Consider the following 115343-nt stretch of genomic DNA (forward strand, 5'->3'; position numbering starts at 1 on the left):
GTACAACATAATTCATTGTATTGGTTTTTAGAGAGAAAATCAATGGGATTTTACGAAAAAAAACAATAACTTTTCTCAGTTTTTTTCGAAATAATATAAAAATTTGAGAATTATTCAATGGTTATTTTTTCTTTATATAAATATAAGCGAAATGGTGAGCTGGATGAACGGTTGTTTTTTACCGCCGTCAATTCCGCCGTCAGAAAGAAAGGGTTTGATTTTTTGAGTAAAGGCGAAAATATATACAAACGAAAAGATGGACGTTGGGAAGGTCGGTATCCGAAAGGTAGAAAAGCGGACGGCTCTATTTATTACGGCTATATTTATGCGCGTTCATACCGAGCAGTAAAAGATCAGATGTTAGATAAAAAAGTTCAGTTAACGCTGTTTTACACAACGAATACCAAAGAATTTCAAGGAACGTTTGGAGAGTGGACTCAATTTTGGCTAACGGATATCATGGCTCCAAAAATCAAAGAAAGTACTTATGCGAGCTATAGCAATAAGCTGCAATTACATATTTTACCATTTCTAGCAAAACGCCCATTAAAAAAAATAACAGCAACAGACATCGATCGTTTAGTAAAAAGCTTGTCTGAAAATTTGGCGGCAAGTTCTGTGCACATTGTTTTTCGTATTGTAAAAAGCTGCTTTGAGGCCGCAAAGGAACGAGGCTACCTTATTTTGAATCCTTGCGAGCGGACAGTATTGCCTAAAATAGGGAAACAAAAAGTGCAAGCTTTAACACGACAACAGCAAAAAGAAGTAGAGACCGAGAGTATGAAATCAACAAAAGGACTGCCTATTTTGCTTGCATTAGAAACAGGGATGCGAATTGGGGAAATCTGTGCGCTGAAATGGGAAGATATCAATTTTGAAGCATCTATTCTAAGAGTTCATCGAACCAAACAACGGATTGCGTTGCCTAATAACTCAGGACATCTGACAAAAATCGTAGAAACAGCGCCAAAAACAATCAATGCGGATCGAATAATCCCGCTTTCTAAAAAAATCAAAAAGGTTTTATTAAAATGGAAGAACCAGTCATCTTCTACTTATGTTGTAGCCAACGGCTCAGATTCTATCGAGCCTAGAACTGTTAGTTATCGCTTTGAGCGAATAAAACAGAAGCTAGGTTTATTAAATGTCCCTTTTCATGCGCTTCGACATACCTTTGCGACTCGGTGTGTAGAAATGGGAGCGAATATCGCAGCAATTAGTTCCTTACTGGGGCATTCGTCCATAAAACTAACACTAGATACTTATACAAGTTCTTTTCTTGAAGAACAACGTACGACAATCGATAGATTAGCGTTTATATAATAGACAGGTCGTTTTCGTCTATCCAAAGAAATTAATACTCTTGCTATTATTTATTTTGTTAAAAGTTAGCCCTATTTCTATAGGCTAGCTTTTTTTGTTTTTTCGCGCCGTCATTTCTACCGTCATAAAGTACGATGAGTCCCATAAATAAAGGATAAATCAGCTTATTTCTTGTTTTAGCGTAAAACAAGAATCTTTTCTTCAGCATTTAATATCTAGATAAACAGTATAAAAACTATTCTAGATTACTGCAAACATAATGACCAATTTTTGAAGGAATGGCAAAAAAATACATAGAATCAATGAGGGGCGACGGTAAATGTATAATGTAGGAATTATTTCGACAAATAATGAAGTGGAAAACAGTACCTATGTAGACGCATTGGAAGAATCAGAATGTATGGTTCATTATCTACAGGATAAACAAAAATGGCAAGTCAGCGTAGAAAAGTTAGATGCTCTCATAATTGAAGAAACTGAAACAGACAATCAAATAGGAATGATTTGCGAGTCTATTATAGCGATACGGGAACAAAGTTCTGCTTTGATTTGGGTGATGTCAAAAAATGCAGATAAATCTACTAGGATCGTCTATATGAAGTTAGGTGCGGACGGTATTATCAATAAGACGATCGATTCAGATGAACTTTCCTTATTTGTCCAAAAAAACTTAAATAGATATGTTAAAAGCGCAGAGGAAAACGATTTTTCTTTTGGTAGCTCACTTGTGGGGGAAAAGAAAAAAATTGAATTGATTCCATCTAATTTTAGTGTTCTATTATCTGGAAAAACCGAAGTGAATTTAACAAAGTTAGAATTTCGAACGATTGAATTGTTGAGCAAGCATCCAAATAAGGCATTGACTTATGAAGAAATTTATCAGTATGTCTGGAATGGATCGGCGAAAGATAAGAGATACCGAGTTGCTAATATTATGTACCATTTAAGACAAAAAATCGCAAATGGGGATTCTTCTACTCAATATATCAAAACAATTCGGTCAAAAGGATATATGCTTCTAGCATAATTACTCTAGGTTTCAATTTTCAATTATTGAAGAGGTTCATATTCGATAATTGAAAGATTTGAAATAAATTGTTTTAAATTTACCAGGGAAGGAGGAAAAAAATGAAAAGAAAATGGATCATAACGACTGCTTGTGTGGTCAGTATTTTAGCTGGGTATCTTTACTTTGAGAATGCTGTCATAAAAGCGGAAGAAGGAATTTCTCCTTACGCAGATGGACCAACTGCTCGTGCTAGTGGCTCATTGATCACGTATCCTAACGTCAATTTAGTGAACAGTGCCAATCCAGGAGCTGCTACGCCGATCCCGGGAGAATATGCAACAATGTTTCGTATTACCCCTAGATTGACCTATACAGTTTCAGGAGCAACGAGCGAAGGAGCAAACTACGCGCGCTTTGATAAACGGGATATTACAGGAAACAACTTTGTACAATTGAATAAAGTTGCAATCTATAAAGGTGGATTTGTAGATCTGCGCGCGACGATCGAATCGTATACTTCGTCGACAACAAATCCAACAGCTTATATCTACTACCCAACTTCCACAAGTAGTAATGCGCAAAAAGATAACTTTCTAAGAATCGATACTCGTGGTACCAACGCACAAATGAAAATCAGATATGATTTCTTCAAAAGTGGTACCACCACAAAAATTCCAATGAAAGCAATGTGGAATGTGAAACGATTGAATAATCTAAAGGGACTAACGATTGATTCAGGGAGTGACTTTTTACAAGGAGTATACACGTATTCAAATAGTGAGATTATTTACAGTGATGTGGGTATTGGAACGACGAGATTTGTTGGAACCTCTGGTGGAGAAAAAGCAACACAGGAATTTACTTATCTGTTTAATTCAGATGGTTCTATGCAACAAACAATTGATTTACCATCAGGGGCAGTAGGGTATTTGAAATATGAAACGTCCGCTATGACGAGAATTATTCTCCCGCCACCTCAAATTTTAGGAGAAACCAACGAAGATCAAAATAAAATTGATTACACTGTTGTTCAAGATATGCCAGAACAATCAGATGCTTCTTTTTATCCTAAGCAATATACGATGTATATGAATGCAGATGCCATTTTTGATTTGTCACAGGCAACCGTAAAAGTTACAGATATGAACGGAGCGAATACTACTTCAAAATTTACGATTACAAAAGATATTCCTAATAATCGCTTTGTAGTAACTGTTCCAGCGAGTACGCTAAGTAGCGCGTCATTTGTTAATAATTCGTATGAATTTCAGATTACTTCTAAACTCACTGCAGGTGTTGATAAGGAAAAATATTATCAAAGTGATGGGTACTTACACATTCCGATGACTGTCTACAATGTTACTGGAGATGGCCAAAGTGAGGTCAACGAAGGAATTGCTAAGACAAAATTAGGTGGTTCTCCGACAGCTGATCCAATCCCACAAGAAGTAATGGTTGGATCAAGTACTCAAGATTTAGAGCCAGCAGATTTAGTAACGAATCTAAAAGGTGTTTTTGCTTCAGAAACGGTCAGTGTAATTGGCTTTGATTCCGAAAAGACATTTTCAACAGTGGGAAATGAGACAGTCACTATCGTCATTAAAGGAGATAAAACTGGTTTGACTGGGAAGATTAGTGTACCAATCACAGTAAAACAATTTAGTAATCCTGAATTTATGACGAAGGTTGTTTCAGAGGTAAAACAGACAGATGGCTCATGGAAAAAAAGTGATCAAGCAAAACCGTTGGATGAAGTTCGCTTTACGATAACATCAGAATTGACAAATGTTTCAAGTCGTTGGCAGCAAGCAAAACTCTATGCAGAATTAGATGCGTTATATAAAAATGTAACGCCCATTTCAGCGGAGCTGGTTGATTCGACAGGTACTTCTAAGAATTTAGGGTTACCCATAGTATCACAAAAAACACCATTTGCTGTTGTTCAAACGGCAGAGGATGATTTAGTGATAGGAAGTAAAGGCAGTATCTTAAAGCTAGTCTATACCGCACAAGTTGATGCCACTGCTAGTTCTAAACTATTAAAAACAAAGGCTACTCCCAAAGGACTAAATCCTGATAATTCAGTAATTTCTGTGCCAAATACGGAACATTTACTAAATGTTTTGGATGTTGAGCCACCAATTGCTACAGCCAAGTTGACGAAGGTCGCGTTAAATGATGCGGAGGCAATCATTGGCTCAAATGTTGATTTGAAAAGCTTTTTTACAACCGTATCCGATAATGTTTCATCAAAAGAAAAAATTACGGCAAAACTTTTAACAACGGATATTCCATCATTAGTTTCAACTGTGGGCAAAAAAACAATCAAGATTCGTTTAACGGATGAAGCTGGAAATTCAGCTGATTACGATACATTTATTTATGTAGTTGATGATTCTTACCATTGGGGAGAAGACGGTATTATCAAGGGAACTGACTTTAGAATGGATTACAGTGATTGGCCTAGCGAAGAGCAACGACCTCTAGTTATCACTAACGGAAAGGTTGAAGCATGGCAGTTTGTTAAAGACGAAACAGGAAATATCATTGATGTGACGGATGTAACGGCAGATGAAACATTATTTGGCATCGATATATCTAAAGTAACAAACGCTGAAGAAGTTGCCCATGTTATAACATTAAAGTTGAAAGACACAACAAAGATGATCTCAGTCACGTTCAATGATCGGACCAAACCAACTGGGACAGGTAAGCTAACATTTGTTGATTTAGGGGACAATGCGTCTATCGAAAATGCAACCGACTATACCGCTTATCTAACAGACTGGTCAGACAATGTTTCGGCTAAAGATAAAATTGCTGTAACGCTAAAACCAGGTCAAAACCTAGTGAATACAGTTTCAAAAGTAGGACCAGCTAGTTTTGTAGTGATCTTAACGGATGAGGCTGGAAATGCAGAAGAAGTGACTGTTCCGATTTTTGTCAAAAATGATGAGATGATAACGAGCAATAAATATGTATTAGATGGACGGGATTTCAGTATCGCTGCGAAAGATTATCCGACTACAGAAGAAGCTATTTTAACTATGATACGTGAAAAAGGGAAACTAGCACTTTGGGAAATCGATGATGTCACGGTTACTGCACTTGATGCGTCCAAAATTTCTATTGATAAAGGGACTTTACCGGGACCCGCAACACCTGGAACGCCAGTTGCCAGTGGTGATTATCAAGTAACGCTAAGTTATGGTGAAGGGCCTGCTAAAGTTGAGAAGAACATCAAAGTAACAATCATTAAAAGCGTTTCGACAGTCAATGTAGAATTTGTCGATGATACAGGTAAAAAAATTCATGACACCGTTCCTGTCAGTGGAAATATTGGTGGAACAGTTGATTTATCAAAGAACTTAGATGTCAAAGAGGTATTGAATACGTTAAGCGGCCAAAATTATCAAATTCAAAAAACGCCAGTACCAGAAAATGCTATCCCTGTGAATGAAACAGAATATGCAGTTCAGTACGTTTTTTCTGGGACCTTGTTTATCTATTCTGCCCCTCAATCTATTGATTTTGGTTTACGGGATGCCGGTATTTTTGGTGTTCGTGTAGAGAAACCTGCGTACGATAAAGAGTTGATTATCTGGGATAATCGAACAAAGTTAACGAATTGGACGCTAGATGCGAAATTAGAGTCTTACTTAACAAGTAATGATGGTGAGGGAGCAAAAATCTTACCTGAAGCTATTCGCTATCGAACAGGTGAGGGAAAAGAAAGCGAGATTATTTTGAATAATGAGAATCAGCCGATTGTTGAAGATTCGCATACGACAACAGGTCAATACGATGTCAGTGACAAATGGAAGACCGGTGAGCGAGGATTCAAACTAGATGTTCCAGCTGGTGCGGTTCGTGAATTAGGGAAATATAAAGCGACGATTGTTTGGACTGTTGGAGCAACACCATAACAAATGGAGGAAAGAATAATGAATCAAAAACATTTAGTTTCAGCCTTCTTTGTCTCTGTAGTTGCGGTTGCCCTATTTTTCAGCTATCCATTGTTTGGAATGGCTGAAGAAAATGGTGGAGCGGTTCAGACAAATGGCGGAATTACCTTTTACGAAGAAACTACATCTAGTAGCTCGACCGAACAAAGTACGACACCCCCAACCCCATCAAAGCCGACGAGTCCAAAACCTGTTGGGAGATATCCATCAACAGGAGAATTGGTGAAAGCCAGTCTTGGAGTCAGCGGGGCTGTGTTGGTTGCAATTGTTTTGATCCTGTTCTATTTGAAACGTAAAAAAGAGCGCGAAAACACTGAGGAAAAGGGGGCTTAACAGAATGAAAAGAATAAAAATGAGTCCTCTATTGCTGTTGCCGCTTTTCTTAGTGATGCTCTTGAAAGGTTCAGTACCTGTATACGCAGAAACAACTGGACAAGGAACAGGAAAAATTCAGTTTGAAGGAGAATATAATCAAATAATCAAAGATCCAGAACACCCAGAAAATGAAGCAGATCCAGGAGATAGCCCGTCTACAAAGGGGGATTTGAGAATTGATTTTGTTCCTCAGTTTGAATTTTGGCAAAACGAGAAAACCACAACGGATGCTGTGTATTTAGGAAATGCTCAACTGTTCCATGGACAACTTGGAGCTAGAGGTAATTTTGTCCAAGTGTCTGATTATCGTGGGACTGGTAAAGGGTGGAATTTACAAGTTCGTCAAGAAACACAGTTCAAAAATGATAATACTAAAAACAAAGAATTAAACGGTGCCGTGATTTCCTTAGATCAATCGTGGGCAAATTCAACTAGAAGTAAAGAAGAAGCACCACTTGTACAAAAAGATGTGATTCGTATTGACAATATTGGGCAAACTTATAATTTAGCTGAAGCTAAGCCTGGTACTGGAGAAGGTACTTGGTCCATTATATTTGGTGCTTCTGCCGAAAATGCTCAGGGAAAAAAGGAGTCATTAACACCGCGTTTAGACAAAGAAGGCAATCCAATCATGGACCCGAACTTTGATAACAAACCAATGTATAAAAATGAAGCATTGAAGTTGTCCATACCGGGGGCAACGAAAAAAGATCCGGTAACTTATCAAACGGTGATAACTTGGATTTTATCCGAGCTACCATAAATAGTCCAAAATATTAGGAGGAAATACAAATGAAAACTACACACAAATTAGCAAGTGCTGCATTATTAGCAGCAGTCGGCGTAGGTCTTGCAATGCCATCAGCAACAAAAGCAGCACCTGAACAAAAAGGAAAAGGAAATATTGAATTCCAAACAGATTTAACAACAAATCCAACGAATCTACCACCCGGTGAATCATCAGGTGATGAATTAACAGAACCAACTCAAAATCCTGATCCATCTGCATTGAAAATCGTGTCAGTAACAGATATGGATTTTGATAAGCACGATATTATTGCAAATGATTCTGAAAAAACATACAAAGCATTACCATTTACAGATGGTACTCAAACAACTGCTCACTTTGTACGTTTCAGAGATGTTCGTGCCAACGTTGCTGAAAACTTCTACAGTATTTCCGTTGCACTGACAAAACAATTTACAAGTACAGGAGCAGTTGCTTCTGAATTAACTGGTTCAAAATTAACATACAACAATGTTTCTTTAGTAACAGGTACAAATAGCGCTACTTTGCCAACTTCAGCAGCTGTAAAAGCAGTTTCTGATTTAGAATTTGCTGAAGATGGTTCAAAAGCACAAACAATGTTGACAAATGATCAAAAAGGTAAAGGGTTTGGTGTGTTTGAATTAATGTTTGATACAAACGAAAATGCCAAAGCTGGTAAAGATACTTATGATGGTGTGACATTGAAAGTTCCTGGGGACAATGTTTTGAAAGAAGCTAAATACGAAGCTGAAATCACTTGGGCAATCACTGCTGCGCCATAGAGAACTGTTTTAAAGAATAGGCTAGAGAGGATAATGTGAAAGAGGAGACTGAGGTATAACGCAATCTCAAGGTTAAACACTTTTATCTCATTCTCTTTTCACTAGTCTTTTATCAATAGTTAGAGGGTGAAACAAAACGAATTGATCGTTTTGTCCCACCCTCTTATTTTCAAGAATAGAAAGAGGGATTTTTAATGCTAAAAAAAGTAGCAATCAAACTACTGGGTTTACTATACATAGCTGCAATTATCGTTGTTTCTGCAGAATCAGTTCAGGCAGAAGCGTCGAAAGGAAGTCAAAATTCTGGTGGTTTCTCTTATGAAGTCATACTTCCGGAAAACCAACATAATCCCGAAGCGGGATACTTTGATTTGAAAGTAACACCAGGACAAAAACAAAAACTTCAAATCAAAATGAGAAATACTGCGGAAAAGGAGACAACTGTTTTAGTCAGCTTAAATGGCGCCAAAACCAATAGTAATGGCGTTATTGAGTATGGGGAAAATAAAATGAAAAACGATGCCTCTTTAAAATATGATTTTAAAGATATCGTAACAGGACCAAAAGAAGTGGTTTTAGCGCCAAAAAGTGAAAAGATGTTGGATTTAGAAGTGACAGTACCTGACGCTTCTTTTGAAGGGTATATTACAGGCGCGGTCAGTTTGTCAGAAAAAGATCAAGAGGGACTGGACTCTAAATCGGATGAAGGGATGATCAAAAATAAATTCGTTTATCAAACCGGTATTCAATTAAGTGAAGGGGATACAGATCAAATAAAACCAGATTTAAAACTGAATAAAGTTTACCCTGAGTTAAATAATTATCGTAATTCAATATTCATTAATTTTTCAAACATTCAGCCAATTTATGTGAATGATATGACCGTAGAGGTTCAAATCATGGGGAAGGGCTCAGATGAAGTTTTATACGATACTAAAAAAGCCAAAATGCGGATGGCCCCCAATACATTGATCGATTTCCCAGTATCAATGAACGGTGAAAAAATGGTGCCAGGAGATTATCGGGCAAAAATTTTAGTAACGACAAAAGCTGGTGATCGTTGGCAGTGGGAACAAGGATTTAAAATTACAGATGAAGATGCGGATAAATTTAATGAACAAGATTTGACTCTAGTTCAAGAATCAGGCATCGATTGGGTACTGATCGCAAGCGTTGTGGGTGGTATTTTAGCTTTAGTGTTCATTATTTTCATTTTGATTCGTCTGATGAAAAAAAATACTAAGAAGAAAAAAAGCAAAAGAAAAACTTCATCACCAAAGAAGAAAAAGTGATGAGTACTAGAGGAGGCATAGAAAAATGGAAATATTAGATTGGTTATTTATTGGGTTACTTTCCTTAGCTATCCTCTGTTTTGTATTTATGCTGATCTTTTTGGTCGTGACAATACTAACTGGTAAAAAAATTCGTCGACTGAAAGTCAAGAAACCAAAACGTAAGCCTAAACTAAAAAAATGGAAAAGAGCTTTCCGTACGTTGATGAAAAAACGCAAACAACAAATTCGTTGGGTGCTTATCTTTTTAGTGATAGGAATCATCGGAATGAGTGGGGCGTTTTACAGTCGCTATTATCAAGCAACTAATCTAGGGAAAAAAGATTCGGATGCGTTGGTTCAAGGCTACTTTTTAATTTCAAGTATCGAGGAGCAACTAAACCAAGTGCAGGGGACAGATAACCCTAAAAAAGTTCAAGGAACGTTATATGACTTGTCGGCGCGGCTTGCCAGTTACGGGGCACATTCTGCAAATGGGCGTTTATCTGAAGAAGGGCAAAAACAATTGAATCGCTTATATTCAAACATGAAAGAATTAGGAGTGAATATGGGAAGTCAAACGGTAGAGTCATTAAATGACCAAGAAACATTAGACGGGTACAAAGCAGACTTGAAGAAAACCCAAGACAACCAGAAAAAAGTATTAAAGTATTTCCGAATCAACGAAGCGTCTTTAAAAGGAAAGAAATAGTCATTTTCTTGCACGTTAAGGAGGGCTCTTTGATGAGTAGACATAAGCCAAACGCTCTTCAACATAAAAAAGGTAGAAATAGGAAAAGAAGCCATCCAACTCATCCTACTTCTAAAAAATCTGTGAAACAACAACATTTTAGGAAACAATCATTGAAACAAAGAAAAAAAAGGCAGCGAAAAAGAGCTAAGAAAATACTTTTAGAGTTGATTTCTAGTCTTACAATAGCTGTGTTGGTCATTTATCTAGTTTCTTTGTTTACCTTTGTGATTCCGCAAATAGAAGGTTTTGGAATGGCCCCGAATTTGAAAGAACCGAATCGTATTTTCGTTAACCGCTTAGGAGAAGTCAAACGATTTTCCCTCGTTTATTTTCATGTGCCAAAACGTTCCAAAGAAGTTTCTACGCGTAGGATCATTGGTCTACCAGGAGAAAAGATAGCATACAAAGAGGATACGCTGTTGATTAATGGACAAGAACAAGTGGAACGTTTTTTAGCTGAAGAGTTGCAAAAAGCTAAAAAAGAAGGGTATCAATTAACCGAAGATTTTAGTACAGAAGAGATAGCAGGAACAGAATTAGGCAGGATACCCCAAGGGAAATATTTAGTTTTAGGAGATAATCGTTCTTTCGCAACCGATAGTCGATATTATGGGCTAGTTGATGAGAAGGAAATCATAGGTGTTGCCACAATGAAACTACTCCCACTTCATGAAATGATGAAATTGTAGAAAAGATAGGTAGATGATATGGGTTCTAAAAGAATAAATAAAGAACAGCAAAAAGAAGTATATAAGGGAAATCGAAAAAGTCCATATCCTCCGAAAAAAAGAAAAAGACGATCATCTGTGAAGAAAAAGCAACTTCAGCGTTCCAAAAAGAATAAAAGAATGGAGAAAAATAAACGAGCGAAACGGGCCAATTATTTAGAAACGATCGCATTTCTAATTTTCGCTATTCTATGTATCAATTTTATTCTGAACTATCGTGCTCATTTTGTGGATGGTCATTCAATGAATCCAACTTTTCAAAATGGAGACCGTTTGCTTATTCATAAAAGTAAAAAAGTTGAACGCTATGACATTGTGACTTTTGAGCCTAAAGATGAGCCGGGTGAATCGTATGTCAAACGTGTGATTGGACTACCTGGAGATCGTATCGTTGTGAAGAATGATCGATTGTATCTAGTTGAGCATCTAGATAAAAATGTAGATCTTTCCCGATGGATCGATGCTGGCGTTTTACCAGATAGCACTGTAGTGGTGAGAATTGCACAGGAATCTATTTTGCACTTATTAAGTAATGTAGAAGAAATTCCGAAGGATCATTATTTTGTTTTGGGAGATAACCGTTCCAATTCTAAAGATAGTCGTTCGATTGGATTTGTGAGCAATGATCAGATTGAAGGAGTGGTTACCTTTAGATTTTACCCATTCAATCGATTTGGATTTGTTCATTAAACTGTAAAGTGAGGTTCGTATGAGAAAGAAAATTCATTTATTTATTAAAGACAACGGACTTTATATGTTATTAAGTCTAGCGTTGCCTGTGCTGATCATGATTATTGTATATGCAAAAATCGGTATTTATCCAGGAAGTGAGCATCGAACTATTTTAGCAAGTGATGCTTTTTCTCAATATGTTAATTTTTATGCTAGTTTAAACAACGTATTTAAAGGCGATCAGAGTATTTTTTATACATGGAATAGTTCGATGGGGTTGAATTATTGGGCCTTTATTGCGTATTATTTAGGCGGAATATTTAGTCCGCTGGTTCTCTTCTTTTCAAGTCTTCAGCTTCCAGATTTTCTTTATTATCTGACTTTGCTGAAAATCGGTAGTTTGGGCGGAGCATTTTGGATTTTTTCTTATCAAACGTTCCGTTTACCTAAGTGGAACCATGTTGTATTGAGTGTTTCATATGCATTGATGTCGTTTGTTATTGCATACTCTGAAATTCTTATGTGGTTAGATGCTATGGTTTACCTGCCTTTGATTGTTTTGGGAATCCATCGTTTAATGGATAAGAAAAAGCCAGTACTTTTGTTTATTAGCTATTTTCTGTTATTTGTGTCGAACTTTTATATGGCATTTATGGTTGGCTTGTTTACGTTTGGCTATTTTATCGCACGTTTGTTGACGGATCGTTCAACGTATTTGCAACGTTTTCCTATGTATTTGATCACGTCATTCTTGGCAGGTGGGGCATCGATGGTGATGGTTTTGCCGACTTTACTGGATTTGAGAAACAATGGTGAAGCGCTTAGTAAAATCGTTCGATTAAAAACAAAAAACACTGGACCTTGGGATTTAGTGATCAAAAATATGGTAGGAATCTATGATAGTACGAAGGTTAAGTCCACTCCTTTTATTTATATCGGGTTGTTGGCTGTTGTTTTTTGTTTGTTCTTCTTTGTGACGAAGAAAGTAACATTACGCCAAAAGATTTGCTATGGCAGTCTACTGCTGGTCTTAGTGGCGAGTTTCTATTTAGAACCGTTAAATCTCTTTTGGCAAGGGATGCATACGCCAAACATGTTTAATTTTCGATTTAGCTTTTTGTTTTCTTTCTTGGTATTAGTGCTAGCGGGTTATGGTTTTGAAAAATTTAAGCCTGATGATTTTGATCAGTTGGTAACCATTGTTTTGGGTGTGATAGGTACGTATATGGCTGTAAAATTTATTACGGGTCAAGGTGGTTATAACTATATTAAATCAATCAATTTTATTTGGACACTCGTTTTTTTAATCAGCTACTTGTTCCTTTTTGCTTTAGTAAAAAGAAAGAACGGTTTTAGAAGAGGGATTGGGGTCTTTTTTATTCTATTGGTTTGTGTAGAGGCAGGACTTAATAGTTATGGTATCGTTGAGGGAATTCAAACGGAGTGGCATTATCCGGCTCGAAAATACTATGCAGATCCCTATCAACCAATCAAAGAACTAGTGGATCAAACGAAAGATGATAATGACACGTTCTATCGTTTAGAGAATTTGAATCCTGTGTCACCCAATGATGCGTTTAATTATGGTTATAGCGGCGTCAGTATGTTCTCTTCTATTCGAAATCGTCATTCGTCTTACTATTTGAATGCATTAGGGTATCGGTCGTTGGGAACGAACTTGAATATTCGTTATGCCAATAATACTCTTTTGATGGATTCATTAGTAGGCATAAAATACAATCTAGCGAAAGAGGATGTTCTGAAATTTGGCTATAGTAAAATCTCTGAAAAAGGAGAGTATGCACTTTATGAAAACAAGTATGCATTGCCTTTAGGGATGTGGACAGATGATGCAATCTATGAACCTGGTGCAGTCGAATCTCAAGCAACACTCTTGAATCATTTAGCGAAAACAAACGAAAATTTCTTCACGTTTAGTGACTTGGAACAAGTGAATACGGTGAACACGCATGAAGAAAAGGGACGAATCAATCAAACGGATATTGTGACCTACAGTCCTCAAAAGCAAAATGAGCCGATGGTGTTGGAATGGACAGTAGACGTGCCAGCTAATAAACAAGCATATGTCAGTATTTTTCCAGTAGAGTATAGAACCTTTGGGAGCCCCGCGTTGACGTTAGAAGTAGATGGTGTGGTGTATGACAGTTCCGTTAGTGAGACTGGGCAGTATTACTCGTTAGGTTACCATAAAGAAGCCAAAAAAGTCTCATTTAAAATAACTATTTCTAATGTTAAAAAGAAAGATGTTTTTCAAATCGTTCAACCCGATGTTGCTTTGTTAGATGCTGATAAATTCAGTCGATCTATTGAAGCAATCAAGGCCAACGGGGTAGAATTTAAAGTAAAAGGGCGTAGAGCCAAAGCGAAAGTGTCACTGGATCAAGATCAAGTCCTCTTCACTAGTATCCCGTATGATAAAGGTTGGAAAGCCTATATTGATGGGAAGAAAGTGGCTATTCCTACTTTTAAACAGGCCCTTTTGACGTTACCAGTAAGTGCTGGCGAACATGAAATTGAATTTGTTTTTTTACCGCAAGGATTTTTGACAGGCGTTGCGTTACTGATTATATGTATGGGTAGTTTTATTGGCTATGTTTGGATAGTGCGTAAGAAAGAGACAGATCCTTTTTATATGGAGTAGCGCACTGATTGAAACGATTTTCAACTTAGTATCTTCTGGAATTGAGGAGTGAGGAAGTTGAAAGTCGTTTTTTGGGATCATCCACTAAGAAAGAGCGTTTAGTTGCTAATTACATGAATAATTTAAAATAATTGAATACTATTCATTGACATTTACAAGAAAACGCAGTAAGATTTAAATGTAACTTATATTGTTACTAAGAGTTGGAGTGATAGACATGGCCATGTCGACAAAATTAAGTGTGGCGATCCATATCCTCAGTTTGATCGAAATCGGACCACCGGATCGTGTCAATTCTGAATTGATCGCTGCCAGTGTCAATACAAATCCAGTCGTTGTTAGAAGACTGATGAGTAAGCTAAAAAAAGCTGGACTCATTCATACAAGCAGAGGTGCCACACAAACGTATCTTTTGAAAGAACCGGAAGATATTTCTCTCTATGATATTTATGAAGCAGTTGAATTAGAACATGAAGTATTCAATATTCACCAAAATCCTAATCCAAACTGTCTAGTCGGAGCAACGATCCAAACAGCTTTGGAAGTGCAATATGCAAAGGTTCAGCAAAGCATGGAAGCAGAACTAAAAGAGATTGTTTTGTCGGATGTGATCCATCAAATCAAGCAACAAGAGACGTAAACAGTCTCTTCTCTTTTTAAAATAAAATGTAACAAAATTAGTTTCATTAGGAGAAAGAAAGGAAGATCATCATGAAAGTAGCAATTTTAGGAGCAAATGGAAAAGCAGGTTCAGAAATTTTGAAAGTAGCAAAAAAACGAGGACTAGATGTGACCGCTATTGTTCGTGATGCAGCTAAAATCACAGATGGCACGCCTGTAATCGAAAGAGATGTGTATGCCTTAACGACAGAGGATGTTAAAGACTTTGACGTCTTAGTCAGTGCCTTAGGTTTCTGGGGTGATGTGAGTGAATTTACAGGGTCAACACAACACTTGATCGATATTTTAACAAATCAAAAAACGCGTTTATTCGTTGTTGGTGGAGCTGGAAGCTTATTTGTAAATCCAGAACACACGGTTCGTTTAAGCGAAACACCCGATTTTCCTGAAGCCTTTAAACCATTAGCGACTGCAATGGGCAAAGGATTAGATTTATTGGAAGCATCTAAAGGATTGAATTGGACCTATATTAGTCCAGCAGCAGAATTTGATGCAGAAGGTCCAGCTACAGGTAAATATGTGATAGCTGGCGAAGAATTAGAGGTAGATAAAGACGGTAAGAGCTATATTTCATACGCTGATTATGCGAGTGCAATGGTGGATGAAATCGAGAAGAATACACATCCGAACCAACGTTTTAGTGTTCATCAATAGAAAAGAACGTTCATTAGAAGTGTTCAAACAAAGTTGTGAAAGATTTTGTTTGAATGCTTTTTTTTGAGCGATCGTTTTTGAATGACAAAATTGAAAGGTTCTTGAAAGGTGATTCTAAGGCGGAAATGAACTGTTTATTTTATAATATGTTAGGTTAATAAGTAAGGAGCGTATCAAAATGAACAGTTTAAGAATTGGTAAGTTTAAGGGTTTCACGACATTTGATTTGAAAATAATAGGAATTATTTTAATGTTTATTGATCATATTCATCAAATGTTTGTTCCGATGGGTGCACCAAATTGGTTAGACTGGTTTGGAAGACCTGTTGCAACGTTGTTCTTTTTTGTTAGTGTGGTTGGTTTTAGCCATACAAGAAGCAAAGAGAAGTATATGTTGCGTTTATATATTGGGATGGTGCTCATGGCATTAGGAAGTTTCTTCATACAAATGATCGTTGGATATGAAGAAGTTCAGCTGATGAACAATATTTTTAGAGATCTTACAGTAGGAACCCTAATGATGTATGGAATTGATAAAATTTCTGAAGGACGGTTGAATAAAAACGTTGGTAAAATAGTAGCTGGTATCGCCATGATACTATTTCCGATTCTTTCTTCGGTGATTTTACTTTCGTTTATGTCCAATCCAGATACGGTTATGGCAGCAGTATGGGGTGCAAATTTCATTCCATCATTAGTATTTACTGAAAATAATTTCATGGTACTATTGATTCCCTTGATGTACTTAGCTAGAAATAGTCGTTGGTTGCAATGTGCATTGATTGCTTTAGTGGCAGCATTTTTCTTTACGCAAGGGTCTACACAATGGATGATGCTATTTGCTGTGATTCCTATTTTATTATTTAATGGAGAAAAAGGAAGAGGTATGAAAAACTTTTTCTATTACTTCTATCCACTTCATATTTGGCTACTGTATCTAGTCTCTGCATATATAGCGATGCATTGAGCTCCCAAACGAAAAAGGACACTTCCAGTTTTAGGAAGTGTCTTTTTTTTGTTAGAGAAAATGTCGTGAAGCTTAAAAACATTTAGAACAAGGTGTTAGGCCTCTCGCTTGTGCTTCTTCTAATGTGGCTGGAGTATAGGTTCCGTTTCCGCATTTTCGATTATGATATTTTTGTCCTGTTGGGGTAACTAAGACAGATGTACTGACAGCTTGTGTATCAGGTGCCGGAGTTTCAGGTGTTTGGGCAGCAACGGCGGCTTGTGCTTGCTGTTGTTCAGCCGCTTGAGCTTCTTGTTCTGCTTTTTTTTGTGCTTCGGCAACTTTTTTCGCTTCTTCTTTTTGCGCTGTTAATGTTTGTTTGACATTATTTGCTCTATTGCTTAAATCTGGATGGCCATTAGGTAGTTCTTTGATGCGAGCGATTGCTTGATTGTAATGGTCATCTGTGGGTTCTTGTTCGGCTTTTTCAACCGCTTCGCGTGCTGAAGCGAGTTGTTTTTCAGCGGTTTCTTTTGCAGTAACTTTTTGTTGAACCGTTGTCAAACGTTGTAATAATGAATCTTTGTTTAAGGTTGCTTTGGCCACTAAGGCAGTTGCTGAGTCGATATGTTCCTTTGTTTGTTTCGTTTCGGCTAGCTCAACTGCTTCATAAATAGGAATATTGTCTTTTATGATGGCTAAGCGTTTCATAAACTCCTTTTGTTCTTGTGTAAGTGACGTCACGCGTGTTGAGGCTTCATCATAATTTTTTTGTGTAGGTTGATTCTCTGCTAAAGCTAACGCTGTCTCAGCATTTTTTAGTGCTTCTTGATCTTGTTCTTCTTCATTTAAGAAAGCGACAAAGGCTTTTGATGGTTTGACTTCGATTGTTTCGGCTTTGTCTTTATCCCCAATGGAAGCAACGAAGGTCAATTTTTGTGGTTGATCGTCTTTTAAAGTTACTTTGTATGAAAAAGTGCCCTCTTTTGTTTTGACTTTTTCACCAGCAACGGTGATTGTGCTTTGTTCATTTGTTTTTCCTTCAATTACGGCGATTCCATGGTCGTTTGTTTCAATGGATTTTTCAGCCAGTTTGATGTGTGGTGTTGTAGGCGTTAAGGTAAGAGCTGCAAGCATTACAATAAAGCTACCAGCAGTTATAAGCAAAGCGTTCCTTTTGGGCTGCTTTTTTAAAACGGCTTTTAATGAAAAAATTCCTCCAATTATGATTCCTACAAAACTTAGTAGTCCAATAAATGCTACCATATCGATTTTTTTCCTCCTTTTAACTCAATAGACAAATTGTATCATATTATTATTCAAATGATAAATTTTTCACTTTTTCAAAAAATAAAAACGTTCATTAGCGATAAAAAAATTTCCTGTGATAAAATGAAATAAGAATCATTTACGTATCTTATTAGAGAAGAGGAGAAAAATGAAAGCAGAGATCATAGCAGTTGGTACAGAGTTGTTATTAGGACAAGTTGTCAATACAAACGCGACATTTTTATCAGAAGAACTAGCAGATTTAGGAATTGAGGTGTATTATCATACAGTTGTAGGGGATAACCCTAAACGTTTGGAAAACTTGTTAGGCGAAGCGGATCATCGGAGTGACCTGATTGTATTATGTGGAGGCTTAGGACCAACAGATGATGATTTAACAAAAGATACTGTTGCGGCACACATTCACCATACACTCGTCCAAGATGAGCAGGCGTTGGCTCGGCTCCATGAATTTTTTACTTTCTCAAACAATGCAATGACAGAGAATAATTTGCGGCAAACATTAATGATCGACGGAGGAATTGCGATTCAAAATCCTACTGGACTAGCCGTGGGGACGTTGATCACGAAAAATGAAACAACCTATCTGTTGCTACCAGGCCCTCCTAACGAATTAAAGCCTATGTTTCATCACAATGTACGCCCATTGTTAGAGGAACGTTTTCCGCAAGCAGAGCAGTTGATATCAAGAGTGTTGAGATTTTATGGTATTGGAGAATCGCAGTTAGTGACAGAACTTAAAGACTTGATCGATAACCAAACAAATCCAACGATTGCGCCTTATGCCAAACCGAATGAAGTAACCTTACGTTTAACTGCTAAAATTGCGGACGAAATGGCTGGACAACAGTTGTTAGATGATTTAGAAGCGAAAGTCATGGACACAGTAGGGGACTATTTCTATGGATATGGCGATGACAACAGTTTAGTAAACGTTACAGTGGAAGCGTTGAAAGAACATGGGAAAACTGTAACGGCAGCCGAGAGCCTGACAGCAGGTCTTTTCCAGAGTACTTTAGGGGACATTTCAGGTGTCTCAAAAGTTTTTAAGGGCGGTTTTGTCACTTATTCAGTTGAGACAAAAGAACAGTTTTTAGGGATAGATCCTCTATTGCTTAAAAAAGAGGGGACTGTTAGCGAGGCCTGTGCAATCGCGATGGCAGAGCAAGCAAGAAAATTAGCTGATGCGGATATTGCTGTATCGTTCACAGGCGTTGCAGGCCCGAATGAATTAGAAGGACAACCAGTTGGAACAGTTTGGATAGGGCTAGCAGAAAAAGGGCAGCCGACTGTCGCTGTGTGCCAACAGTTTAATCGTGATCGACGTTACATTCGTCAAAGTGCTGTAATGAAAGGCTTAGACCTGATTCGAAGAGCGGTCGTTAAGAAAAAATAAAAAGGCGAATGTTTGTTCGTTTTTCTCTTGCTTTTTTTAAATAAACCAGTTATGATGTATTTATTGAAAAGGAATTTAAATCGTTTATATATAAGGAGGATTATCGATTGGCAGATGATCGTAAAGTGGCCTTAGATGCCGCACTAAAAAAAATCGAAAAGAACTTTGGTAAAGGTTCAGTAATGAAATTAGGGGAAAAGATCGATCAACAGATTTCGACTATTCCTAGTGGTTCTTTAGCACTGGATGTTGCATTAGGCGTAGGTGGATATCCTCGTGGAAGAATCGTAGAAGTGTATGGACCAGAGAGTTCAGGTAAGACAACCGTTGCATTGCACGCTATTGCTTCTGTACAACAACAAGGTGGAACAGCTGCATTTATCGATGCAGAGCACGCTTTAGATCCTCAATACGCGCAAGCATTAGGCGTGAATATCGATGAATTGTTGCTTTCACAACCGGATACAGGTGAACAAGGATTAGAAATCGCTGATGCATTAGTTTCCAGTGGTGCAATCGATATCGTTGTTATTGACTCTGTCGCAGCCTTAGTACCTCGTGCAGAGATCGATGGTGAAATGGGTGCTAGTCACGTCGGACTACAAGCTCGTTTGATGTCACAAGCTTTACGTAAGCTTTCAGGCTCAATCAACAAGACGAAGACAATTGCGATTTTCATTAACCAAATTCGTGAAAAAGTCGGAGTTATGTTCGGGAATCCTGAAACAACACCTGGTGGACGTGCTTTGAAATTCTATGCGACTGTTCGTTTAGAAGTAAGACGTGCAGAACAATTGAAGCAGGGAACAGATATTATTGGTAACCGCACAAAAATTAAAGTTGTTAAAAATAAAGTAGCACCTCCATTTAAAGTAGCCGAAGTGGATATCATGTACGGTCAAGGGATTTCTCAAGAAGGAGAATTACTGGATATGGCCGTTGAAAAAGACATCGTCGATAAGAGCGGTGCATGGTATAGCTATAAAGAAGAACGAATTGGCCAAGGCCGTGAAAATGTTAAAGTTTACATGACGGAACATCCAGAAATGGTAGAAGAAGTTTCTAAACGTGTTCGTGATGCATTTGGAATCGGCGATGGAACAGCTGTCGTTGAAGAAGAACAAGCGCAAGAAGAACTTCTTCTTGATGATGAGGAATAAATAGAAGAAAACACAAACCAATGAGTGCTGTAAAAAAGCATTTTATTGGTTTGTTTTTTTGTACAATGATAATTCTTTCTGATGTATGAGCTGTTTCAGTCAGAAAGGGCTTTTTTAAGTTGACACACTGGTGCACAAACATTAGAATAAAGTTGTGTGCAAAACACGTATGCAAGTAGGCATATTGATAATTGATTATAGTTTATCAGAAAACTACATGAATATTGAAAATTTGAAGATAGTACGGAGGTGGAAACAATGGTTTTAGGAATTCTCCTCGCTATCATCGGTTTAGTTGTCGGTCTTGGTTTAGGGTTAGTCGTTGCAAAATCACGTCATGAAAAGGCTATAGATGGTGCAAAGTCCTCTGCAGAAGGCATAATTGAAAGTGCGAATAAAGAAGCAGAGACTCTGAAAAAAGAAGCTTTATTAAAAGCTATGGAAGAAAACCAGAAGTATCGGTCAGAAATTGAAAGTGAGTTGAAAGAAAGCAAAGTAGAACTTAAATCTCAAGAAAATCGTTTATTACAAAGAGAACAAACATTAGATCGCAAAGATGACTCTCTTGAAAAACGTGAAAACTCACTGGAAGAAAAAGAAGAGAAACTTGGTGCTAGACAGCAATTAATTGATGAGCGAGAAAAAGATGTAGAAGAACTAGTTGAAAAGCAACATCAAGAAATAGAACGTATTGCTTCACTATCTAAAGATGAAGCAAAAGATCTCATCATGAAATCTACAGAAGAAGAACTAAGTCATGAATTAACAGTAATGGTTAAAGAATCTGAACAACGCGCTAAAGAAGAATCAGATCGTAAAGCTAAAAATTTACTTTCTCTTGCAATTCAACGTTGTGCAGCGGATTCAGTTTCTGAAACAACTGTTTCTGTTGTGAGTTTACCAAACGATGAAATGAAAGGAAGAATTATCGGCCGTGAAGGACGTAACATTCGTACATTAGAGACCTTGACAGGAATCGACTTGATTATTGATGATACGCCGGAAGCAGTAGTCCTTTCTGGATTTGATCCGATTCGTAGAGAAATTGCTCGTATGACGCTTGAGAAATTGATTCAAGATGGCCGGATTCATCCAGCCCGTATTGAAGAAATGGTTGAAAAATCTCGTAAAGAAATGGATGAACGTATTCGTGAATACGGTGAACAAGCAGCCTTTGAAGTTGGTGCTCACACATTACATCCAGATTTAATCAAGATTTTAGGTCGTTTACGTTTCCGTACAAGTTATGGCCAAAACGTATTGAACCACTCGATCGAAGTAGCAAAATTAACAGGTGTCTTGGCAGCAGAAATAGGCGAAGATATTCAATTAGCCAAACGTGCTGGTTTACTGCATGATATTGGGAAAGCACTGGATCATGAGATAGAAGGTTCACACGTTGAGATTGGTGCAGAATTAGCTGCTAAATACAAAGAAAATTCAACAGTTATCAATGCAATTGCATCACATCATGGCGATGTAGAAGCAACTTCTGTTATTTCAGTATTAGTTGCAGCAGCAGATGCGCTATCAGCGGCTAGACCAGGTGCTCGTAGCGAATCGATGGAAAATTACATTCGCCGTTTAGAAAACTTAGAAAATATTTCTAATGGATTCGAAGGCGTTGAATCTAGTTTTGCCGTTCAAGCTGGTCGTGAAGTACGTGTCATGGTTAAACCAGATGAAATCACAGATTTAGAAGCTGTTCGTTTAGTTCGAGATATTCGTAAGAAAATTGAAGATGACCTTGATTACCCAGGTCACATCAAAGTAACGGTTATTCGAGAAACACGTGCAGTTGATTATGCAAAATAGTAAAAAAGCAATACGCTGAAGCGTATTGCTTTTTTTGTTTATATTAGAAAAAGTTCAGAATATTCTTAATAAAGCTGTCGCATGGTTTTAATAGAGATGAAAGGAGAAGTTTGCTATATTCTTTATAGCTTTTATTAAAATTGGGGGTTTTTTATATGAAATTAAAGAAAAGTGCCTTACTAGGTTTGGTCGCAGTATCAAGCATTGCTCTAGTAGCATGTGGTGGAAACTCTAAAGATGCCAGTGGCGGATCCGATAGTGGTGAAAAAGTATTTAGATTTATTGAAAGACAAGAAATGCCTAGTGCAGATCCTTCACTAGCAACAGACGAAGTGAGTTTTGTAGCATTGAATAATGTCTATGAAGGAATTTATCGTTTAGATAAAGATAGTAAACCTCAACCAGCTGGAGCTGCTGAAAAAGCAGAAGTTAGCGAAGATGGCCTAACATATAAAATTAAATTAAGAGAAGATGCAAAATGGACAGATGACGAACCTGTAACAGCTGCAGACTATGTTTATGGTTGGCAAAGAACGGTTGACCCAGCGACTGGTTCAGAATATGCATACATGTTTAACTCTGTAAAAAATGCTGAAAAGATTTCTAAAGGCGAAATGAAAAAAGAAGAGCTTGGAATAAAAGCGGTTGGTGACTATGAATTAGAAATCACCTTAGAAAAAGCAACACCTTATTTTGATTATTTATTAGCATTCCCTTCATTTTTACCACAAAGACAAGATATTGCTGAGAAATATGGAAAAGACTACACAACTGCAAGCGATAAATCGGTCTACAATGGTCCATTTACCTTAACGGATTTCGACGGACCAGGAACAGACACAAGTTGGTCTTATACTAAAAATGATAAATATTGGGACAAAGATACAGTTAAATTGGATAAAGTAGCAATCGATGTTGTGAAAGAAGCACCAACATCATTAAACTTATTCCAAGATGGACAAGCAGACGAAGTACCTTTATCAGGTGAATTAGCGCAACAAATGAAAAATGAACCGAATTACATCATTTTAAAAGGTGCCTCAACGTTCTACCTTGAACCAAACCAAATAGAAGACAACTCACCCTATCGTAATGTGAATTTACGTAAAGCATTATCATATGCAATTGATCGTAAAGCGTTGGTTGAACAAATCTTAGCAAATGGTTCAGCTGTTCCAACTGGGTTAGTACCAGAAGGACTAGCAGCAGATCCTAAAACAGATGAAGATTTCGCTAAAGAATCAGGAAACGAGATCGTTTATGACGTTGCAAAAGCAAAAGAATCATGGAAAAAAGCAAAAGATGAATTAGGGGTCTCTACTTTATCTGTAGATTTATTGATTGATGATACTGATAATGCGAAAAAAATGGCGGAGTATTTACAAGGGTCATTATCTGACACGTTAGATGGCTTGAAAGTATCTGTTAGCCCAGTTCCGTTTTCTGTTCGTTTAGATCGTTCAAACAAAGGGGACTTCCAAATCGCTGTTAGCGCTTGGGGTGCCGATTATGCAGATCCAAGCAGTTTCTTAGATTTGTTTACGACGGGTAATTCTTATAACCGAGGACACTATTCAAATCCTGAATATGATAAATTGGTAGAAAGTGCTGCAACAACTAATGCTAACAACCCAGAAGCACGTTGGAAAGATATGCTAGATGCAGAAAAAGTAATAATGGATGACATGGGTGTTATTCCTTTGTATCAAAAAGCTGAAGCGCACCTTCGTTCTGAGAAAGTCAAAGACGTTGTGTACCATTCAACTGGTGCAAAATATGACTTCAAATGGACATATATCGAAGATTAATAAGAAGAGAATGAAAGAACCTGAAACGTAACTTTTTTAGTTATGTTTCAGGTTCTTTTTTCTCTATATGACATTTGTCATATAGAACCATGACAAGATCATCTAACCATGCCCTCTGTATTCAGATAAAATAGGTACATAAGCAAAGGGGAGAAAGAAATGATTGCAATAACTAAACTTACCAAAATAATTAATAAAAAAACAATTTTAAACAATATTTCACTCGACGTGAATAAAGGGGAAATCATCGCCTTAGTTGGGCCAAATGGTGCGGGGAAAACCACACTAATCAATTGTTTAACGGGGTTGATCCACCCAACAACTGGTGAGATAAGTTTATTTGGAACGAACCCAAAACAGAAAAAAATCAAAAGTAAAATAGGTGTGATGCAACAAGAAAGCACGACATTAGAAAATGTTAAAGTCAAAGAGCTATTGACCCTTTTTCAAAGCTTTTATCCTAATCCGCTTACGTTAGAAGAGTTGTTGGCAATTACAGGCTTACAAAAGCATCAAGATACGTATACAACTAAATTATCTGGAGGTCAAAAACGTCGCTTAACTTTTGGTCTATCGATTATTGGTGACCCAGAGTTACTTATTTTAGATGAGCCTACAACAGGGATGGATGTAACGAGCCGTAAGCTCTTTTGGGAAAAGGTGACTGAGCTGAAAGAACAAGGAAAAACAATTATTTTAACAACGCATTACCTAGAAGAGATTGAACAGGTTGCGACTAGAATTTTATTAATGAAACAAGGCGCAATCGTTCATGATGGTACATTAGAAAGTATTCAGTCTGAAATGCTGCAAAATAAACTAAGCTTTCAATTACTAACGGATCATGATGAAGCAAAACTTGGTAATTTACCTTATATCTCATCTATCGAAAAAGAGGGAACAAAAGTAATTCTTTATACGTCAAATAGCGATGAAACACTCATAGAATTATTCGCAGCAGAAATCAAATTTAAGGATTTATTGATTATTCCAGGTAACTTAGAAACAGTTTTTAATACCTTAGTCGAGGAGGAGAGCAAATGAACGCATTAGTCGTACAAACGAAAACAGATTTAAATCGCTCTTTATTTAGAAGTAAACCTTTTATCTTTTTTTCATTAGGAATGCCAGTGGGCTTTTATCTGTTGTTTACCAAAGTATTCAATATGGGCGTGCCAGCAGAATATATGGCTGTTTTTTATAAAGACAGTATGATTCAAATGGCAACCTATAGTGTAATGATCAGTTCATTATTTTCCTTTTCAATGACCTTGATCGAGGACCGTAAGCAAGGGGTGAAGCAATTTTTACGATTGTCACCAATGCCAGAAAGTATTTATTATGCCAGTAAAATTTTGACTCAGTTTTTGATCAATAGTTTATTGTTAGTTGTCATTTTTTTTGTGGGGCATTTTGTGAATGGGGTTCAGATGGATTTTAGTGCGTGGCTAACTAGTGCTTTGTGGATTTTGTATGGTTGTTTACCAATTGTCGCATTAGCTACGATCGTAAGTCTTGTGAAAGATCCAAATACGGCTAGTGTACTGAACAATATGATCTTGATGCCGCTTGCGATCGTAAGTGGGTTGTGGTGGCCGATTGATATGTTTCCTGAAGTGATTCAAAAAATAGCGGCAGGTTTACCGACCTTTTATGCAGCACAAGGAGCAAAGCAGTTAACCGCAGGACAATTACCAGATGGTAAAGGAATATTTGTCATCTTCATTTATTTTGTAGGATTTATGGTATTATCAATATATCTGAATGGTCGTAAAGAAGAAGTAAAACGTTAGGAGTAAGTTATGATTGGCAAGTTTAGGTTGTATCCAAAAGAAGATGGGTTTGTTTCATTTATATGGTTGATTTTTATTTTGATCCCGATCATTGCAATGTATCCATATGATAATTTTGATAAGCAGTTAGCACTTTTTACACTAGGAATTTTCGTAGTGACCTATCGAAATTGTTTATTTAATGGGAAATGGTTTCCGTTTTGGATGGCGTTGATGTACGGAATATCATTGTTTTACACACTGTACTTTGGTTATATTTACTTGTTTATTTATCCAGCATGGATGATTGGTTTTATTCCGATGAAGAAACAAGCGTTTAAGTATTATTATATTGCGCTATTATGCACACTGACACCTGTGCCATTTAGTTTAAGTCGTTTGCCAGAATATGTGACACAAGATTTAAAAATCACGATTTTTGTCTATGGTTTCTTTATCTGCGCAGCACCTTTTGCAGGTCGTTCAATTCGTAAACAAGCAGAGTTGCGTAAACAAATGTATCAGTCTACCCAACGAATGGAATATGTGATTAAACAAGAAGAACGTTATCGAATCGCTAGAGATCTACATGATACGCTAGGTCAATCGTTATCGATCATGACAATCAAAACGGAATTAGCTGGGAAGTTGTTAGACAAGGATCGTGAGCTAGCAAAAAAAGAAATTGCAGAAGTCGCAGAAACCTCGAGAGATACTTTGCAAACAGTTCGGGAAATCGTTTCAAGTATGCGTCATGTATTGATTGCGGAAGAAATGATCACAATCGAAAAAAGTTTACGTGCTGCAAAAATCATCTTATCTACAGAGGGTGAAGCGTTAGCGAGAGAACTAGCTACAGATATTCAAAATACTGTGAGTTATTGTTTACGTGAAAGTGTGACGAATGTCATTCGACATAGCAAAGCGAGTCACTGCAAGATTACGATTGTAAAAGATGCTGATTCTTACTGTTTTATAGTGGAAGATGATGGCAAAGGAATGAACGGTTCTGTATGTGGTAATGGACTGACAGGATTACAAGAACGGATCGAAAGTGTTCGTGGGAAACTTGAATTTACTCAAAAAAATGGCACGAAGGTTCTCTTTACTGTACCTGTGGATATAAAAGAAGGAGACGTTCAATGATTAAATTAATTATTGCAGAAGACCAAGGGCTGTTATCCTCAGCTTTGGCAATGATTTTAGGATTAGAAGAGGATCTTGAAGTGGTGGGGATTGCTAAAAACGGTGTGGAAGCATTGGAACTTATTGAAAAACATAAACCAGATATTTGTTTAACAGACATTGAAATGCCTTTAAAAACAGGATTAGATTTAGCCGAAGAATTAAAAAATCAGAAACCAAACGTCATCATTTTGACGACATTTGCAAGAGAAGGCTATTTTGAACGTGCGGTCAAAGCGAACGTCTCAGGGTATCTTTTAAAAGATACCCCAACAGATGAGCTGATTGAAAATATTCGTGCTGTGATGAAAGGGAAAAAATTCTATTCACCTGAACTGGTAACAGGACTGATTTCACAACAAGATAATCCTTTGACTGAACGAGAGCAAGAGGTCTTGATCGCAGTCGGTGAAGGATTGTCTTCTAAAGAAATTGCAGAGAAATTATTTTTGACTGCCGGAACGGTAAGGAATTATATGTCTGAGATTTTGAGTAAATTAGATGCAAAAAATCGAATCGAAGCGGTAAGTATTGCAAAGGAAAAAGGCTGGATTTAATAAGTGAAACAATAATAATATTAAAAAACACTTTTTATTGATTAATTTTTTAATAAATATAGTTATACCAATTTTTTTTATGTATATATTCTTTTATTATATGAAAGTACCTACATAAAAAGGAGCTTATTCATGAAAAAGACAATCATTAGCTTATTTATTTTAGCTATGGCTATATTCTTATTGCCATTATCAAGCGACGCAGCCCAACTTAATTTTTACGATATTGATACGCTCAGTCCACAGGAACATGCAGCTATTATCAAAGACAGACCATCCATAAGTTTAGAACATGAGCAATATAATCTCATCTACCAAAAAGTTACTGATGTTTCTGAAATTGGTAAATCTTCAGAATCAGGAGATCAGATTGAGCAGAAAATTCTAAATTCAAAACCGAAGAATCAGACTAAATTGCCAAAAGCGGGGGAGCTTGACCAAACTAGGTTGTTATTATATGGGAGTGCTTTTATTACCATTAGTGTATTTGTTTTATACAAACGGAAAAAGTACAGTAAATTATTGCTTCTCATTATTATTCCGACAGCGATAGGCACGGCTTCAATAACGGCACTAGCAAAAGAAGAATCATTGATTCCAACACAGAATGTCTCGGTTTCTAAGGACGAGATAAAAGCAATTGATCCGGTTGTAATAGAAGGATACCAGTACGTCGGGTACTACCCGAACTTTGAGATGATCCCTCCGTCAGTCGAATCTACGGTCACAATTCTTTATCTAGATGAAAATAGCAATGCGCTTCACGAAGCAAAAACAATCAGTGGAACGGTCGGGGAAGCATATGATGTATCTACTGAACAATTTAGATTACCGATAGCCGACTATACCTTGAATGAGGACAAACTACCAAATAATTCAGTTGGTACCTTTAAAAAAGAGCCGCAAACGGTCATTTATGAATATAAAAAAGAACCTGCTGTAGAAAATGGAAAGGTAACGATTCAATACTTAGATCTGAATGGGACAGAGATTCAAACGCCTGACATCTTAAGTGGTGAGCTAGGGCAAGCATTTCACATTGAGCAAAAAGAAATTGCCAACTACCTTTTCGACCATAAATCGGGCGAATTAGAGGGCATATTTTTAAAGCAAGAACAAGTGGTTCAGTTCTATTATACGGATGAAGTAAAACTCACCATTCATTATCTAGATAAAACAAGCAAACAGCCGCTTTCTTTAAACTCACTGCCATTTTACGCGCCTTATTTAAAACCTGACGTGAGTGATATAGATGAGTACTATTATACAAATTCATACAATGGGAAAACATATGAACAAGGTGCTGTTGTGCCAACAGATCAACTCACTGTGAAAGTAGGGACGACTTATACACTTCCCAAAGAAATCAGATTTTTAATAACAAAACCGACTGGTGAGACAATGAATTCTTTTCAATTTCCAAAACCAGTTTCACCAGTGGGAGGTGGTCTGATCATGGCTATTGATAGCTATTCAAATTTCCTATACTTTCATGAAAAACCTGAATACATTCCTGTAAACTATACAGGAACTGCAGATCAGCTGGAAATAGATGTTACGTACGAATTAGCGTATATCCCTACTGCTATTCCCGAGCCATAAAGATAAAGTTTAGCCATGACAATTCGTCGTCTGTTCATACAAGAAATAAATCAAAGAGAAAGAAGCTTCTTCAAGGTATTTTGAAAAAGCTTCTTTCTCTTTGATTGAGATCATTCAAGGGCGTGGAGAACCAAATAAAAATAGCCCAGATACAATAAGTAATAGTTTTCCATATTGAGTGGCATGATTTCTACTTTTTGAACGAACTGTTGTTTTGCTGTTAAGTGTTACAAATTGAATAGGTGCGAGCAAGGTTTTTTTTCGATAAACAAAGATAATTTCTTGTGGCTCGTCAGTGAATTTTCCCTCCTGACTCGATGTGTTATTAAGTAACTCCCAAGGATGAGCAGTATCATTTTTTATGTAATAAATAATGGATGCAGGTTGAAAGATCAATAATACAATCGAAAATAAGATCATCATATATAAACTAAAAAATTTCATTTTTTTCATTTTCAAACTCCCTTAGTTCGATGACAATATCAGCAAATCTCGCCCAATCTGAAGGAGTAGGTGGCTGTTTCCAGATGATTTGTCGGCATGTGAGTTCTGTTATTTTATAATCTGAGATGGAGAGCTGAGTATCATTATTAAATCTAGTTTGAATAACGATATTCAAGTCACGAAAACGGTGTAAACTTTGGCTGATATATTCTGTGTAAGCATTCCCATGAGAAAAATCAATATAAATCGTGATCGGCTTACCTAATTGAGAAGACTCTAAGCACGATAAAATAGAAAACATAAAATCATAATAAAGTTTCGCTTGTTCATTTTTCGAAAGGTCTAAAGCTAAACAAAACTGATTTTTCCGAATAAACCTTAAAATCAGTTTATGTAATGGATTGTAAACTTCTGAAAAGTAGCTATATGCTGAGACATCTACAAAGGTTGTATAATTTTGCCTGAAAATAGATAAACCTAAGACTTTTTTTAAAAATAAGTGGTATAAATGTTTTCCCTGCTGTTTAGTTAATTGGAAAGAATTCGATAAGTGAGCGACTAATGCTTTAGCAGTTTCTTTTGTTTCTAATAATAAGTCATCATTGAATAGTAAGTCACAATCAAACATATCAGATACGAATAAGAATAGTAAAATATAATTGCTTTCTCCTTCTCCCTCTGAAGATTGCATCAGAACTTTTTTAAGCATTGCTATCTGAGAACCGAATTGTCGTTGTGTTTTTTCTCCTACTGTACAAAAATTCTCTTGTAAATGATGGTGATTTAATCTTCGATTTTGCATGATCTGAAGAAATAAAGCAAGTTTTCTTTTTTGAAGAAAACTTAAATCTAAATTGAAATAAGTGATCAACTGCTGTAATAATTGTTGTATTTTTTGTTCAGAATTGGTAAAAGGATAACGCTCCCCAAAGTAAAAATAGGAGATAATATCAAAAATGACCGAACGTACGCGTGTTTCAGGTCCCATTAATTTATTTTTCCGGATAGATAAACCTGCTTCTTTTAAATTAGCTAACACCTTATTTCGAATTTGATAAAAAGTCGTTTTAGCAATATGCTGTTCTGTTTGGAATTTTTTAATTGATTTTTCTTCTACCAATACTTCAATAAAAAAGCGGAATTTAGAAGATCTTTCGGCATAGCGATATTGCAATTCTTGAATCATATCATTTGATATTGGTTGAAAAACGATTTCATCGTAATATTCTTCAGAAATTCGAAGTTGAGGAAATTCGTTGTTTAACTCAACTAAATATCGTTCTAACAAAAATCTAGATAGGCTGGTTAATTCAAGCAATTTTTTCTTACTTAAAAATTGTTCGTTATACAGCTGTAGTATTTTTAACAATTGGGCTTTTTCTTTATCATCATCTTCTAAAAAATCTAAGTATTTCATTATTTCACCTCAAAATCTACTATTAAAATGTTAGTACCATTAATGTGCTATTTTTGCCGTAACTGAGAAAGAATCTCCAATCTTGCCATGTAGTGTCGTTGATGAAGCTATTTCGCATCCGTTCTCGTCTACATATTTTACTGTCACAGTTCCAGCTTTTTTTTTGCTTTTCTGTTTTTTCAATGAACTTGGTTCAATGACAACTGCCCCTTGATTTTCTCTAAACGTATCTGGGAGTTCAAGAGTAGTGAACAATGGATTATTAGAGGTGGTCGCTTCCAATGATGACATGAACTCACTAGTGAAAAGAGTTAAATAGGGGCTAGGCGCAGGAGTATGTATCGATTCGCCAGATAAGGTATCGGAATTGAGTAAATTCTTTGTTCTTTCTTCTTCGTAGCAATAGGTTACTGTTTGCTGTTGCTCCCTAAAAGTCCCTTTACTATTTGTTGGTATCTCTTTTAGCAACCAATTGTCAATGGATTTAGCACTTGTTTCATAAGTCTCATTTAGGTTTCCTTCTAATATTTCTGACGCGAGTAATTTTTGCCCATGAGTATCAAGATACTCAATAACAACAGGCGCACCAGCTTTTTTAGTATAGGTGAAAATGATTTGATCGGTTTGATCAGTAAAAGTTCCACTCTGATTGTTAGGAGCATGTAGCAAGCGCCAACCTGAAATCTTCTTTTCCGTTGCTAAGTAGTGTTCACCGATAGTTCCTGTCAATACTTCTTGCGGTGCGATCTCGCTGCCATTCTCATCTAGATAATATACGCTGACAGGTGCTCCAGGTTTTGGTGCATCGATAATACTAAATGTATGGCTGTAAATGCCATTAGAAATAGAATAAAACGAATACCCGGCAGGTTGTATATAAGAGCCAGCTGGATTATTCATACGTGCATTGAAAGTCAGGTTAGATAATTGCTCAAACGCTTCTTGAGACACATTTGAAATGAAAAGACCATCCTCTGTGACTTGTATGCGATCAGGGGTTATTTGGACATTATTTAATGTGAGTATCATATTATTTGTAGCAGTAGACGTTGTGAACGACGGTAGATAGCCATCAAAATTCGTTAGTCTGTTTGGCATAATGGTAAAAGGGATAAAGAGTGTTTGCACATTAGGACGATAGCTTAATTCTGTTCGATCGATCGTACTGGGACTGAGCTTTCCTCCAATATTTTGTCCGTGAGCTCCTAAAATAGTTAAGGATGGAAAGTCATTAAGCACTGTAAAATCAGCAACCCCATCAAATTGAATATACAGTGTTTTTAAGTTGGTTAAGACATTCAACGGAGTGATCGTTGTAATATTTTCGTTGTATTCAATAAAAAGTTTTTCCAAAGACTTTAGAGGAGTCAGCTTATCAAAAATCTGGTCATCAACACCCGCTCCAGTTAAGGAAATTAAGTTTATAGACAAGTTATTTCTCAGGTCAGGAAAATTTTCATTAGTAACATTATCACCTTGAAGTCGAACATAACTTAACTTTGTAAGTTTTTCCAAAGGACTAAAATCGGTTACGCGAGTTGTAGTCATCATATTCAGATTCTCTAAATTAACAGCGTATTCTAATCCAGAAAAGCTAGTGATTTGCTCCGCAGGTTCTCCAGCTAAATATAGAGAAGTCAACTGTTCTAGATCAGTTTTCGTTAGCTGTTCATTTGCAGTTTTTCCTATGCTAGATAAAATGAATGTTTTTAACGATGAATCCATCTGATCGATTGTTTCAAGAGCAGTTCTTTGTATATTACCATCTGAATGTAGACTAGAGGTAAGGTCATCTTCTTTAACTGCAAGAGTTTGGGATGTAGCGAATAAAGTTGTATAGGTTAAAGCACTTAGACATAGTAATAAAGTACCCATTCCTTTTTTTAAAGTCTTCATTTTTTTCACCTCATAACATTTATAAGAAACCTTTTATCTTAAACCTTTAAAATTATAACTTAATTTTTCGAAAAAAACTCTTATTTTTCAAAAAATATATATTATTTATTTGTTTTTGAGAGGGTTAAAAAAGTCTGAAAATAAAATAGTCGTTACTAAAGATACTACTATTTAAACTAAAGTGAATCCATAGTGATTAAACTTGTTTTTCCGTTTTTTTTTCTTTTTTTCGTAAATATTCCGAACTTTTGCAATAAATAAGTATTTTTTTTACTTGTACTTGGTTGTTTAGAATCCCGAATTGCTTGAATATATAGAAGTACCAATAAGAGATAAAAAAGATCTAATTGAGTTTTGAGAAAGGAGCTGTTTTGATGAGCTCTAAATTAGTTGTTGAAATCATTAATCTTCCAAAAAACTTCGATAATGAGCGATTAAGCGAGCTGGATAATACGGAAATCTCTATAAGTTACACTCAAACTTATTTGAAACCTACCAATAACGTAATAAAAAAGCATGTCGATTTTTTTCTTATCATAGAAGATCAGTTGAGCTTTATGGAAGTATTTGAAATCACCACAGCCATAAGAAAATCAGAACAAGCAGTGATTTTCTTATTAATTGAGCCAGAACATGAAGTAAACAAACTATTCTATTTAAAAATAGGAGCAGATATAGTAGTGAAAATTGATGAGTCTTTCGATGTTTTGAAATGTATGATGTTAAATTTGGGACGGTTAAAAGTACAGGGAAAACCTAGCCTGCTTAAAAATAAACAATTCACTTTAAATGAGTCCAACCTAAGCACCACTATTGCTGATAAGGAAATTTTCTTAACGAAAAATGAGTTTCGTTTACTAAGTCTGTTAAACAAAACACCCAATGTCACAATAAGCTATCGCCAAATCAATGAGTATCTTTGGGGTAAAAAGGAGAATACTCAAGCTGTCAATATTGCAAATATTGTTTTTAAGTTGCGGGAGAAATTGAAGCAAATTGAGGGTGTTGATAAATGTTTAATAACTGTTCGTTCTAAGGGGTATATGTTGGATATCACAAAAGACCCTACTAAGATACTGTGAAAGGAGGTGACAATGAAAAAATGAGAAAGAAAAGGCAACTGTTATTAGTGCTTGGTACGCTCGTTTTGTTTCTAGTACTGATGTTAAATTTCTTTCATTCAACTGATAAAAAGATATTAGCCGAGGATCAAACAAAAGAAACCACAACAAATCCCATTAATTCTTATTTCACGTGGAAAAATGACTGGCAAAAAAATAATGCGGTTAAAGTGACTTCCATCAGAAATGAAAATAAAACGATCAATCCTCCTACACTTTATAATCGAGCAATTGCGAACGCTTTTAGTTTTGATCTTTTAGAAGGAGATACGAAACCTGTATTAAACTCTTCTGCCTATACGTTTGGGCTGGTTACACCAATTGAAGCTATAGAATGGCCTGTATTTCAATCAGTTGATCCGACCGTCTACTATGAATACAGTAACCCCAGCTATTGGAAAGGACTGCCAGAAAATGTGGATGGAAAATTTACATCCAGCAAGAGTAATTGGCCAAATGTGGCTCATTGGAGCGGATGGCCAAATGGACAGGTGAAAACAACCGCTTATGTTGTTTACCCTAAAGGTCCAACCACAAATGATTGGCTCTCCTATACATTCTCAGATGAGGTACCAAATAATGTTACGATGGAGATTTCTACACAAGTAAAGGTGGACGATTCCTATGAAAAACCAGTAGCGCCTCAAGTGTCATGGCTGTGGGGCTTAGGTTGGAATATTGAAATCCCCCAAGTCGTAAAAGCTGTGTTTAAGGATGTCGACGATCCAAATGGGGCATCGATTTCGGCAGATGAAGTTTTAGGTTATGGTGGTGAAATGGCAGATTCGGTTGTTTTAAAAAACAAAGAACTAGTTGGTTATCATTTTGTATCATCACAAGTAGTTTTGGGCCCAACAATTAATTCAAGTAGTTTTGGTACAGGAATTAGAGAACCAAGCTCTTTTTACTACGATGAGAAAACGAGCTCGATCAAAGAGCCAACAGCAGATACGAGCTGGACAACAACGATAGATAAGCAGCAAAAAGGTATCGTATTCTGGTATAAAAAGAAAGCACCTGCTATTACATTGGATAAAAAAGTGAATCAGTCGTCCGCAATGCTCGGAGACGAATTAACGTATACATTGACAATGGAAAATAAAGGTGATGAGGCATTATTGAAGGGAACCATAAAAGATAGCTTACCAGCTGGGTTAGCTAAGCCAAATAGGCTCCTATTGGGTGATAAATCATTACCAGAAGGAACGGCTAATAGTGAAGGACACTATTTCACCTGGAATAGCGCTACACGTGAGTTAACTGTTCATGTAGGAACTATTTTAGAAAATGAAAAGAAACAACTGACCTATGAAACAAGCATTACTACAGGAGTATCTGGAGAGGAAATGGTGAATACGGCCATTTTGACGGGGGAAAACACCACTCAAAAGCCACAAGGACAAGCGACAGTAACGATCGTTGATCCGTGGAAAGTGACGTTTGAATCAAATGGTGGAAGTAGTATTCCAGAACAACGTGTGAAAGACGGTGAATTGGCCCAACAGCCAAATGATCCAAGTTATCCTAATAAAGTGTTTGTAGGCTGGTTTGAAGACAGTCCCCTAACCACACAATGGAATTTCACAACGCCTGTGACACGAGATATCACGCTTTATGCAAAATGGCGCAGTAAGATAGTGGACCCAAATAATGGGGTTGATCCATTAACACCGATTGACCCTAAAGATGAATCAGACAAGCCAACGAATCCAACGAGAGAAGATTTGCGAATTGAATATGTATCCGATTTTGATTTTGGTACTCACAAAAATACTGCAAGTAAATTGGCATTAAAATCAGCGGGAGATCATGGCAAAGCAGCAAACGATACAACTAAGACCGTGCCGTCATTTGTCTCCATTATTGATGACCGACCAAATAATAATACAACTAGTTGGTCGTTACAGGCGAAAGCTTCTACTTTTAAAGATGAGAAGGGTGAACCCTTGAAAGGGGCAAGACTTCTTCTTTCAGACTTGAATTATGCAGACAATGGAAAAGAGAGACCGTGGGTAACAAAGGATGTTGTTGATTTATCGGGAGACTATGTTCCGATAACGGATACTTTAGGTAAAAAAATAGGTAATGGGACTTGGTCTTTAGCCTTTGGCAAGTTAGATTCTAATCAGCGCTCAACAGGGGTAACGCTTGATATCGCACAAGGATACGGCAAGAAACAGGCAGAATACTCAACAACTATTGATTGGGAGTTAGTAGTCGAGCCATAAGGGAGAGGAGAAGCATGAAAAAATTGTTTTACAGTATTTGCTTTGGCTTGTTCTGTTTCTTGTTCGTCAGTGGACCGGTTGTTAGTCAAGCTAACGGCATTACCTCAAATGGAGGGATTAGCTTTACACCTGCTCCAAAAGAGCAGACACAAAGCAGTCAAAGTGAACCACAAAAGTTAGATCCCACAATGGAAACAAAAGTAGAAACAGGAGCTAAGGATTCTAACACGAGTAAAGGAATCTTTCCTAAAACTAACACAGAGAATAGCCACTTGAAGATTTATTTGGGAATAGGACTATTAGCTCTGTACCTAGTAATAAGTGTTATAAGGAAGAAGCGATTAAAAAATTAGATATATTGTAATCCATTTACTTTATATAAATCGAAAAACGAGAGAGGAAGACAAAAATGAAATTAAAAAAAGTGATTATTGGCAGTACTTTAGCAGCAACTATCTTAGGAGGACTAGGTGCTCAAACCGTACAAGCGGCTGAATATCCGTCTGCAACAGAAGCTAAAAGTGAAGGGAAAGTAACGTTTACAGAAGGTGGTCCTGAAATCGTTGACCCAACTGATCCAGATATCCCTATCGCACCAGTTGATCCAACGGACCCAACAAATCCAACAAAACCTATAAATCCAGGGAAAGCGGATTTAATGATTCAATATGTATCGGATTTTGATTTTGGTACACATTCAAATAGTCTAAAAGCATTGAAAGCAAATGCAAAACCAGATTATGCGTTTGCGCTAGATGCACAAGGCAATCGAACAGGTGATTTATATGCGGTGCCATCGTTTGTTTCAACGAAAGATGTTCGTGCCGAAAGAACAGGATGGGAGTTAACAGTAACTGCTTCTAAATTCACCTCTTCAAAAGGAACAGAATTAAAAGGAGCCGAGGTTACACTTAAAGACCTAACATATAATACACCAACAAATCCTATTGGGACTGCACCAACAGCAGCAACTGGTAATAAAATCCTAACACCTGCAACTGAAACAACTGTTGCAACGGCAGGTGATAATAGTGGGATTGGTTCATGGTCACTAGGTATGGGTGCATTATCAACAGATGAAAAGGCAGTTCAAGGGGTTGAGTTGAATATCCCTCAAAACTCTTTAAAAGAGAATGACACGTATAAAGCAACCTTTGACTGGGAATTAAAAGCTGATCCAACTGTGGCGCCGTAATTGATGTAAACTAATTCAACAAATAAGAGATCGTTAAGATTCAGATAGTCATACGAATCTTAACGGTTCTTCTTTTAGAAAGGTGACAATAAATGAAAAGAAAATGGTTTCTCTACTTATTCGGCCTTTTCTTTCTTTCAAGCCTATTTTTCATAACAGCTGTTGCTGATGAACCAAAAGAAGAGGCGAATAAAGGAACAGGTGCCGCATTTAGTGTATCCCCGATATATCCAGAAAATCAAAAAAATGGGAAAAATGGGTATTTTGAACTGAATGTCTTGCCAAAACAAAAACAAGTTTTACAGATCGAACTACAAAACTACTCGGAAAAAACGATCACCGTGGATGTCGAGGCAAATCGTGCTACAACAAGTGACGCAGGAATAACTAGCTATAAAAAAAGTACGCGAGAAAAGGAGGAGAGTCTAAAAGTAGATTTTGAGTCTTTGGTGCAGATAGAAGAACAAGCAATCACCTTACATGCGAAAGAAATAAAAAAAATCAATATTACGCTGCAAATGCCAGAAGAATCTTTTAATGGTCAAGTATTAGGTGGGATTCATTTTTCTCAAAAGCCTGACGAAAAAGAGAAAAATGAAAAGAAAAATGCTGTATATAATACATTTTCCTATAGTATTGCTGTACTTTTAACAGAGAATAAGCAACAAGTGGAAAACGAATTAAAATTGGTTGATGTATTTGCAGATCAAAGAAATTATCGTAACTTTATTGAAGCAAGCATCAAAAATACTGCACCAATAATGATCAAAAACTTAGCAATCAAAGCAGAAATATACAAGAAAAATTCTACAAAGATTGCTTATCAAGCAAATAAAAGTGCACTCAGAATGGCTCCTAATTCAATGTTTAATTTTGGGCTGGATTTACAAAATACAGAATTGATTTCAGGGGATTATACGTTAAAAATGACCGCGAATGCAGACGGAAAGGAATATAATTTTTCAAAAGACTTTAAAATCAGTCGAAAACAAGCAAATGAACTCAATGATCAAGCTGTTTATATAGAAAAAAAGGATAATAAACAATTATATCTGCTTATTGCCGGTATTATTATTGTATTGGTCGTAATACTTATTTTAATAAAACGAAACAGAACCAAAAAGGCGGAACTACAAAGAAAAAAAAGTAAAAACAAGAAAAGAAAAAAGAAGAGAAAGTAAAGACTCACTTTTTGTATCAAAAAATACATAGCCTGTTAAAGGTAGAGTGAATATCAAATGATGTAAGTAGCGTGAATCATAGCGGGCACTTGCATCATTTATTTTACATTCTTATTGCCAGTTGTCAAAAATGAAATGAATCTACCAAACAACTCCCAAATTCCTCTCAAAAAAAATTTTATGAGGAGCATTCTCTTAGTAATTGTTCAAGATGGGATAGAGATTTTTTGTTTCTGTCCGTGGTCATTTATTGACTTGGTTAGTACCACGAGTGGTTTTAGAAAACGGTATGGATTTGTTTATGTGGATCGGACGGATACTGTGTGCTTAGAGAATAGACATCGAAAAGACAGTTTTTATTGGTCTCAAGGAGTTATTAGGAGTAATGGAAAAGTGTTGTAACTATAAATAAAAAAAGATCAGATTCTATTTGTGGGAGAATCTGATTGGTTTTTTGAGTTAGCGGGCATTCTTTAATAGACAAGGTCACTCTATAGCTGAGAATCTCCCGGTTAATTCTCATTAAAAATATCTGTCACTTTCTTCCCCAATGAAGTAGCAATATTAAGTGCTAGAGAATCAGAAGGTTTGTATTTTCCCTTTTCTATACTTTAAATCGTTTGGATCGAAACATTTACTTTATTCGCAAGCTCCTCTTGAGTCAGCTCTTGACTAGTTCTAGTTTCTTGTAAATTATTTTTGTTTTCGATATTTTTTTCATAGCATGATACTCTCTTTTTTATCGTTATTTTTCGTAATAAATAGTGATCGTAAAATAAAAAAAGTAAAATCTAATTATAAAATATATACTAAAAATCTCTTTTTTTTATATTTAGTGCTTAACATTAAGCTGCGCCTAAAGAAATTGCATTCTTTCCTAAACGACTTCTAGCATGAATAACTTCCCCAAATTTCATGATTGCTAGGAGTTGTTTCATTTAAGTCTCATATGCTCATACTAAGGTTGCAAAAACTGTTTTCTTCTAACAGATTGTCTAATAACAAGATTTGTTGGGGATAATAAATGCTTCTTAATATATAATATAAGATATTCCAATTTTAAAGAACATATTATTCGACTATTTGTAAATAATGAATGATATTTCTTGTGCTATTTTAGTAAAAAAATGAAATGAAGTGTAAAGCTAGCGCCGGAGCTGTTAAAATCGGCTGAATAAAAATACTGTTTTATTTATATTTGCAAAAAATATTAGTACTTGCTCTTACTGTTTTTAACTTTTCCACGTTAGGATCAATGCCCGCCTCTTCCTTTCCTTGCTAAAAACCTCTATAATAAAAATAGAAATCAAAAGAGAAGAGGAAGATTTTTTGCGTATATTATTTATAGGCGATGTAGTAGGTTCATTAGGCCGAGAGACGATAACGACTTATTTGCCAAAGTTAAAGAAAAAGTATCGCCCACAGGTAACGATTGTTAATGGAGAAAATGCTGCTTCAGGCAGAGGCATCACTGGAAAAATCTACAAAAAGTTTTTACAAGATGGTGCAGATGTGGTTACTTTAGGGAATCATACTTGGGATAACAAAGAAATTTTTGAATTTATCGATGATGCAAAAAAAATGATCAGACCTGCTAATTTTCCTGAAGGCACACCTGGACAAGGAATGGTATTTGTCAAAGTGAACCAGTTAGAGTTGGCTGTGATCAACATGCAGGCCCGTGTTTTTATGGCTGATATCGATGATCCATTCCGTAAGGCAGAAGAATTGATTGTAGAGGCACGTAAGCGAACACCGTTGATTTTTGTTGATTTCCATGGAGAAACGACAAGTGAGAAACAAGCAATGAGTTGGTTCTTAGATGGAAAAGTCAGTGCAGTAGTAGGGACTCATACCCATGTGCAAACCAATGATGCTCGAATTCTACCCGAAGGAACAGCCTTTTTAAGTGATGTTGGTATGACAGGACCTTATGATGGTATCTTAGGGATGAAGCGTGGTCCTGTAATTGAGAAATTTAGAACAGCTTTACCAAAACGTTTTGAGGTTGTCGAAGAAGGACGAAGTTTATTATCTGCTTGTATCATTGATATCGATGATCAAACAGGACAAGCGAAAAAAATCGAAGCGATCCAAATCAGTGAAGATCGCCCTTTTGAAGAATAAATAGTTTTTTATTCTACTAAAAATAAGAAGAGACAGTAGCTTCAAGCTCCAAGCAATCAGTGGAGAAGCTATCTGCCTCTTTTTTGTGCGAACCTTTGAGCTTTTATGAACAGAAGGATAGCATTTTGCATTATAATGGATGCAAGAATCAGAGTGAAAAAGCGGATGTCAGTTTTGGATACACCTGTTTATTTTTCTAGAAGAAACGATCTACGCTAAACTCAGACTACAAGGAGGCGCATATGCGGAATTCTTTTATGGGAAAAAAAGAACGACTGAAATTTGAATTATTCAAGTCAATCATTTTCTCAAGAAATGGGCTAAGTTTTAATGAATTGATGCAAAAGCATAATCTTACGAAAAGCACGCTAAGTCGGTATATCCATGAGTTGGGACAAGAAGTTGAACTGGCATTTTCAGGTGAAACAAATTTGATCCAAAATCCTAAAACAGGTACGTATCAGCTTCAAACAAAAGCGCCTTACAGCTTAGGTTATTTGATTGATTATATTCATTTGTTTTATGTAAACAAAAGCGGCACTTTTTTTATATTAGATGCACTGTTGAAAAATCATTATAGTACGATCGAGGCGATGGCGTTAGATTTACACATGAGTAGCTCGTCTGTTTATAAACAACTAAGAGCGCTGAAAGAGATGTTGATTCCTTTTGGTGGCAAGATTTCATTTGAACAAGGGGCCAGTCCACTAAGAGGAGATGAATTAGGCGTTCGTCTTTTTTCATTTTATTCTTACTGGTCTGTCTTTAAATCAACAGAATTCACTAGCAATGGTTATCCCGAATCATGGTTGAACATAGAAAGCATTGAGGCTTATTTCGACCATACGCGTTCCTTGTCAGAATCACAACAAGCAAAATTGCGTTTTATTCAGTTGATTACATTGAAAAGAGTTCTCCGACAGAAAAAAAATATCGAGCTTTCTGATAGTTTCATAGAGGATACTGCTTTTTTTGATACCAAAGACACAGAAGTGTTACCGCTATTAAAACAACGATTGCCAGATAAGCTTTATCAAGCGGAACGTGCGCTATTACTTTATGCCACTAGAGGGTTAGTTTACAATTTAGATTCTTTAGAGACAAAAAAGAAGATCGTTCAAAATTATGAAAAGTCTTCCCTAACAATTGCAATATATACAACGAGGTTGATGCGACAAGTACAGGAGGAATTTAAGCTAGCCTATACTGAAGAAGGGTATATCAATTTTTATTTCTACCTGATCATTTTGTTGATTTATATTAAACACATCAATATCGATATTTTAGGGTATTATAAAAATGAGCTTTCATTCCATTCAATGATCGACTACGATGAAACAAATTTAGACATTTTTCAAAAAATCACAACAATTATCGAACAGCAGGAATTTTATTCTAAAATAAACAAGGAATCGCTAAAAGGGGTCATGTCAATTCTTTCTTTGACGATCTATTCAGGTATTTATTTAAATAAAAAATCTGGAAACATATCGATTTGTGTTATTTTCAATAATAATTTGATTTTGGCAGATGGCATTAAAAAGGTTATTCTAGATATTTATAATCCAGATCGAATTATTTTTACGAATGATGTCACAATGGCAGATTTTGTTATTTCAGATTCTTATGAGATGGTAAATCCAGAAACAGACTATTTTTATTTTGATGATCAACTAAATCCAAAACAATGGGAACTTATGATTGATGCAATCAATCAGATGTTTTATAAGACAATTTTTCTAAGGCTCTAGGCAAAACGTATGTATCAATTTATAACGAAAAAATATCGAAAATATCTCTGTTTAGAGGTAGGAACAAAAAAACTGGTTTTTTTTGTTCCTACCTCTTTTTTTTGAAAAAATGCTGAATTGACGGAATCAGAAAGTGTTGTTTTTAAAATGTGAAACGAATTGTTTCATAATTATGTAAATATTTTCTGAAAAAGATTGTATTATTTCATAGAAGAAGAAAGTTCTTTACGCAAACGTCGCTAAATGAAATAAGTAAATAGGAGAAATCGATGAAAAAGTATGTTTTGAGTCTATTCGCTTTATTTTTTTGCCTATTAAATACAGTCGTTTTAACGGATAAAGCATTTGCTGACGCAACGTTTCCACCTGTAAACTCCCCACTTGGAGTATCGACTAAAACAAATTTGACTGCTGGTGGGACTCTTTATTTTGACACCAATCAATTGCAATCAAAACAGCTTGTTGGTCAATTTTTAGCAAGAAATATAACTTCTAACGGTTCTTCTGGACTATCAAAAGGTAGCTTTCAAAATTATCAAAATTCACAACCACTATTGGATTTTGAGCAAATTGACCCAGCAGTAGTTTCGGAAACCATTACGGGTAAAGATACTATTCAGTGGTTTGCCAATGATACAAGTTTTCACTATGTCAATAACGAAGACCTCCATTTCTATATAGAAAATCAGCCAACGGAACAAGAAATAAATGATGCGTTACAATACTATCCTGGGTTAAGTGATAACTTTTCGAAACGATTGTATCCAGGATCATTAGAATCATTTCCAGCATTTGTTGATAACGGTATTTCTACTTTTTCTCAAGTGACGGAAAATATTCAGAACGTGAGTGATTATTATGCCTCTTTAACCCATTCAAATCAAACCACCCTTTATAATTCAGCGGTTCAAGCTGCTGAGGTGAATACAGAGAAAAAAGTAGTCAACCCAAATGATTGGGGCGGACAATCAACGATTCAAATCAATATTGCATTAAAAAAAGGGACAACAGAACAAGCGGTTGTAATTGTGGATGTAGATGGGCGAATCGATCATTTTAAAAATGCTCAAGATATTTCGATCAATTATACCAATTATGATCCGGATACTATGTTACCGCCGTATCTTTTTATCAATTATAAACATTTCTCATCATTTAACTTCACTGGTAGTACATTCTTTCATGCAGCAGCATACCCAAGTTTACCTAATGATGAAGAATATGACTTTGAAGGAAATAGTGGAGTGTTTTTTGAAGGAAAGTATGCAGATAGAGAAATTCCTTTGGTGAAATCCGATAGTCATACAGTATCAGATGAGTTGAAAGATAAAACATACAAGGTAGCTACGCATCTTGTTCATAATTTTAATGATGAAAAAAACGAGATTCAATTTGAAAGTAATGCTTCTTTATTTATAGGGACAGTTTTAGCGCCACGGACCTCTGTTAATATTGACGACACACAAGGACGCGTATTGGGAAGTGTGATTTCTGGTTATGATATCCATACCAATATGTCGATCAATGCTGAAGAAAGTAATGCTAGATTTGATTACGAAGACTTTCCAGGGCTGGGAGATACGACTGGCGAGGAAGAAATTGAGGCACCAGTTAAAGTTGGGGAACAGTTTAATTACACTGGAAAAGAGAAACGACGACTTTATACGATTACGCAAAAAATACCAGCCTACTCTTCTGAATTTCCGATTCAATCGATAACAATCAACGATCCTATGTCTGATTCATTAGCGATTGTAAAGGAAGACGTTTTGATCACAGATGAAGCAGGAACCAATGCAACTGATTATTTTACGATTCGTAATGAAGAAGGGAATACACTGACGATTGAGGCAACTCCAGATAGTTTGCTGGATGAATCCTTTTATGGAAAAACATACACGATTGAATTAAATGGAACACTAAATGTAACGCCAGAAGAAGTAGCAGATCCAAACATTCGTCAGATTACAATACCAAACACCGTAACGACAAAGATCAATGACAAAATAAAAACGAGCAACGAAGCTTTACTTGAAGCAACTCTTATTCAAGGAGAAGCGGTCACTGTCCGTTATCTAAACGAAGATGAACAAGAAATAGCACCAGCTGAAATTTTGGTTGGAAAAATCGGTCAGCCGTATCAATCCAAAGCAAAAGACATTTTAGATTATATCTTAGTAGGTACTCCAGAAAATCAGACAGGCACTTTTTCGGACAAAGAACAAACAGTGATCTATCGGTATCAAGGACACTTAACATTTTCATCTATACCAACGCAACTGTCTTTTGGAACGCACACCTTATCGAATAAGGACGAACATTACAAAGTTGAATCTAAAGACAAAGACATCGTTGTAAAAGATACTCGAAAACGTGGTTCAAACTGGCAATTAAGAGCAACTTTGGACAAAGAATTGATTGGAAGCAAAACACAGCATGTGTTGACAGACACTTTATTTTATGTGAAAGAGGGTCAGACATTTCCAATCACTACCAAGGGATCGACTATCATTGAATCAGGGGTCACGACGACACATAATGAATGGAACATAACAGAAGATTGGACAACATCAGACGATGGATTGAAACTATCAGTGAAGCCAGGAGATGCGTTGGCTGATCAATACTCAGGCGAAATCAGCTGGGAATTATATGATGTTGTCGAGAATGAATAATCGCCGTAAGAACGGTTGGTTTGAAAGAGAGAGTCAGTACTAACTAGAGTATCCATTCAGTTATTTAAACTGGGATGATATCATACAGAATTTTAACAACAAGGAGAGAATTTAGATGAAAACAAACAAAATTTTAGCAGGATTGGCAACAATTGCCATCGTTTTTAGTTCAAGTACACTTGCAAATGCAGAAGAAGTTGCAAGTCAAGGGTCAAAAAGCAATGTCGGATTTACATCACCGACTGAGGGGGCACTAACATTAGTGAATGTCGCTGATTTTGATTTCGGTTCTCATCCGATCTCAGCTCAAAATGAAGTATATAAAAGCCAAACAGATACTGTGACAACGATTCAAGACATCCGTGGTACAGAATCTGGCTGGACTGTACAAGTTGCTCAAAACGGACAATTTAAAGTAGATACAGATGAATTAACAAATGCGCAAATCACATTGAAAACACCAACGATTTCGAGCGATTCAACAGGATCAGCTACCGTTAAAACAGATGTCGTTTTAAATACAGATGGGTCAAGCGCAACGATTTTGGATGCAGCAAATGGATTAGGTAACGGGGTAACGATCGAACGCTTTGCAAAAGATGCCGCTACTTTAGATGTACCGGGAAAAACAGTTAAAGTCGCAAAACAATATGAAACAACATTGACATGGACATTGTTGGATCAACCAGGAAATAATTAATACAAATATAGAAATGGAGCGGGACGACAATGTATGTTAGACCGCTCCATAACGTGTACATAGCGATAAAAAATGGAGGGATTTATATGTTGAAATATCCACATAAAGTTCTAGTAGCGTTGCTCTTTTTGCTGTTCGGGTGTTTGGTAGTACCTGTTAGTGTTCAAGCTCAAGATGCAGAGTATGAAGTAAAAGCAATTCCTTCAACCAAACAAGTAGATCAAACGAAGACCTATTTTGATTTACGCCTTGATCCTGAAGAAAAACAAACCATCACAGTGAGAGTAACAAACAAAGTAGATCATGAAATAACCATCAATACCGATGTGAAAACGGCCACAACCAATACGAACGGTATAGTCGAGTATAGCAACAGTGACCAAAACCAATCGATCGGGTTGCCCGCTGATATAAGTAAACTCGTCAAAGCGAATGCCTCTAAACTTACATTAGCACCACATGAGTCAAAAAATGTTGATTATACTATTTCAATGCCTAAAGAAGAGTTCTCGGGAGTCTTATCTGGTGGTATTATTTTTACAAGTGACGTCTCAAAAACGAAATCTACGGATTCAACAGCAGATGTTGCAATCAATAATCAATTTGGCTATGTAATCGCGCTTATTTTACGTGGAGACAAGGACGTTTCGCCCGATTTGCAATTCCCAGAAGTTAGTTTAGGACAAATCAATAACAGAAATACAGTCTTTGCCCATTTAGCTAATCCTAATGCGGCATACTTAAACAAGCTAAATGTGGATGTTAAAATCAAAAAGAAAAATTCAGATAAAATTCTTTATGAAGAAAAGAAAAAAGACATGCAAATGGCACCAAATTCAATCTTTAACTATCCCATCAGTTTACAGGAAACGGAATTTAAACCAGGCAAATATACACTGAGTGTTCATGCAGAATCAAAAGGCAAAACATGGGATTTTGACAAAGAATTTGAAATCAAAGCAAAAGAAGCAAAGAACTTAAATAAACAGGCATTTATCCATCAAAACAAAACAAACTATCTCCTTTATTTAATCCTATTTTTAGTGTTCTTATTAGGGATTCTCTTGTTTATTATCTATAGAAAAAGACAACAAAAAATTAAAGCACTAGAAGACCAACTAGCAGAATTAAAGAAAAAAGAGTGACAAACAACTAGCTCTTGCAAAAAAAAATTACTGCCTAAAAGAACAGAGCAACCAAGATGAACGGTTGCTCTGTTTTTTTTAGTTATATAAGGCATTAAAAAAGGCAAACTGTTGATTCTGTTGGAATTATGTTAAAATAAATAGACCTGTTTTACAACAAAATCTTACCGAGAATAAAGGTGTGAAATCATGGAGCCATCCATTACAGATAAAAAAATAAATGAAGAATTAACAAAATTATTATCTTTATTAGGCGAAGACGAATTGATCAAGCGTTATAAAGAATTAGAAGAAAAAGTTGAACATAATGAAAAGCTTACGGATTTGGTAGAGCAGATAAAAGCAGCGCAAAAAGATGCGGTCCAATTTGCACACTACGATAAGCCAGAAGCAGAAAAAGCAGCAATCAAGCGAGCGGATGACCTAACAAAAGAATTTGATGAACATCCTTTAGTTGTGGCCTATAGAGAACAATTAATAGAAGCAAATGACCTCTTACAACACGTCACAGACATGATCCAATATAGAATCAATGAAGAACTAGAGAAGGAAGGGTAACAATGCCTCAAAAAACGAAAAACACACCAATGATGGAACAATACTTAGCAATCAAAGAACAATATAAAGATGCGTTTCTCTTTTATCGATTGGGCGACTTTTACGAAATGTTTTACGAAGATGCAGTTAACGCATCGCAATTATTAGAATTGACATTAACTAGTCGTAATCGGAACGCGGATGATCCAATTCCAATGTGTGGAATACCTCATCATGCAGCGCAAGGCTATATTGATACATTGATCGAAAAAGGCTATAAAGTAGCAATTTGTGAACAAGTAGAAGACCCTAAGACGACAAAAGGCATGGTCAAACGTGAAGTCGTTCAACTGATCACACCAGGAACGGTGATGACTAGTAAAGGCTTGGACGCCAAAGACAATAACTATTTGACTGCTATCGTTGAAGAGGATGGCAGCTTCGGTTTAGCTTATGTCGATTTAAGTACAGGGGAACTGAAGACAGCTGTATTAGGCGATGAAGACGGTGTGATCAACGAAGCATCGGCATTGCAAACCAAAGAAATCGTATTAGGGAGTGCAATATCTGAAACATTACAGCAAACGCTAAAAGATCGGTTGAACATTATCTTTTCTGAACAACAACAAGCAGAAGAAAATGCAGAATTTAGCTTTTTAACAAGTGAATTGACGCATCCGTTAGAAGTTGAAGTGACTGGGAAATTACTCACTTATTTAACTGTGACTCAAAAACGTGGATTGTCACATATTCAAAAAGCCCTAGAATATCAACCAGATCATTTTTTAAAAATGGATCACTATTCTAAATTTAATTTGGAATTAACACAATCGATTCGTACAGGCTTAAAAAAAGGTACATTACTATGGCTATTAGATGAAACCAAAACGGCAATGGGCGGCCGTTTGTTAAAACAATGGCTCGATCGTCCATTGATCCAGGAAAAACAAATTCAAACAAGACAAGAAATGGTTCAATCGTTATTGAATGCCTATTTTGAACGAGTTGATTTACAATCAACACTAACGAAAGTGTATGATTTGGAGCGTTTAGCTGGTCGTGTTGCTTTTGGGAATGTAAACGGACGTGATTTGATCCAACTGAAAACGTCCTTAGAACAAGTACCACTGGTTCGTGAGCTAATTGTCGGAATCAACCAAGGTGAATGGAATGATTTATTATTAGATTTAAATCCAGCCGAAGATATTGTCGAACTAATCAATAATGCAATCAATGAAGAAGCACCACTTGCAATCACAGAAGGTAATATCATCAAAGATCAGTACAATGAAAAATTAGATGAATACCGCAACGCGATGCGTAATGGGAAAAAATGGTTAGCAGAATTAGAAGCAAAAGAACGTCAAGAAACGGGAATCAAAACGCTGAAAGTTGGGTTTAACCGAGTATTTGGGTATTACATCGAGGTGACTAAATCTAATTTAGCTAACCTAGAAGAAGGCAAATACGAGCGTAAACAAACCTTAGCAAACGCAGAACGTTTTATTACTCCAGAGCTAAAAGAGATGGAAACCTTGATTCTTGAAGCGGAAGAGAAATCTGTCGATTTAGAATATCAATTATTCCTAGAAGTCCGTGAGCAAGTCAAAGCCAATATTGAGCGATTACAAAAATTAGCGAAAACAATCAGTGCGGTCGACGTCTTACAAGCATTTGCAACAGTGAGTGAAAGATATCAATACGTGCGCCCAACACTAAAGAGCAATAGCAAAGAACTGCATATTGTGGAAGGACGCCATCCTGTTGTAGAAAAGGTTTTAGGACATCAAGAATATATCCCAAATAGTGTGCATATGAGTAAAGAAGACATTATTCTATTGATCACAGGGCCAAATATGTCTGGTAAAAGTACGTACATGCGTCAATTAGCATTAACGGTCGTAATGGCTCAAATTGGCTGTTTTGTACCAGCTGAATCGGCTGAACTTCCTATTTTTGACCAAATATTTACACGAATCGGTGCGTCAGATGATTTGATTGCAGGTCAAAGTACGTTTATGGTGGAAATGATGGAAGCCAATCAAGCGTTGCGTCATGCGACACCGAACAGTTTGATATTATTCGATGAATTAGGTCGAGGAACTGCGACTTATGATGGAATGGCATTGGCACAAGCGATCATCGAATACATTCATAGAGAAGTTAAAGCAAAAACACTATTTTCAACACACTATCATGAACTAACGGTGCTAGATGAAAACTTAACTGGTTTGAAAAATATTCATGTTGGAGCAGTTGAAAAAAATGGTGAAGTTGTTTTCTTGCATAAAATGATGGATGGTCCAGCAGATAAAAGTTACGGTATTCATGTTGCCAAAATTGCAGGCTTACCAAGTGATTTATTAGAACGGGCAGCAACGATTTTATCTGCTTTAGAAGCAGATGAACAACCGCTAAAACAAGTAGAATACAAAGATGAAATCAAAGAAGATACAGAACAATTATCTTTATTTAAAGAAGTGTCCACCGACGAATTAGGTGTGATCGATACATTGAAGAAAATTAATTTATTAGAAATGACACCAATGGATGCCTTAAATAAACTACACGAACTACAAAAAAGAATTTAACTTTCAGAAATAAAAAAGAAGACTGAGCAAGGAAAGGATCGTACCGATGGGAAAAATTCAAGAACTATCAGAACAGCTAGCCAATCAGATCGCTGCTGGTGAAGTAGTAGAACGTCCTGCTTCAGTTGTAAAAGAGCTTGTGGAAAATGCGATTGATGCTGGAAGTACACAAATCGATATTTTTATTGAAGAAGCAGGACTCAAAACGATTCAAGTCATTGATAATGGTGAAGGAATCGCAAAAGAAGACATATTAAATGCATTTAAACGTCATGCAACTAGTAAAATTCATACACGTGACGATTTATTCCGAATTCGAAGTCTGGGTTTTCGTGGAGAAGCCTTACCCAGTATTGCATCTGTGTCTGAGATTACAGTTGAAACTGCGGTTTCAGACGAAGGAGAAGGCAGCTTTATTCAAATGAAAGGCGGAGTGATCGAAGAACACCGCCCAGCAGCTCTAAGAAAAGGAACAAAGCTTACTGTCTCTAACCTATTTTATAATACACCTGCTCGTTTAAAATATGTTAAAACGATTCAAACTGAGTTAGCGAATGTTGGCGATATCGTCAATCGTTTAGCCCTAAGCCACCCCAAAATTGCATTTCGTTTGGTTCATGACGGCAATAAGATGATGAATACTGCTGGGAATGGTGATCTGAAGCAAACCATTGCCGGGATTTACGGGATCGGTACAGCGAAAAAAATGTTGAAAATCGAAGCGGAAGATTTAGACTTTAAATTGACTGGTTATGTTTCGTTACCAGAAGTTACTAGAGCAAGTCGGAATTATTTATCTACCATCATCAACGGACGATACATCAAAAACTTTGCGTTGAATAAAGCGGTTGTTGAGGGATATGGTTCTAAGTTAATGGTGGGACGTTTTCCTCTGGCTGTATTGGAAATTGACATGGACCCGTTACTCGTAGATGTCAATGTGCATCCTACAAAACAAGAAGTCCGTTTAAGTAAAGAAAAAGAATTGATGACGTTGATCAGCGAAGCGATTCGAGACGTATTGAGTCAAGAACAATTGATTCCAAATGCTGCAGATAATCTTCGTTTTAAAAAGAAAGTAGAACAACAGCCTAAGGTAGAGCAAATGGAAATCCCGTTGAGTGAACCGGAAGAAGCAACACGTCCTACTAGAAAACCGAGTAGTCTGGGGTATGATGCAGCGAGTGGTAATTTCTTTGTCAAAGAATCCTCGCCAGAATTTACAGCGACAACGCCGCCCAACAACTGGACAAAAGAAGAGAAACCGCAAACGAAAGAGGAACTCGAAAAAGAGGCCTTGATGGCTTATGCATTTAGTTCGCCAGAAAATGTGGAAGAAGAAGTATCTTCTGATAACCAGCAACCGACTGAACAAACAGAATCAGCAGTACTTACTGAAAATGATCACCCTGTAGAGCATAAAACGGTGGAGGAGCAAGTATACGAAGAAGAATTGAGCCATCATCCTGAGTTTGATTTTTCAGCAACGGGTGCTCAAAATGATTTAAATAAAGCGCTGAACAAGCTATCAGATGAACGTCCTAAAGAACGGTTTCCTGAACTAGAATATTTCGGTCAAATGCATGGAACGTACTTGTTTGCACAAAGTAAAGATGGGCTGTATATCATCGACCAACATGCAGCGCAAGAACGAATTAAATACGAGTATTTTAGAGAAAAAATTGGTGAAGTGACGAATGACCTACAAGAATTGCTAGTTCCAATTGTGATCGATTATCCGAATAGTGATGCTTTAAAAATCAAAGAACAAAAAGAAACACTTGAAGAAGTGGGCATTCATTTAGAAGATTTCGGGCAAAATAGTTTTATTGTTCGTGCGCACCCAACTTGGTATCCAGCGGGAGAAGAAGAAACGATCATACGTGAAATGATCGATATGTTCTTGACTACAGGTTCAGTCAGTGTGAAAAAATTCCGCGAAGCTACAGCAATCATGATGAGTTGTAAACGGTCGATCAAAGCCAATCATTATTTGAATGAACAACAAGCCCGTGTTCTATTAAAAGACCTCGAAACATGTGAGAATCCTTTTAATTGTCCGCACGGCCGACCTGTTTTGATCCATTTTACAAACTCAGATATGGAAAAAATGTTTAAACGAATTCAAGATCCGCATTAAAAACGACGGAAGAAGGTTTTTATTCTAATGAAAGTTATTTTAGCATCTCAATCTCCACGCAGACGTGAATTATTGAGTCGAATTATAGCGGATTTTGATGTCGTACCCGCTGATATCAATGAAGAAGTCAAAAGTTATTTTACCCCGATGGATTATGTTTTAACGATGGCTGCACAAAAAGCGGCGTATATCGCAAAACAATATCCGGACGATTTAGTGATCGGTTCGGATACTATTGTAACGATCGATAATGAAATACTAGGAAAGCCAACTTCTAGAGAACGAGCTTTTCAGATGTTACGACAATTAAGTGGTAGAACGCATAAAGTCTATACGAGCGTTGTCTTGATGAAGGACGATCAAGAATCTTCTGCAACGGTTCCAGCGTCTGTCGAATTTTATGATTTGACCGATGAAGAAATCAATCGCTATCTAGATACAAATGAATATGTAGACAAAGCTGGTGCTTATGGTATTCAAGAACAAGGCGCTCTGCTGGTGAAAAGTATTCAAGGTGATTACTACGCAATCATGGGGCTGCCGATAGCCACACTTTATCGAATGCTACCTGATTTTGATTAGTCACTGAACATAGAAAGAAGGAAATAAAATAATGAAATGTTCTGAAACAAGAGCAATCCAAACACATATGATTACTTATCCACACTTAAATCTTCATAAAACATTATTTGGCGGTCAATTAATGGCGTGGTTAGATGAAACCGCTGGACTTTCCGCTGTCAGAGTATCCAGAGCCGCAATCGTAACAGCATCAGTCGATCATTTAGATTTTCTAGCGCCATTAAAAGTTGATCATGCTGTCTGTATTGATGCATTTGTCTCTGGTGTGGGCACACGCTCAATGGAGATATTTGCTAAGGTGATCGGTGAAGATTTATTTACAGGAGAACGCTATTTAGCGGGAACATGTTTTATGACCTTTGTGGTACCTAAAGGAGCTTGCTTGCCAGAACTAATTGAGCCTGAGACAAAAGAAGAGCAATTTATTTGCCAAGGCTACGAAAAGAGAAAACAAATTAGATTAGCTAAACGTCAAGAAAGTATTGATCTTGCCAATAATATTGATTTAGCTATTCCTTGGAACTGATTTAAATGCTAAAACACTGATTTTCTAAACAGAAAATGAGTGTTTTTTTCTTAATGATGCTATGATAAGACTAACAAAAAAGCGAAGGTGTGATTTGTTATGGAAAAACCATCAAAAGAAGAGTTGAAAGAAACACTATCTGATATTGAATATGCTGTAACCCAAGAAAATGCTACAGAACGCCCCTTTACTGGCAAATATGACGATTTTTACCAAGAAGGAATTTATGTAGATATTGTCAGTGGTGAACCGCTCTTTAGTTCAACAGATAAATATGATGCAGGCTGCGGCTGGCCAGCGTTTACTAAACCAATTGAAAAACAGGGAATCAAAGAAAATTCGGATTTTTCATTAGGAATGCGTCGGGTCGAAGTGCGCAGCAAAGAAGGGGATTCTCATTTAGGGCATGTTTTTACGGATGGACCAAAAGATCAAGGCGGCTTACGTTATTGTATCAATGCCGCAGCCTTACGATTTATTCCAGTTGGAGAACTTGAGAAAGAAGGATATGGGGAATACAAATCCCTGTTCGAATAGGAAAAAAGCCTATCTAAACAGATTATTTTTGTTTAGATAGGCTTTTTTTGTTTAAAAGAATAAACGTTATTTTATTTGGCTATAAAATTGATTGCTATTTAGGAGAATTTCTAGTATTATAAAAACATTCATAAAATTAGAATTTAGAAAGAAAATAATTATTTATTAAGGAGAAATAGATGAAAAAGACGAATATGAAGAAATTAATCAGTGTGATGATGTTATCTACTTTGGTATTGGCAGCTTGTGGTGGTGGCAGTGGTAAAACTGATGCTACCGATAGCGGCAAAGACGATAAAAAAGCTAGTGGGGAACAGCTTTTTAAACTAGTCGTTCAACAAGAAATGCCAAGTGCAGATTTATCAGTAGCGACAAATACAATCAGTTTTTCGGCATTGAACAATGTCTATGAAGGACTCTATCGCTTAGACGATAAAAGTAAACCACAACCAGCTGGAGCAGTTGAATTGGCGAAGAAAAGTGACGATGGCTTAACGTATACATTTAAGCTTAGAGAAGATGCCAAGTGGTCAAATGGCGATCCTGTGGTAGCAGAAGACTATGTTTATGGATGGCAACGTACAGCGGATCCAAAAACTGCTGCGGAATACGCCTATATGTTTGAATTAGTTAAAAATGGTGCAGATGTTTCTGCTGGAAAAAAAGGACTAGAGGAGTTAGGGATCAAAGCAACAGGCGATCATGAACTAGAAGTAACCTTAGAACAAGAAACACCGTACTTTGATTACTTGCTAGCATTCCCATCGTTTTTCCCGCAAAATAAAAAAATAGTTGAAGAAAAAGGCAAAGATTATGCAACAACTAGTGATGCATCTGTTTATAATGGACCATTTACATTAACTGATTTTGATGGACCTGGTACAGATACAGAATGGTCTTACACAAAAAATGAGCAATATTGGGACAAAGATGCTGTTCAATTAGATAAAATCGAAGTAACAGTTGTGAAAGAAGCGCCGACATCATTGAATCTATTCCAAGATGGACAAGCCGATGATGTGATCTTGAGTGGGGAATTAGCAAAACAAATGGCGGATGACCCAGAACTTGTCATTGAAAAAGATGCGCGTACATCATATCTTGAATTTAACCAAAGAGATGAAAAGTCACCTTATCGTAATGCGAACCTAAGAAAAGCGATCTCATATTCAATTGATCGTGACGCATTAGTGGAACGGATTTTAGGAGATGGTTCGATTGCTTCAACTGGACTTGTTCCAGCAGGGATGTCATTTTCACCAGAAGGCAATAAAGACTTTGCTGACGAAAATAAAAATGTATTGACTCATAACACAGAGAAAGCAAAAGAATATTGGGAAAAAGCCAAAAAAGAACTAGGAATCGATTCATTTAAATTTGACATTGTCGGTGATGATACAGATTCCACTAAAAAAATCTTGGAATATATTCAAGGTGCTGTCAAAGAAACATTAGACGGCGTGGACGTAACGGTTACCAATGTACCGTTTACAGTTCGTTTAGACCGCGGTAAAAATGGTGACTTTGAAGTAATCATGGGCGGTTGGGGAGCGGATTATGCAGACCCAAGTAGCTTTACTGATTTGTTCCTAACTGGTGGTTCTTATAACAGAGGTCGTTACTCAAATGAAAAATACGATCAATTAGTAAATGATTCTGGCAGTAAAAATGCTGCAGATCCAGAAAAACGTTGGACAGATATGGTAGATGCTGAAAAATTATTGATGGACGATATGGGTGTTGCACCTGTTTATCAAAAAGCAGAAGCTCATATGCGTAGTAAAAAAGTCCAAGGCGTTGTCGCTCACGGAGCTGGTGCACGATATGATTATAAATGGACTTACATTTCTGAATAAAAATAAGATGAGCTATAGATAAAAGTGATCGTTTATTCGGATACTAAGAGCCTGAAACATAACTTTTTTAGTTATGTTTCAGGCTCGTTTTTTTATTTAATAAGATACGCTTTTTCAAGCTACTGATTTTCTTGAATTTGTGCTAAAATAGAAACATATGTGCGTGTAAAGCATAAGCAAGGTTTATGAGAAAGGTGAATGTATGTACGAGTATATCATTGGTAAAGTGACATTTATCAGTCCCTATTATATTGTAGTAGAAACAAATGGTATTGGTTATCAGATTTCTGTAGGAAATCCGTATCGTTATTCTGGTAAGACGGATCAACAAGTCAAAATCTATCTACATCAAGTTGTTCGCGAAGATGCTCATTTGTTGTATGGATTTGGCGATTTAGATGAAAAGCAACTCTTTTTAAAACTAATCAGTGTTTCTGGAATCGGTCCTAAAAGCGGGCTAGCGATCATGGCGTCAGAAGATCACGGAGGATTGATCAATGCTATCGAAAGTGAAGATGCTGCTTATTTAACCAAATTTCCAGGTGTAGGCAAAAAAACAGCGCAGCAAATGGTTCTTGATTTAAAAGGAAAACTAGGAGAGTTGGAAGCATCAGAAGCAGCGGTCGAAGCAATGGCGAAAACACCATCAAACCAATCGGCGAATCAGTCATTAACAGAAGCCTTAGAAGCATTAAGTGCGTTAGGCTATAGTGATAAAGAAATCAAGCGAATCACACCGAAATTAGAAGAATTAGGCGAACAAAAAACCGACGAATACTTACGCAATGCACTGAAATTTATGATGAAACGTTAAGGAGGAATAGCAATGACAGAAGATGAACGACTACTTTCCGCTCAAACAAGCGAAGGGGAAGAGTCCTTAGAAAAATCTCTGCGTCCTCAATTTCTCGAACAATATATTGGTCAAGATAAAGTCAAACAAGAGCTTACGATCTATATCGAAGCTGCGCGTAATCGGGAAGAAGCTTTAGACCACACTCTTTTATATGGTCCTCCAGGACTTGGTAAGACAACTATGGCAATGGTGATTGCCAATGAAATGCATGTCAATATCCGTACGACTAGTGGACCTGCGATCGAACGAGCTGGTGATTTAGTGGCCATTTTAAATGAACTAGAGCCAGGCGATGTTTTATTTATCGATGAAATCCATCGTTTACCTCGTGTAGTAGAAGAAATGCTCTATTCTGCAATGGAAGATTTCTACGTAGATATTATGGTAGGCCAAGGAACGACAGCACACCCAGTTCATTTTCCTCTACCACCATTCACATTGATCGGTGCAACGACTCGAGCTGGAATGTTATCTGCTCCATTGCGGGACCGATTTGGGATTATTTCTCATATGGAGTATTACGAAACAAAAGATTTGAAGGAAATCGTATTACGTTCAGCAGATATTTTCCAAACAGAAATCGTAGAAGAAGGTGCCTTTGAGATTGCGCGGCGTTCCCGTGGTACACCGCGTATAGCGAACCGCTTATTAAAACGTGTTCGTGATTTTGCCCAAGTACAATCAAACGGTACGATTGATCGAGGGATTGCAGATCAGGCATTGACCTTATTGCAAGTTGATCATCAAGGTTTAGATTACGTGGACCAAAAATTATTAAAAACAATGATTGAACTATACGGCGGTGGGCCTGTTGGGTTAAGTACGTTAGCTGTTAATATCAGTGAAGAGACAGAAACGGTCGAAGATATGTACGAACCGTATTTGATTCAAAAAGGTTTTATCAAGCGAACGCCAAGAGGGCGGATCGCAACGGCTTTAGCTTATGAACATTTTGGCTATGAATCGTATTATCAAGAATAATGGAACGAAAATAAGGATGGAACAAAAGTGCGGGTTACTTTTGTTCCATCCTTATTTCTTTGTTTTTATTATGAGATCAATCAAACTGTGAGTGTAAATCTGCGTTCACTAAATTTAACCGTTTTCCTGTCCTTTAAAGGTAGTAAAGAAAGCGTCTAGCTCAACGGCAATATCCGCTTGGTCTAGTATTTTCAGTGTATTCAATGCCCAATGAACTTTTTTTTCTCCAGCGATAGCGTCTCCCTGACAAATAGCAAACAATCCACTGTAATAGATAAACATGATCCGAAAAAAGCTGTTGATAAATTCTTTACTAAGTTCTTCCAACCAATCTAGCGCCTGTGAAATGTCAGCCCACTCTTGCTTGCGAAACAATGTCGGCAATATGTTAGCGAGTAGAGCACCATAGATTGGCACTGCTCGATCATATGAACGGTAGTGAGGAAGGGATTTTAGTAGTAGCTTAAAAAAGAAAATTTGTTGTTCTTGATTAAACATATCAGCATTGTTACTAAATAAGAGAATCTCCTGCAATGTCCAACTTTGTACATCCATCAAATAGCTACTAAGGATTTGGATATCCTTTGGATTACTTTGCCAATTTTCAAACGTTTTATGGTGCTCAAAATAGGTGAGAGACTGAATTCTTAAACGTAGTTCAGCCTGACGTACAAGGGTCAAAGCAGTAGGTTTAGTATGGTGTAATTGAGTTTGGTACATTTTTTCTAATGCTTGAATATCATGGCGATTGGCTGCGTGAGAAAAATTGTTGATATAATCGTTTTCTTCCTGTAGGTGGTACTCATTGTGAATATAAAAAAATTCATCAATATCTACCCTTAATCGGTCTAAAATCTGCCTAAATAAAAAAAGTGAGATATCATGCTTTCCTTGTTCAAATTCAATGGCATAGGATTTTGTGATGATCTCGTTGTACACTTCTTTTTGACGATAGCCTTTATTTAAACGAATTTGTCTAATTGTCAGTCCATAATTTTTCAATTCGTCAGCACCTCCTAGCGTTAGTTTAACTTGTTTTTTTACAGGTATCAAAAGGTTGGACTCAGTCAGGTCTTATATATCAGACCAAATCAATGAAACGCTTAAAAAGTGGTTATTATCTAAACAGCAGAAGTGTTGTGCTTGTATACTAGGCGAATCACTTGTTTACTACAAAGATAGAAATTATACTAAAGAAAATAAACTTGAGGGTGTGGAGAAGATGCAAGAATTATTTGATCGAAAAGTAAAATTAGTCCCAGCGATTGTCTCATTAGTGTTATTGGGTGGTGCATTTTACTCATTATTGAATACGGCATTTATATTGAATTTTTGTATTATTCTTGTTGCAGGATTAATAGGTATGTACTTGATGTATGGGGTGGAAGGAATTAAAAAGCTGTATTCTCCGCTGAAAAAAGGCTCAGTTAAAATCATATTGATTGCCTATGTTTTAAGTTGGGTAACGGCTCTTTTAGCAAAATTTTTAGCTGAGGTCATTGGTCAACCTACTGCTGATAATCCAATCGTAAATCAATTCGGACAAGGATTACTACCAGCACTTACCTTACTAGTAAAAACACTATTTATGCTTGCTGGAGAAGAAATCATTACGACGATTCCGTTGATCTTGCTGGTTCATGTAGCGTTACGCTATAAAGTTGAACGAAAAACAGCGATTATTGGTTCTGTTATATTGACTAGTCTGATGTTTGGCTCGTTACATTTAACGACGTATGATTGGAATTGGTTTCAGTGCTTAGTGGTGATCGGTTTGACTCGGATTCCATTTACATGGGCGACGTTAAAAACAAATTCAATCTGGGCGGGTACGATCATTCATATCGCATTTGATTGGTTGATTTTTATTGGTGTGATGCTTTCTACATTAGCTCATTAACAATAGGAATCAGTAAAAATTTTCTGCTATTAAAAATACAATGTTAGAGCTATACCATTTCGAGGTATGGCTCTAACATTTTTTTGTTTTATATGCAAATCATAGCCCCTTTTAAAAAAAAAGTGAGTATTTGATTAGAAAAAAAATCGTATCATTTGCACTAAATTTTTTATGCTCTTATAGTTGATAGTATACCAATTAGTAAAAATAATAAACGAAAGGATGGAAATTATGGAAAAGAATACGAGAAAAAAAGGTTTTGTATCATACTTAACAACGCAAGATGAAGCAGGGGCAAATATCTCTTGGGGGGCAATTATAGCAGGATTAGTTTCCTTCTTTGCAATTTTCTTTACTTTAAGTTTGATCGGTTCAGCCATTGGTTTTGGGATCGTTAAACCAACATCGGATAATCCGTTGGACGGTGTGGGAATGGGACTTATTATTTGGACAGTGGTGACATTTGTTCTTTCATTATTTTGTAGTGGATTTATTGCAGGAGTAGCAGCGCGCAGAGTGGGCTTAGTTCATGGTTTTCTAACGTGGGCAACAAGTGTCTTGGTGCTATTAGCTGTACTTTCATATACAGCAATCGGTGCATTTTCAGCGATCGGTTCGTTATTTGGGAATATTGCTTCAGCGACTGGCAACACTGTGGAAACTGTAGCTTCAGGCACATCTGATGTGATCAGTAAAGGATTTGATAAAGTTACAGATGGAGTTCAATCAGTAGATACAACAGAGCTTCAAGGACAAGTAAAAAAAGTATTATCGGATACTGATGTGAAAGAATTACAACCAGACTATCTAACAGATCAAATGAAAGAAGCCACAGATGAAATCACGAATGCTGGAAAAGAAATCGTCAAAAATCCTGATAACTCGGATAAAATCTTCAAAGATACTGCAGATTCATTAGAAGCAAAAGCAAAAAAAATCGGTGATTCAATCGATCGCCCAGCAATCGCGAATGCAGTAGCAAAAAATACAGATTTATCGCAAGAAGAAGCAGAACAAGCAACCAATAATATCTACAATGAATTACAAAAGGCATCTAAAGAAACACAAACACAAATCGAAAATGCAAAAACAAGTTTGGAAGATGCCAAAGAAGACTTAGATAAAAATATCAAAGAAGCGAGACAAACAGCAGAAGATACGTCAAACACAGTAGCTAAAGCGTCTATTTGGGGCTTTGTTGCAATGGTTTTAGGTATGGTCATCACTTCTCTGGCTGGTTTGTGGGGCTCTAATTTAGTGAAAGATCCTGTGACTGAAAGTAAATTGTAAAATCATATAGCAATGAATCAGTTTTAAAGAGGTATAGCGAGGCTATGCCTTTTTTTACTTTCCGTTAAAATTCCCTCAAAACCTTATATTTTCCACTCATTTTTTGGTATGATGAACCTATCTAGAAAAAGCGAGGAAAATAACATGAGCGAATCACAAATTACGAAAAAAGCTATTTCGGCTGCGTTGATCGAATTATGCGATCGAAAATTATTCAGTAAAATTAGCGTCCAAGATATCACGAAAGAAGTTGGGCTAAATCGTCAAACGTTCTATTATCATTTTACGGACAAACAAGATTTATTACGTTGGATTTACACTCATGATGCATTGATTTATTTAGATTCACCAGATGTTTCAATCGACAACTGGGAAGAACAGGCGTTAAAAATGCTAAAAGCGATTCAATCTAAAAATGATTTCTATTATAATACCGTTAGTTCTGATTCCGATATTTTAAGAACGTGTTTTTCAACGATCACTAATAAATTGTTTATCAATCTATTTGACCAAATGGACAAAGAAAACCAATTGCTTCCAGAAGATAAAGTCTTCTATGCACGCTTCTTTTCATATGGCTGTAGCGGTGTCTTGATTGACTGGATTCTGGGTGGTTACAAAGAATCACCGCTTGAAATTGCAACACAGCTATTCCGATTAGCGAAAGATACTGAGTTTTTCTCTTATCGTCTCTACGCGCAAGAAAATGAACTATTGTGACAAATTGTCCATTGTGTCTAAAAAGAAGACGGAATGGAAAGGCTATCACAAGACATTTATAAGAAATCATTGTACGCTTGGTTCATAAATTGAATCGGGGGGATTCTCATGAAAAAAAGACATATTGGATTAGCAGCAGCAGGTGCCTTAGGTGCGGCCTTTCTAGCGAAAAAAGTATCCAGCGAAAAGAAAGTAGAAAAAGTTGCTGAAATCGAAGAAGAAATCAATAGTCGTTATTATGGAGATAAACAGGTCTACTTAATCGGTGGGGGAATTGCCACAATGGCTGCAGCAGCCTACTTGATTCGCGATGCGAACTTCAGTGGAAAGAATATCCATGTGATCGAAGGCATGAAAATTCTCGGCGGAAGCAATGATGGGATCGGGACCAATGAAAAAGGCTTTGTCGCTCGTGGTGGGCGGATGTTAAATGAAGAAACGTACGAAAACTTCTGGGAATTATTTAGCAGCATTCCATCATTAGAATGGCCTGATCACAGTGTGACGGATGAAATTTTAAATTTTGACCATTTACATCCAACACATGCGCAAGCACGTTTAGTGACAAAAGATCAAGAAATCCTTGATGCTCATACAATGGGCTTTGATAATGAAGACCGCTTAGCGATGACAAAATTATTAGCTGCTTCAGAAGAAAGTTTAGATGGTGTAACAATTGAAGAATGGTTTGGACCACATTTCTTTGAAACAAATTTCTGGTATATGTGGCAAACAACATTCGCTTTCCAAAAATGGAGCAGTGCTTTTGAATTACGTCGTTATATGAATCGAATGATTTTAGAATTTTCTCGAATCGACACATTAGAAGGCGTTACTCGTACACCGCTAAATCAATACGATAGTGTGATTTTACCTTTGAAATCATTTTTAGAAAAACATGGGGTCGATTTTACCTTGAATGAAGATGTAGTCGATTTAGAATTCAAACCAGGTTCTGAAATCACGGTTACTGCGTTGAAACTTGGTAATGGCGAAACAATCGAGCTGAATGAAGAAGACGTTGTGATCATGACTAACGGAACGATGACAGATAGTTCTACAGAAGGTGATTGGAGCACTCCAGCACCGGTAGTTACCGAAGAATCTCGCTCTGCCCGCCTGTGGCGTAATATTGCGAAGAAAAAAGTAGGATTAGGAAATCCAGAACCATTCTTTGGCAATGAAGCTGAGACCAATTGGGAAAGCTTTACTGTAACATGTCGTGGTGACAAACTATTAAAACGAATCGAAGAATTTTCCGGCAACATTCCTGGATCAGGTGCTTTGATGACGTTGAAAGATTCAAGTTGGTTAATGAGTACCGTTGTGGCGGCGCAACCTCATTTTAAAAACCAAGATCCTGATACGACAATTTTCTGGGGATACGGCATTTACACAGATAAAGTCGGCGATTATGTGAAAAAACCAATGCGTGATTGTACTGGGGAAGAAATTTTGTACGAATGGATTTGCCAAATGGGGTGGCAAGCAGATTGGGATGAAATCGTTAAAGATGTGGTGAATGTGATTCCTGCCTACATGCCATACATTGATGCACAATTCCAACCACGTAAAATGACGGATCGTCCCCAAGTGGTTCCAGAGGGCAGCACGAACTTTGCAATGGTCAGTCAATTTGTGGAAATTCCGAAAGATATGGTCTTCACGGAAGAATATTCAGTACGTGCGGCGAGAATTGCTGTTTATACGTTATTTGATATTGATAAGGAGATTATTCCGGTTACGCCATATAATCGTGATCCGAAAGTGTTAGCTAAAGCTGCACAAACGATGTTTAGATAAGAATATATAGATTGTTTATCCTTAAAAAGTTTAGAATTAATAAATCTAAACTTTGTATTGAAAAATATGTATCGTGTTATATGAAATAGTCAAAGAGTAAAAGATAAATCAAGGAGTGATTTATCTTTTACTCTTTTTTGATATTCTATTTTCCAGAAAAAAATCTAAAATAGATTTTTGGATTTTAATATCTTTTTTTGGGACGAAAATTTCTAAAAAAAAATAATAAAAAATATGTGAATTACTGCATAATAGTTTTAATCTAATCGAATTATTTCTTTTTTTGCTGAAAAAAGAGTAAAAAAAGAAATGAAAAACGAGGAATAAAGGATATATTTATTGAAATAGAGTACTTTTTTTATTTTTAGGAGGGAATAATGAGAGCTTTTTTGGATGAAACATATGATAGGCAATTAAAAATTTTAAGTTATATAGATAATAAAAAAAAGGTAGTCACGATAAAACAAATTTCTGATGATACTAATCTTTCAGAGAAAACAGTATTACAAATAATCAGAAGGTTCGAACAAGATCGTGATTTCCAAGAACCTCAGTTTCAGATTATTCATTCCAATAAATCAATTAGAGGAATTTATGCAGAAAACCTAGACTTGATGAGAATCTCATCAGGGTATGTAAAAAAATCTGTCCTTTATAAAATGATCCGTAATATTTTTTTATATGAAAAAGTAGATGTTAAAAAATTTTGTGAGTTAGAATATATAAGTCCTCCAACATTTTCTCGCTATCGGCAACGGCTAGTTACTATCTTAAAACAGTTTGGTTTAAGGTTATCCCGTGAAAACCAAATTCATGGAGATGAAATGAAGATCAGAAACTTCTTTTACCAGTTTTTCTCTCAATCATCAAGTGAATGGGAATTTAGCTTACAAGAATATCGTGAAATTGAAACGTATATTTATAAGCAAATCAACACTTGGCAAGCTAACAACAAAATCAAACAACGAAAAATTTGCCTGCTTGTTTATATCAGTAACGTTCGTTCTTCGCAAAGACACTATTGTGAAAATAATATAATGACTCAACTAACAAAACAGCTTAATATGGATTATCATTCAGACTACAAATATTTAAGTGGATTATTTGGTTATTTTTTATCAAAGAAAAATAGAACATTGGAGCAAGTTTGGAGTGAGTTAGCTTTCATACAATTGTTTTTATACATAGAAGATTTAAGTGATGAAACAATCGACTACGACAATTATGAAGCATATTTTAGTGAACAGAACTTTTCTTTTATTAAACAAAGTAATTTATTAACAGAAACAATCATTACGACTTTTTTTTCAGAAATTGATACGACCGATAAAAAACTATTTTTACAAATCAGGCAAGAAATAGATAAAATGCATCTAGTATTATCTGAATTTTATATCGATTCGCGCATATTTTATTATGTTTATGATCCAGTCAATTTTTATTACCGTGATTCATTTGAAGGTAAAATTTTTGAGCAGGTAAAGCAAATCGTGGCTGAACTGATTGAAGAACCTAAATATCAATATTTATGGAGTCAATTAAAAAGAAATACGAATGAAGAAGCCTTTGTAAATTACCTGTATTTAATCGTTTATGCTCTTTTGAGCAAGCTTCAACAGTATACATATAAAACAGTCAAAGTGATGATCCAAAATTCAAAATTATTTATAGAAGGTATTATTTCCAATAAATTGAGGTTGATTTTTGGAGATAGAATTCAATTAGTAGATGGGTTTCGAAATAATCCTGATATTTTGATTACAGATGTATATTTACCTGACACACCAAAGCAAACCAAAGAACTATTCGTCAGTTCCTTCTCCGACCTCGTGGATTTTAATAGCGCTGTTGATGGAATAAAAAAGGAAATCATCAATCAATATGACCAACGAGTAGTTAAAAAAAATTCAATCAATGTTCATTTAGAAGTAGCCAGTCTGAATTCTTGTGCTTACGAATAGAGATAGAGCTTCCCAAGTAGCCGAATTGAAAGGATCATCAAAGAAGAAAAAGTCTTGATTACTAATATCCCCTTCATAACTGTCAGAAATGACTAAGTTTGCTTGCTGAATATCTGAAGTAAAATGAATGACTCGCGTTCCCAAGGTAGTTAATAAGTATTTTTTGATCTTATCTCCAATATAAAAATTTTTTGAGTATTGGCAAAAAATATACAACGGTTCTATATTTCGAGCACTATCTATTATGCAATAAAGCAAATTGGTCATATAAGTAACTAATCCTTTATTAGTTATTTTTTTTAAGAATGAATCGGTTATAGAAAATTGTACTATTAGATTATCAATTTCTTTTTCAATTTTTGAAAAATTCTGCCCATCATTATCTAGGAAAGTAAGTCGATCCTCATTCTCTAAAGTAGAATGATAATCAACGTTGATGTAGTGCACATAAAGTAAAGCAATCATTAAATTGTAGTAATAGAGAAGATATTCTTCTGAATTCATGACTAAATCATATTTTACTTGTATTAACTCTAGTAAATCAGTACAGCTTTTAGTTAAAGCTAGTTGTGAATTGATCAATCGTTGAGCTGTTTTTTGTTTGGTCTTTTTTGTATCAATATCAGAAATAAAAAAACGGCTTAAAAAACCAAAATAAACTTGTTCATTTTTTAGTTCTTCCAAGGTCAGTGTATTGTTGAAGTCAATAGTAAATGTTGTCGGATTTTCTGTTTCTAAAATAATTAAGTAAGACAAAAATTCCTCTGTAATCGAGATTTTTTCTTGTAAATATAAGCTTCTCCAGTAAGTAATATTTTGATGGTAACGTAGTCGTGTATGTTGAGATGGGGCTAATATCGTGTTGATTGGCAAAGGCAACTGCTTGAAATAATCTGGGGATTTGTTGAATGGCCAGACGATCCCTTTATTTGTATTCCAATACATGTAAAAAAGAAAAAAGCGAATATCAGCCTCAGCCCCATAAACATTAGATTTGCGAGAAAAATCGCCAAAAGCAATTTTTACTCTGAAGTAACTAAGTTGCTGATTGATTGTATTCAAACTTTTGTATGTATATGAGGGGCTCAAGTTAATGCTTTGAGCAAGTGACTCTAAAGAAGCATGATTTTTGTTAGCCGCCGCCGCAAAAATCAAAATTTCGGACGAAATATAGATATAGCTAAGTCTCACTTTATCAAGCACAAAAGCAATGTTTAACAAATCAGGTAGCACAACATAAAATGTTGTGTTTTTTTGCTGTATCTGGATGGGTGTTTTAGTGAATAGAAGGCTTAGATCTTCATTTAACTGTTTAATATAGCGATAGATAGTACTTTTAGATTCTTGACTATCGGTGATGATTTCTTGAATGCCAAGACCTTGTTTACTATATAGAAGTTTTTTTAGAAGCTCAAATTTATTGGCTTCATTTTTTTTCATAAATTTTTTATTCATACTATCATACATTCCTTTTGTATTAAAAAAACGATTTTTTTATTTTTATTATTATGGAAATATAACATAAAAAACTGAATTAGTTAAAAGGTAAACACTGTAATTCAAGTATATTTCAACTATTTTTCAAAAAAAACGGGAAAAATAGTAATTTTTGTAATTTTTATTAAAAATCAAAAGATATAATTTAGGAGAAATGAATATCTGTTTTGAAACAAAAAACATTTTTTTATTTTATTTTTGAAATTATTTGACAGAGTCATTTTATTATTTCTTAAAAAGAAAGGAAAATAATATGTACAACATAGGGATTATACCAGTAGAAGAATTAAAGAACAGTACATATACTGAGCAGTTTAGCAAAACAAGGTATCGATTATATTCTTTAACAAAGGCTGAAATATGCACCAAAGCTTCACAAATGGATGCCTTAATAATAGAAGAGTCTCCATTAGTTGGGCTAAAAAATACCTGTGAGTTAATTTTAGAACTTAGACGTAATGCTAAATCCTTGATTTGGGTGGTATCCAAAGCAGTGACTAAAACAAGTAAAATTGTTTATCTTCAGTTAGGTGCAGATGGTGTAGTAGATACAGAAACAGAGAAAGAAGAATTTTTATTACAATTTTCCAATATATTAAGCAGATTTACGAATGAACAAAAAACGGAAAATAAAACATTTTCATATGCTGGACAAGAGTCATTCCAAAGGCAGCTAAAACTCATCCCGAGTAACCTAAGTATTGTTGTGGAAGGAAAAGAAATTAGTTTAACCCAACTTGAATTTCAAACAATCGCGCTTTTACTAGAAAACAGAGGGAAAGCCGTGACCTATGAAGAAATCTTTACAACTGTTTGGCAAGATAAATATGCCGATACACAATTAGAGAATAAGCAATATCGAATCAGCAACCTAATCTTTCATTTACGGAAGAAGATGGAAATAGACACTGGACATCCTAACTATATCAAAACGGTCCGCTCAAAAGGATATATGTTAGTAAATACAAAAAATGCATAAAATTCTAATTAATATGTTGGCATACCAGAAACAAGCTGACCGTTAGTATATAAATCTATTAAATATAAAGCTAGTAAAAAAACGATAGAGGATGAAATGATGAGTAAAGAAAAAGTAAAAGGTTCTGCAAAAAAAAAGAAAGCGGGAAAGACTAACTCTGATCATACTCGTAAAGCTAAAAGTAAAGTAAGAAGGTCTGGATCACCCACTAAAAATGGTGTGGTAAATCGAAAAAAGAAAAAAAAATCTCCAATTTCAACTTCAAAAGGACACAGAGTATTTCTCTTTATTTGGAATTTTATTTTCTATGTTTTAATGCTGAGTCTATTGGTAGGTTCCAGCTTAATGGCGATGATGCAGCAACAAGATAAAGCATTAAACGGTTATCGAATGTTTGGCGTTTTAACGAACTCAATGGTCTCGCCAGACAATACATTAAAAAATGGTGGATTTCGAGCGGGCGACATGTTGATCATCAAAGAAGTTCCAGATAATCAAGTAAAAGTTGGGGACGTAATCACTTATCGTCCATCAACGAATCCAACGAATAAAAGTACTAATTTTCTAACACATAGAGTGGCGAAAATAGAAGATCACTTAGGTGAAGAAAAAGGCATCTTTTTCACTACTCGGGGAGATGCGAATAAATCAGATGATATGCCCATCAGTGCTAAAGCACTAGTTGGCAAAGTAACAATTCGTGTACCGAAAATCGGCGGCATTTTAGCTTTTGTAAAAGAAAATTGGTTCATTTCATTAATTTTTATGATTAGCATTATTGGTTTTATATGGGTCACTCGAATTTATATTCTAAACGGATCTGGAAAAACTCATAATCAGAAAAAACGAAAAGCAAAACCTAAAACGGATATTACCTTATCTAAGGTTAATATAAATAAAACACACACTAGGAGGAAACACCAATGAAACAAAATAAGAATAAGAAAAAATGGGTTGTAGCTGCTACAACACTAGCAGCGATGGCTGCTTTAGCAGGAACTTTTGCTTGGTTTACCAGCCAAGATAGCGCAAAAAACCATTTTGAAGGAAGTATTGCTGGTAGTGACGTAGAAGTAGTCGAAACATTTACACCACCAACTGATTGGAAACCTGGACAAAAAGTGAATAAGGACGTAGCCATTTTAAACTCAGGTGATTATGATTCAATGATTCGTGTATCTTTTAATGAAGTTTTAACAAAACTAACAGATGCTTCTTCAAAAACAAGTAATGATGTAACAAATTTAGATGGAAAAACAAAAGATCAAGTTTATCTATTTCCTTTGAGTAAAACAGAAGGAACGTGGCAAGATGCTAAAGTAGTAGATACTAAAATGACTGTTGCTACCGGTGATTATGCTGGAACGTATACATTGAAAGCAAAAGAACAAGTAGTGACAACAAATACAGGATCAACATACCGTTATGTCTCTTATTGGGATAATGGGACAGAACAATACTACGCAAAAGCAGGTTCATATAGCCGTGCAGAAGATGGAAGCATTACTCCTTCAACACCAGAATTTAAATATGTTGATCTAGCAGCAACACCAGTGAATATGGACTGGACAAAACCCATGTACAACCCAACTTTAACAATTGATGCCGATGGTAATGCTACAGTTTTGGCTGGTTCAGATACAGGGAAACAGATTACATTAGATTTTGTTAATTTATCAGCAACTCCAACAGCGGGTAAATGGTACTATAATGAGAATGATGGCTATTTTTATTATGTAGGAATTGTAGCATCGCAAACGCAAACACCACAATTATTAGACTCAGTTACTTTAGGAAATGGTGCAGATAATAGCTATAGTAAAGTACAATTTGACTTAGTTGTTAATTCTACATCTATTCAAGCAGCAAAAGAAGCCGTGAATAGTGATCAATGGGTAAAAGATACAAATGCTGATTTAAAAACTGCTTTAGAAGGTTTATACAAATAAAAGGTGAAATGAAAAATAAAATTTTAAAATAGAAGTAATTCAATAAGTACATTAATACTAGCTGGTTAGTGAGTGATGCATCCAATCATCAACCACTAACCTGCTTTTGTTTTGAAAAATGAAAAGTGAAAAGTGAAGTAAATTGATTACTGACTATTTTCTCTAGCTCTATGGGCTAGTTTCACGGGAAAAGAGAAAACGTGATTAGGATAAAAAGCACCGCACTTAATGTTCCTATTTTTTCAGATGAGACTAAATGAGCTCATTCCGCTTTTAAATTAGAAAGGAGGCAAAGAATGACTCATAAAAAATGGATACAAATTTTTTCTCTCTTGTTTTTTGGATTGATAGTCGTAGGATATCCACCCAATCAGGCTTTGGCACAGGAACTTCCAAAAGGAATGGTTGTTGGCGATGATCAAGGAATCGTTGCTAAGAAAAATGGCGAATACTTAATGGAAGTCAAAGCGGTCATGCCTGGTAAAAAATGGCATACGACCATTTCGATGGTCAATATGGAAAAAGGAATTCCGTATAGACTTACAATGCTTATTTCACCTCCTGAAGTGTCAGGAAATCTTGATTTATCAAAATCAATCCAAATGACATTAACCTACCAAAATAAGCAGGTGTATCATGGACCGATTTCAGGAGTGAGTAGCAAGCTAGATTTACAACGTACACCACTAGACCTAGGCGTCTTCCAAGCAGGAGATAGCCGAGCTTTGGAAGTGGACTTTTCTTTATCAGGAGAATATACAAATCAAGATTTTGCTGTTAAAAATGTAATGGATAATATTTGGACTTTTTATGCTGTGACAACGGCAGAACCACCCTCCGATTCGACAACAGATTCACTAACTCCAAAACGACACGGATTATTTCCTTCAACAGGGGAGGCCATGAAGCAAGGGATGATTTTTCTTTGTTTAGGGTTGTTTATTATTCTACTCGTTTTGCTGATTGGAAAAGCAAAACGAAAAGGAAATGAATAAAAAGTGGCGGATGCTTAGAAAGAAGATGATGGAGACGAAAAAAAAGTTAAGATATAAAAAAATAAACTATTTATTAAAAAACAAATGGTTCGTTACGCTATTTACACTTGGATTTATTGTGAGTGTAACTGCCTTGAGTGAAACATATGCTTGGTTTGAATCATCGGACAATCGCAAAAACTCTTTTGAAGGAACTAAGCTTGTAGCAGAAATCGATGAGATATTTACTCCAAATAAAGAATGGCAACCAGGCAGTACAACAACAAAAGAAGTACGTATCAAAAATGTCGGACCTGCTACTGCGTTTGTTCGTGTCTCTCTTTACGAATTTTTAGCAAGTTTCCAAATAGACGTGACCGACCAAACTGGAAATGGCAATTTAAAAACAGTTGCTACAGCAATTCAGCCGAGTCTAGATGAAGCAAATACGGATACTTGGGAAATAGCAGCTAAAAATCATGGCACGTATACAAGTATCGGGGAAAATTATGTTACAGATTCAGCGCTAATTTCAGATCCATTAAACAAAACGGGCATGTATGAATATAATAGTTCTGAAAGAGAAAAATCAGCTTTAAAATACTTGGATCTAAATTTTTCCAAAACATTTGAAGCAACAATACCAAATGAAACAGGAAAAAAGTGGGTCTATGAGAATGGCTACTTTTATTATTTGAGTCCATTAAAATCTGGAGAATTAAGCGAACCATTGCTGGATAGTGTAACTTTATCTGATACACTATCTAATCAATACAAAGGAGCACTTTATAAACTAAAAGTTTATATGGACGCACATGATTTAACACAACCGCTGATAAATGAATGGCAATTAGACCAGAAAGGTAAGGTTTACCCATTATTAGTTGACCAACTAAAATGAGGAGGACGAAAAAATGGAAAATAAACAGCAGAAAAAATCATTGAAAGTGACATGTCTTTTTTACTCATTCTTCGTTTCTATACTCATACTTGGAATATGGGGAGCCAAAGTGGTATATGCCTCACTAATTTCAGCCGATCATGTTGTAAACGACTTTCAAGTAAGTGACTTGAAAGGAACGATTAAAGAAGACTTTGTGCCGCCAACCAATGATAATCCAATGAAGCCGGGAATGAGCTATCCTAAAAAAGTAGCGATAAACAATACAAGTACAACACCATTTTATGTAAGAGTTTTGGTGACTCCAGAAATTCAATCAGCAGATGGAACGTTGTTAACTGGTAATATTGGAAAAGAAGTGAGCATTGATTTGGGAGAAGACTGGTTATTAGGTGAAGATGGATATTATTACTATCTAGGAAAAGTTGGGAAAGACCAAACCACGTCTCCTTTATTTACCCAAGTAACTTTAGCAGATAATGTAGATGAAGCTTATACTGGTGCGGTTATGCAGATTCATGTTAAAAGCGAAACGATTATTGCGGGGAAGAAGCAATATAGAGAAGCTTGGTGGGATGGAAGTATCCCGAACACAGGTGTATTGCAGAAGATAGATACTAAATTACAAAATTTATAGGAAAGGAGGACAATCATTTTGGGAAAAAATATATTTTTGACAATCGCCAAGGCATTTGTATTCTTCAGTGCTTTGTTTCTAGTCAGTTTTTTTACATCTACAAAGGTATATGGATCGGAAGAGGTTGCAACGATTCCTAAGAGTACAAATTATGTGTACGGATTAACATCTCCCGATGAACAGGACTTCACCGCTATTTATGCTTATGACATAAATGGATACGACCAAATAGCAAAATATTTCAAAAAAATAACTACGAAGGCTGGTAAAATAGCTGTTATAAAAAATGCTAATAATCTAGGTGTTAGAGAAGATGGATTCTATTTTAAAGAAAATACAGGGATTAAAATGTATCATGTGGATTGGGACGGGATTATTCAAGAAACTTGGGATGATCCTAGTTTGACTGGAAGTGCTCGGTCAGGTACTTTTCTTACAACTGGAAAATATGTTACTACATCAGATCAGTTAAGTAACAAAAAAAATGAACTCTATATTTATGATATAAATTATCATATGCTGGAAAAAAAGGTTCCATTGACCAATAAAACAGATACACCTTTACCTGTCAGTAAGTTGAATAGTATGGGAGATATCGTAGGTGATGCAGATGATTATTTATATGCCACTATTTCTGAGGCAAAATTATCTTCTACAACAGTGTTAAAAATAGATAGCAATAATGGGGATATAGTAGATATCTTACCTGTACCTGGATTACAGCATAGTCCAGCTATTGCTTTTATGGAAGATGGCCGATTATTACTTGCAGACAAGAATGATACAGGTGCTATAGTCGATTTTTCAACTGGCCTTGTAACTTATACTGACAAGATAGGTGATAAATTACCTGCGATGGGCGGAACTCAATCACATGTTAGGGACTTTGCATCACTGAATTTCCCTTCATTTAATGTTGAGTTATTTGCAATTAAGCAAGGTCCAGAGACAGCGGTCTATGGAGAAGAATATGAATATACAATTAAAGTTTCCAATACAGGGAATATTATGTCTTTACACAATACCTTGATAGATTCTCTATCTAATTACTTAGAGTATGTACCTAATTCAACTTTATTAAATGGGAATAAAGTTGCTGACGTAAATGGCACTAGTCAGATGTTTTTAGGCGGAATGAAAATTGAATCTCCCGGTGGTGTTGATGGAGCAATTACCAAAGATAAGCCAGCGGTCATAACCTTTAAAGTAAAAGTGAAAGACACTGGTGATACAACAGTTGGGATTGATATTCCAAATATTGCTTACGTTGCTAATACTAGTACTAATTTAGTGAGTACAAATAAGGTTATGACTAAAGTGCCTGGCATTCCTATATCAGAATATATATTAAATCTGTATATCAAACAGGAAGTGCTCAATAGTCGTTTAGATTTAGTTTCACCGTCAATTGGGTTTGCAGATGTCAAAAATAATCTCGATCAATATCAGGTGACGATTCCTTCGTATCTGAGCAATACGAATCAGACGTTCAAGCTTGTTAAAATCAAAGCAGCTGATATGAATGATCCTTACAACGTTAGTATCAAGATACCTGAGTTCTATTCCTATGCAGGTTATCAACTAACAGCAACAAAATCGAATCATCTTGCTTCTGATAGAATGAAGACTCCAATTGAATCAATCAATCTTTCTAAAGGATTAGATCGTTGGTTAACAGTGTATATTGAACCTAAACTATTTGACGATGCACCCCCATTTTATAGTTGGGACTATAAAAACAATGATTTTGGTAAGATAGGTATCGAGTAGTTCGTTGTAAAAAACAGTGGGTCTAAATATATCTAAAAAAATTTAGACATGATTAGTATTGAAGGTCTAAAATGCTAATAGGCGAATGTGATTGAAGTTAGATTGATTCTAATTAATTTTTTTATCGTGTATTCGAATTTTATGTGACTGTGATAATGCTCTTAGCGTTATCACAGTCACTTTTTTTGTAAGTGATATAACTAGAATAGGATACAGAATGAATAATAGCTTATCTAATTATCGTGATGTTAAATTTCAAAAAAAACGGAAAAATAAGTATTTTTTGTAATTATTATTTAAATTAAAAAGATATAATTATGTAATGAAAACAAAGGAGTTTGGGTAAGGGAAACTAAAAATAGAAAGGAAAATGATATGTACAACATAGGAATCATACAAGAAAAAGAACAAAAAGCTAATACATATTCTGGAAACTTAAATACGAAGACGTATCGCTTATATTCGTTAAAAATGGAAGATATTTTTAAGGAAGCTTTAAAAATGGATGCGCTGATAATTGAAGAGTCGACAGCTGTAGATTTAAAAGAGACTTGTGAATTAATTCTAGAACTTAGACGTAATTTTAAATCATTGATTTGGATCATGTGTAAAAGAATATCTCAAACCAATAAGATTGTATATCTTCAATTAGGGGCTGATGGAGTATCTGGTGAAGAAGAACAAGAAGAAGCGATTCTTCAATTTTCAAATATATTAAATAGAATAAAAGATGAACGTGAAAATTTAGACGAAACAGTGACTAACGGACAAGAGAATGCAAATAATAGGCATCTGGAGTTGGTTCAAAATAATTTAAGTATTATTTTGGCAGGAAAAGAGATTAGTCTTACTAGATTGGAATTTCAAACGATCAGATTCTTATTAGAACACATTGGAAAAGCAGTCACGTATGAAGAACTTTATAAGAATGTTTGGCAAAATGATTTTAGTAACGAGAAAAAAGGGACGAAACAATATCGAATTAGTAATTTGATTTTCCTTTTGCGCAAGAAATTAGAAATAGATCCAGCTCAACCAAGTTATATTAAAACAATTCGTTCGAAAGGGTATATGTTTGTTGATGGTAACAAAGTTTAGGCAAAATATGTTCTAGCAGTTGATTTATGAAATACATAAGTGCGAGTTTTGAAAATAAAATTGATTTCCTTTTTTCATTGATATAGCCCAACAATTATCTAGTTTTATTGAGACTATACAAGAAAAAATCGAAATAAATGTGTTTTACTTTGAAATACAAAAGACTAGCAAGAAAGGAGGAAAAAGATGAAAAATAAAAAGATATGTTTTTTAAGTAGCTTAATCGTCCTTTCAGGGATGATACTAGGTTCGCATACTGCTAAAGCTGAAGTTCCAACATGGCCAGATTGGGACGGTAATCCGAAAACAGGATGGCAAAAAGTCGCAGATCCTGTTAGAACAGATATCACTTCGTGGCTCAATAATCCAGATAAAAATATCATAGTTGGTGACAAGAACAAGGCGCTAGCAACGGTTGCTACAGGTTTTTCTCCTGGTGGAGTTAAAAGAGCTACTGCTTATCCCTCGGAAGATACCTATTTTCTTAGAAGGAGAGTGGATATACCATTCATAGAGTTTTTGCCTAAAAGTGTTGGATTAAATTTAGGAATACCATACAAACGAGCATCTTTAGGAAGAAACGTTGACTTAGGGCAAAGTGGGGCTGTAAGACCTGCTTGGAATCTTAATTTAAAATCTTTAGGATTAGTTTTTGCTGTAGAGGACGATGTTAGTACAATTCAAGAAGCTTCGATGGGAAAAATTACGAAGTACGACCTATCACCAGAGGAGCCGACAATAGATCGTACAACATTTAAGGTCTATACAAAGGAGGTATCCAGAGTTAATTTAGTCAATGGTTTTACGATGACTGCATTAAAATATGTATATGAAGTGACTATTAAAGATAGACAAGGTGATTCTTATCGTGTTCAAGTTGACCAATCTTATTTTCCTTCAAAAGATGGACGAGTAAGAGTAAGCTTTGATATTAAAAATATCGGTGATAAGGTGATTCCTAAATTGATGGTTGGGTATAATTATACACCAGAAGTGAAATTTACTAACTATAATATCAATAATACTCCGAATGGTTCTGGTATCCCTGGTACAGTCAAATATTTAGGGAAAAATTTGGGTGTTTACGCTGTTGATGGCGAAGGAATCTATCGAGCAGAAATTTATCCAACCTTTGATAGATATGGAGCGGATAGTTGGGCAGTTTGGGCAGAACCATTTATTGGTACGTATGGAATGGGCAGCCGAGACAGTTCTGTTTTTATGAAAGGATTTGATGATCCAAGCGATTTGTTTTCTAAAGGACAAGAAGATAAGGGAATAGTCAAAGATACGCCTATTAATGATGAGCCCAAAACGAATGTTGAAGGTGGTTCCGATACAACCATAAGTATGAAGTGGAATCCTCAAGATCTAGCAGTTGGAGACACAAGAAATACGGCATGGATATATGGTTCAGAGATCAAGGATATTTATCCGCTTTTGAACCTAATTGATGAGGATCGAAAATATGCTGTAGCAAAAGATGGGGAAGCTAATGCAATCCTTAGAGGAACTTGGAGAACTTATGAAACCATTACTGGAGCGATCAAATATACAATCGATGATGGAGAAGAACATTCACTTCATGTTCATTACGATTCAGAAAATGATATGGGAAGCATAGAACTTTTTGAGATTCCTTTAACGTTTAAACCGACAGCTGATCATACAGTGAAGATATACATGGAAGATGCTGAGAAACGTAAGACTGATATTAAAACAATCGTCTACTCGTTTGACTATCCTGAACCAAAGCTTAATGGGACATCGTCAATCAAGGTCAATAATAAAGTTAGCAATAAGATAGCAATTGGCGGAGAATTTACCTACAACATGAATTTAGCAATGCAGACGCCGTATTCGAAACTATTTGGCAACAAAGCTTCAATCCCAATTGATACCACAATCATTGATCCTACATCACTGAAGGATATTTCAATTACTGATGGGAATAAAGTAGTTAAAGGAATGTTCAATTCTATTGGAAAGACGTTAGATTTTACTTTTGACGATGACATTCTTGCAGATGGTTCATTACAAGCTCAATTTACTGGAAAAATTATTGATTCTGACTCTTTAATTGGAGAGAGCTTGGTTATAACTCCGAGTGAAGTAATAGGCAAATCAGGTGTTGAAACTGATTTTAAAGATTATTCGATGCCGATAGCTGATCTACCACAAGCGACAGCAACGATCGTCTCTAAAGTATCAGCAATCAATATACGTTATTTAATAGAAGGAACAACTACACCGCTAGGAGATGAACTGTCAAAGGAAGGCTTGATTGGTAGCTCAGACAGTATTCCATCCAAAGTTTTTACAGGCTATCTATTAAGTAAAATCATGATTGATGGTGTTGAACAAAAACCACTGACTGATCCAGTTTCAATCGAATACGGTGAGACCTCAGAAGTGATTTTTTATTATCAAGTAAAGCCAATTTTGGAAACAAGTTTAGCTATTTCTTTACCAGAAATTTCAGAAGGTGGAAAGGTAACATTTACATCAACCTTTAAAAATACTGCGACAGCACCATCAGATTTAACGGATGTACTGTATGAAACGACAGAAGTATTCCCTAAAAATGTCACTGTTGATTTAGACAGCGTAAAACTGAATGGGCAGCATTTGGAAGCTAAGGCAGCTATTGTTGATAATAGTGGTAAATTAAAGGTCAATTTAGGGGATTTAAAATCAGGTGTTGACTACACACTAACGTATGATGTTGTTTCTACAATTACTACACCACCATTAGCAAACGTTTTAGAAGTCAAGCAAGCCTATACACTTAGCGGGAAATCGGCAGATAAAACCACTGTTAGAGCTAGCTCTGGAGAAGTGAAAATATTCACAATAAAACCAAGAGTTGCAGATATCGCTGTGCAGTATTTAGAAGAGGAAACAGAAACTGAACTTGCGCAAGAACAACTAAAACAGGGCGTTATTGGTGAAGAAACTACGTTTATTGCAAAGACAATTAAAGGATATGTACTAAGTAAAGTCATTATTGATAGTGATGAACAACCACTTTCAAGCGTTGTTAAAGTGAAGTATGGTGAACATTCTACTGTCCGATTTTACTACAAAGGAGTTCTAGAGTTTTCTTCCGTTCCAAGTACAATGAACTTCGGAACGAAAGCATTGGATGGTAATGAAATTAGAGTGAACCAACCAAGCTATGATGCTCCTTTAGTCGTTAGCGACAGCCGTTCTGATAAAAAATCATGGACGTTAAAAGCGAAAATAACAACACCTTTAACCAATGAAAATGGCAAGATTATTGTAGGAGCGATCCGCTATAAGAGCCCTGAAAGTGATGAGTTCCCATTAAATGAGGGAACACAAACGTTATTGACGGCTTCAAACACTGAAACTTATGATGTTAGTGCAACTTGGGGTGCTTTAAAAGACAGCCCTGGTTTCAAATTTGAATTACCAGCAGTCAAAGTAAAAGAGTTAGGTAAGTACAAAGGAATGATCGAATATTCCTTAGAAGATACCTACAAGCCATAACGGAGGGGAAAATGAAAAATAAATCATTTTATATACGAGTAGTAACCTCTGTATTTTTCTTAGGAATGTTAAGTATGATGGGTATTCAAGCAGTGGCACAAGAAAATGGTGGTGCTATCGGAACTAAAGGAGAAATTATTCTTCAAGAAGAAACCGCCCCATCATCAGAAACGTCAGCAAGTACAACGGATACGGCAAGTGTTACTACAAAATCAGGTCCTTCAGGAATAGCATCAAGCAAATCTAAACCCAAAGGTAGGTATCCATCTACCGGTGAATTAGCAAAAACAAGTTTATCTATTGCTGGCCTAATCTCACTGATTGCAGCTTTACTTCTATTTATTTGGAAGCGAAAAAGCAAAAGGAAAGGGGTTAAGGAGGATGAAGTATAAGCTAATTAATACAGCGCTAGTACTTTTATTGGGAAGTTGTAATTTTTCACAAGTATACTGGGCACAAGAGTCAAAGTTAGGGACCGGTGATATTGAGTTCTCAGGAAAAGAAGACCCCAATCTGAAAATTAGACATCCAGAAACATTAGAAGATGCTGATCCAGGTGTTATTGCTAGCACTACAGGTGCTTTGAGAATTGATTTTGCTCCACAGTTGTCTTTCGATATAGGCGGTATTTCTAAAAAAGATGCTAAGTATTTAGTAAATGCCCAGCTATATAAAGGTGAGATGGAACCAAGTGGGAATTTTGTTCAGGTGTCAGATTATCGTGGGAGTACAACTGGTTGGAAATTACAAGTACGTCAAGAAAGTCAATTTCAGCAAAGTGATCGGCCGGAAAATCAATTAAATGGTGCAGTACTTTCCTTTGATAAAGCGTGGACGAATACTTCGGCAGAAAATCCAAGTGATGCACCTTTGGTTTCTAAAGAGGTTGTTCAAATGAACAATATTGGTGATACATACACCCTTGCCGATGCTACGGTTAAACATAGTGTTGGAGCTGGCACTTGGAACATTGTATTTGGTGCATCAAAAGATAATATCAACGACCAGGATGCAACATTAAGTCCGCGTTTAAATAAAAATGGGAAAGTAATGACTGACCCGGACTTCAATAATCAAGAAGTCTACATGAATAGTGCCATCAATTTATCCATCCCCGGAGAAACTAAAAAGGTACCGGGAGCTTATTCAACGGTGTTAACTTGGATTATAGCCGAGTTGCCATAGATCAAACACACATAAAATAGGAGGAAACACAAATGAAATTAACACACAAATTATGCGGCGCTGCATTATTAGCAGTAGCTGGGGTAGCAGTAGCTCTACCGAACAACACGAAAGCAACAGATGGTGACCCTCGTTCTGCAGGAGCGGATATCGAATTTACTTCAACTGAGATCACTGCAGAAAAACCTGATCCAAACCACAGTGGTTCTGGTGATGGCGTTCCTGGAAATAGCTCAGATCTTCCTTGGACAGATGCTAAAGGATTCGGGGTTTCTGCTGTAACACGTTTAGAATTCAGTAAACACGCAATTGTACAAGATGGTAAAGATCAACCTTATCAAGCTAAAAAATGGGTATCAACTGACGAAGCTGGTGAAGCGATTGAAAATGCTAACTTTGTTTCATTTGAAGATCTACGTGTCATTGATGATCACAGCTACAAAATTACTGCAAAAATTGCAAAACCATTTACAAACTCAAGAAAAGCTGCTAATGGCAAAGACGTATCCTACACATTAGATGGGACAACCTTGGCATATAGTAATATGACTTTGAGCTCAACAAATGGTGCTCCAGCTGAGGCATATCCAACAACTGGGTTACAAGAAGGCGCTACTTTATCATATGATAAGACAACTGGAGGAGCTCCAGTGGTAATGTTAGATAACACCAACACAGCAAGCTTAGACCAATATGAAAAAGGTGCTGGTAAATATAACCTGTACTTTGGTCAATATGGTTCCACAGAAAAAGACCCAGAAAAATCAGTTTTATTAACAATTCCAACAAGCAAAAATATTATGCAAGAAGGTAAATATAGCGGAGTTGTTGAATGGACAATGGCATCAATTCCAACGACTCCTAAAGGGTAATTACTCCACGATATCGATTTTATTGAGAAAAAGGAACAAAAAGCAAGGTGAGTCAAGGGGAAACTAACTAGTTTTACCCTTGACTATAAATCAAACATTGACAGGAAAAGTATAGTTGACCCGAAGTTCTGTCGCCTTGTTTTATCGCAAGTAAGAAAGGCTAGAATAAAAATGAAAACAACAACAAAGATTTATCTATTTTTATTATACATAGTTTGTTTAGGGACTTTTTCACAACATGTGTTTGCAGAAGAACAAGTACAAAATCCTGGAGCCTTTACATATAAGGTGATCCATCCAGAAAATCAACGTTCTAACGCTGGTTATTTTGATTTACGAATGACTCCAGCTAAAAAACAGACTGTTCAAATCGAAATAAACAATCCTTCAGACAAAGAAGAGGTGACAGTCAGCGTTTCTCTAAATAGTACAAAAACAAATGCTAATGGAGTTTTAGAATATGGACCATCACTGTTGCAAAAAGATCCGTCTATGAAAAAAGATTTATCCGATATTGCCAAAGCACCTGAGTCAATTACACTTAAACCAGGGGAAAAGAAAAATTTGGACATTGATATTACAATGCCAAAAGATTCTTATGATGGATTTATATCTGGTGGTATCCAACTGAAAAGGCAATTGACTGAAGCTGAAAAAAAAGAACGTGAAAAAAAATCAGGGATTCAAAATGAATATGCGTTTATTATTGGGGTGTTATTAACTGAAACTGATACAAAAGTTGAACCCAATTTAGAGTTCAATAAGTTCTATGCAGAGTTATCTAATTACCGTAATGCTGTTTTTGCAAGCATCTCTAATATTAATTCAGCTTATGTAGATGATATGACGATTGATATGCAAGTCATGAAAAAAGGGTCAACTGAGGTTTTATATGATACGAAAAAAACAACGATGCAAATGGCGCCTAATTCAGTAATAAACTTTCCTTTAATTATGAATGGGGATGAAATGGTACCCGGAGAATATACAGGGCATGTACTAGTGACTAGCAATGAAAAAAAATGGGAATGGACAGAAGGGTTTACAATCAGCAAAGAAGAAGCTGATAAATACAATAAGCAGGATGTTTCAATTACGCAAGAACGCGGCATTGACTGGAAGCTAATCGTGATGATCGTTTGCGGTATCTTGATTGTTCTATTGGGTATTTTCTTATTTGTTCGCACATTAAATAATAAAAAAACAGAGAAAAAGAGAAAACAATCTAAGAAAAAGAAATAATCTAATGGAGGATCGATGAAGTGGGGATATTATATTGGTTATTCATTGGTCTGTTAGTTAGTAGTATTCTCCTTATACTTGTGAGTATTTGGTATATCTATTTAGGGATCCAAAGCTCTAGAAAAAGACAGATGTTGAAAATGCGACGTCCTAAAAATAAACAAAAACGTCGGAAGTTAAAAAAAGAAATATTGCGATTACAAAAACAAAAACAACGTTATATGCGCAGTAGTTTTCTCCTTCTGCTTGTGAGTATTCTGCTAACCATGGGAGCATTCTATACAAGGTTCTATCAACAGACATCGTTAAGTGCCAACGATGGTGAAATTATTGTTCAAAGCTATTTTTTAGTAGATTCTATTGAAAAAGATATCCAAGGTATCCAAAATGGAGCAGACCCAGAAAAATCACAGGAAAAAATCAGAACAATGACGGCATTAATGGTCACTTATGGAAACCTGCCGCCATCTGGTAGTTTAACAAAAGAGCGACAACAAATGTTGAAAAAATACTATCAAGGAATCCGTGAATTAGGGATGAATTTGAATAGTCAAGCAGCTAGAAGATTGGGAGATCCTAAAATAGTAGAAGATTATCTATCTGACATCAAACAATTAAAACAAAGCCAACAAAAAATTTTTCAAACATTTAAAGTAAACGAATCCGCTTTAAAGCAAAAGAAATAGCTTGGGAATAGGAGAAAGATGATGAGTGCAACCAAGTCAAAATCGAACCCTTCATCTCAAGCTTTTCCTGTGAAAAAGATTAGTTCAAAAAAAATAAAACAACGATCTAAATATCCAAGTAAAACGTTCAAAAGGAAAAAAAAGCGACATTCAAGAAGAAAAATAGTGAAAGAGCTGTATCAAACTTTTAGTATATTCTTTGCTCTTTTGCTACTAATACAAAAAATGACAATTGCTTTACCAAAAGTTGAGGGATATTCTATGATTCCAACATTAGTGGATGGAAATCGTGTGGTTGTTAATAAGTTTGGTCAGGTGAAAAGATTCAAACTCATTTATTTTAAAGATACAACAGGAAAAATAGGCGCGGTTCGTAGAATAATCGGAATACCAGGTGATCGAATCAAGTATAAGAATGATCAATTGTGGATTAACGAACAAGAAGTAGTTGAACGGTTCTTGGAAAACTCAGTACATAAAGTTCAAGAGTCTACAATGAAATTTACAGACGACTTTACATTGATCCAAGCAATTGGAGTAGAAGCTGTTCCGATGGGGAAATATTTTGTCATGGGAGATAATCGACCTTTTTCAACAGATAGCCGAGTCTATGGTCTAATCGATGAAAGTCAGGTCGTTGGAACGGCAGAATGGTTGCTGTTTCCGCTGTGTAAATTAGACTATTTTTAACAGTATTTTATTTTTATAGAAAAGAAGGAGCGCTATGGCTGAGACAAAAAGGAAACCGTCGAGAAAGCTTATTTCAGTTTCCAAACGTAGAAAAGTTAAACTTAAAAAGAAACTATTTGTAAAAAAGCAGTCACAAGAAATACAACCCAAACGAATAGTAAAGAGATCACGATTGTTCTTCGTTGGGGGAATATGTGTAGTTGTTCTTTTTGTGTTAATTCGAATGACTGTGCGCAGAGTAGATGGACAATCAATGGATCCAAATTTAGCAAATAGCGATCGAGTTTTGGTTTTCAAAGATAGCCAACCAAAGCGCTATAATATCATAACATTTCGTCCGAAAGGAAAGCCAAATGAATCGTATGTTAAAAGAGTAATCGGCATTCCAGGGGATGCGATTTGGATGGACAATAATACGTTGTATATCAACCATCAATTGGTCAGTGAAACAGAGCGGCCATTAACGAATAGTAATCTTTTAGGTAGAAAATTACCTGACGGCACCATCAAAGTTTGGCTGAATCAAAAATTGATCAAAGAGTTTGCTGGTAAACAGATGATTCCGGAGAATAAGTATTTTGTTTTAGGGGATAATCGTAATCATTCATCTGATAGCCGAGTCTTTGGCTTGGTGGATACTTCTCAAATAGAAGGTGTTGTTAAGTGGCGTTACTATCCATTTAATAAGATTGGAACAATAGATTAAGTAAATCAAGTGGGACAATATGAAACGAGGCTATTATGAATAAAGCAATAAAACAATTTGTTAAAGATGAGGCATGGAGTCTGTTTATGAGTATCATGATTCCAATCATTATTTTAGGTGTTATTTATTATCAAAATGGAATCTATCTAGGTAGTGAAAAGACAGTTTTAGCTAGTGATGCCTACCCACAACTTTCTAATTTTTTAGCGAGTTTTCACAACGTTATGCATGGTAAGCAAAGCATTTTCTATACATGGTATGGTTCATTGGGACTTAATTATTGGTCACTAGCTGCTTACTACTTGAATGGGATCTTTACACCGCTAGTTTATTTTTTTAAGAATGAAGCCATCGCGGATACATTTTACTTACTGACATTACTCAAATTTGGTGCGATTGGCGGTAGCTTTTGGCTCTTTGCTAGGCAAACCTTTGATCTTTCTAAATGGTTATTAGCAGGTTTGAGTATTAGTTATGCTTTAATGGGTTTTTCTGTAGCATACTCTCCAATGTTGATGTGGTTGGATGCAATAATGTATCTGCCATTAGTGATTCTGGGAATTCATCGCTTGATGGATAAACGTAAATCGGGTGTATTATTTGTTAGCTACCTTTTATTGTTTTTATCTAATTTTTATTTAGCTTTTATGATCGGTGTTTTTTCTTTTCTCTATTACTGGGTAAGATATGGTACTGATCCAACTAGGTATAAAGCAAGTATTTTGTTATATTTAGTCACTGCTATTCTTGCGGGAACAGCTTCAATGATTACAGTTATCCCAACGGTCATTGATTTAAGTAGTAATGGCGAAACACTAAGCGAAATCAGTCAATTTTTAACGCCTGATACGGGTCCGTGGGATTTGGTCGTAAAAAGTATGACTGGCAAATATGATACAGCTAAATATAATGGTGCTCCGTTTATATACATAAGTTTGCTTTTTCTTTTGTTTGCCGGTGTTTATTTTTTCAGTAAAAGAATTAATTTACGAAACAAACTACTGTACGGTACGTTATGTTTATTTTTAGTATTGAGCATCTATATTCAGCCACTGAATTTATTTTGGCATGGTCTACATGCACCGAATATGTTGCTGTTCCGCTTTAGCTTTTTGCTTTCGTTTCTATTATTGACTCTTTCTGCGTATGGGTTGGAAGTACTTGAACAAGAGGCGGTTGATTCCTTGTTAAATAGCGCTATTTTGTTATTAGGCTTATTTTTAGCAGCGTTTTTACTGGCCAATAGAAAACGATATGATTATTTTTCAGGAAGAAATGTACTGATTACGTTAGGTTTTATTAGTGCGTATTTTATATTATCCTACTTATTAGTCAAAAAAAACGGCTGGAAACAGTTTATTTTTATTGCGATGTTGCTACTCGTTATTTGTGAAATGGCTTTTAATAGTCACGCAATGATTCAGGGAATAGCGAAAGACTGGGTTTATCCAGAACGAAGAGGATACACGCAAAAATATCATGAGATTCAAACGCTAGTTGATCAAACGAAAAAAGAACAGTCTGCGAGTTATCGAATGACTAATTTAGACCCCATTAGTGTGAACGAAAGTTTTAATTTTGGCTATAGTGGTGTTTCTATGTTTTCTTCTATTCGAAATCGTCATTCGTCAATGTATTTAAATGAGCTAGGTTTTCGTTCAGAAGGGACAAATTTAAATATCAATTATTCCAATAATACACTGATTATGGACTCTGTATTAGGGATTCAGTATAATCTGGCAAAAAACAATCCTAATAAATTTGGTTTTACAAAAGAAGCACAAAGTGGAGAGTACGGGTTATATAAAAATAAGTATGCATTACCACTAGGAATAGTGACAGATAAAGGAATTTATGCCGATGGAGCGGTACATAATCAGACAACTTTACTTGATTATCTAGCCGAAAGTCAGACGACATTTGTATCTTTTACTGAACCCAAAGAAATCAGTCATGAAAATGTCTTGATTCAAGAAGAAGGACCTGTAGTCTATTATTCAGAAGAAACACCGCAGGCCAAGAAAATTATGAGTTGGTCAATTTCAATCCCAGCACATACTCAGGCCTATTTAAGTTTGTATGACGTAAATGATTACTCTGTTGCATTCAAAACAAAAGTGGAAATAACAGTTGAAAATGAAGCTGCACGAGTGTATCAAATGAAGGATGTCGGACAATATTATGATCTGGGGAATTATGAAAAAGCAAAGATGATCCAGGTTAAAGTAGTTTTTTCTGGTTCACCGTTAGTCACTATTTTACGACCGGATGTTTTATTACTTGATACGGAGGCTTTTAAAACAACCATTGAAAAGATCAAAAAAAAGGGTGTTGCATTTGAGACGAGTGGACGAAAAGCCAAGGCTGAAGTTACGCTGGATAAAGAACAAGTGATAGTAACTACGATTCCTTATGATCAAGGGTGGTCGGTCAAAATTGATGGAAAAAAAACAGAAATCATCCAGTTTAAAGAGGCATTCTTAAGCGTTACTGTACCGCAAGGCAAACACACGATTGAATTTGTTTTTCTGCCTAAAGGCTTTAAAGCTGGTAGCATTTTGTTTGGTGGAAGTCTAACAATTTATGCCTGTTTTTATTGGTATAAAAGAAGGGATAGGATTAATTAATGAAAAAGAAGCATCGTTTTATTCTTTTGATGATTCCGTTGAGTATCTTCTTTTTATTTGGGTGTTCAAAAGAAGTAATTGAAACAAACAAACAAACAATTGAAGGTGAAGGCTTGACTTATGATTTACAACTTCCTAGAGGATGGAAAAAACAAGCAAATTATCAAACAATATATGGCCGTCAATCCGCTTTTGGAGCAGAAGATACTAAGAGTAAATCAGGGATGTCGGTTTTACTTTTTCCTAAAGAAGGGGTAGACCAAAAGGGGTTTGGCGAACGGACTAGAAAAGAATTGGCAGAGAAAAATAACTATAAAAAAGTTGATGGAGTGTATCTAAAAGAGTATACGATCAATGAAGCACCAGCTTATAAATTTACATTTGAAACAAGATTTGGAGACCAGAAGGTTTGGTCGCATTTCTATGCTATTTTTACAAAAAATGGTGTGATCGAAGTGATGTTTTATTCCGCACAAGATACAGCGTATAAAGAACGGGCTAAATTAATCGATGCTTCGATGGATACAGTGAAGGAAATCGCCTATGATGAAGTAGCGAATTCAGCTAAAGATGAAGAGAACTCAGACAAAATAGAAGTTGAAAATAACGAACTTTCTGCTGTGATCACAGGGATTCGAACGATTTCAGGAAAACATGAAGAGAAAATTTTTGTACTGCGCTATCAATTAACAAATCTAAGTGATCAAGTAATCAAACCTGTTGAGTGGCAAACGTTTATCGAGCTGAAGCAACAAGGAGTTCTTTTAGAAAAAGCAACCTTGCCAGAAAGTACGACTTCTTTTGATACTAAAGAATTAGTAGACGCTGGTGAAAAAGAGCTGAACAAAGGAGAATCAGTTGAGTCAGTCCTACTCTACAGGTTACCTGAGATAGTTAATATCCAACTTACATTTGATTCAACGCATTTTCCTAGACAAAAAACGTATACCTTACTTTTATCAAATAAAGAGGAGAAAAATAACGAATGAAAAGAGTAGCCATTGTTTTAGCAGTCTCATTACTTGCCATCATCGGTTGTACAGTCAAAGAAGATGGGACTAGTTCGTTGCGTAAAACCGATAGGCAGTATGTTTTGTATAAAGAACGAACGAAAGGATTTGGTAACTATGATTATCCAAACTTAAAAGAAACCGAAGCCGAAAAGCTGTTGACTGAAAAGTTCCAATTAGAACTGCCAACTCTGTACAACGAGATTCAACAGATTATAGAAAAAGAGTTGGAAGGAAATGATATTAAAGCTGCCAAACCAGTTTTTCAATTATTTGTCCAACCAACACAAGTGGTATTTACAAGAATGACTTCGTACGAGAAAAATAATCGACCTTATATTCATACAAAAATAGAGCTAAAATATTTTTTTGATGATGGAAAGAAAGTAGCGAAATTAAACAATCAGACTGTCATGCTGATCAATCAAACTACAGAATCAAAGGCTCTCTCTGAGAAGCTTCCGTTATTTACAAAGGAAGTCGGTAAAATGATTAATCTGAATGGACTAGAACAAGGATTGAGTAATTATGAAAAAAAAGTTCAAGCGTCAAAAGGTTTAATAGTTCAACAAGCAATATCTATCGCTGATAATAATAAAGAAGCGAAGAAAGAGAAAGGATTGTTGAAATCTATACAAGTTTCGTATGATGAACACGGCATTTTACGAGAATTGTATGGGAACATAGCTGATATAACAGAATAGGTAGTGACTGAAAGCAAGATAAACATATCTAGTGTTGAAAGCTAATTAGTGCTTTCAAAGTACCCGTAAGAGGTATGTTTTTCTCGCATATATTCTAGTTTAAGAATGAAGTAAGCTTGTTTCGTTTTACTTGTTTACATGGAGGAAATAATGGGGAAATTGAAAAAAAATAGTAGAATACGTATGCTTAGTAAACGACCATTGTTACTATATTATAGTGTATTTCTATTATTGAGCTTTTTTAGTATCTATTTTGTAATGATTCAAAACCGGCAATTATTTTATGGCGATGATCTTGGGTTTCATTTAGGCAGAATCGAAGGTGTGGCAATAGCATTTATAAAAGGGGACTATTTTCCTAGAATCAATTATTTTCTTACAGGAGGAATGGGCTACGCTACGGGGATTTTTTATCCGGAAATATTTTTATATCCAGCAGCATTATTACGAATCTCTGGCGTATCGTTAATACATAGTTATGTTATTTACGTATTTCTAATTAATTTTTTGACTTTTGTAATTGCCTACCATTCCTTTGATTATTTGAAACAAGCGCCCAGAAAAAGTCTACTTTTTGCAGTGTTGTATGGTTTATCAGCTTATCGTTTATCTGATGTATTGTATCGTGCTGCGGTAGGTGAGTATTTAGCCTTAATGGTGCTACCTTTTGTTTTTGTAGGAATTCACTTGATTATATTTGATTCATATAAAAAATGGTATGTACTATCAATTGGTATGGCTACTTTATTTATGGCTCATTTGTTAAGTAGTGGGATTATGATACTATTTATTTTTTGTTTGCTTATTTGTAACTGTGTCCGTTTGTGGCATGAAAAAATCCGGTTTATTGCGTTATTCAAAGCTGCGGGAGTAACGATTCTATTAGTCGCAGTTTTTCTTTGTCCAATGATTGAACAACTGAGCTTTCAGCATTTACGTGTTCAAGATACGCCCATGTTCTATTTACAAAAAATGGCTGAAACGCCACTGAACTATTTAGAGACGGCAGTTAAAAATATTCGGTTTAATAATATTGGTTTACTTGTTTTGTTTTTTTTGATTTTATTAGCAATTTGCATGATAAAACTTTCAAGTGAAAATAAACAATTAATAGGAATCAGTCTGCTATTTTTTTATGCTTCAACAAGTTTTTTTCCACATTGGCTTTTTCACGAAACGTTATTCAATTCGATTCAATTTCCATGGCGCTACTTCATGATTGTCACGTTTGGTGTACTGTGGGTATTGGCTGACAGTTTAGATCGGTTAGTTGCCAAACGACAGGGAGCAAAAGCGGTTCTTTATATTTTATTGTTTGTAGTTACGCTTTTTAGTACATTTGATATGGAACAAAAACTTAAACGTAGTACAAGGGCGACTGTTGACTATAGTTATTTTGAGCAAGTGGACGGCAGTAAAGAACTTGGATTTGGTGAAGAATTTTTACCTAGTGGTATGGAAAATTGGATGGCACCCACAGGTCTCTTATCCGAACCTACTACTATTAAAATAAGGAATATGTCTCGCTCCTATAGCACATTTTTTTTAGATTATGAAGCACCAGAAATGACCAATTTAATTTTTCCACTTATCTACTATAAAGGGTATGAAGTAAAAGTAGAAGGAGGAGGAACGGTTAGTAAAGTACATGATGCTGGACGTTTTAAAGACGGAAATATGCATGGCTTTGTGGAAGTTACAGTGGTAGGCAATGGGAAATTAACGCTTTGGTATGCAGGAACTTTCGTTCAAAAAATGTCTTTTTTGGTAACTTCAATCGCTTGGGTGGGGATGATAGGTGTTCTTTTATGGAGTAAAAAAATAGAAATTAAATCTTAGCATATAATCAGCACTATTTACCTAGGAAAATCTCGGACTTTAGATGGATGTATCTCTCAAGAAAAAACTTTACAATAAAGAAGTAGAGAAATGACAAAGAAAAAAAACACTAGATAAAGTTAAAAGAGATTGGGGAAATGGATCATGAAGCGTTTATTTAAATCAGTTGTGTTTGAGATGAGTCTGTATTATGGAGTGCTAGCAGTTGTGTTGCCGTTGATTTATGCAGTGACGTATCACGTCTCTTATCTATCTGTTTTTAGCGCTGAATGGTTTGCTGTGACAGTGTTCATGTATCCAGTTGTACTTGTCTTGTCAGCAATTCGTTATGGTTATGGACGTATGAGAAAGACTAGTCACTTCTAAATGAAATTGAAATAGGCTAGGACAGAAGTGCTCACTTCCATCCTAGCTTATTTTGAAATTCTATAAGGTTAATTGTTCCATATTAAACGCATCGGTCATAGCTGGTGTTGCTTCTTTCATTGGTGTAACAGATTCTAATTCACCTTGAACGGCGATTCGTGTTGTAGCGTACATGTCACCACATGTGATCAACGTGATCATTTTCTTGCCTGGAACGTCATCAATCAGTTCTACTCTGGAAGGATCGATTTTTTCAACATAAGTGATTTTATATGTATAAACATTATTTAAATCAGTCGTATAAATCAATTCTCCTGGTTTTGAATATTCCAATGGTGAAAATAAAGAAATCATGTCTTGTACACGATGACTAGCAAGGGCATAATTGCCTTTACCCATTTCTTGATCAGGCTTCATCGTTCCAGCACCAGTTAGTAACACAACATTGTCTAATCCTCTGAAAATCGGTAAGTTGATTTTGACATCAGGAAGAGCTACTGCACCAACAACAGGCAGGTTTTTATTTGATAACTGGGCTTTTAGAACAGCTTCTGTACTAAGCGATTCAACTGCAGCAAAGTCGAACGAAGTGTCCGTCTGATTGTTTTTTTCAACAATTTCAGGAGTTAATTTCTCTACTGCATATTCTTTTCCGTTTTGTTGGATCAACCAATTTCTGATTTGTGTATTAAAAACCAGAGCTAAACCAACGACCAATAATAAAAATAAAAATATATTGATCAGCCAATTTCTCTTTTTAGATTTTTTCTTTTTAGGGCGTTTATCTCTTGAGGCCATAAACTTCCTCCTTTTTTTATATAAGTGTATCATAAATCAATTTGAAACCCTAGTTTAAAATCTTTATTTTTTTATAAATATGCTTATTTAAAAGGATCCTTAAAAAAAGAGATAGATCGTGTTATTTTTTATTATATATCTGATACAAGAGAGAGATACAATTTAACTCTTTGTAACTGAATCTTAAAATAAAAGACACAAGCTTTTCTTCTCAAACTATTGTAAAATGTAAGAGAAGACAATTTGATGGGGGTGATGGAACAAATGTTGGACTTGATTTATGTACATATTGATATGACAAGTAATGCGGTATTGTCAAAAGGGATCACGCACGCAGATTTTACGCGGTCCATTGTTCATCACCCTAAGAACTTGCTTTTATTGAACCCTTCTGCAGAGGAAGGCGAATATGATATGCATAGTGGATTGAAGATTATCCGTGGGCAAGAGAATGTGGAACAATATTTTTCTACTGCTCACCGTCGGAAAATGAACGAAGAAATCAAGTGGATCGATTTTTCAGATGTTACAATGCTTAAAGAATTAACACCAATGGAAATTTCAGAACTGCTTTATTTTGGACATATGAAAACGAGTTTACATTCACCTTTCTTTTACAAATTACAAAATGATTTTGTCTTTTTTGAGTTTGTTGATCATATGACAAGGGTTTATTATCGTTATATTGACGAATTTTATCGAATTTTGGCGGACAAAATCACGCGAGTTATTTTAGAAAAAGTCAATGATCGTAAAACATTTTTTAAAAGAGGCATTCCAGTTGAGAAGTTAGATGCAGAATTATTGAAAGAAATGAAGCCAATCTTGCAAGAAGGGGTTGTTTTTTGTTTCGATCAAATGGATATCAAAGGAAAAGAATACCATATCCCGATTCATGTAGTGGAAGATTCTTTATGGAAAACGAAAAACTTTGCTTATCGTAATGAACCAGTGATTGCGATATTGATTTACCATACAGCCAAACGAACATGGCGTTTAATGCAAGAAGATGAATTTGGCTTTGTCGAATTACCAAGGCGAGCGTAAATATAGAAGAAAAAAAGAGTGGGACAGAGGTGTTAAACAGCAATAAGAAGCGTTTGCTCCTTATTGCTTGTTTATTCAGATTCCTTGAGGCGAAGATATGACTCGTAGAGTTATGTCTCCGCCTCTTTTTTGTGGATTCTATTAGATATTTTTTTGCAAACGTAAGCGTTTGGCAATCTTTTCGATAAGAAATAATGCAGGTAATTGTGAGGTTAGTTCAATTGTTTTGTCATGGTTATCACTCGTTTTATAGATAGTTTCTCTATTGATAGTATAGGGAATATTTAAGTCAGACATTCTACTGATAGTAGAGCTATCACTGTTTGTGATTGAAATGATCGTGCATTTTTTTGTGTTCAAGCGTTTGATATAATGAATGATTTCTTTGGTTTCACCAGTGACAGATAAGGCGATGACACAAGTTCTTTCTAATATGTCATCAGGAAACCATTCAATTGGATAGTTAGAAGGATCTTCAATTCGGAGTGCAGTTTGCGATAAATTTGTGAAATAAAGGGACCCGTAAGCAGCAATAGGCTCAGAAGAACCAGATCCAAGAAAAAGGACGAGGCCTTTGTCAGCAAGAAGTGCAACAGCTTGTTCGATTTTATCGTCGAGAAAGGGTTCGTTAACACGTTCTAAAAAATGAATATGCTGTGTTTCATCTACGTCAGCTATTTGGGCTTGGTTGATAGAGTCATAATATAATTGCAATTTTACTTTAAATTCGGAGAAACCATTGCATTCAAATTTGTGACAAAAGCGTAAAATACTGGCTGTGCTTGTGTGTGTTTCCTCTGCTAAATCTCTGATCCGCATGTACGTGACGATTTTTAAATGATTGGCAATATAATGATAAATCTCATATTCCAAAGGGTTTAAATCAGGAACATAATCTAAAAAAAGCATAGCGTCCTCCTTGTGGTTACAAACTGTGTCAAAATTGTGAGAAATAACAAAAAGTGTCACTTATCACAAAGGAATGAAAGCGCATAACAAACATTATAATCAATGCTATACTCCAATTATAGATTGTGAAAGCGCAATCTGCAAGTGGGGTAGATAGGAGAACTTGTTTCCGTGCCCAAGGGTTTTGCGAATTTAGTCTAATAATTGGAGGAATAAGGAATGAAAGTAGAATTTCCTAAGACGTTTTTTTGGGGTGCTGCTTCAAGTGCAACGCAATCAGAAGGGCGTATGGAACGCGATGGAAAAGGAGAAAATATTTGGGATTATTCATCAAAAGAGTACAATCATCGTTTTTATGACGGTGTCACAACAGAAAATACTTCTTTATTTTATCGTGACTATCAAAAGGATATCCAAAAAATGCACGATATTTCATTTAATTCGTTTCGAACATCTATTTCATGGTCTCGTTTGATACCGATGGGGACAGGAGAAGTCAATCCGGAAGCAGTAATTTTTTATAATAATGTGATTGATGAATTAATTGCAAAAGGAGTAGAACCGTTTATCAATCTGTATCATTTCGATATGCCAATGGTACTTCAAGAGAAAGGGGGATTTGAAAATGAAGAAGTAGTTGAAGCCTATAAGCAATATGCTAAAACATGTTTTGAGTTGTTTGGTGATCGGGTGAAGTATTGGTTTACGTTCAATGAACCGATGATTCCAGCAGAAGCAGGTTATCTGCATGACCGTCATTATCCGTATGTTGTAGACTTTAAACGAGCTGCAGCTGTTTTGCACAATATTATTTTAGCGCATTGTGAAGCAATCCAGGTATATCGAGAAATGAAATTAGAGGGAAAAATCGGGATCATTATGGATGTCATTCCAGTTTACCCACGTAGTCAAAATCCAGCTGATTTGTACGCTGCTGAAATGGCAGATCTGTTTTATACAAAGAGTTTGAATGATGCGATTCTAAAGGGCAAGTACCCAACGCGCTTGAAAGAGGTTTTAGAAGAATACGACCAATTGCCAAAAGTAACTAAGACACAGCTTCAATTGATTTCAGAAACTAAAATTGATTTATTAGGAATCAATTATTATCGTCCAAGAAGAGTGAAAGCGAAAGAATGTATACCCAATCCTCAAGGCGTTTTCTCACCAGAATGGTTTTTTGATGAATACGTTATGCCGGGCAGACGGATGAACACATCACGTGGCATTGAAATCTATCCTAAAGGAATTTACGATATTGCGAAAAAAATTCAAAATGAGTACGGTAATATTGATTGGTTTGTTTCTGAAAATGGTATCGGAATCGAAGGCGAAGAAGCATTTATTGACGCAGGAATTGTTCAAGATGATTATCGTATTGATTTTTTGAAGGAACATTTGAGTTATTTGAACCAAGCGATGGCAGAAGGAAGCAATTGTTTAGGGTACCATATGTGGACTTTTGTAGACTGTTGGTCGTGGGGAAATGCGTATAAAAACCGTTATGGTTTTTATCGTTTAGACTTAGAAACAGGAGAAAAGACAGTGAAAAAATCTGGCTTATGGTTTAAAGAAATGGTTGAAAATCACGGTTTCGATTAAAGAAAGGAAGAGTGATTCTTATGATGAAAACTCTTGATAATTTAGCGATGAAATTATTACCGATTGCAAATGCAATCGGTAATCAGCGACACTTACAGGCAATTAGAAATGGCTTGATTTCGATTTTACCACTCACTATTGTGGGGTCCTTTTTTACAATCCTACTGAACTTACCAATCCCTGGATACTCTGACATGATTGCGCCTTATTTAGCCGCGTTAGATGTTCCTTTTCGCTTCACTGTAGGGTTGATGTCTTTGTATGCAGCTTTTACAATAGGATCGTTTCTTGGAAACACGTATAAGCTAGATAAGATCACCAGTGGCTTTCTTTCCATGCTAGCGACGCTTTTGATGGTTATGCCAGTTAATCTTCAAGAAGGTGTAGATGTTGCCGGAAACGTTGTGGCAGGCGGTCGTTATATCCCAATCACACCGTTAGGCTCACAAGGATTGTTCGGAGCGATTGTTGCCGCGTTGATTTCTGTGGAGATTTACCGTTTCACAAAAGAGAAAAAATTAGAAATCAAAATGCCAGAAGGCGTGCCACCAGTTGTAGGAGAATCTTTTGCGGCGCTTTTGCCTACATTATTAGTAATCTTAATTTTTTGGATTCCGCGTCACTTTTTTAATTTTAATTTAAACGACTTGCTAAGTGTGGCTATTTCACCTTTGAAGGTCTTTTTAACAGGAAATAATATTTTTGGCGGTATTATTACACAATTTATGATTTGTTTATTTTGGGCTTTAGGAATTCATGGACATGCAGTTCTTGGGCCAATCATCCGTCCATTTTGGGATCAGGCGATTATAGAGAATGCAGAGTTGTTCCAAAATGGGACGAGTGCATTTCAACTACCCAATATTTTTACAGAACAATTTTACCAATGGTATGCACAAATGGGTGGGACAGGCGCAACGTTAGCACTTGTTTTCTTATTTTTGTTCTCCAAATCAAAATACCTGAAGCAATTAGGAAAATTATCGATTTTACCAGGTATCTTCAATATCAATGAACCCGTTATCTTCGGAACACCGATCGTGATGAATCCGTTACTTGCCATTCCGTTTATTTTAGTTCCGATTGTGAATACGATTTTGGTGTATATTGTGACAGCATTGGGTTGGATGCCAAAAATGATGGTCAAGCCACCTTTTTCAATTCCAGCACCTTTAGGAGCATTGATTACGTCTAATTGGAATTGGGTAGCGTGCGTAATGGTATTTGTTTGCTTTGCTGTCTCGTTAGCTATTTATTATCCATTCTTTAAAATGTTCGAAAAAATCCAAGTAGAGCAAGAGCAACAAGCCGAAGCAGATTCTGTTGTATCAACTGAGGAAATTTAAAAAAGTATCGGGGGCGAAGAGATGATATACGCTATTAGTGGCTGTATTATTTTTGCTACACATTATTTATTGAGGGAAAATCAGTGGTTACTTCAAAAGAAACTATGGCAATTGATCATAAGTGCCATTTTGATTGTAGGCGTTACGATTTTATTGAGTACGTGGATTGGTTCGTTATTTCCAGTGATTGGGTCAACGTTAGTCTGTGCAACGATTTTGCAAATCAAGTATACCCATCAATTGGCTATTCAACGATTAGGGTAGAAAAATAGGAAACCGCTTATTTTGGTGCTAAGTGACTGGGGTGTAACTTGTAAAGTTATGTCCCAGCCACTTTCTGTTTCCAATTGTTTGTTTAGCCATTTTCGCATTTCCACAGTTCATAGAAAGTTGCTAAACGCTTGATATGGAGAGGAATACGCTCTGGCGAGGCTTCTAAAAAGGTCAACGCATTATTTTCTGCAGCAATCATTCGTTGATCAACAGAAGCCTTGATTTTTTCCATTTCTTGTTCTAGCATGTGGAGATTATCTGCTAAACGTAACTGTTCAGTAACCGTTTCTGGTTCATTAGGAAACTGTCTTTCTAGCTCTTTTTTTAATTCTTCACGAACATGAGGATAATACTGTGCGGGATTCATTTCTACATTTATTTTAGGGCGTTTTTCACTCATCGGGTCTCTCCTTCGATGTTTTTGAAGCAAGAGGAGGGACTAAGTGAAGGTCAGGTTTCTTTGGCGGTTGTTCAATATTGGACAACTTTTCCACTAATTTTTGTGTATCTTGAATGGTTTCAAGCATACGTGCCATTATTTCACTCGCATTTTTTTCAACAGTCGCATGCATTTGTTGTTGTTTAGTGACGGCTTCCTCGCCTAGTTTTCGAATAAGCTCTTTTTGTCGTTCTTTTTCACGCTCAAGCTCTTTTTCATCCATAAAGCCACCTCATTTTTCTTTAGTTTAGTATAATCAGCTATTATATCAAGTATCAACAATATTACCGATTTCAGCAAGCATAAACACTGCAATCGATTGATTTAGCTTGAAATGTAAGCGAAAGCCATAATTAATCAATGTTTCTGTCTTTTTTAGTTAGTGGCTCTCTTTTTCTGTGAGCGGTATAGCTCACAGAGAAGCACTCGTTTTCTATAGCGATTGAATTTTTGTGGTCTGTTGTTTTATGGCCTCTTTTACTTTTTTTCCTGCTTGTCCTTTTAGAGAATTGCCTAAATTACTGGATAAACTTTCTAACGAACATTTCAATTCATTTATGTACGTATCCGTTATTGATTTTATTTCTTGTTCTCTTGATGCGTGGTCCATGAGTGCGGCAGTTCCTACGAAAGAACGAATATTATTTTTTTGTCTCGCTTTTCTAAGTTCCTTTAATCCAGCTTCATCAAGAATTTCATCTGTGAATATTTCTGCCATGCTTTCTAAAATCCCCCTTTCAATTTTCTAGATTACGTAGTTCTTTTTTATAGTTTTGTTCTAACTCTTCCAGTTCGTTTAAGATCTTTTTTCTTTCCCGATGAAATAAATCTTCCAATGCCATTGATTCGTTTTGGAAGTGATGGTACGCTTCAGATATGGCTTCGCGACCAAAAGGGAGCTGGCCTGCCCAATACTCTGTTTCGTTGATATAATCATCTATTTCTTGAAATACTTTTGTTTTGTGCCAGGCCAATTGATCTTCTTTTTCCTCACACATACGCACTTCTTTCATATAATCTAGTTTTAGTTCTTCTTCTTTATCCATTCTTAACGCATTCCTTTATGGTTATTCTGGTTGAAATTGTTTCGCTAATTGCTGATCAACAGATAACAGTTTTTCAATACTTCCATGAATTTCCGTTTTGAGCGTATCACAACTACTCGCGATTTCTCTGTATTCAGCAATTTTGGCTTCATTTCTCTCTCTTGGTTGATTGGAAATGATTGATTCACTGACGCCTATAGATTCAAGTGCATCTAATACTTCCGAATCGCTTAGATCATGCCCTAATACCGTTCCTGCTCTTAATGATTTTTGCCAAGATTGTTCTGCTTTTTCTGTTTGCCGACGGAGGAAACTTTCAGCTTCCAAAAACGTCGCGTTGACCGTGCTCATTTGCGCATTTAACACAAGAAGTGCCTCAACGCTGTCTAAGAAAATCGCTTCATTAGCTGATAAACCACCACCACTTTTCTTTAACTTGTTCCGCAAGAACTTCATCCAATTTTTTGTGCTGCTAAGAACACCTAATAACTGTTGTTTATCATTCTCAGCTCTTTTTTTAATCGCGTTTACATTGAACGCATTGTCAGGAATCAACAGTCGACCTGTCTTCTTATCAAATTTCCACATAGCAAGACTATGATATGCTCCACCCAATCGATCAGACACCTTGCCATCTTTTTCCATATCAATAATAAGTGCAAACTCTCGACCGGTAACTCGAATACCTCCGACAGCATCGTTCCTATTTCGATAATTGTAAAACATGCCTGGGTTGTCTTTTGCCCATTTTTTCCCATCCTTTGACATCATGCTTCCTGCATATGGGCCATTGAATCCTACGTTAAGCCATTTGTTTTCTGCGGCAATGTAAAATGCTAAACTTTCTCCTAAAGAATGCCCCGTCGTTGTAATTGTCGCAAAAGGATACTGATTTCTAATAGAGTCTGCGAATTGTTGAGCTGTGAGAGACTGAGGATCCGTAGATCTTGGAGCTTCAAACCAATCAAAGGATTTTAGTTTATCGCTTCCAGCACCAACTGTTTGTATATCTGTCGCTATATCTAATTTGTCTGATGAATTCGTCCCGGCATAGGCGATCACTACTTGTGACGTGTCTACTTTTCCGTTAACTACTGGGGCGACGGCCATTGCTTGCATTCCGTTTTTAGGTTCGTGTTTAACGTCGAGAATTTTGTATTCAATTCCTGCTAGTTCTCTAACAGCCCCTGTTTTCATTGTTGAATCGTAATCTTCATGCTTAGGATCTAGCCAATAAACTTCCTCACTTATTTGATTGTATTCTTTATCTGTAAACATCTATAATTTGTCCTCCTCTCTATTTGAGTAATGAACTATAATTTTTTTAGTCGTGACTCCTTTAACTTGCGCGTTCCTATTTTCAATACCGTAGCTACCTATTTCATCACGCTCTTTCCAAAAACTGTATGTAAACTCAACTGCTTCATTATCTGAAGTTATCAATTTTACAAACATACGGTATGCTCCTGTCATTTTATTGTACGAAGTTTTTTTAAATTCTACAGATTTGATATTAGCAAATGTTTGTTTTAAAACAATTGCAGATTCTCTTTCTGTTTCCAATAAATCTCGTTGTTCTTCCATAGCTGTTTCTTCTGCTTTTTTGTCCATATACAATTTCCCTCCAAATCCAATAAGCACTATGGCGATAATACCAACTAGTATAATAATTCGTTTATTCATGATATCCTCCTGAAGATAGGTGATAAATTAATTGTATCACAGTGAATAAAATACTTTTCTTGTTTTTTTTTTATAGGACAACATCTAACGAAAATAAAGTCACAAGACTTTAAGTGTCTCACTTCCTTCATGTTTGTATATCTGTCGCTAAATCAAAACGATCCGATTGATCCATTCCCACAACTGCCATTGCTTACATTCCGTTTTTGGGTTCATGTTTAACATCAAGAATTTTGTACTTTTTTCCATTAATTTTTCGAGTTTCGTCTTTTTTATTTTCGGATCATACTTATTATGTATAGGATCTATCCAATACGCAGTATCACTTATCTTATTGTAATCTTCATCAGTTATAGTCACTGTTTTCCTCCTGTACCATCAGAATAAATTACTTCTACTTCACTTACAGTCTTTCCTTCTTTTTGAACCTCTTCATCTGCAACACCATAATTTTTTAATTCAGTTTCCCCTTTTACATAAATAGCATCGAATTCAACTTCTGTGCCCAAGTTATTTTTCATCAAAAAAATGATTTGATATGAGTCTGTCATATTATTAGGTTCATCACTATGTTCAATTTTTACAAAAGCCACATCTGAAAATGTATTCTTAAGTGCCACTATAGAATCCCGTTCTATTGCTAGTAAATTCTTTTGTTCTTCTTTTGCTTTTTCGTCTGCTCGATAATCCACATAAATTTTTCCTCCTAACCCAATAAACATTATAGCAATAGCTGCTAGCATGACAATCCGTTTATTCATTGTATCCTCCTAAAGATAGATGGTAATTTAATTGCAATATAATATAAATGATTTTATTAAAAATTTCCTAAATAGCGTTCTTTAATTTACAACTTATCGTTATTTCTATTAACACAAGCCAAGACGCCCACCTGTCACAACTGATTAGTAAACACTTTTTTGTGGATTCAAGCTTTAAGTACTGGCTTTCACAGCTCACAGTGCTTCAAATCAATCAAATGATTTCAGTTTATCGCTTCCTGCACCAACTGTTTGTATATCTATCGCTATATCTAATTTGTTTGATTGATTCGTTCCGGCATAGGCGATCACTACTTGTGACGTGTCTGCTTTTCCGTTAACTACTGGGGCAACGGCCATTGCTTGCATTCCGTTTTTTGTGTTATCTTCTGCTTTTAAAATTTTATATTGTTTATTCTCTCCATTAATTTTCTTAGGTATTTCTCTGATTTCATTTTCTTTTGGAGTGAAACCTTTATTATCTTTCTTCTCATCTATCCAATAAGAAATATCTGAAAAATATAGTAACTCATTCTCTGAAAAACTCAACTGTCCCAACCTCCGTAGCTAACTTTTACTTGTTTTAATTCTTTCGAAATTTGATCTCCATTTAACTCACTCTCTCTTTTTTTCATGTCAGGATTAACTACTGATTCATTTCCATACATTTCATTTTTAGAGAATAGGTACGAATATCCTTCATCTCCATTTAGTGTAAAAGCATAATGAGTATATCCTGTCATGTTGTTTTCTTGTACCATTGTAAAAGTAATTTCTTTCACATCTTCATATGTTTTTATTACATCTACTACTATTTTTTCTTCATTTTTTCTATATGTACCTATTACTTTATCTTCTTCTTCTTCTTTATTCATATACGATTTTCCTCCAAATCCTATTCCTAATACAATTAAAACGACAATAATAAATACTATTATTTTATTTCTTATAGCCATCACTTTTTCTCCAATCTACAGCAGCATCCATCATCCATTTGTTTTCTGCGGCAATGTAAAATGCTAAACTTTCTCCTAAAGAATGCCCCGTAGTTGTAATTGTCGCAAAAGGATACTGATTTCTAATAGAGTCTGCGAATTGTTGAGCTGTGAGAGACTGAGGATCCGTAGATCTTGGAGCTTCAAACCAATCAAAGGATTTTAGTTTATCGCTTCCAGCACCAACTGTTTGTATATCTGTCGCTATATCTAATTTGTCTGATGAATTTGTCCCGGCATAGGCGATCACTACTTGTGATGTGTCTACTTTTCCGTTAACTAATGGGGCGACGGCCATTGCTTGCATTCCGTTTTTAGGTTCGTGTTTGGTATCGAGAATTTTGTATTTTACACTATTAAATTCTATGGTAGCTCCTTCTTTTAGATTAGGATTATATTTAGGATGCTTAGGGTCTGTCCTATATACTCTATCACTGATTTCTTTGTACTCTTTTTCTGAAATCATTTAAATCCCCCCCTTTTCTCCGTTTGTATAAACTACATCTACTTTACTTGTCGTAGCTCCATTTTTTTGAATTCCTTCGTCTATCACATCTATACTTCCAATATCATTGGCTTCTTTCCAATAACTAAAATTGACAGTAACAGATTGGCTATTTTTTGAAGTAATTGTTACACTCATATCATATGAGCCTGTTATTTTATCCGGTCCATAGCTATCTATAAAAACTATTTTTTTTAGATTTTGGTATTTATTTTTTAAAACAATTGCAGATTCTCTTTCTGTTTCTAATAAATTTCGTTGTTCTTCCTTAGCTTTTTCTTCTGCTTTTTTGTCCATATACAATTTCCCTCCAAATCCCATAAACACTATGGCGATAATTCCAATTAGTATGATAATTCGTTTATTCATGATAACCTCCTGAAGATAGGGAATAAATTAATTGTATCACATTGATAAAAATATTTTCATGTTTTTTTATAGAACAACATTTCACGAAAATAACGTCACAAGATTTTAAGTGTCTTAATTCCCTCAATTAGATATATCTGTCGCTATATCTAATTTGTCTGATGAATTTGTTCCGGCATAGGCGATCACTACTTGTGATGTGTCTACTTTTCCGTTAACTATTGGGGCGACGGCCATTGCTTGCATTCCGTTTTTGGTTCGTGTTTGGTATCGAGAATTTTGTATTCAGAGTTATTAAATGTGATTTATAGTCTTCATGTTTAGGATCAATCCAATACGCTATTTCGCTAAGTTTTTTATAATCTTGTTCTGTAATAGTCATACTCTATCTGTCTCCCCATTATAGAAAATAACTTGTATAACATCTTTTGTTTCGCCCTTTATCTGTACGTTTTCATCTTCTATTATATAACTTTCTAATTCTTCTTTTCCCTTTATATAAATAGCAAAAAAAGTAGTTGATTTTCCTTCTTTATTAGTCATAGTTAATACTAATCCATATGATCCAGTCATTTTATTCTCATCTGGATTTTCTTCAAATTTTAATGAAGTAATGTTTTTAAATGAGTTCTTCAAAGCAATAGTTGCTTTTTTTTGAATTTCCAATAAATTTCGTTGTTCTTCCTTAGCTGTTTCCTCTGCTCTTTTATCCATATACAATTTCCCTCCAAATCCTATCCCTAATACAATTAAAACGACAAAAATTGCTCCTATTATTTTGCTTTTTTTAATCAATTGTTTTTCTCCAATCTACAGCAACAGCTCTAATCTGATGAAAGCTGCCTTGTCTTTTTTAATTTCGTATAGTTCGTGACCGATCTCAGAAGAACTAGTTGGGTTTGATTGAGCAAACCTATTATTAGTTTATCACAAAAAGTTATCTATTTTTACCAAACGATGAAAAGAATTCCTGTATTTATGATTCAAATCGAGGAAAACAAATACTAAAAGTAGCGCTTAAATGTAAAGTATTAGGCAGCACAAAGTACAGATTGGAAGGGTTTGTATCTAAAATAAAGAATTAATGATGCGTTGCTTGGTAGCTAGAGAAGAGGTATGTTGGAAGAGTGACCCTATATTTCCTATGATTCGATTGTGTTATCATTCTTCAGTTGACAGTACATTCGTTTTTTGAAGAATAAACAAGGCGTAATAAAAGTAGGTCATCTTTCACCCGTAAATTACCGGGGAAAAATGACCTACTGTGATGTTTTTTGTAGTATCAAAAGGCGTTTGCTGTTATCGTTTAGCTGCTCTTTTTTTCTTCTGTTTCATTCTCTTTATCTTTCAGTGCATCTTCAATTTCTTTATGCAAGAAGTAAGAGATCACCGTTCGAATTACCACTAAAATGGCTAATTTCAAAATATCTTGAAAGGTCGGTTTGATGATCGATTCAATAATATCTGCTGCAATTAGTATTTCTAAACTGAGTAAAATGTAGCTCCCTAAAAAACTTTTGATAAAATTATTTTGACGGGCCATTACTACACGATTACGATCAGTTCGTTCGCTTTTTAGAAAATCAATACCAGCCATGATCACACCCCAAATCAAGACGACGATAGAAAAAATATTCAATGCTAAAATGAATAAGTCAAAGAATGGAATCAGGTTATCCATTATATTTTGGGCCAAATCATGCATACATTATTCCTCCAATTGTTATAAACGCGAAATGACGTAATCGTACTAACCAATTTTTTTAGCAGAAATAAGCAACATCATTGGTCTGCGCAATTCATCACGCATTTGTGCACTTGCTTCTAGCATTTTAGGATCTGGCATGGGTTCGACGAACCGAGTCAGTTGAAAGCCATTTGTTAGCAAGCCATTTAGATAAGTTGTTACTGTTTTATGATATTTCATTACTGTTTCACCTAAAAATGTTGTTTCACGAATACTTTCATCGAAATAGCGATCCACTGGCCAATAAAGGGGCAGGCCTTGCTCATTGTAGATCCAATCCTCTGTTCCTTGAGCAGTAAAAATCGGATGTTCCGCAGAGAAAATAAAATCGCCATCAGGACTTAAGCAGTGGTTGACCTTTTTAGCGATTTCATCAAATGAAGCAACATAATGAAGTGCTAATGAGCTGATCACAATATCGAATGTTTCATTTAAACCGTCAATTTCTTCCATTCCCATCAAAAGATAATTGATTTTGGATGAATCCGTCATTTCTTTTGCTTTGTTTATCATTCGCTCTGATAAATCGATGCCAATAACTTTTTCAGCACCATTTTCGACAGCATAGCGACAATGCCAACCATAGCCACAACCGAGATCCAGTACGGTTTTTCCAGTGAAATCAGGCAGTAATTTTTTTAACTCATGCCACTCCCCAGCACCTTTTAGCCCTTTTTTTGAACGATCCATTTGGCTGTATGCGTCAAAAAAACTAGGGTTATCATATTCGTTTTTCATGTTATATCTCCTTTTAACAAGCATACTTCTGTATCTTTTATTGTATCAGATTGTTAAAATAATACCCATAAAATAGAAATTAACCAAAGTGAGTACTTATTGGAATGTATGGCCATGCTCACGTAAGACACGGATAGCCTTATCCTTATCTTTATTCTTGATCAACAGATAATCGGTATTGTAAGTTGATAAAGCAAAAATTGAAATTTGATTTTCTGCTAATGGATTGGCCAATTGAGTCAAAATGCCAACGAGAGAAAAGTCCAATTCTCCAATGATTTGAATGATAAACCAATCATCGTCTACAGAAATTGCTTGTTCAGCGGGTAGGGTAGCAGACGGCACGATAATGGAGCATTCATCTGCTGTGTACGTAATACTTTTAAAGTCGTTTATCGTATGAAACAAAGTAGGGACTTCAGTATGAGCTGGAAATTTCATAATGGAATATGTTCGTTTATCAAATAATTGTAAGTGCATGATGTAACCTCCAATAGTAATATTAGATAGGGATCTGTATAAAAACTTGAGAGCCGTAAATAGTGGGAAGTGAATTTTCTACCGTTTTAAAACCAGCTTGCCGACGTAATGAATCAGTATAGAGTTTGTCTTCATTGACGATGATCGTAAGTTGATCTACAGTAGAAAAATGTTTACGAATAAATGAGGGCAATAAATGTACGGCTTGTTTAGCATATCCATTCCTTAGATGTCGATAGTCTGTTGAAAAATCTTGTAGCAATAGATTGTTTTTATTATTGGAATACGAGCTTCCGCCGTTAGCCTGGTAGAGAGTGAAAAAGGCAACAAGTTGTTCATTTTCAACTACAAGAATAGCGTGACGATTGGGGTCTTTTTTTGCTAACGCAACCACAATTTTTGGTTCACGGACATAGCGTAGCTTACGTGCTGATAAACAATAGTTAGCAACAAGTTCTTCATATGTATCATCATAAAACCTCAACTGCATGATCTTTTCCTCCTGCCTTATGTGATGACGATTTTAATCGAACGTAAAATAACAATTTCTCTTTATTTATAGTATAACCTGTTTAAATGTTCTTGTGCAGTGACTTTAGAGTATTTTTTTCAAAGGATTAAAAAGAATACCAATGATTTTTCTGCTGGCAGTTTGTGAGTAGCAAGTATTTAGGGGAATAGTTTAGTGCTAGGTGATACATGTTGGACAATGCAGGATACTGTGTCCACATATATTATTGTAATTTGGGGATAAAAAATAGTCAGAGAGCAATAAAAGCATTGCTCTCTGACTGCTTGATTTATTTAATGAGACGTTTGTCATCTTTAGATAACGTGCTTACCTTTTTTATATGTTCAACAGTAATCATCCGTATTTGCTGACTATCTTCTTGAAGACGCAGCATAATCGAATCGGCGATACGTTTGGAAACGATCCAACCGGAAACTGTTTCAAATTTTTGAGAAGTCGGCACTTCTTTCAATTGTAAAACAACTAAACTTTTCTGAGCAGAAGCAACTTGTAATTTTTTTATAATTTCTTCACGCTCTTTATTTTTACTCTGTTTATCTTTAGAGTCATCTAAAAATGCCGAAAAGAAACTTTGGGAAGATTGGCTGATCAATTTTGAAATGCTTTTCATTGTTGATTTGTGGTTGTTATCCATTCTTCTACCTCCTTTACGAATTCACGCTAACTATCAGACTCTGAACAATCAGATAAACCTATTCTACCTAAAAAAGGCAAATAGTTCAAGAAAATATGTTCGTAATGATTTTGTAAATAATTATTCTTACTTGCTTTTTTCGTTAGATTCAGTAATATAGAAGTACTGATTACTATCCATGTAATTCGTTTGAAAGTGAAGAGTCAAGAACAACTTTCAACTCAAAAGAGGGAGATACTAATGACACAAAAAAAGACCGACAAATCAAAAGTTTATATTATAGCATTACTAGCAGTATCAGCATTTACAGGAGCGGCGTTAGCGAAAGCTGCTCCAATGGAAGAAGGGCATGGTTTTTCATCTTTATTTAAAGAAGAAGAGAAAGTAGCCAGCCAAACAACAGAAACAAGCGAAGCAAAAAAGGAACCCAAAAAAGTTGAAAAACTTACCTATACAGAACAAATCAATAAGGATTTGGCGCAAAATAAATTTGCCAATCGGATGCCCATCAACTTATTATTACAAACAGACGATAAATGGAAGGCAACGCCTTATGGCTCAGGAAATCCTGATGGTAATACATTAGAAATCAACGGATGTGCGATTCTTACATTGGCCATGGTTTCATCTTTTTTAGATAATAAAGAGTATACACCGCAAGATATTCTGAATTGGTCAAAAGACGATTATTTTGTAGAAGGTGAAGGAACTGCGTGGTCTATCTTCTCAGACTTTGCAATGGAAAAAGGGTACCAATTTGAAGATCTTGAAGGCAATATCACTGCGGTAGAAGAGCAATTAAAGCAAAAACACCCTGTGATTATTTCCGTAAAACCAGGATTGTTTACGCAAACAGGTCATATCATGGTGCTTAGTGGCACAAACAATGGGAAGTTTTGGGTAAATGATCCAAATGATTCAGAAGAAAAAGGCCATTCAAAAAAAGAATTCACAGCAGATGAATTGCTGAACGAAGCGATGAACTTTTGGACTATTTATAAATAAGTTAGAAAAAAATGCTTAAAAAAGACAACGTCTATTTAGTGTTGTCTTTTTTATGGATAGAAAACGCTTTATTTATTTTTTTAAAACCATTGACATGGGATGGTTCCCACATTATACAATGATTTTATAAAAAGGAAATGGAGTGAACAAAATGAAAATTATTATCGAAAAAAACTTTGAGGCAATGAGTGAAACAGCTAAAAATATTTTATTAGGCCATATGAGCCAAGATAAACGTGTTAATCTATCTATCACAGCAGGCAATACTCCTGTTGGTGTATATAAAAGAATGGTCGAGAGTGTAAAAGACTCACCAGATTATGAAAATGTTCATTATTATAACTTTGATGAAATCCCTGTGGCTGGTCAAAAAGAAGGGGTAACGATCACTGATTTACGAAAACTCTATTTAACACCTGCAAATATCAATGAGGCAAATATTCATCCTTTGACCGTGGAAAATTATGCAGAACAAGACAAACGCTTGGCGATGGATGGCGGACTAGATGCCATGTTGATCGGTTTAGGCGGAGATGGTCATTTCTGCGGGAATATGCCTACAACGACTCGTTTTGAGAATTTAACGTACAAATTAAAAGTTACTGGAGAAGAACCGTGGTTTGAACCAGGAATGATTGATGTAGGGTTAGAATTTGTTACAATGGGGCCAGTTAGCGTGATGCGTGTGAAACAGTTGATTTTGATCGTAAATGGCGAGAAAAAAGCTGAGATGGTCAAACAAGTTCTACAAGGACCAATATCAGAAGAATTTCCAGCATCTGTTTTACAATTGCATCCTAATTTAACTGTAATATTAGACGAAGAAGCAGCAAGTAAATTAGATAAATAGGGACCATCCAAAGATTGAGGTAGGAAATTACCTTGATCTTTTTTTGTTCGATTTACAAACGTACGTTCTCGTGTTATCCTTGAATAAAATAAAATAGAATGGAGCAAGAGATGGAAAAAATCAGGTGTGATTGGGCGAATGGACATGAATTAGACGAACAGTATCATGATGACGAGTGGGGAAGAGCAGAGCATAACGAGCAAAAGCTGTTTGAAATGTTGCTTCTAGAAAGTATGCAGGCTGGTTTAAGTTGGTCTACAATCCTTAAAAAGAGAGAAACATTAACAAAAGCATATGATCAATTTGACTACACTAAAATTGCTGAATATCAACAAGAAAAAATTGATTCTTTATTAGAAGATCCAGGAATCATTAGGAATAAGCTAAAAGTAAAGGCAGCAATCAATAATGCGAAAGTTTTTATGCAAATTCAGGAAGAATACGGGAGTTTTGATCAATTTATTTGGGCTTATGTAGATGGAAAACCCATCAAAAATCGTTGGGCAACGATCAGTGAAGTTCCTACCTCAACAGAACTGTCTGATAAAATCAGCAAAGATCTAAAGAAAAAAGGGTTCAAATTTTTAGGTACAACAACTGTCTACGCATTTATGCAAGCAACAGGTATGGTTGATGATCACCTAGCGTATTGTTTTAGAAGCCATGAAGCGTAAACGGACTAATTAGATCGAAAATCTACATCACTCTCTACATAGTAGGGAATAGAGAGTGGTGTGTGGCTAGTTTCTGAACGTTGTTTTCATTTTGAAGAAATATGAAGTATTTCATAAAGAGCCGCATCGCCTTTGATCGGTTTTTTTGCATAAAATTTAAATACAGTGGCTTGCCATTTATCTGGATTATACACGATAAGCTCTCCTAAATCAGATTGAGGTAAGGTGGACAGTAGTTTTGAGAGTTCTTTTGGAACCGATAGTAACGAGGAATTTTGATGAATCATAACCGTTTTTTCTAATAAGTAACAGGCTTCTTTGAAGTGTTCTGGCAATGATATTCTTAACGGAATACCGATTTGAATGGACTGCCAACCGAAGTCATGGATGATAGTATCGTAGAATCCTTCAAAAATAAATTGGGACATCCTATAAGAATCTTCCCATACATATAGCGGGGAATAAGTATTAGAAATGGCCCCATCTGCGTTTTCTGAAATAAGATAGGCTTTAAAAAGAAGTCCTTTGAAATTATCCGTTTTTGTGCCATTTTCTTCCACGCGTGTTCGTATCAATGACATATCATAATCGTTAGGCAGTGTTATTTTATATTGCATAGCGTTCATTTAGATCAGCTCCTCTTATTAATAAATCCAGTCTAATCTATTTGAAAGGTATTGCATAATACGAAAAAATGATATAAGGTATCAGTAATTGTGATAGCAAGAAATGGGTGGGAAGATGGAACTGAACGATCTAAGAATCTTTCAATGTGTGTCACTTAACGGATCAATGTCAGAAGCTGCTAGAATAATGGGATACGCACAGTCTAATATCACTGAGCGGATTAGATTATTAGAGCAAGAGTTGACTGTGAAGCTTTTTGAACGCACAAACAGAGGCGTTCTACTACTTCCAGAAGGTGAACAATTATTAGAATATGCAACGGTCATTTTAGCTCAGATCGATGAAATCGAAAGGCATTACAAGAAACGACCAATAAGAATCGGCACTACACAGACAATTGCATCTAACTATTTTGAATTGTCAGAAGTCATCTCGTATCAACCTGAAATCAATCTGTATCTGGATACGATTGAACGACTAGAAGCAATGTATAGAAAAAAAGAACTTGATGTGTTGGTCATAAATAAAGGAACATCGCTTCAAACCAACCTTCTCTTTTACGAAACAATCGGTTGGCTGTCTACTGCAGATGCGCAAAATGTGTATTTGATCAGTCGAGATAAGGAATGTCCGTATAGAAAGATGACGCTATCTTTAATCAATCCGCAGACATGTAAAATTGTCGAAGTTGACTCTATTTACTTGATGATTGACCTGATTAAAAAAGGAGCAGGTCAATCACTTTTACCCAAGTGTTTCTCTCAGGAGGAACAGAATCAGTCGTTGCTATTTAATGAGATAAAGCAGCAAGTTTCTATCTATATCGTTGGAAATGAAAAGAACAGTGAACTTGTTCGTTTATTTTTAGAGCGTAGCAACGGTTTGAGATAGAGAGGATTTGGTTTTTACGAGTGATATTTATAAAGACATCCATTTGAATTATGAACGGTTATCGGATACGGAACGTAAGGTTGTCGATTTTATTTTAAAATCAGACGATGTTGACAAATTAAAGCTAAAGGATATCAAAGACGTGTTATATGTATCAAACGCTACGATCATTAGAGCGTGTAAAAAGTTGAATCATCCTACGTTTAATTCGCTAAAATCCGCATTTGTTAAAAGCGAGAAGGAAAAAAGTACGTATCCATTAGAAGTCGATTTTTCATATATTTTGGATGGGATAAAAAAAGAAACATTAGCGACATTAGAATTAATCGATGAAAAAAATGTTGACCAAATATGTAATTGTCTGATCGAAGCGAGAAGGATTTTTTGTGTTGGACTAGATGGAAGTTCTCAAGTAGCGTCTGAATTTAATCGCAAACTCAAATCAATGGATATTTGGACCAATAATTATTCGGATCAGTCTTTAGTTGATTGTATTCCTTATATCAGTACCGATCAGGATGTAGTGATTATTTTTTCGTTGAGTGGTCAAATTGATGATATCAATGAGAACATGCTCAAAGTGAAAAGGAAGGGGACAACGATTATTGCAGTTACGAATGTGACGGCAAATAAATTGAAATTAATTAGTACACATGTACTTGTAACGTATAATGATCCAGATGATAGAAGAACGCTTTATTCAAGATTAATGTTACATGCATTGAGCACCGTAATCTATGAAAAATTAAGAACAAAAGTACCTAGTTTTGAGTAAAACTTACTCAGCTAGGTACTTTTTTCTTTACTCATTTTATTGTCTAGAGATTACTGTTCAACTTTCTGTTCAGCCCATTTCGCAGCATATTGTTTACCAGCTACCAAATCATACTGAATGTATTTATAATCCTCTAAAATTACTTTTTGTTCTTTAGTCAGATCTTTTTCGAATATTATTTTATTTTTCTCTGTAACAAAGACTTGTTTTCCGTTATAGCGATTAGAAATACTTTCAATCGGGTCAATAGTTGAAGCAGGTAACTTATCTGTCACTTGAGTCAATAAGGCGTAAAATGGAGTAACTTTGATATTGGCCTGTTCAAACGCAAGTGCATTGAAATTGATAGGCGAAGCAACTTTTTTATTTACTTTCTTAGATTGCTCACGACTAAACGCGTTGCTGTAAATAAAGTAATCTGTCTCATGGTGCTCTAAACCGTATTTCTTTGAATCATTCCCACTATAAAGTGAGGGCAAGTGATCACCATAAAAGACAAAAGTAATTGGTTTTTGAATTTTGTCCAACTCTTGTAAAAAGTCTTTTATCGCTTCGTCCGTATAATGAAGACCTTGCATGAATGTCGCTAGCTCTCCTTTTCGACTCTCTAAAATAGCTGTTCCCTCGGCTGTGTAGTCTAGCTGATCATAATAATCTTCGTAGGGCATGTGATTTTGCATCGTGGATACTTGGATGAATTGCGTAGTTTCTGTATTACTTTTCAACGCTTTCAACGTTTCTTTATAAGCAGATTCATCAGAAATCCTTGGGCTACGTTCGATTTTATCAGTGTACGTCAATTTATTTGGGCTGTCGATATAGTAGAATTCTTCGAAGCCAAATTTATCAAAAACACTTTTTCTTTGATAAAGTGATGCTGTAAAAGGGTGAATCGCAATTTTTTGATCGAATAGATTTGTGATATTCGGACTAACTTGTTGGGCATTCACTAATTGTGTATAAGGTGTGACAAGTGACGCAGACAGACTGCTGATGTCTAAGCTTGTTAACCCTTGCCATTCCATGTTAGCAGTGCCACCGCCATATCCAACAGAAAGCATTACACCACCTGTATTATTCTTTATTTCTTTCTTGATAGTAGGAATTGGATCAACAGGGACTCTGAGGTTAGGCACTCTAGCTGGATCACTAAAGCTTTCACTTAAATTTAAAATAAGCGTTTGGTTTTCTAACCAGTTATTTCGTGTTTGATTTATTTCTTTTGCTTCATCATCATATTTTTTCATGATTTGTTCGATTTTGTCTTTTGAATAATTTTTTGGCTCATCCATTATTTTTACATCAATGTTATTCAGAAATTGAATAATCGGTCCATTTTCTTTCACAGCTTCACCTTGGTTAATAAAAAGCTTGTTTACTCTGAAAAGGTTAAACAATAAGAACGAAGGTGAATTTTTATGGTTAATGAAAAAAACGCTAGAAAGCATAGCAGCTAGTACGATGATTCCGATAACTCTTTTTTTCCAATTGAACTTTAGCGAATAACGGTGTTGTAATTTTCGTTGAATGACAATACTAGAAATTGTCAGTAAGACGATCAAAGCAGCACCAACGGCTATTAAAATAGGGCTGACCATGGACAGTAACTCGGAAATACTGTTCAACATTTTTAAGTCAGAAGGAAAAACAGGTTCTTCTCGTAAACTAACTTTGATGACACTAGAAACTGTCAATAATAAATCAACAAGTAACGTCAAGGAAAAGACGTACCAAAAGCGATTCGTTAGTAGTAAAAGCAATAAGAAGAAGCTCATAATAATTAAAGTTGTTAAAACCAAAACAGATTGTCTTAACGTGAAAATTTTAATCACAACTTGAAAGGTCTGTGTCCACCCGTCTTTTTTTTCAAGTAAAAAGATCTGCAAGAAAGTGAACAAGTAAAAGAAAATAGCTACATAAAAAATCATTCTTTTTTGATGGATCCAAGATCTCAACGCACGCAACTTTTGAGAAAGTTGCGCAGGAGAATCAAAAGATAGAAAGTTATTTAGCTTTTTAAATAAGGAAACCTTTTGAAGGATCAGGCAGATAACAATCAGTAGAAGTGTTACGCCTAAATAGATCCCGATAAATTCAAACATATTCATAAGCCATTTCTTACCTGAATCGGGAAAGCTCTTCTTCAAATAGGCAGTAACGCGATAGGTAGTTAATGGCCAATAGGTAACCATTTGAGTAACAATTAGACTTGTTGCAACTATGCTGGCTTTTACTTTAATGCCTAATTTTTGTGAAATGGCTTCAGAAAAAGTAAATAGGCTAATCGTATAATACAATGAAAATAAAGAATAAGGGACAGAAAATCTATTTGCAGTGGAAGCATCGCCTCTAATTGATAATGAAATTTGTGTCATAAGTAAAATCAAACCAATAAGAATACCTAAACTCAAGCAAACATGTAAAAATTTAAACTTCATTTTTTTGTCTAAACGTAGCTGTTTGATTGCATAGCCGACAAGGAATAAATAAAAAATCCAAAGAACATTTGCACCATTTTGGAATCCCCAAAGATCTTTATTGAATAAAGTGGGTAAAATACTGAATCCTACTGTTAAACCGATCGTTACTTTTTTCAAGTAGTCCGTTGACAACAGGGTGAGCCATTTTGTTAGGATAGGAATACTACAAAATAGCAGAACGCATGATGCCGCATAAATGAAATAATTTTGGCTTACTGGGAAAAAAATCAGCCAATAATCACGAAGGTTTAGAACAGAAGCTTGTACATAGAAAAAGATATTACTTATTAAGGCAATAAAAACATAGAGCAAAAAGAAGCTGCTTAGATAACGCAATACGTTCTTTTTCGCTATTTTCTGGTAATGATAGCCCATATACAATGGAACTAACCCAAGGCCAGCACCAACAGCTACTTTCATAACCGAGTAAAGGTAAAATCGTCCTGGATTATTTGCATATTCGGGAACAGTAATCGCAGAAAGGAGAACTCTTTGTACGATCATAAGAAGACAGGCTATCAAAATAGTTCCTATTTCTAATTTTTCAGATTTATTTTCTTTCAAAAAAAACACCTACTATATAAATATTTTAAAGACACCTATTCAAGCTAATGAAGAATAAGAATCACTAGTCCAACCATTATAGTACCTTAGAACGCACGTGATTACAATCTCTCTAAAGGTGGTGTAGGAAGATAAGGATGACGTATTTTAATCAACTATTATAGATCCCGGAGTCAGATCATTCATAAAAACAGCTTCACTTTTATTAAGTCAAGCTGTTTTGTATGGTAGTTCTATATAAAGAGCGGTTTAATCTTTACCGAAATAGTCTTCATAAACTAACATTAATTTATCGAAACTTTTGGCATCAGGAATCATTGGAATAATGATGGTGGGAATATCATTGAAATAAATTTCAGGGATATCCGTTATGATGCAATCATATGCCGCAACTTCTCTTTCCAGTTCTTTTAACGAACTGACCTGTAGCGGTGTGCAAGAGAAACGTCCTCTCAAATAGTAAGAAATTCGTTCAGAAAGCATATCCATATAATCTATTCCAGAATTAAATAAAAGACAGGCCTTCATCGTAGGTGTTGAATATTCCAAACGATCAAGTAAATTTGGCCAGTTCGTAAATAAAATCGAAATAGCTTCATAGACCAGGTATTCTTTATAAGGGTTGGAATAAAAGATTGCTTGTAAGGAGTGTAGCAATTCCATCGGAAAATGACCGTATAAGTTTTTGATGCTTATAAGAAACTCCTTGTTTTTGTTATGTAGGATAAAAGTACGTCCGTGGATCTGACAATCCAAATTATAAAGACGCATAAAAATCTCTTCAAAGTTATCACATTTGCAATCCATCTTTTTTTCGATTTCTTGTAGAAGATTTTCAATTTTTTGATGCTTTAAAAAAACATTGTGATCCTGCATTGCCTGCCTACGAACAGTTTCTAGTGAATCAATATACTGATTACTAAAAAATAAATAAAAAAATGAATTCAAATGAGTAGTGGATAAAGGCAGATGAAATTGAGCATAAAACTCGT

106 protein-coding genes and 1 pseudogene (1 of these 107 only partly in view) are annotated in these 115343 nt (G+C 35.7%); 78 read left to right on the forward strand and 29 right to left on the reverse strand.

Annotated elements, in window-relative coordinates:
• Nucleotides 1-117 precede the first annotated feature (117 nt).
• The 14 genes from I586_RS13810 (at nt 118) to I586_RS13875 (ending at nt 16612) form a co-directional block, all read left to right on the forward strand.
• Nucleotides 118-1323: a tyrosine-type recombinase/integrase gene (locus I586_RS13810; RefSeq protein WP_010763486.1), complete on the forward strand. Its 1206-nt coding sequence runs from the start codon at nt 118-120 to the stop codon at nt 1321-1323.
• 319 nt (nt 1324-1642) lie between these two features.
• Nucleotides 1643-2350: a winged helix-turn-helix domain-containing protein gene (locus I586_RS13815; RefSeq protein WP_010763487.1), complete on the forward strand. Its 708-nt coding sequence runs from the start codon at nt 1643-1645 to the stop codon at nt 2348-2350.
• 101 nt (nt 2351-2451) lie between these two features.
• The gene (locus I586_RS16995; RefSeq protein ID WP_010763488.1) at nt 2452-6258 is read left to right on the forward strand and encodes a WxL domain-containing protein; all 3807 of its coding nucleotides are present in this window, start codon (nt 2452-2454) and stop codon (nt 6256-6258) included.
• A 3-nt stretch (nt 6259-6261) separates the two neighbouring features.
• Nucleotides 6262-6630 carry an EF2685/EF0750 family sortase-dependent surface protein gene (locus I586_RS13825; RefSeq protein ID WP_244147886.1) on the forward strand — a complete coding sequence of 123 codons (369 nt, stop codon included), beginning with the start codon at nt 6262-6264 and terminating at the stop codon, nt 6628-6630.
• A gap of 4 nt (nt 6631-6634) precedes the next feature.
• Entirely contained in the window at nt 6635-7435 is an 801-nt protein-coding gene (locus tag I586_RS13830) for a WxL domain-containing protein (protein ID WP_010763490.1), read from the forward strand.
• A gap of 29 nt (nt 7436-7464) precedes the next feature.
• Nucleotides 7465-8223: a WxL domain-containing protein gene (locus I586_RS13835; protein WP_010763491.1), complete on the forward strand. Its 759-nt coding sequence runs from the start codon at nt 7465-7467 to the stop codon at nt 8221-8223.
• Between the two features lie 194 nt (nt 8224-8417).
• The gene (locus I586_RS13840) at nt 8418-9515 is read left to right on the forward strand and encodes a WxLIP family cell surface protein (protein ID WP_010763492.1); all 1098 of its coding nucleotides are present in this window, start codon (nt 8418-8420) and stop codon (nt 9513-9515) included.
• Nucleotides 9516-9540: 25 nt separating this feature from the next.
• Nucleotides 9541-10206 carry a hypothetical protein gene (locus tag I586_RS13845; protein WP_010763493.1) on the forward strand — a complete coding sequence of 222 codons (666 nt, stop codon included), beginning with the start codon at nt 9541-9543 and terminating at the stop codon, nt 10204-10206.
• A 32-nt stretch (nt 10207-10238) separates the two neighbouring features.
• Nucleotides 10239-10937 carry a signal peptidase I gene (gene lepB / locus I586_RS13850; RefSeq protein ID WP_010763494.1) on the forward strand — a complete coding sequence of 233 codons (699 nt, stop codon included), beginning with the start codon at nt 10239-10241 and terminating at the stop codon, nt 10935-10937.
• 159 nt (nt 10938-11096) lie between these two features.
• A complete protein-coding gene (lepB, locus tag I586_RS13855) occupies nt 11097-11666 on the forward strand; it encodes a signal peptidase I (RefSeq protein WP_162139060.1) in 570 nt (189 codons plus the stop codon).
• A 19-nt stretch (nt 11667-11685) separates the two neighbouring features.
• A complete protein-coding gene (locus tag I586_RS13860; RefSeq protein WP_010763496.1) occupies nt 11686-14310 on the forward strand; it encodes a YfhO family protein in 2625 nt (874 codons plus the stop codon).
• 217 nt (nt 14311-14527) lie between these two features.
• Nucleotides 14528-14950, forward strand: a complete 423-nt coding sequence (locus tag I586_RS13865; RefSeq protein ID WP_010763497.1) for an Rrf2 family transcriptional regulator — start codon at nt 14528-14530, stop codon at nt 14948-14950.
• A 71-nt stretch (nt 14951-15021) separates the two neighbouring features.
• Nucleotides 15022-15645, forward strand: a complete 624-nt coding sequence (locus I586_RS13870) for an NAD(P)-dependent oxidoreductase (protein ID WP_010763498.1) — start codon at nt 15022-15024, stop codon at nt 15643-15645.
• A 178-nt stretch (nt 15646-15823) separates the two neighbouring features.
• Nucleotides 15824-16612: a TraX family protein gene (locus I586_RS13875; RefSeq protein WP_010763499.1), complete on the forward strand. Its 789-nt coding sequence runs from the start codon at nt 15824-15826 to the stop codon at nt 16610-16612.
• Nucleotides 16613-16684: 72 nt separating this feature from the next.
• On the opposite strand, the gene I586_RS13880 is transcribed toward I586_RS13875, so the two are convergent.
• On the reverse strand, nt 16685-17857 hold the full coding sequence (locus I586_RS13880) for an AAA family ATPase (RefSeq protein WP_010763500.1): 1173 nt from the start codon (nt 17855-17857) through the stop codon (nt 16685-16687).
• Between the two features lie 172 nt (nt 17858-18029).
• On the opposite strand from I586_RS13880, the gene I586_RS13885 reads away from it, so the two are divergent.
• The 9 genes from I586_RS13885 to I586_RS13925 all read left to right on the forward strand — a co-directional run bounded on the left by I586_RS13885 (nt 18030) and on the right by I586_RS13925 (nt 29176).
• Nucleotides 18030-19277: a competence/damage-inducible protein A gene (locus I586_RS13885; RefSeq protein WP_010763501.1), complete on the forward strand. Its 1248-nt coding sequence runs from the start codon at nt 18030-18032 to the stop codon at nt 19275-19277.
• A gap of 107 nt (nt 19278-19384) precedes the next feature.
• Nucleotides 19385-20437: a recombinase RecA gene (gene recA / locus I586_RS13890; protein WP_010763502.1), complete on the forward strand. Its 1053-nt coding sequence runs from the start codon at nt 19385-19387 to the stop codon at nt 20435-20437.
• Nucleotides 20438-20695: 258 nt separating this feature from the next.
• Nucleotides 20696-22252, forward strand: a complete 1557-nt coding sequence (rny, locus tag I586_RS13895; RefSeq protein WP_010763503.1) for a ribonuclease Y — start codon at nt 20696-20698, stop codon at nt 22250-22252.
• Between the two features lie 155 nt (nt 22253-22407).
• Complete coding sequence (locus tag I586_RS13900; protein ID WP_010763504.1) at nt 22408-24060, forward strand: peptide ABC transporter substrate-binding protein; 1653 nt, start codon at nt 22408-22410, stop codon at nt 24058-24060.
• A 159-nt stretch (nt 24061-24219) separates the two neighbouring features.
• A complete protein-coding gene (locus I586_RS13905; protein ID WP_010763505.1) occupies nt 24220-25104 on the forward strand; it encodes an ABC transporter ATP-binding protein in 885 nt (294 codons plus the stop codon).
• On the forward strand, nt 25101-25853 hold the full coding sequence (locus I586_RS13910; protein ID WP_010763506.1) for an ABC transporter permease: 753 nt from the start codon (nt 25101-25103) through the stop codon (nt 25851-25853). Before I586_RS13905 ends, I586_RS13910 begins: the two co-directional genes overlap by 4 nt.
• A 9-nt stretch (nt 25854-25862) precedes the next feature.
• Nucleotides 25863-26978 (forward strand): sensor histidine kinase, encoded by a 1116-nt coding sequence (locus I586_RS13915; protein ID WP_010763507.1) that lies wholly within the window; start codon nt 25863-25865, stop codon nt 26976-26978.
• The gene (locus I586_RS13920; RefSeq protein ID WP_010763508.1) at nt 26975-27574 is read left to right on the forward strand and encodes a response regulator transcription factor; all 600 of its coding nucleotides are present in this window, start codon (nt 26975-26977) and stop codon (nt 27572-27574) included. Before I586_RS13915 ends, I586_RS13920 begins: the two co-directional genes overlap by 4 nt.
• 132 nt (nt 27575-27706) lie before the next feature.
• The gene (locus I586_RS13925; RefSeq protein WP_010763509.1) at nt 27707-29176 is read left to right on the forward strand and encodes a MucBP domain-containing protein; all 1470 of its coding nucleotides are present in this window, start codon (nt 27707-27709) and stop codon (nt 29174-29176) included.
• Between the two features lie 114 nt (nt 29177-29290).
• Here the strand turns inward: I586_RS13925 and I586_RS13930 are convergent, their stop codons facing one another.
• The 3 genes from I586_RS13930 to I586_RS13940 are packed head-to-tail and all read right to left on the reverse strand — an operon-like array spanning nt 29291 to nt 32933.
• Nucleotides 29291-29629 carry a MucBP domain-containing protein gene (locus I586_RS13930; protein WP_010763510.1) on the reverse strand — a complete coding sequence of 113 codons (339 nt, stop codon included), beginning with the start codon at nt 29627-29629 and terminating at the stop codon, nt 29291-29293.
• Nucleotides 29607-31037: a helix-turn-helix domain-containing protein gene (locus I586_RS13935; RefSeq protein WP_010763511.1), complete on the reverse strand. Its 1431-nt coding sequence runs from the start codon at nt 31035-31037 to the stop codon at nt 29607-29609. Before I586_RS13935 ends, I586_RS13930 begins: the two co-directional genes overlap by 23 nt.
• Before the next feature lie 39 nt (nt 31038-31076).
• Complete coding sequence (locus tag I586_RS13940; RefSeq protein WP_010763512.1) at nt 31077-32933, reverse strand: MucBP domain-containing protein; 1857 nt, start codon at nt 32931-32933, stop codon at nt 31077-31079.
• Between the two features lie 374 nt (nt 32934-33307).
• Here I586_RS13940 and I586_RS17000 point away from each other — a divergent pair, with 374 nt between their 5' ends.
• The 20 genes from I586_RS17000 to ruvB all read left to right on the forward strand — a co-directional run bounded on the left by I586_RS17000 (nt 33308) and on the right by ruvB (nt 57662).
• The gene (locus I586_RS17000; protein ID WP_010763513.1) at nt 33308-34015 is read left to right on the forward strand and encodes a winged helix-turn-helix domain-containing protein; all 708 of its coding nucleotides are present in this window, start codon (nt 33308-33310) and stop codon (nt 34013-34015) included.
• A 20-nt stretch (nt 34016-34035) separates the two neighbouring features.
• The gene (locus I586_RS13950) at nt 34036-36282 is read left to right on the forward strand and encodes a WxL domain-containing protein (RefSeq protein ID WP_034702604.1); all 2247 of its coding nucleotides are present in this window, start codon (nt 34036-34038) and stop codon (nt 36280-36282) included.
• 14 nt (nt 36283-36296) lie between these two features.
• Nucleotides 36297-36635, forward strand: a complete 339-nt coding sequence (locus tag I586_RS13955; protein ID WP_010763515.1) for an EF2685/EF0750 family sortase-dependent surface protein — start codon at nt 36297-36299, stop codon at nt 36633-36635.
• Between the two features lie 56 nt (nt 36636-36691).
• Entirely contained in the window at nt 36692-37477 is a 786-nt protein-coding gene (locus tag I586_RS13960) for a WxL domain-containing protein (RefSeq protein ID WP_010763516.1), read from the forward strand.
• A gap of 92 nt (nt 37478-37569) precedes the next feature.
• Nucleotides 37570-38658: a WxLIP family cell surface protein gene (locus tag I586_RS13965; protein WP_010763517.1), complete on the forward strand. Its 1089-nt coding sequence runs from the start codon at nt 37570-37572 to the stop codon at nt 38656-38658.
• A 135-nt stretch (nt 38659-38793) separates the two neighbouring features.
• Complete coding sequence (locus I586_RS17200; protein WP_139242689.1) at nt 38794-39060, forward strand: family 1 glycosylhydrolase; 267 nt, start codon at nt 38794-38796, stop codon at nt 39058-39060.
• Nucleotides 39061-39987: 927 nt separating this feature from the next.
• Entirely contained in the window at nt 39988-40785 is a 798-nt protein-coding gene (locus I586_RS13975; RefSeq protein ID WP_010763519.1) for a TIGR00282 family metallophosphoesterase, read from the forward strand.
• A gap of 242 nt (nt 40786-41027) precedes the next feature.
• A complete protein-coding gene (locus I586_RS13980; protein ID WP_010763520.1) occupies nt 41028-42536 on the forward strand; it encodes a helix-turn-helix domain-containing protein in 1509 nt (502 codons plus the stop codon).
• A gap of 269 nt (nt 42537-42805) precedes the next feature.
• Complete coding sequence (locus tag I586_RS13985) at nt 42806-45211, forward strand: MucBP domain-containing protein (RefSeq protein WP_010763521.1); 2406 nt, start codon at nt 42806-42808, stop codon at nt 45209-45211.
• A 115-nt stretch (nt 45212-45326) separates the two neighbouring features.
• Nucleotides 45327-45911: a WxL domain-containing protein gene (locus I586_RS13990; protein ID WP_010763522.1), complete on the forward strand. Its 585-nt coding sequence runs from the start codon at nt 45327-45329 to the stop codon at nt 45909-45911.
• 86 nt (nt 45912-45997) lie between these two features.
• Nucleotides 45998-47056: a WxL protein host-binding domain-containing protein gene (locus I586_RS13995; protein WP_034702607.1), complete on the forward strand. Its 1059-nt coding sequence runs from the start codon at nt 45998-46000 to the stop codon at nt 47054-47056.
• A gap of 189 nt (nt 47057-47245) precedes the next feature.
• On the forward strand, nt 47246-47614 hold the full coding sequence (locus I586_RS14000) for a YlbF/YmcA family competence regulator (protein ID WP_010763524.1): 369 nt from the start codon (nt 47246-47248) through the stop codon (nt 47612-47614).
• Between the two features lie 2 nt (nt 47615-47616).
• A complete protein-coding gene (mutS, locus tag I586_RS14005) occupies nt 47617-50184 on the forward strand; it encodes a DNA mismatch repair protein MutS (RefSeq protein ID WP_010763525.1) in 2568 nt (855 codons plus the stop codon).
• 46 nt (nt 50185-50230) lie between these two features.
• Entirely contained in the window at nt 50231-52324 is a 2094-nt protein-coding gene (gene mutL, locus I586_RS14010; RefSeq protein WP_010763526.1) for a DNA mismatch repair endonuclease MutL, read from the forward strand.
• 27 nt (nt 52325-52351) lie between these two features.
• Nucleotides 52352-52906, forward strand: a complete 555-nt coding sequence (locus tag I586_RS14015; protein ID WP_010763527.1) for a Maf family protein — start codon at nt 52352-52354, stop codon at nt 52904-52906.
• 31 nt (nt 52907-52937) lie between these two features.
• Nucleotides 52938-53432, forward strand: a complete 495-nt coding sequence (locus I586_RS14020) for an acyl-CoA thioesterase (RefSeq protein WP_010763528.1) — start codon at nt 52938-52940, stop codon at nt 53430-53432.
• Between the two features lie 99 nt (nt 53433-53531).
• On the forward strand, nt 53532-53969 hold the full coding sequence (gene msrB / locus I586_RS14025; RefSeq protein ID WP_010763529.1) for a peptide-methionine (R)-S-oxide reductase MsrB: 438 nt from the start codon (nt 53532-53534) through the stop codon (nt 53967-53969).
• 179 nt (nt 53970-54148) lie between these two features.
• Nucleotides 54149-55825 carry a peptide ABC transporter substrate-binding protein gene (locus tag I586_RS14030; RefSeq protein WP_010763530.1) on the forward strand — a complete coding sequence of 559 codons (1677 nt, stop codon included), beginning with the start codon at nt 54149-54151 and terminating at the stop codon, nt 55823-55825.
• A 202-nt stretch (nt 55826-56027) separates the two neighbouring features.
• Nucleotides 56028-56639 (forward strand): Holliday junction branch migration protein RuvA, encoded by a 612-nt coding sequence (ruvA, locus tag I586_RS14035; protein ID WP_010763531.1) that lies wholly within the window; start codon nt 56028-56030, stop codon nt 56637-56639.
• 12 nt (nt 56640-56651) lie between these two features.
• On the forward strand, nt 56652-57662 hold the full coding sequence (ruvB, locus tag I586_RS14040) for a Holliday junction branch migration DNA helicase RuvB (RefSeq protein ID WP_010763532.1): 1011 nt from the start codon (nt 56652-56654) through the stop codon (nt 57660-57662).
• Between the two features lie 114 nt (nt 57663-57776).
• Here ruvB and I586_RS14045 read toward each other — a convergent pair whose 3' ends face one another.
• The gene (locus I586_RS14045) at nt 57777-58664 is read right to left on the reverse strand and encodes a helix-turn-helix domain-containing protein (RefSeq protein ID WP_034702610.1); all 888 of its coding nucleotides are present in this window, start codon (nt 58662-58664) and stop codon (nt 57777-57779) included.
• A 220-nt stretch (nt 58665-58884) separates the two neighbouring features.
• Here I586_RS14045 and I586_RS14050 point away from each other — a divergent pair, with 220 nt between their 5' ends.
• The 5 genes from I586_RS14050 (at nt 58885) to I586_RS14070 (ending at nt 65336) form a co-directional block, all read left to right on the forward strand.
• Complete coding sequence (locus I586_RS14050; protein WP_010763534.1) at nt 58885-59562, forward strand: CPBP family intramembrane glutamic endopeptidase; 678 nt, start codon at nt 58885-58887, stop codon at nt 59560-59562.
• A gap of 231 nt (nt 59563-59793) precedes the next feature.
• The gene (locus I586_RS14055) at nt 59794-60852 is read left to right on the forward strand and encodes a hypothetical protein (RefSeq protein WP_010763535.1); all 1059 of its coding nucleotides are present in this window, start codon (nt 59794-59796) and stop codon (nt 60850-60852) included.
• Between the two features lie 144 nt (nt 60853-60996).
• Nucleotides 60997-61572 carry a TetR/AcrR family transcriptional regulator gene (locus I586_RS14060; protein ID WP_010763536.1) on the forward strand — a complete coding sequence of 192 codons (576 nt, stop codon included), beginning with the start codon at nt 60997-60999 and terminating at the stop codon, nt 61570-61572.
• A gap of 108 nt (nt 61573-61680) precedes the next feature.
• On the forward strand, nt 61681-63375 hold the full coding sequence (locus tag I586_RS14065) for an oleate hydratase (protein ID WP_010763537.1): 1695 nt from the start codon (nt 61681-61683) through the stop codon (nt 63373-63375).
• A gap of 377 nt (nt 63376-63752) precedes the next feature.
• Entirely contained in the window at nt 63753-65336 is a 1584-nt protein-coding gene (locus tag I586_RS14070; protein WP_010763538.1) for a helix-turn-helix domain-containing protein, read from the forward strand.
• Here I586_RS14070 and I586_RS14075 read toward each other — a convergent pair.
• Nucleotides 65298-66791, reverse strand: a complete 1494-nt coding sequence (locus I586_RS14075; RefSeq protein ID WP_010763539.1) for a helix-turn-helix domain-containing protein — start codon at nt 66789-66791, stop codon at nt 65298-65300. The two genes, I586_RS14070 and I586_RS14075, sit on opposite strands and share 39 nt — an antisense overlap.
• A 295-nt stretch (nt 66792-67086) precedes the next feature.
• Between I586_RS14075 and I586_RS14080 the strand changes: the two genes are divergently transcribed.
• The 21 genes from I586_RS14080 to I586_RS14180 all read left to right on the forward strand — a co-directional run bounded on the left by I586_RS14080 (nt 67087) and on the right by I586_RS14180 (nt 90581).
• The gene (locus I586_RS14080) at nt 67087-67812 is read left to right on the forward strand and encodes a winged helix-turn-helix domain-containing protein (RefSeq protein WP_010763540.1); all 726 of its coding nucleotides are present in this window, start codon (nt 67087-67089) and stop codon (nt 67810-67812) included.
• Nucleotides 67813-67911: 99 nt separating this feature from the next.
• A complete protein-coding gene (locus I586_RS14085) occupies nt 67912-68739 on the forward strand; it encodes a signal peptidase I (RefSeq protein ID WP_244147888.1) in 828 nt (275 codons plus the stop codon).
• Nucleotides 68736-69761 carry a BsaA family SipW-dependent biofilm matrix protein gene (locus I586_RS14090; RefSeq protein ID WP_010763542.1) on the forward strand — a complete coding sequence of 342 codons (1026 nt, stop codon included), beginning with the start codon at nt 68736-68738 and terminating at the stop codon, nt 69759-69761. The genes I586_RS14085 and I586_RS14090 overlap by 4 nt, the downstream gene beginning before the upstream one ends.
• A gap of 296 nt (nt 69762-70057) precedes the next feature.
• Nucleotides 70058-70756: a hypothetical protein gene (locus tag I586_RS14095; RefSeq protein WP_010763543.1), complete on the forward strand. Its 699-nt coding sequence runs from the start codon at nt 70058-70060 to the stop codon at nt 70754-70756.
• Nucleotides 70749-71636 (forward strand): BsaA family SipW-dependent biofilm matrix protein, encoded by an 888-nt coding sequence (locus I586_RS14100; protein WP_244147889.1) that lies wholly within the window; start codon nt 70749-70751, stop codon nt 71634-71636. Before I586_RS14095 ends, I586_RS14100 begins: the two co-directional genes overlap by 8 nt.
• Before the next feature lie 13 nt (nt 71637-71649).
• Entirely contained in the window at nt 71650-72273 is a 624-nt protein-coding gene (locus tag I586_RS14105; protein WP_010763545.1) for a hypothetical protein, read from the forward strand.
• A gap of 18 nt (nt 72274-72291) precedes the next feature.
• Nucleotides 72292-74043 (forward strand): isopeptide-forming domain-containing fimbrial protein, encoded by a 1752-nt coding sequence (locus I586_RS14110; protein WP_010763546.1) that lies wholly within the window; start codon nt 72292-72294, stop codon nt 74041-74043.
• A gap of 375 nt (nt 74044-74418) precedes the next feature.
• Entirely contained in the window at nt 74419-75141 is a 723-nt protein-coding gene (locus I586_RS14115; RefSeq protein WP_010763547.1) for a winged helix-turn-helix domain-containing protein, read from the forward strand.
• A gap of 186 nt (nt 75142-75327) precedes the next feature.
• Complete coding sequence (locus tag I586_RS14120) at nt 75328-78654, forward strand: hypothetical protein (RefSeq protein ID WP_010763548.1); 3327 nt, start codon at nt 75328-75330, stop codon at nt 78652-78654.
• Between the two features lie 11 nt (nt 78655-78665).
• Nucleotides 78666-79046, forward strand: coding sequence for an EF2685/EF0750 family sortase-dependent surface protein (locus I586_RS14125; protein ID WP_010763549.1), 381 nt, complete (start codon nt 78666-78668; stop codon nt 79044-79046).
• Nucleotides 79036-79839, forward strand: coding sequence for a WxL domain-containing protein (locus tag I586_RS14130; RefSeq protein ID WP_010763550.1), 804 nt, complete (start codon nt 79036-79038; stop codon nt 79837-79839). Before I586_RS14125 ends, I586_RS14130 begins: the two co-directional genes overlap by 11 nt.
• A 32-nt stretch (nt 79840-79871) precedes the next feature.
• Nucleotides 79872-80711, forward strand: a complete 840-nt coding sequence (locus I586_RS14135) for a WxL domain-containing protein (protein ID WP_010762314.1) — start codon at nt 79872-79874, stop codon at nt 80709-80711.
• A gap of 171 nt (nt 80712-80882) precedes the next feature.
• Entirely contained in the window at nt 80883-81953 is a 1071-nt protein-coding gene (locus I586_RS14140; protein WP_010763551.1) for a WxLIP family cell surface protein, read from the forward strand.
• Nucleotides 81954-81973: 20 nt separating this feature from the next.
• Nucleotides 81974-82639 carry a hypothetical protein gene (locus tag I586_RS14145; protein ID WP_010762316.1) on the forward strand — a complete coding sequence of 222 codons (666 nt, stop codon included), beginning with the start codon at nt 81974-81976 and terminating at the stop codon, nt 82637-82639.
• 21 nt (nt 82640-82660) lie between these two features.
• The gene (gene lepB / locus I586_RS14150; RefSeq protein ID WP_010763552.1) at nt 82661-83329 is read left to right on the forward strand and encodes a signal peptidase I; all 669 of its coding nucleotides are present in this window, start codon (nt 82661-82663) and stop codon (nt 83327-83329) included.
• A gap of 34 nt (nt 83330-83363) precedes the next feature.
• Nucleotides 83364-84035: a signal peptidase I gene (gene lepB, locus I586_RS14155; RefSeq protein ID WP_010762318.1), complete on the forward strand. Its 672-nt coding sequence runs from the start codon at nt 83364-83366 to the stop codon at nt 84033-84035.
• 35 nt (nt 84036-84070) lie between these two features.
• A complete protein-coding gene (locus tag I586_RS14160; RefSeq protein WP_010763553.1) occupies nt 84071-86662 on the forward strand; it encodes a YfhO family protein in 2592 nt (863 codons plus the stop codon).
• Nucleotides 86662-87651 (forward strand): DUF5067 domain-containing protein, encoded by a 990-nt coding sequence (locus I586_RS14165; RefSeq protein WP_010763554.1) that lies wholly within the window; start codon nt 86662-86664, stop codon nt 87649-87651. Before I586_RS14160 ends, I586_RS14165 begins: the two co-directional genes overlap by 1 nt.
• On the forward strand, nt 87648-88376 hold the full coding sequence (locus I586_RS14170) for a hypothetical protein (RefSeq protein WP_010763555.1): 729 nt from the start codon (nt 87648-87650) through the stop codon (nt 88374-88376). Before I586_RS14165 ends, I586_RS14170 begins: the two co-directional genes overlap by 4 nt.
• 150 nt (nt 88377-88526) lie before the next feature.
• The gene (locus tag I586_RS14175; protein ID WP_010763556.1) at nt 88527-90215 is read left to right on the forward strand and encodes a glycosyltransferase family protein; all 1689 of its coding nucleotides are present in this window, start codon (nt 88527-88529) and stop codon (nt 90213-90215) included.
• Between the two features lie 144 nt (nt 90216-90359).
• Nucleotides 90360-90581 (forward strand): hypothetical protein, encoded by a 222-nt coding sequence (locus tag I586_RS14180; protein WP_010763557.1) that lies wholly within the window; start codon nt 90360-90362, stop codon nt 90579-90581.
• 60 nt (nt 90582-90641) lie between these two features.
• Here the strand turns inward: I586_RS14180 and I586_RS14185 are convergent, their stop codons facing one another.
• Entirely contained in the window at nt 90642-91379 is a 738-nt protein-coding gene (locus I586_RS14185) for a class A sortase (protein ID WP_010763558.1), read from the reverse strand.
• A gap of 264 nt (nt 91380-91643) precedes the next feature.
• On the opposite strand from I586_RS14185, the gene I586_RS14190 reads away from it, so the two are divergent.
• Entirely contained in the window at nt 91644-92426 is a 783-nt protein-coding gene (locus I586_RS14190) for a hypothetical protein (protein ID WP_034702706.1), read from the forward strand.
• Nucleotides 92427-92567: 141 nt separating this feature from the next.
• Here the strand turns inward: I586_RS14190 and I586_RS14195 are convergent, their stop codons facing one another.
• Entirely contained in the window at nt 92568-93335 is a 768-nt protein-coding gene (locus I586_RS14195; protein WP_010763560.1) for a MurR/RpiR family transcriptional regulator, read from the reverse strand.
• Nucleotides 93336-93554: 219 nt separating this feature from the next.
• On the opposite strand from I586_RS14195, the gene I586_RS14200 reads away from it, so the two are divergent.
• The 3 genes from I586_RS14200 to I586_RS14210 are packed head-to-tail and all read left to right on the forward strand — an operon-like array spanning nt 93555 to nt 96547.
• Nucleotides 93555-94937, forward strand: coding sequence for a glycoside hydrolase family 1 protein (locus tag I586_RS14200; RefSeq protein WP_010763561.1), 1383 nt, complete (start codon nt 93555-93557; stop codon nt 94935-94937).
• Nucleotides 94938-94960: 23 nt separating this feature from the next.
• A complete protein-coding gene (locus I586_RS14205) occupies nt 94961-96283 on the forward strand; it encodes a PTS sugar transporter subunit IIC (protein WP_034702710.1) in 1323 nt (440 codons plus the stop codon).
• 21 nt (nt 96284-96304) lie between these two features.
• Nucleotides 96305-96547 (forward strand): hypothetical protein, encoded by a 243-nt coding sequence (locus tag I586_RS14210; protein ID WP_010763563.1) that lies wholly within the window; start codon nt 96305-96307, stop codon nt 96545-96547.
• Nucleotides 96548-96638: 91 nt separating this feature from the next.
• Here I586_RS14210 and I586_RS14215 read toward each other — a convergent pair whose 3' ends face one another.
• The 18 genes and pseudogenes from I586_RS14215 to I586_RS14300 form a co-directional block, all read right to left on the reverse strand.
• Nucleotides 96639-96956: a hypothetical protein gene (locus tag I586_RS14215; RefSeq protein WP_010763564.1), complete on the reverse strand. Its 318-nt coding sequence runs from the start codon at nt 96954-96956 to the stop codon at nt 96639-96641.
• Nucleotides 96949-97218, reverse strand: coding sequence for a hypothetical protein (locus tag I586_RS14220; RefSeq protein WP_010763565.1), 270 nt, complete (start codon nt 97216-97218; stop codon nt 96949-96951). Before I586_RS14220 ends, I586_RS14215 begins: the two co-directional genes overlap by 8 nt.
• A 210-nt stretch (nt 97219-97428) precedes the next feature.
• A complete protein-coding gene (locus tag I586_RS14225; RefSeq protein WP_010763566.1) occupies nt 97429-97713 on the reverse strand; it encodes a hypothetical protein in 285 nt (94 codons plus the stop codon).
• A gap of 19 nt (nt 97714-97732) precedes the next feature.
• On the reverse strand, nt 97733-98041 hold the full coding sequence (locus tag I586_RS14230) for a hypothetical protein (RefSeq protein ID WP_010763567.1): 309 nt from the start codon (nt 98039-98041) through the stop codon (nt 97733-97735).
• A gap of 21 nt (nt 98042-98062) precedes the next feature.
• Entirely contained in the window at nt 98063-99319 is a 1257-nt protein-coding gene (locus I586_RS14235) for an alpha/beta hydrolase family protein (RefSeq protein WP_016249982.1), read from the reverse strand.
• The gene (locus tag I586_RS14240) at nt 99320-99724 is read right to left on the reverse strand and encodes a hypothetical protein (RefSeq protein WP_010766705.1); all 405 of its coding nucleotides are present in this window, start codon (nt 99722-99724) and stop codon (nt 99320-99322) included.
• Between the two features lie 147 nt (nt 99725-99871).
• On the reverse strand, nt 99872-100084 hold the full coding sequence (locus tag I586_RS14245) for a hypothetical protein (RefSeq protein ID WP_010766706.1): 213 nt from the start codon (nt 100082-100084) through the stop codon (nt 99872-99874).
• Entirely contained in the window at nt 100081-100485 is a 405-nt protein-coding gene (locus tag I586_RS14250) for a hypothetical protein (RefSeq protein WP_010766707.1), read from the reverse strand. Before I586_RS14250 ends, I586_RS14245 begins: the two co-directional genes overlap by 4 nt.
• Nucleotides 100486-100710: 225 nt before the next feature.
• A pseudogene (locus I586_RS17590) lies at nt 100711-100899 on the reverse strand (triacylglycerol lipase); the annotation flags it as partial.
• A gap of 131 nt (nt 100900-101030) precedes the next feature.
• Complete coding sequence (locus tag I586_RS14260; RefSeq protein ID WP_010766709.1) at nt 101031-101441, reverse strand: hypothetical protein; 411 nt, start codon at nt 101439-101441, stop codon at nt 101031-101033.
• The gene (locus I586_RS14265; RefSeq protein WP_016249983.1) at nt 101425-101946 is read right to left on the reverse strand and encodes an alpha/beta hydrolase family protein; all 522 of its coding nucleotides are present in this window, start codon (nt 101944-101946) and stop codon (nt 101425-101427) included. Before I586_RS14265 ends, I586_RS14260 begins: the two co-directional genes overlap by 17 nt.
• Nucleotides 101947-102354 (reverse strand): hypothetical protein, encoded by a 408-nt coding sequence (locus tag I586_RS14270; RefSeq protein ID WP_010763569.1) that lies wholly within the window; start codon nt 102352-102354, stop codon nt 101947-101949.
• A 378-nt stretch (nt 102355-102732) separates the two neighbouring features.
• Nucleotides 102733-103149, reverse strand: coding sequence for a hypothetical protein (locus tag I586_RS14275; protein WP_010763572.1), 417 nt, complete (start codon nt 103147-103149; stop codon nt 102733-102735).
• Nucleotides 103150-103660: 511 nt separating this feature from the next.
• Nucleotides 103661-104059, reverse strand: coding sequence for a DUF1622 domain-containing protein (locus tag I586_RS14280; protein WP_010763573.1), 399 nt, complete (start codon nt 104057-104059; stop codon nt 103661-103663).
• Nucleotides 104060-104104: 45 nt separating this feature from the next.
• On the reverse strand, nt 104105-104839 hold the full coding sequence (locus I586_RS14285) for a class I SAM-dependent methyltransferase (protein ID WP_010763574.1): 735 nt from the start codon (nt 104837-104839) through the stop codon (nt 104105-104107).
• 96 nt (nt 104840-104935) lie between these two features.
• Nucleotides 104936-105319: an ACT domain-containing protein gene (locus I586_RS14290; RefSeq protein WP_010763575.1), complete on the reverse strand. Its 384-nt coding sequence runs from the start codon at nt 105317-105319 to the stop codon at nt 104936-104938.
• 22 nt (nt 105320-105341) lie between these two features.
• Nucleotides 105342-105809, reverse strand: coding sequence for a hypothetical protein (locus I586_RS14295; protein ID WP_010763576.1), 468 nt, complete (start codon nt 105807-105809; stop codon nt 105342-105344).
• A 310-nt stretch (nt 105810-106119) separates the two neighbouring features.
• Nucleotides 106120-106485: a hypothetical protein gene (locus tag I586_RS14300; protein ID WP_010763577.1), complete on the reverse strand. Its 366-nt coding sequence runs from the start codon at nt 106483-106485 to the stop codon at nt 106120-106122.
• Between the two features lie 240 nt (nt 106486-106725).
• On the opposite strand from I586_RS14300, the gene I586_RS14305 reads away from it, so the two are divergent.
• The 3 genes from I586_RS14305 to I586_RS14315 all read left to right on the forward strand — a co-directional run bounded on the left by I586_RS14305 (nt 106726) and on the right by I586_RS14315 (nt 109014).
• Complete coding sequence (locus tag I586_RS14305; protein ID WP_010763578.1) at nt 106726-107490, forward strand: C39 family peptidase; 765 nt, start codon at nt 106726-106728, stop codon at nt 107488-107490.
• A 151-nt stretch (nt 107491-107641) separates the two neighbouring features.
• Entirely contained in the window at nt 107642-108340 is a 699-nt protein-coding gene (locus tag I586_RS14310; protein ID WP_010763579.1) for a glucosamine-6-phosphate deaminase, read from the forward strand.
• 110 nt (nt 108341-108450) lie between these two features.
• On the forward strand, nt 108451-109014 hold the full coding sequence (locus tag I586_RS14315) for a DNA-3-methyladenine glycosylase I (protein ID WP_010763580.1): 564 nt from the start codon (nt 108451-108453) through the stop codon (nt 109012-109014).
• Between the two features lie 86 nt (nt 109015-109100).
• Here the strand turns inward: I586_RS14315 and I586_RS14320 are convergent, their stop codons facing one another.
• Complete coding sequence (locus I586_RS14320; protein ID WP_010763581.1) at nt 109101-109640, reverse strand: DUF4865 family protein; 540 nt, start codon at nt 109638-109640, stop codon at nt 109101-109103.
• 115 nt (nt 109641-109755) lie between these two features.
• On the opposite strand from I586_RS14320, the gene I586_RS14325 reads away from it, so the two are divergent.
• Nucleotides 109756-110532 carry a LysR family transcriptional regulator gene (locus tag I586_RS14325; RefSeq protein ID WP_010763582.1) on the forward strand — a complete coding sequence of 259 codons (777 nt, stop codon included), beginning with the start codon at nt 109756-109758 and terminating at the stop codon, nt 110530-110532.
• A gap of 7 nt (nt 110533-110539) precedes the next feature.
• A complete protein-coding gene (locus tag I586_RS14330; RefSeq protein WP_010763583.1) occupies nt 110540-111307 on the forward strand; it encodes a MurR/RpiR family transcriptional regulator in 768 nt (255 codons plus the stop codon).
• Between the two features lie 50 nt (nt 111308-111357).
• Here the strand turns inward: I586_RS14330 and I586_RS14335 are convergent, their stop codons facing one another.
• Nucleotides 111358-114351, reverse strand: coding sequence for an LTA synthase family protein (locus I586_RS14335; RefSeq protein WP_010763584.1), 2994 nt, complete (start codon nt 114349-114351; stop codon nt 111358-111360).
• A gap of 249 nt (nt 114352-114600) precedes the next feature.
• Nucleotides 114601-115343 carry the 3' portion of an AcpB/EbpR/MafR family transcriptional regulator gene (locus I586_RS14340; protein WP_010763585.1) on the reverse strand. The gene runs 721 nt beyond the window's last position, so 743 of the gene's 1464 nt are visible here — the last part of the coding sequence; its start codon lies beyond the right edge, outside the window — the gene reads right to left on this strand; its stop codon occupies nt 114601-114603.

It is taken from the genome of Enterococcus moraviensis ATCC BAA-383, from assembly GCF_000407445.1.
In the GTDB taxonomy this organism is placed as follows: domain Bacteria; phylum Bacillota; class Bacilli; order Lactobacillales; family Enterococcaceae; genus Enterococcus_L; species Enterococcus_L moraviensis.

Excerpts from the sequence above, each read along its gene's own strand:
- I586_RS14090 (WP_010763542.1), top strand. The coding sequence starts at position 68,736 with ATGAAACAAAATAAGAATAAGAAAAAATGGGTTGTAGCTGCTACAACA.
- I586_RS14100 (WP_244147889.1), top strand. The coding sequence starts at position 70,749 with ATGAATAAAAAGTGGCGGATGCTTAGAAAGAAGATGATGGAGACGAAA.
- I586_RS13865 (WP_010763497.1), top strand. The coding sequence starts at position 14,528 with ATGGCCATGTCGACAAAATTAAGTGTGGCGATCCATATCCTCAGTTTG.
- I586_RS13870 (WP_010763498.1), top strand. The coding sequence starts at position 15,022 with ATGAAAGTAGCAATTTTAGGAGCAAATGGAAAAGCAGGTTCAGAAATT.
- I586_RS14310 (WP_010763579.1), top strand. The coding sequence starts at position 107,642 with ATGAAAATTATTATCGAAAAAAACTTTGAGGCAATGAGTGAAACAGCT.
- ruvA (WP_010763531.1), top strand. The coding sequence starts at position 56,028 with ATGTACGAGTATATCATTGGTAAAGTGACATTTATCAGTCCCTATTAT.
- I586_RS14325 (WP_010763582.1), top strand. The coding sequence starts at position 109,756 with ATGGAACTGAACGATCTAAGAATCTTTCAATGTGTGTCACTTAACGGA.
- I586_RS13810 (WP_010763486.1), top strand. The coding sequence starts at position 118 with ATGGTTATTTTTTCTTTATATAAATATAAGCGAAATGGTGAGCTGGAT.
- I586_RS14280 (WP_010763573.1), bottom strand. The coding sequence starts at position 104,059 with ATGCATGATTTGGCCCAAAATATAATGGATAACCTGATTCCATTCTTT.
- I586_RS13980 (WP_010763520.1), top strand. The coding sequence starts at position 41,028 with ATGCGGAATTCTTTTATGGGAAAAAAAGAACGACTGAAATTTGAATTA.
- I586_RS14140 (WP_010763551.1), top strand. The coding sequence starts at position 80,883 with ATGAAAACAACAACAAAGATTTATCTATTTTTATTATACATAGTTTGT.
- I586_RS14160 (WP_010763553.1), top strand. The coding sequence starts at position 84,071 with ATGAATAAAGCAATAAAACAATTTGTTAAAGATGAGGCATGGAGTCTG.
- I586_RS13925 (WP_010763509.1), top strand. The coding sequence starts at position 27,707 with ATGAAAAAGACAATCATTAGCTTATTTATTTTAGCTATGGCTATATTC.
- I586_RS16995 (WP_010763488.1), top strand. The coding sequence starts at position 2,452 with ATGAAAAGAAAATGGATCATAACGACTGCTTGTGTGGTCAGTATTTTA.
- mutL (WP_010763526.1), top strand. The coding sequence starts at position 50,231 with ATGGGAAAAATTCAAGAACTATCAGAACAGCTAGCCAATCAGATCGCT.
- I586_RS14200 (WP_010763561.1), top strand. The coding sequence starts at position 93,555 with ATGAAAGTAGAATTTCCTAAGACGTTTTTTTGGGGTGCTGCTTCAAGT.
- I586_RS13930 (WP_010763510.1), bottom strand. The coding sequence starts at position 29,629 with ATGAAAAAAATGAAATTTTTTAGTTTATATATGATGATCTTATTTTCG.
- rny (WP_010763503.1), top strand. The coding sequence starts at position 20,696 with ATGGTTTTAGGAATTCTCCTCGCTATCATCGGTTTAGTTGTCGGTCTT.
- I586_RS14180 (WP_010763557.1), top strand. The coding sequence starts at position 90,360 with ATGAAGCGTTTATTTAAATCAGTTGTGTTTGAGATGAGTCTGTATTAT.
- I586_RS13955 (WP_010763515.1), top strand. The coding sequence starts at position 36,297 with ATGAAAAAATTGTTTTACAGTATTTGCTTTGGCTTGTTCTGTTTCTTG.
- I586_RS14170 (WP_010763555.1), top strand. The coding sequence starts at position 87,648 with ATGAAAAGAGTAGCCATTGTTTTAGCAGTCTCATTACTTGCCATCATC.
- I586_RS14305 (WP_010763578.1), top strand. The coding sequence starts at position 106,726 with ATGACACAAAAAAAGACCGACAAATCAAAAGTTTATATTATAGCATTA.
- I586_RS14270 (WP_010763569.1), bottom strand. The coding sequence starts at position 102,354 with ATGAATAAACGAATTATCATACTAATTGGAATTATCGCCATAGTGTTT.
- msrB (WP_010763529.1), top strand. The coding sequence starts at position 53,532 with ATGGAAAAACCATCAAAAGAAGAGTTGAAAGAAACACTATCTGATATT.
- mutS (WP_010763525.1), top strand. The coding sequence starts at position 47,617 with ATGCCTCAAAAAACGAAAAACACACCAATGATGGAACAATACTTAGCA.
- I586_RS13840 (WP_010763492.1), top strand. The coding sequence starts at position 8,418 with ATGCTAAAAAAAGTAGCAATCAAACTACTGGGTTTACTATACATAGCT.
- I586_RS13910 (WP_010763506.1), top strand. The coding sequence starts at position 25,101 with ATGAACGCATTAGTCGTACAAACGAAAACAGATTTAAATCGCTCTTTA.
- I586_RS14105 (WP_010763545.1), top strand. The coding sequence starts at position 71,650 with ATGGAAAATAAACAGCAGAAAAAATCATTGAAAGTGACATGTCTTTTT.
- I586_RS13915 (WP_010763507.1), top strand. The coding sequence starts at position 25,863 with ATGATTGGCAAGTTTAGGTTGTATCCAAAAGAAGATGGGTTTGTTTCA.
- ruvB (WP_010763532.1), top strand. The coding sequence starts at position 56,652 with ATGACAGAAGATGAACGACTACTTTCCGCTCAAACAAGCGAAGGGGAA.
- I586_RS14130 (WP_010763550.1), top strand. The coding sequence starts at position 79,036 with ATGAAGTATAAGCTAATTAATACAGCGCTAGTACTTTTATTGGGAAGT.
- I586_RS13990 (WP_010763522.1), top strand. The coding sequence starts at position 45,327 with ATGAAAACAAACAAAATTTTAGCAGGATTGGCAACAATTGCCATCGTT.
- lepB (WP_010763552.1), top strand. The coding sequence starts at position 82,661 with ATGAGTGCAACCAAGTCAAAATCGAACCCTTCATCTCAAGCTTTTCCT.
- I586_RS14095 (WP_010763543.1), top strand. The coding sequence starts at position 70,058 with ATGACTCATAAAAAATGGATACAAATTTTTTCTCTCTTGTTTTTTGGA.
- I586_RS14115 (WP_010763547.1), top strand. The coding sequence starts at position 74,419 with ATGTACAACATAGGAATCATACAAGAAAAAGAACAAAAAGCTAATACA.
- I586_RS14080 (WP_010763540.1), top strand. The coding sequence starts at position 67,087 with ATGTACAACATAGGGATTATACCAGTAGAAGAATTAAAGAACAGTACA.
- I586_RS14210 (WP_010763563.1), top strand. The coding sequence starts at position 96,305 with ATGATATACGCTATTAGTGGCTGTATTATTTTTGCTACACATTATTTA.
- I586_RS14205 (WP_034702710.1), top strand. The coding sequence starts at position 94,961 with ATGAAAACTCTTGATAATTTAGCGATGAAATTATTACCGATTGCAAAT.
- I586_RS14315 (WP_010763580.1), top strand. The coding sequence starts at position 108,451 with ATGGAAAAAATCAGGTGTGATTGGGCGAATGGACATGAATTAGACGAA.
- I586_RS13940 (WP_010763512.1), bottom strand. The coding sequence starts at position 32,933 with ATGAAGACTTTAAAAAAAGGAATGGGTACTTTATTACTATGTCTAAGT.
- I586_RS13935 (WP_010763511.1), bottom strand. The coding sequence starts at position 31,037 with ATGAAATACTTAGATTTTTTAGAAGATGATGATAAAGAAAAAGCCCAA.
- I586_RS14175 (WP_010763556.1), top strand. The coding sequence starts at position 88,527 with ATGGGGAAATTGAAAAAAAATAGTAGAATACGTATGCTTAGTAAACGA.
- I586_RS14220 (WP_010763565.1), bottom strand. The coding sequence starts at position 97,218 with ATGGATGAAAAAGAGCTTGAGCGTGAAAAAGAACGACAAAAAGAGCTT.
- I586_RS14250 (WP_010766707.1), bottom strand. The coding sequence starts at position 100,485 with ATGAATAAACGGATTGTCATGCTAGCAGCTATTGCTATAATGTTTATT.
- I586_RS14000 (WP_010763524.1), top strand. The coding sequence starts at position 47,246 with ATGGAGCCATCCATTACAGATAAAAAAATAAATGAAGAATTAACAAAA.
- I586_RS13815 (WP_010763487.1), top strand. The coding sequence starts at position 1,643 with ATGTATAATGTAGGAATTATTTCGACAAATAATGAAGTGGAAAACAGT.
- I586_RS13920 (WP_010763508.1), top strand. The coding sequence starts at position 26,975 with ATGATTAAATTAATTATTGCAGAAGACCAAGGGCTGTTATCCTCAGCT.
- I586_RS14135 (WP_010762314.1), top strand. The coding sequence starts at position 79,872 with ATGAAATTAACACACAAATTATGCGGCGCTGCATTATTAGCAGTAGCT.
- I586_RS13885 (WP_010763501.1), top strand. The coding sequence starts at position 18,030 with ATGAAAGCAGAGATCATAGCAGTTGGTACAGAGTTGTTATTAGGACAA.
- I586_RS14030 (WP_010763530.1), top strand. The coding sequence starts at position 54,149 with ATGAAAAAGACGAATATGAAGAAATTAATCAGTGTGATGATGTTATCT.
- I586_RS13995 (WP_034702607.1), top strand. The coding sequence starts at position 45,998 with ATGTTGAAATATCCACATAAAGTTCTAGTAGCGTTGCTCTTTTTGCTG.
- I586_RS13985 (WP_010763521.1), top strand. The coding sequence starts at position 42,806 with ATGAAAAAGTATGTTTTGAGTCTATTCGCTTTATTTTTTTGCCTATTA.
- I586_RS14300 (WP_010763577.1), bottom strand. The coding sequence starts at position 106,485 with ATGGATAACAACCACAAATCAACAATGAAAAGCATTTCAAAATTGATC.
- I586_RS14020 (WP_010763528.1), top strand. The coding sequence starts at position 52,938 with ATGAAATGTTCTGAAACAAGAGCAATCCAAACACATATGATTACTTAT.
- I586_RS13825 (WP_244147886.1), top strand. The coding sequence starts at position 6,262 with ATGGAGGAAAGAATAATGAATCAAAAACATTTAGTTTCAGCCTTCTTT.
- I586_RS14015 (WP_010763527.1), top strand. The coding sequence starts at position 52,352 with ATGAAAGTTATTTTAGCATCTCAATCTCCACGCAGACGTGAATTATTG.
- I586_RS14260 (WP_010766709.1), bottom strand. The coding sequence starts at position 101,441 with ATGGCTATAAGAAATAAAATAATAGTATTTATTATTGTCGTTTTAATT.
- I586_RS14070 (WP_010763538.1), top strand. The coding sequence starts at position 63,753 with ATGAGAGCTTTTTTGGATGAAACATATGATAGGCAATTAAAAATTTTA.
- I586_RS14075 (WP_010763539.1), bottom strand. The coding sequence starts at position 66,791 with ATGAATAAAAAATTTATGAAAAAAAATGAAGCCAATAAATTTGAGCTT.
- I586_RS13880 (WP_010763500.1), bottom strand. The coding sequence starts at position 17,857 with ATGGTAGCATTTATTGGACTACTAAGTTTTGTAGGAATCATAATTGGA.
- I586_RS13835 (WP_010763491.1), top strand. The coding sequence starts at position 7,465 with ATGAAAACTACACACAAATTAGCAAGTGCTGCATTATTAGCAGCAGTC.
- I586_RS14295 (WP_010763576.1), bottom strand. The coding sequence starts at position 105,809 with ATGCAGTTGAGGTTTTATGATGATACATATGAAGAACTTGTTGCTAAC.
- I586_RS17200 (WP_139242689.1), top strand. The coding sequence starts at position 38,794 with ATGAATCTACCAAACAACTCCCAAATTCCTCTCAAAAAAAATTTTATG.
- I586_RS14120 (WP_010763548.1), top strand. The coding sequence starts at position 75,328 with ATGAAAAATAAAAAGATATGTTTTTTAAGTAGCTTAATCGTCCTTTCA.
- I586_RS14050 (WP_010763534.1), top strand. The coding sequence starts at position 58,885 with ATGCAAGAATTATTTGATCGAAAAGTAAAATTAGTCCCAGCGATTGTC.
- I586_RS14320 (WP_010763581.1), bottom strand. The coding sequence starts at position 109,640 with ATGAACGCTATGCAATATAAAATAACACTGCCTAACGATTATGATATG.
- I586_RS14055 (WP_010763535.1), top strand. The coding sequence starts at position 59,794 with ATGGAAAAGAATACGAGAAAAAAAGGTTTTGTATCATACTTAACAACG.
- lepB (WP_010762318.1), top strand. The coding sequence starts at position 83,364 with ATGGCTGAGACAAAAAGGAAACCGTCGAGAAAGCTTATTTCAGTTTCC.
- I586_RS13845 (WP_010763493.1), top strand. The coding sequence starts at position 9,541 with ATGGAAATATTAGATTGGTTATTTATTGGGTTACTTTCCTTAGCTATC.
- I586_RS14215 (WP_010763564.1), bottom strand. The coding sequence starts at position 96,956 with ATGAGTGAAAAACGCCCTAAAATAAATGTAGAAATGAATCCCGCACAG.
- lepB (WP_010763494.1), top strand. The coding sequence starts at position 10,239 with ATGAGTAGACATAAGCCAAACGCTCTTCAACATAAAAAAGGTAGAAAT.
- I586_RS14060 (WP_010763536.1), top strand. The coding sequence starts at position 60,997 with ATGAGCGAATCACAAATTACGAAAAAAGCTATTTCGGCTGCGTTGATC.
- I586_RS14265 (WP_016249983.1), bottom strand. The coding sequence starts at position 101,946 with ATGATTTCAGAAAAAGAGTACAAAGAAATCAGTGATAGAGTATATAGG.
- I586_RS14235 (WP_016249982.1), bottom strand. The coding sequence starts at position 99,319 with ATGTTTACAGATAAAGAATACAATCAAATAAGTGAGGAAGTTTATTGG.
- I586_RS13905 (WP_010763505.1), top strand. The coding sequence starts at position 24,220 with ATGATTGCAATAACTAAACTTACCAAAATAATTAATAAAAAAACAATT.
- I586_RS14225 (WP_010763566.1), bottom strand. The coding sequence starts at position 97,713 with ATGGCAGAAATATTCACAGATGAAATTCTTGATGAAGCTGGATTAAAG.
- I586_RS13875 (WP_010763499.1), top strand. The coding sequence starts at position 15,824 with ATGAACAGTTTAAGAATTGGTAAGTTTAAGGGTTTCACGACATTTGAT.
- I586_RS13965 (WP_010763517.1), top strand. The coding sequence starts at position 37,570 with ATGAAAAGAAAATGGTTTCTCTACTTATTCGGCCTTTTCTTTCTTTCA.
- I586_RS14285 (WP_010763574.1), bottom strand. The coding sequence starts at position 104,839 with ATGAAAAACGAATATGATAACCCTAGTTTTTTTGACGCATACAGCCAA.
- I586_RS17000 (WP_010763513.1), top strand. The coding sequence starts at position 33,308 with ATGAGCTCTAAATTAGTTGTTGAAATCATTAATCTTCCAAAAAACTTC.
- I586_RS13860 (WP_010763496.1), top strand. The coding sequence starts at position 11,686 with ATGAGAAAGAAAATTCATTTATTTATTAAAGACAACGGACTTTATATG.
- I586_RS13960 (WP_010763516.1), top strand. The coding sequence starts at position 36,692 with ATGAAATTAAAAAAAGTGATTATTGGCAGTACTTTAGCAGCAACTATC.
- I586_RS14085 (WP_244147888.1), top strand. The coding sequence starts at position 67,912 with ATGAGTAAAGAAAAAGTAAAAGGTTCTGCAAAAAAAAAGAAAGCGGGA.
- I586_RS14195 (WP_010763560.1), bottom strand. The coding sequence starts at position 93,335 with ATGCTTTTTTTAGATTATGTTCCTGATTTAAACCCTTTGGAATATGAG.
- I586_RS14290 (WP_010763575.1), bottom strand. The coding sequence starts at position 105,319 with ATGCACTTACAATTATTTGATAAACGAACATATTCCATTATGAAATTT.
- I586_RS13950 (WP_034702604.1), top strand. The coding sequence starts at position 34,036 with ATGAGAAAGAAAAGGCAACTGTTATTAGTGCTTGGTACGCTCGTTTTG.
- I586_RS14185 (WP_010763558.1), bottom strand. The coding sequence starts at position 91,379 with ATGGCCTCAAGAGATAAACGCCCTAAAAAGAAAAAATCTAAAAAGAGA.
- I586_RS14240 (WP_010766705.1), bottom strand. The coding sequence starts at position 99,724 with ATGAATAAACGAATTATTATACTAGTTGGTATTATCGCCATAGTGCTT.
- I586_RS13900 (WP_010763504.1), top strand. The coding sequence starts at position 22,408 with ATGAAATTAAAGAAAAGTGCCTTACTAGGTTTGGTCGCAGTATCAAGC.
- I586_RS13830 (WP_010763490.1), top strand. The coding sequence starts at position 6,635 with ATGAAAAGAATAAAAATGAGTCCTCTATTGCTGTTGCCGCTTTTCTTA.
- I586_RS14230 (WP_010763567.1), bottom strand. The coding sequence starts at position 98,041 with ATGGATAAAGAAGAAGAACTAAAACTAGATTATATGAAAGAAGTGCGT.
- I586_RS14065 (WP_010763537.1), top strand. The coding sequence starts at position 61,681 with ATGAAAAAAAGACATATTGGATTAGCAGCAGCAGGTGCCTTAGGTGCG.
- I586_RS14190 (WP_034702706.1), top strand. The coding sequence starts at position 91,644 with ATGTTGGACTTGATTTATGTACATATTGATATGACAAGTAATGCGGTA.
- I586_RS14165 (WP_010763554.1), top strand. The coding sequence starts at position 86,662 with ATGAAAAAGAAGCATCGTTTTATTCTTTTGATGATTCCGTTGAGTATC.
- lepB (WP_162139060.1), top strand. The coding sequence starts at position 11,097 with ATGGAGAAAAATAAACGAGCGAAACGGGCCAATTATTTAGAAACGATC.
- I586_RS14125 (WP_010763549.1), top strand. The coding sequence starts at position 78,666 with ATGAAAAATAAATCATTTTATATACGAGTAGTAACCTCTGTATTTTTC.